This is a genomic window from Photorhabdus luminescens subsp. luminescens (genome assembly GCF_001083805.1).
GTDB classification, from domain to species: Bacteria; Pseudomonadota; Gammaproteobacteria; order Enterobacterales; family Enterobacteriaceae; genus Photorhabdus; species Photorhabdus luminescens.
Window position 1 is genome coordinate 461,370 of sequence record NZ_JXSK01000002.1, and the last position, 115,343, is coordinate 576,712.

Genomic DNA, 115,343 nt, shown 5'->3' on the forward strand with positions numbered 1-115,343 from the left:
GCCCCTGACTTTACAGCAGCAGCAGTCCTCGGCAACGGCGAAATAGTTGGGAATTTCAACCTGAAAAAACACCTAAATGGTAAATCTGCGGTTATCTTTTTCTGGCCAATGGACTTTACTTTCGTATGCCCTTCTGAGCTGATCGCATTTGATCACCGCTACGAAGAGTTCAAAAAACGCGGTGTTGAAGTTATAGGTGTTTCTTTTGATTCTGAATTCGTCCACAACGCATGGCGTAAAACTCCTATCGATCAAGGTGGTATTGGCGAAGTTAAATATGCAATGGTTGCCGATACCAAACGCGAGATTCAAAAAGCGTACGGCATTGAGCATCCAGATGCAGGCGTCGCTCTGCGTGGTTCTTTCCTGATCGACAAAAACGGCGTAGTTCGTCATCAAGTCGTTAACGATCTGCCTCTGGGCCGTAACATTGACGAAATGCTGCGGATGGTTGACGCACTGCAATTCCACGAAGAGCACGGCGATGTCTGTCCTGCACAGTGGGAAAAAGGTAAAGAAGGTATGAGCGCTTCTCCAGACGGCGTAGCTAAATACCTGTCGCAAAACGCGACTAAACTATAACCTTAGATATTACTTACCATATTCAGACCAGCCGGTTATTCCGGCTGGTTTTTTATCGCTGAAATTCCTCGTTTTGCCACCTTGCGCACAAAAACTTCCTCTTATCGATAACTATCACCACTTACAATTAAATTTACAATTGTTTAACATTAAAATCAGTGCAAATAAAACAAGTCATTAGCTGACAAAATAACCTCGCCAAAAGACAGGAGCTCACAACATGTTGAAAACATGGAAAACACCACTGGCAATCATATCCTTGCTCGTCTCGTCCCACCTTTATGCCGCTTCGCAACCGGCTGTTGAAGCTAAAAATGGCATGGTCGTTTCAGCACAACATCTTGCTTCACAAGTTGGCGTCGATATTCTCAAAATGGGTGGAAACGCGGTTGATGCAGCCGTTGCCGTTGGCTATGCCCAAGCCGTTGTTAATCCATGTTGTGGAAACATCGGCGGTGGTGGTTTTATGACAATTCATTTGGCTGATGGTACCAATACTTTTATTAACTTCCGCGAAACCGCGCCAAGTGCAGCAAGTGCCGATATGTATCTGGATAAAGAAGGCAATGTCATTAAAGAAGCCAGTTTATATGGTTACCGCGCGGCCGGGGTGCCAGGAACCGTGATGGGGTTAGACAGCGCCCTAAAAAAATATGGCAAATTAAGCCGTGAACAAGTCATGGCGCCTGCGATTAAGCTGGCTCGAGAAGGCTTTATACTGACCCGTGCAGACACTGATATTCTGGATACCTCAATCAAACGCTTCCGCAAAGATCCAGAAGCAGCCCGCATCTTCCTACGCAAAGATGGATCTCCTTATCAACCGGGTGACAGGCTGATACAAACCGATCTGGCGAATACGCTGGAGTTAATTGCCAAAAAAGGACAAGAATCTTTCTATCACGGAAATATTCCTAAACTGGTCGCCGAAGCGGCTAAAAAATCCGGCGGCATTATTACCGAAGCTGATTTCGCCAACTATAAAATCTCAGAAACAACCCCCGTCACCTGTAATTATCGAGGTTATAAATTTATCTCATCACCGCCACCGAGTTCAGGCGGAGTAACCATGTGTGAAATTCTTAATATTTTGGAAGGTTACAACCTCAAAGAAATGGGATTCAACTCGGCTGATTATATTCACACCCTGACAGAAGCCATGCGTCATGCTTACATGGATAGAAATACTTACCTCGGCGATCCAGAATTTGTTAAAAATCCCATCGATCGCTTACTGAGTAAGAGTTATGCTGAATCTCTACGTAAAAAAATAGAGCCAGGTAAAGCTACATTATCAGAGAATGTTCAGCCAGGTATTGGCCCCCATGAAAAACCAGAAACCACGCACTATTCCATTGTTGACAAAGAAGGTAATGCAGTTTCAACCACCTATACTATCAATGGACTTTTTGGTGCTGTCGTCATCGCTCCCGAGACAGGTTTCTTCCTCAATGATGAGATGGATGACTTCACCACTAAAATTGGTGAGAAGAATCTTTATGGTCTCATTCAAGGCGCGACTAACTCTATTGCCCCTGGTAAGCGCCCACTATCCTCAATGAGCCCGACACTTGTCACAAAAGACAACAAGATATTCCTTGTTCTGGGCTCACCCGGCGGCTCCCGTATTATCTCTATTACCCTGCAAACTGCCTTAAACATCATTGAACACGGAATGCCTCCTCAAGAAGCGGTTAATAGCCCCCGCATTCATCATCAATGGTTACCCGATGAAGTTTATTATGAGCAACGTGGTATTTCTAAAGACTCGCTGAATTTGCTAGAAAAAATGGGATACAAGATGGTGGAACAGATACCGTGGGGCGCTGCTGAAGTGATTATGGTTGGTTTACCTAAAGCCGCTGGCGCTTCAGCTAATTCTTCAGGCAATGATGCAGCCGTATCTGGTAAAGTTCGTGAAAACCATTTTTATGGCGCCAATGATGTCCGACGTCCGGCCGGCGCGGCTATTGGTTACTAAACCAATAACCAAAAAATAGCTAATCTGTATATACCCTATGGATTTCAAGATGCATCGCGACGGCAAGGGAGCGAATCCCCGGGAGCATAGAAAACTATGTGACCGGGGTGAGTGAGTGCAGCCAACAAAGAAGCAACTTGAAAGATAACGGGTATAGGCAATATCGGGATGGGATATCCTTTTCTCAGGAACCCCATCCCACGCTTTCCCTGAACATCTGACGATGGCAAACAGTCAGAGAAACATAACATTATCACTGATGCATTTGAGTCTCGCGGGTACCAGAACGCCCTAAAACACGGTCATAAATACCAGCCACAACTAAAACCAACAAGGATGGCGCTAACCAAGCTAGTCCTTGATCCGCCAGCGGTAAACGTGTTGCCCAGTTTGGTAACAAATAAGCCAGTGCTTCAGACGACTTAATCGCATCCAAAATACCAAATATCAGACTAATTAACATTACCGGAGCCAAAATACGGGTGAAATTGTGCCACCAGCACAGTGTAAAACTCAACACAATCAGAACGATACAAGGTGGATAAATAGCTGTCAGTACCGGTATAGAAATCTTAATCAAATGACTCAAACCAAGGTTAGAAGTCAACATGGAGAATCCGCCAAGGATCAAAACCAGTGAACGATAAGACAGGGGCAAATAACGGCTGAAAAACTCAGCACATGCACAAGTTAATCCAACCGCAGTCACCATACAGGCGACAAAAATCAGCACAGCCAGGAAAATACTGCCAACACCACCAAAAGTATGATGAACATAGGCATGCAAAATGACCGCGCCATTTTCTGCATGAGGCACTAACGCTCCACTGCCAGCGCCCAACTTAAACAGGGAAAGATAAACCAGTATCAGACCAAAGCCGGCGATAAAACCTGCCCACATTGCATAACGCGTTAATAATGAAGATGAGGCAACGCCTCTTGAACGCGCAGCATTCACAATAACAATCCCAAACACCATCGCCCCCAGCGTATCCATCGTCAAATAACCATTGACGAAACCACTGGAGAATGGAATTTGCTGATAAACATCAATCGCGGGAATTGAACTACCGGCTGGCCAAAGTAAAGCAGCAACACCAAGTATACCTAACGCCAACATCTTGATGGGTGCTAACACATGCCCGACAGTATCAAGCAAACGGCCAGGGTAAAGGGAAACAGCAATTACCAGAACAAAATAAATAAGACTGTAGATAAACAGGGGTAACTCACCAGCACTAGTAAGCGGGGCAATGCCGACTTCAAAAGAGACCGTTGCAGTCCGAGGGATAGCGAATAAAGGACCAACAGCCAAATAACAAACCGTCGCCAGCAGCAAACCAGCAACTCTACCAATAGGTGAACTCAGCTCTTCAATACCACCGCCAACTTTTGCCAATGCGATGATTGTAATGACGGGTAAGCCAACCGCTGTCGTTAGGAAGCCTAGAGCGGCTAACCAAACATATTCACCTGATTGTAACCCCACCATCGGGGGAAAAATAATATTTCCCGCCCCCACAAACAGAGCAAAAGTCATAAACCCTAATGCCCAAATATCCTTAGATGATAAACGATGTGTCATAATGATTATTAATATTTTGTTACCATATTTATGGACTGAATAATATAAATACTGTCAATAGCTAAGCCCCTATTGACAATATTGAACCCTAATTTAACGATTTATTATCAAAATAATATTCACCAGGTATCTGTTGAAGACAGATTTATAGTGGTTATTATAGATAGAATCGCCAACAACTGCCCACAAGTAAAACTTTTATAGTGCCAGAAGGCAATAGATAAACCAGAATGCAGAAGTATATGCCGTACTCTTTTTCAAAACCAGTGATTGCTGTTAGCTATCATTGAATAAACACTATATGATTTGCGTTTTTTTTAACCTGAAAAAATAATAATCAATTGCAAAGATTAATTATTACTGTTAATCAAACTATTCCTATCTCTCTTGCTGGTTATTTTGACAGGTACAATCAATCCTGTCGGTAGAGTAAAACTAAAGCGCGTCCCTTTCCCTATTTCGCTGGAAATTTCAAGATGAGAATGGTGATGATGTAAGGCATGTTTAACAATCGCAAGACCGAGACCACTTCCTCCCGTTTGTCTGGAACGTGCTTTATCTACCCGATAAAAACGTTCGGTCAAACGAGGTAGATGTTCAGCACTGATACCTTGCCCATTATCTTTCACGGTAAATTCAGCACCGTGGGAATTCTTTTTCCAACTGACATCAATTTGAGTCCCTTTAGGGGTATGGTTAACCGCGTTATAAACCAAATTCGACATTGCACTGCGAAGCTGCTCTTCATTGCCGAACACTTTAAGTCCTTCACCAATATCAAAATTAATCTTGTAACATTCATTACCCAGTGCCGTGGCTTCCTGACGCAGTACTTTAAGCATCAAAGGCACATCAACCACTTCATTCATATCAATCTGGGGAGCGACTTCAATTTTAGACAGTTGTAACAATTGCTTCACCAAACTGTCCAGCCTCCGGGTTTGCTCTTGCATCGTATTCAGCGCTTTCTTATTTAGCGGATTATCCTCTGCCTGATCCTGCATCATTTCCAAATAACCCTGCAAGACGGTTAAAGGGGTACGCATTTCATGACTGACATTGGCAAAAAAGTCACGACGGGCATTTTCCAGTGTTCGCTTCTGAGTCACATCTCTGGCAACCATTAAGAATTGACCCTCAGTATAAGGCATCACCCGAAACTCAACAGTGAAACCATTATTTAGCTCAATGGACAAAGGACGTGAAAAATCCCTGGAAAGGATATAGCGGCTAAAATCAGGGTAGCGGAGTAAATTAAAAATATGCTGACCATTGTCTTCAGGCCAACGAAAACCAAGTAAATGTTGCGCCAAACGGTTACACCAGAAAATATTACCTTCTGTTGTCATCATCACAATGGCATCGGGCAATGATTCCGCCCCACTACGAAACCGTTTGATCAACATCGCCAACTCCCGACGCCGTTTTCGATTCCGTTGCTGCATCTGGTGAATACCATAGAAAATTGGCTCCCACCCTCCTCTCCCCGACGGCGGCAACATACTGCGATCCAGCCATAACCAATTGGACAGTTTCAGCAAGTTATAACCATGCCATATCAGCGCCAAAAACACCGAAACAAATAAACACCAAGATAAATGACCAATAAATATCGACAAAATTAACGCAGGTAAACAAAAGAGAAACAGCTCTGAAACCAGTTTCTTCCAAGATAAACGTTCTAACACATTAGATTCTCCGGTGCGTGGATTTAGTAACGAGTAGAAAAACGATAACCCGTACCACGAACGGTCTGCACCATTTTATCATGGCCGCCAATCTCTAATACTTTACGTAAACGGCGAATATGGACATCAACAGTTCTATCTTCAACATAAACATTTGCTCCCCAAACATAATTAAGCAACTGTTCACGGCTATAGACCCGTTCAGGGTGAGTCATAAAGAAATGCAGTAATTTAAATTCCGTCGGCCCCATATCCAGCGCTTTATCCTGGCTGGTCACCCGATGGGACGTTGAATCCAAAACCAAACCATTCATTTCGATAATATCTTCCATGACCATCGGTGAAATACGCCGTAATACCGCTTTAACTCTGGCAACCAACTCTTTAGGAGAGAAAGGCTTGGTGATATAGTCATCTGCCCCAACTTCGAGGCCACGCACCCGATCTTCCTCTTCACCACGGGCAGTTAACATCATCACCGGAATATCACGGATATTATTATTCCGTTTCATCTGCTTAATTATCTGCAAACCAGAGCCGCCGGGGAGCATCCAATCCAATAACACCAAATCAGGATATGGCTCAGATAAACATGCCAACGCAGAATCGTAATCTTCTGCCTCTATCGGCTGATACCCGTTTTTTTCCAGAACAAAACAGACCATCTCACGAATCGGAGCTTCATCCTCAACTACCAGAATGCGTCTTGCCATGATTAATCCCGTTAATATATTGAGTTGACATTCACTACGCCCTAAAGAACGAGGTTTTACGGCGCGCCTGATAACAGCCTAATTTGAAAAAGCATTATGCGTCAGTTTTATGACAAATTTATGAAATCCTGCCTTGGTTATCCTCTATCTGCAATCTATTTCGCAATAATTAATTTAACAATTGTCATATTTCATAATGAATGCGAAGCCGCTCGGAGATATATTCACGAAATCGGATTTAAAAGCGACATTCAGAATACAGCGATTATAATCATGCTTCACTTTAACCAATGACGGCGAAACTATGCGTATTATTCACACTTCGGACTGGCATCTCGGCCAATATTTTTTTACAAAAAGCAGGGTTGCTGAACATCAACATTTTCTGCGCTGGCTGATTAAACAGATCGAATATCACCAAGCCGATGCATTAATTGTTGCCGGAGATGTATTTGATACCGGCTCACCGCCCAGTTATGCCCGTGAGCTATATAATCGCTTTGTCGTTGAACTACAACCGACCGGTTGTCAATTAATTCTCCTTGGCGGCAACCATGATTCAGTAGCAACATTAAACGAATCAAAAGAACTTCTTTCCTGCCTGAATACCACCGTTATTGCTCATGCAGAAAAAGATCCACAAAAACAGATAAAAATACTCACCACCAAACAAGGCAATGCCGGTGCGATTCTTTGCGCAATCCCTTTTCTGCGGCCAAAAGATATTATGATCAGCCAGGCTGGTCAGTCAGGAGAACAAAAACAACTCGTATTACAAGAAGCCATTGCAGAACACTATCATCGACTTTATCAGCAAGCATGTGAATTACGTGATGAATTGAATTTACCCTTACCTATCATTGCTACCGGGCATCTGACGACCGTTGGCGCTACTGTTACAGATTCAGTGCGGGATATTTATATCGGTACATTGGATGCCTTCCCGGCGCAAGCTTTTCCGCCGGTAGACTATATTGCGCTTGGGCATATTCACCGGCCGCAAGTAGTGGCTAAATCTGAACATATTCGCTACAGCGGCTCTCCTATTCCTCTTAGTTTCGATGAAGTCGGGCAAGAGAAAAGCGTCTGTTTGGTGGAATTTACCCAAGATAAACTGGCATCCATTAATCTTTTACCCATTCCGCAATATCAGCCCATGCAACTTATCAAGGGCAACCTGCAACAGATTGAGCAACAGTTACAAACTTTTAATGACTACCAAGGAGAGCAACCCGTCTGGCTGGATATTGAAGTTGCCACCCAGGATTACCTGCATGATATCCAGAAAAGGGTTCAATCAATGGTTGCAGAACTTCCTGTCGAAGTCATTCTGCTACGACGTAGTAAAACACAGCAGCGAAACAAGCTAGCACAAGAAAACCGAGAAACCCTGACAGAACTCAGCGTCAACGAGGTTTTTGCCCGACGGCTTGCTCAATCGGCACTCGAAAATGAAGAACATAAAAAACGTCTGATCACTCTTTTCGAACAAACACTGAACGATATCTATCAAGCTAAAAATAAGGAGGAGCAGGCATGAAGATTTTGAGTCTACGGCTAAAAAACATTAATTCATTACAAGGTGAATGGAAAATTGATTTCACAGCCGAGCCGTTTGCCAGCAATGGTCTGTTCGCCATAACCGGCCCTACCGGAGCGGGTAAAACTACCTTATTGGATGCGATCTGCCTTGCGCTTTATCACGAAACCCCACGCTTGACGATTTCTACCTCACAAAATGAGTTAATGACCCGACACACCGCAGAATCACTAGCCGAAGTTGAGTTTGAAGTAAAAGGTGTCGCTTACCGTGCTTTCTGGAGCCAACGGCGAGCGCGTAATCAACCGAATGGCAATCTGCAATCCCCTAAAGCGGAGCTCGCCCTCAGTCACAGCGGTAAAATTCTGGCAGATAAGCCCCAAGATACGAAAGAGAAAATCATTGAAATAACTGGATTAGATTACGACCGTTTCACCAAATCCATGTTGTTATCCCAAGGGGACTTCGCCGCTTTCCTCAATGCCAAACCAAACGAACGGGCTGACTTATTGGAGGAATTAACCGGTACTGAAATTTACGGCATCTTATCCCAACAAATTTACCAACAACATAAACAGGCGCAGTCAGAGCTGGATATTCTGCAAGCCAAAGCATCCGCCATTGATTTGCTAACCGCAGAACAGCATCAACAATATCTGGAACAACAGCAACAACTCACTCATACGGAATTACAACTCAATCAGCAGATAAAAACATTGCAATATTCGGCACAATGGCTGACACGTGAGGAAGAACTTGAGCAACTTGTTACTGAAAACAACGCTTCCTTACAGCAGGCAGAAAAAGCGCTGACTCATGCAGAGCCGCAACTGCAAAAACTGGCTGGCAGTGAACCCGCAGAAACATTGCGCCCATTGCTGGATGATAAAAACCGAACACAATATGAACATCAGAGAATCAGCAAACAGTTGGCAGAGATGCATCAGCAACTTCATCAACAACAACAGACACTCACGCCAATACAGCAAAATGTAACTCATGCAGATTCTGCCAGAGCAGCACACCAACAACACCGGCAACAACAAGAAAAACTGATAACAGAACAGGTGATCCCATTAGATCATCAAATTGCGGTGCAGACTAAAGAGCTTAATCTTACTCAGCAACAAATCAGCGAACAGAAAACCGCACTTGAAAACCGTTGTCAGCAATATGACACAGCAAACCAGCGCGCCCTATCATTCACCAATCAAAGAAAACAACTGGAAAACTATTTCGAACAACAACCTTATCATCAATATTTCGGTGAAAAACTGGCTTTTTGGCAACACCAATTCTCTTGGCGACAAGAACAGCAACAACAAATTGATCACCAAATGCAAAAAGTTGACGAGCTCACCACCGAAATCGCGCAACTTAATAATAACCTGAACAAACAAAGAGAAGACTTAAAACAACAGATTGAAAATAACCAACCGCTGGAACTGGCATTTGAGCAGGCTAAGCAACAATTTTTTACTCTGCAAAAGCGATATTCGCCGGAGAAATTAAAAAAACAATTAACTCAATATCAGGAACAGCTACCACTGCAACATAAACTGGAAATCCTGTCGCCGCAAATCTTGCAATTACAAGCCGCTATTGCCAGTCATCATATTCGCTTACAACAACCGGAAAAATTATTAAAGGAGCTTCCTGTTCAGATTGAATCCATTAATAAACAACTCTCAGACAAACAACAACATTTAGCCGATCTTACTCAACGTATTCAGTTAGAACAAAAGATTGTCAGTCTGGAAAAAGAGCGGGCACAACTCAAGGAAGGCTCCCCTTGTCCACTGTGCGGTTCTGAACATCATCCTGCAATTCAAGCTTATCAAAATATTGAACTGCCAAAATCAGAACAACGGTTAAAAGATTTACGTCTGCAATTCGATGAGTTACAAGCCACTAAAATATCATTAGTTAATAAAAAAGAGTTCCAACAGCAACAATACGACCATATTTTACAAGAAATTACCGATACTGAACCACGATTGAATATATTAACTCAACAATGGCAGGAAACTTGCGCGACATTACAGATCGAAATTTCTCTTTCGGATAAACCCGCTCTTGAACTATTTGTGCAACAAAACCAATCTGCTCATCAGCTTTGCCAGACTCAATTAACCGAACTTGAACTAGCAGAAAAAACGTACCAGAAAACAGAAAAAACACTGGCCGCCCATCAAGAACACATTAAAGAAATTGAACAAAATATTGAACTGAGTAAGCATCAATACAATACACAGAAAAAACACTTATCTGAACTGCAACCAGAGATACAACAACAGCAGCGTAAACTGACGGATGTCATCGAAAAAATGACATCAGAATTACAACAATATGATTTATCACCGCCAATACTGAATGAGAGTGAAAACTGGCTGCAACAGCGTAGAAAAGAGTGGCAGATATATCAAAACTGTCATGAAAATTGGCAACAGATCCAAAAAGAAGAGGCGGTTATCCAAAATCAGATTGAATCATTGCATAAACAGAAAGAAGAATATGTATCCCGCTTAAATGGGCTTAATCAAACAGCACAACAACAGGCACAGCAACTCACAGAGACACAACAACAGCGCCAACAACTATTTGGTGAACAATCCGTTACGGAAATCACTCAGGCATTACAACAACAATCTCAAAAGCTGGAGGAAATATACGAACAGTCACTGTCACATCTGCAACAAGCGCAATCCAACATCAATCAACTAACCGGCGCCATTTATGAGACAGAAAAAAACTGTCACCAATCTGAACAACAAAAACAGCAGGCAGAGCAAAACTTCAATGTTGCGTTAGCAAAAAGCCCATTTACCGATCAGCATGCCGTTGAAGCGGCATTGTTATCGCAAGAGCAACGTAAGGAATTGCGACAACTCAAAGAACAGCTTGAACAACAGCAAATACAAGCCAATGCCCTATGCCAGAAAGCAACAGAGGCCCTGCAACAACACTGCAAAAATCGCCCTGAATTACTTGATCAATATACAAAATCACAACTAACCGAACAGTTGGAAAACATTACTGATGAGCTAAAAAGAAACACCTTACAACAAGGAGAACTGAAAAACCTGCTTGATAATGATGCGATACGCCGTCAACAGCAAAAATCCTTATTGGAAGAGATCAGCCATTGCCAACAAAATTATGATGACTGGAGTTATCTTAATAACCTGATCGGTTCGGCTGATGGCGCTAAATTCCGTCGCTTTGCTCAAGGATTAACACTGGATCATTTGGTTCATCTCGCCAATCAACGGCTGAAAAAATTGCACGGACGCTACGATCTGCAACGTAAAAACAGTGATGGTCTTGAGCTGCAAGTGGTTGATACCTGGCAAGCCGATGCTATCCGTGATACCAAAACGCTTTCTGGTGGCGAAAGTTTTCTGGTCAGCCTCGCCTTGGCTTTAGCGCTATCTGATTTAGTCAGCAATAAAACCAGTATTGATTCACTATTCTTGGATGAAGGCTTTGGCACACTTGATCAAGAAACCCTTGATATTGCGCTTGACGCGCTGGATCATTTAAATGCTTCCGGTAAAACCATAGGCGTTATCAGCCACATTGAAGCCATGAAAGAACGGATACCCGTACAGATTAAGGTTAAAAAAATTAATGGGCTTGGGATAAGTAAACTCTCACCTGAGTTTCGTTATGATAAGCAATAGCGGAAGACAATAGCAGAAAACAATAAACAGTATTCCCAAAGTGAACTGAATACCGCCATTTTTTCCTTAGAAAGAGCACTCCCGCCAAAATAAGGCGGGAAGGAAATTTCGGATGAGATCTCATCGATAATAAGATATTGGCTGATGCCAATGGGCAAAAATTTTCTACAACGGACAATACCCTCCCAGTCCCGTTACTCCAGAAAATATCTGGGTAAAGGCCGAGGACTCTCTCTGTACACTCTGATAGTCAATTACGTTGCCGTGAATGCGAAAAATATCGGGCTGAATGAGTATGAAGGCCACTCTTTCTATGACATGGTTTACAGCAACAAAAGTGCTGGAAGAGCATGTGAAATAATATTTTTGGAACGATGAATAGTCCTGACTTATGATTTTCGAGGACTTTTGCACTAGATATAAAGATAGTATTCAATCGTAATAATAAAAATATATTTATATTATTTTTGTTCTGAGCAGTTTATATGAAAACAAAATTTAATTAAAATTACATCCATATATATGTTAGTTAACTATATTTTATAAATTTTTATGTTTTTTATATGTTAAATTAAATTAAATAATTTACTTGCTGATAAAATATAGTTATCACCCGATAACTAAAAGAAATTGGAAAAAATATATTTTACTAAATATCATATAAGAATGACTTAATAGTTATTAAATAGAATTATTAAAATTTACATAATAATAAATAAGTGATAAACGCAATGATGCTATAAAAAACAAACTGGTAGAAATCTATAAACAGGTTTGTTATTGAATTTCACATAAATGTGAATCATGAAATCATTAAATCAGCAAGCATACGAAAAAGTGATCATGAGTAAGGCTGGTGATCTTGTTCTTTGGGATAATAAAATAACTCACAGAAGTACTTATCCGCTACGACACTCGGGCCTATGGGCTGGAGTATTCCAGCCGGAATAGGCGCTAGCTTCGCAGCACCAGACAGGAAATGTATGGTGATCACAGGTGATGGTTGTATGTTAATGCAGGGAATGGAATTATCCACTGCATCAAAATACCATCGTAATATACTTTTTATTGTCTTCAACAATGCTTCTTATGCCGCAAGCTACTTTAATAATAAAGATAACAGAGCAGATTTAACGAAAATTCCTAATTATGATTGGTGTCAACTGGCTAAGGGATTAGGGGTAAATAGCTTTTGCGTGAATTCTCCTGAACAATTACAGGAGTGCCTAGTCGGGATTATGCAGCAAAACGCCCCTTTTTTGATTGAAATCAAATGTGATAGCCAACACGCTACGCCAAATAAGGAATACAACGGACGCATAAAAACACTCCCTCTTGTATGAAAGGAGCAATGGCATGAAATCAAAACTAATTATCATCAACTCGTGCGTTATCTTAGTACTCGGATTGTTTTCTATCGACCTCTATAATCCAGCACTTCCCATTATAAAAATGGCGCTCTCAATAACAGACAATCAGGCACAGAGCTTGGTTGTTTATTATCTCCTTGGTTTTGCAGTATCTCAGATTTTTTATGGCCCACTTTCTGATAAATACGGGCGTATTCCTGTAATCATATTTTCCTTATTATTTTCTGCTGTTGGTAACTATCTAACTTCTACCGCAGAATCATTTCACACACTCTCATTATTCAGACTACTGACGGGAATTGGCGCAGGTGGATGCCCAGTTATTAGCAGAGCAATACTCAGTGATACTTTTAGGGATAAAACGGAATTATCAAAATCACTGGCAATTTTTTCTATGGCATCACAAGTTTCTCCTGCTTTTGCCCCTATTATTGGAGGCTATATCACTGAGTATCTGCCGTGGAAATTTAATTTTATCGCGCTAGCCATCATGATGTTGTTAGGCGCGATTTTTGTCAAAATGACACTGCCGGAAACATCTCCGATGAGACCAAATAGCAATGGTAGACTGGCTGGTTTTCGAATTTTATTATCAGATGTTAATTTTGTTGTATACAGTGTTGTCTCTGCTGTCTTGTTTGCCATTACCATTGGTTATTTTACTGCCAGTCCTTTCGTATTCCAGACCCAATTTGGGTTATCGTCATCACAGAACGGATATCTGTTTATAATCTATTCTGCTGGAATTGTAATAGGCTCATTGTTAACAAAAAAAGGATTATCACACGCTACACCCGAATATATTCTTAAAATATCTTTGCCATTATTACTGTCATTCACGGTAATAGCGCTCATTTTTATTCACTTCACTCAGATATTATCAATTGGATTCATCATTATTTATAGTTTTGCGATAGGGTTGGGGTGTGGGCTATCTTCCCCTTTATTACTCGGGATAAGTTTACATGGTCATCCTGAACTATCAGGAACGGGTAGCGCTTTACAAGGGGCGCTCAAAATGGCCGGGGCAGCTATTGTATTATGGTTTTTCTCCAGTGGTCATACAACAACTGCGACTGGCTTGATGTGGGGACTTTTTGCTCTTGCTCTGATTTGTTTCATTTTAATAGTTTGTACCCAGTACTGGGTGTCTGAAACAGAAAACTGACATTTGTAGAACATATATGGAGAGAATATGGATCTTAAAATAACGGGGCGTTGGGCTGTTATATGTGCAGCCAGCGAGGGTCTGGGCTTTGCTTGCGCAGCGGCGTTAGCAAAATCCTCCGTAAACCCTCTTGACGACGGGGAGCAGTCACAGAGTCTGAAAAATTCAATTACCATGAAGCTGTATGATTGCTTTTCCAGTTTTATCAACATATTACAACGGCAGCGAATAATACAAAGCATGAAGGATTTCACCTAAATGATGTCGTGAGTTTTCAGAACAGTGAACGTGAAATTGTGACAGGCACCTCGGTGTGCCTGAGCAAAAAATCAGTCACAGTTCATACTGAAAATGGCATTCACTGAAATGCTGCGCCGCAATTGAGAACGCTGGTAACACATAACCGTTTTACCTATTTTTTATTACGTCATTTTTATAGTTTTCTTCGTAAAATAACAATGAAAAATCATTTTAACACCCACTTGTTAGTTATATAAAAGCTTTAATGGCCCCGTATTATCACTTTTAAATAATTGTATCAGGTTAGATAAACGTAAAATAATCGGAGGATAACATCACCGATAAATGTATTAAATATAACAGAGAGTCAGCCGTTTTTAACCACTCTGTATTTCTTTAAAATCTGGCATTAATGAAGCACCTATTTTTTCAATCCTTAGCTAACTAATCACCGATAGAAAGCAGCTTGCAATTATCCAGACGTGAAAATGCAAGTAAAAAGATAAGCTGAACCATGTTAAAAAGATGATAAATAAAGCCTGTAACAGGTAAATAATTCTATTTTCCATTTCGTATTTAACAATCCTATTTTTATTAAACTGATACTTGTTTTTTTCATTTTTACTTTAATAATTCTATGTTCCTTTTCTATCCTTAAAAAACAGAGAGTAAATGGTGCATTACTAGCATTAAAATAAAAGCATATTTCTTTAACCATCTTTAATGCTGTTAATCTGGTTAACCTAAAAGTTCATCTGCTTTCTTTAACGATTATCTCTGATTTTACGTAAATTTCTTACAGCCATGTAAAATAAACTTAAAATCTGCTTTTCTTGATTTTTTCTCTTTCAATGCCAATATAGCATCGAATTTTTTATCCGCTGAAAAAGAACCTTAACTACTTCTTTTTATCTTTGATGATTGACGTTTTCACCTGTTTTTTCACAATATGCTTGCTACTTTTTCCCGACGTTAAAACCACACTGATAGATAAAAAACAACTTTCCTTAACACCTGCTTTATCACATACAGATAAAACATATCCAATCTTAGAGCAAGATTTCATTTTATTTATACCTTACCCAGATATCACTTCGCTTTTAAAATAAGCATCCCTCCCTGACTATCTGATACCATAAACACAAGATCATAATTCGTTTAAAATCGGAAAACTGTTTAAAAGCAAAATATGTTAACTAAAGTTGTCATGACTGTGTTTTATACCTATAATCAAAGCATTACATCACATAGAAAACAACTAATTATATTATTTTGTGGAAGTGATAAAAGCACACAACCAAAAGATACACAGCAAACAAAGAAAATAGTTAAAGAAATTGAGAGATATTTATGAACAAAGGGATCGAAATCAGCAACTATGAAATTACGGAACACCTGAAAACAGAAGAAGATATTCAACTGTATTTAGAAGAGGTGATGAAAGAGGATAATCCAGCTCTGATATTATCTGCATTGGGAGATATTGCCAAAACCAGAAATATGAGCCAGCTTGCAAAAGAAGTGGGTATAAGCAGGGAAGGATTATATAAAGCCTTATCAGGAAAAGGAAATCCAACTTTTACAACTATTTTGAAAATAGTAAAAGCGCTTGGATTAAGATTTGAGTTACAATCCACTAACGTTAATATTTAAATCTAAGCTTTAACATATTGGTCACATGTAGATCTTCAATGATAATCATGGCGTGTTTTTTTCTGATTGTCATGATGACTTTATACAAGTCGTCGCAGCAAATATTAGCAACGCGGGTATACAGAAAACTGCGCCTTATTAACCTTCCCCAGAAAGACGAGGTTTTAAGGCGCATTTTATATAGTATAAAAGCGATAAATTTTTTCCCTATAACTAGGGCAAAACCGAAAAAACACCGCGATATGGCGACTGATTAATCCGCAGTAACCAGTTCCAATATTTGCTGTCTGACATGCTCGAAAATGAGTTCGCCTATTTCCGCACTTGAACCGGATGTTTTAGAAAGAACGCCTCTCGTTGAAAATTCTTTTTTAATCGGTACTTGATAGATCCCAGCACGTGGCGGTTTATCATGATCAGGTCGCTCCGCTCTCACTAAATCGGGACGCAAATGCAACATTAAACTCGTTTCTGTTAACCCTGCATGCTCAGCATGCCAACCGGGAAAATCTACTAAATGTTCACGAGTCCAATCATCAGATACCAAACTCCACCAGCTAAATACGATAACGGAACGATCGTTAAAATGTCCCTCCGCCCGTAATGCGTCTACCGCTTCGAAAATAAAACCTTCATTTTCAAAATGACCATTAATGATCACCAGTTGTTTAAAAGGTAATGAGCACAAGCTCTTAATTGTTCGGTTGATATAAGCGGTAAATGTTGATCCATCCAGGTAAACCGTGCCGGGAAATTCAAGCCCACCTCCACTCTGCGGCAATGATCTGGCAGACACCGGCTGTACCGGCAAGGTGAAACCATTAATATCCTCCGCCAACGCCCGCGCGAAAGCTTCCGGGATCACTGAATCCACATTCAATGGCAGATGGGGTCCATGTTGCTCAATTCCGCCAATCGGCCATATCAACGTTTTACCTTCAACCGAGGTTAAAACCTGCTCGCTTGTCAGTTCCGCAAATTCTCTAATTTTATTATTATTCATGATGTTATCCCTTTTTCTCATACTTTTTCTGACGTCTTGATTTGAGTATATTCATGAACAATGCGCTGCAATGTTTTATACATATGCCGATGCAGGGCAGTATAAACCTGCACCGTATTCGCCCCTGCCAGCATGTATTCATGAACATCATTACCATCCTGTACACCTCCCGATCCAAGTATTGGAATCATCACCCCTCGCTTACGCAGGTTATAAATAGCGGCAAGCACCATTGGTTTGATCCCCGGTCCAGAGTATCCGCAAACCCCATTAAGCAGCGCTTCGCCATTCGCTGTGTCGAATGCAATTCCCGAAATGGTATCGCTCAACGTTATCGCATCAGCCCCCCCTTCTACCGCAGCTTGAACACGCCCATACAAATTATCGCCAAGCGAGAGTTTGACTGCAAAAGGGGTATCCGTTCGCTCCTTCACCGCTTTGGTGTAGTTGAATACACGTTCAGGTGTATCTTCCGTGAAGTCGTCCGCATGCAAGCATGAAATACCTAACTCCAAAGGGGCATCAGTGACTTCCGAGATACGAACAGCCAATGAAGCTAACGCCTCAGGCGATTCAGCATGGATAGAAACTATTATCGGAAGCTGTTCCTCCTTAAATTCGCGCAGAAGCGTTAACCAATAATCAACGCTTTTCTTCGAATACGTCGTATTGTTCAACATCCCTGTACTGAACAAGTAGGTCTTTTCTGTATGCAATTTTTCTGAGCGCGGGTAAATCGTTTTTGTCACGACCGCCCCTGCGCCGTGAGCGATGAACTGGCGAATATTTTTAGCTTGATCAGAAAGCAGACCCGACCCAACAATAATTGGGTTTTTTATCTTCATACCTAAAACATCATAGGTTGGTTCAACAACTTGATTTTCCATCGTAACCCCACAAATTACCCATTCCAGCAAACTTGCTATCTAACCCGCCTTTCAATTTAATAGAGAGGCGGTATATCCTAAAAAGACGCTCAATAGTTACTCAACTGCAAAATTCCTGAAAATATCGCTAATTTGTCCCGGATTTCGACGGAAATCGTGAATATCCAATTTCGACAAATTGCAAATGTGTTCCAATCCCTTCAACAAATGACTGCCGCCACGCACAATCGGTAGTTGAGTGATCAACAAGACAGGCCGTTTCAGAGCAGAAGCCCAACCAAGTTCAATATGTGTACCGTCAGTACGCAATAATTCATCACCTTGAAGAACCGGAAGAATAGGCATGAAAAAATCACACTGCTGCATCCATTGGAAATCCCGTTTCGATACCATCTCCGGCGTATAATGGGGTGTATCAATGCCGAATTTCTCGGTCAAATGTGCCGAAAATACCCTGCCGTTCAGTGCCTCTACCGTCTTAACCGCCAATTGAATGGTCATTCTCAACTCTTCATGAAAACCACCATCGTAAATTGCGGATTGGATCGGCCCACCGATGAAAACGCTTTTATTTGCCAACGACATAACGCTCTCCTTAATTTTCTTTACCCAACAGACTATGAGCCGTCGTTTCAGAGCACCGAATTCAGCACAGCCAGAGGATAGGATGCCTGATAATTCAATAGGTTATCGCTCACAATAGGCCAGTTTGATCTAGCTATATCGAGGAAGCAGGTTGTTTTCCTCAAGTTCATCCAAGCTATCTACAAATGCCAAATAAACTTTTTCCAGATGAGTGTCATCATGTGCATCAGAGATAAACCAACAACGCCATTCCCAGATATAAACCCCTCTCATCAACAGGTTGTAGTAAAGCAAATCCATGTTGTCACGATGGACTAATCTAAAAAATGAGGAAAACGATCTTACTTCGATGGGAACCCGACGACTTAAGAACAATTGATTCAAACGTGAAACAAACCATTCAGTACGCCGAGTCAATGCGTTGGTAAAAGATTGTCCTCTCCTCTTAATCTCCAGCAAAGCGGCCTTCGCAGCGGCCATGCAAAGCGGATGTTGAAAATAGGTCCCGCCAAAGAATGTCGGCTCCGCTGCGGGGAAGCTATCATCGTTGAAATTCCAGTTTCCACCGTCAATCGAATCCAGCATATTTTTCCTGCCGGTAATGACGCCCAATGGCATTCCACCACCTATCGTTTTGCCATAAGTCACAATATCCGCTTCAATGCCGAATAACCCTTGGATACCGGCAGGATGGGTTCTGAAACCTGTCACAATTTCGTCAAATATCAGCAGAATATCTAATTCTCTGGTCACTTGACGCAAACGTCGCAAGTAATCTGGATTGCTCAGTCCTGGGTCACGAGTGGGTACCGGCTCGACCAACACCGCAGCGATATCAGTGCTATTCGTTTTGAGAAACTCAATGGCTTCATTGGAACCAAACTCAAACACCGAAACATCCGCAACCATATTTTCAGGTATGCCCACTGAAACAGGCTTTGTCGTATTAACTTCATCATATTCACTGGCTCTCGCCAGTACCGCATCCCAATGCCCGTGATAACTGCTAGAAAAAAGCACAATATGATTACGACGAGTAAGCGCCCGCGCGGCCCGAACCGCATTCATCACTGCTTCCGTTCCACTATTGACAAAAGCAACGCGATCCATGCCAGTAATCTCTTTGATAAGTTCAGCCACTTCTAAGCCTATCTCATGCCGGGTTCCCAAACCAAAACCATTGTCTATTTGCTGAGTGAGCGCTTTAACTACAAAGGGTGGACTATGACCAAACAGATGCGCGCCAAATCCCATCGTCATATCAATGTAATCATTACCATCAATATCCTGGACGATAGGCCCGGCAAACTTGGTGCAAACAATCGGGTAAAGTAGCTCCTTTATGGACGGTTTAAAGCCAATCCCAGAACGGCTATCCGCAATATTTTTACGTACCGCTACCGAATGCGTTTTTGATTTAATCGTTCGCTCGTTATATTTAGCTATGAATGAAACCAGATATTTTTTTCTCTCCTCAGATTCAATCGGTAGCGCACTTCTCGACATCCATTGAAAAAAGCGTTCTTTCTTAGCCGGTGGAATATCTGGCGTATCGGGTTGATCAAGCCTTTTTTCTTGATCAGCCAAGACCGGTTGAGGTCGAATTACCGCATGGTTATCTTCCACAACATTATTTTTATCTACCGTAATATCGTTTTTACCTGTCGTAATACTGTTTTTATTCGCCATCAAGATATATTCACTGAGTTGACGAACCGTTTGTAATTCTGCGAAAAATTGCCGTACTGAAAGTTTTATACCAAATCGTTTATGGATAGGCTCCAATGCTTCGAATAACAAAAGTGATTCCGCGCCTAATTCAACTAACGGTATTTCCAGTTTTATCTCTTCTTTGGGTAAACCAAATGTTTCTGCAAAAATAGAGATTATTTCTCTCTGAATAATTTCAATATCACTCATATCAACCTCACTTTCCTCAAAATGAAGACGATCTCTACCGGTTTTACAGCTCAGATTGCCGTTCTTTCAAATGGATAAGTTGGAAGCGGGAGCCGTTTACGATATTCGTTCTGGTAAAAAATATCCCAATTGATACTTCCCCCCGCCTGCCAGACAGAAGCAGGCGAAATATACCTCTCTTGTAGTTCACTCAATTGAGGGGCTGCCACCAAAGATTTATCTAGCAGGCCTAATTTCAGTTCATGGATATCACGCGCGACAATCGCCTTGCGTATGAGTAAATGTCGTCGTCCACGCTGCAAAGTAAATGCCACATCAGCAATATTCGCTGCTGGGTACCGTTCAAAATATTTCACTAAATCCAACATTTTTTGCGCTAATGCCGCCTCAGTACGCGCACTCAGCGGGATCAGATGTGCGGCCGCCAAGGAAGGCATGTCAGGCTTTGTCGCCGGTGGTTCGGCAACGACAACATGAATATTGGTGCCGCCGATCCCAAACGAGCTAACACCAGCAATTCTCGCGGCCTTATCGTTATCCCAATCTCTGGATTCAACAGGCACATAAAATGGGGACTCAAGGTCCCGCAGTTCAGCACAAGGAGATTCACAATTCATTGATGGCGGAATAATGCCTGAATTGACAGCATAGATAGCTTTTATCAGCCCGGCGATACCTGATGCGCAATCAGCATGACCAAGATTGGATTTAATCGAGCCTAAAGCACACGATCTGGCCGATACGCCAGCAAATACTCGTCCTAGCGCCCGTAATTCAATCCCATCACCAACGGGTGTGCCAGTCCCATGCGCTTCAATCAAACCAATTTGATCAGCTCGGACATCAGCCGCCGCAAGCGCACGACGGATCACTTGCTCCTGACCAGAAATACCCGGCGCGCTATAACCCGCCTTGACAGCCCCATCGTTGTTGATTGCCGATCCTTTGATAACCGCTAAAATCGGCTCGCCATTAAGCAGAGCATCCTCCAGACGGCGTAATACCACAAACGCGGCGGCATCAGAGAAAATCGTACCGTCAGCTTTCTCGTCGAATGCGCAAACTCGTCCTGTCGGAGACAATATTCCCCCTGCATGGTAAACATAGCCAACATGAGCGGGATACCTGACGCAAACGCCCCCTGCCAGCGCCATGTCACTTTCACCTAACAACAAACTGTTGCAAGCCATGTGCACAGCAACCAATGAACCTGAACAAAAAGTGCCTACACTGACAGCAGGTCCTAAACAGTTGAGCTTATACGCCACACGCGTTGCCAAAGCATCTACAGAACTTCCGCCAAATAGCAGCATAGCGTCGGCAGGAGAATGGTTCAGCGTCGATACATCAGCCTGCCAGGTACTCCGACGAGAACCGACAAACACTGAACAGATCCCTGCGTCTGCCCCGCTGGAATAACCACTCAGTTCAAGGGCCTCATGGCAAACCTCCAGACAAATCCGTTGCTGGGGGTCCATTTTAGAAACTTCTCTCGGCATTATTTGAAAATAGCTGTAATCAAATGCCTCTGGATTTTTGAGGTACGCACCACGCGGAACGTAATGCCATCCGCCTTCGTCCGCATCAATGCCCCGACTATGAAGTTCTTGATTGGTATAACTCGAAATCAGTTCCCGTTTCCCTAAGATCGCATCCCAAAGATCTTGACTCGAATCCGCATTAGGAAAACGTCCAGCTATGCTGGTAATCGCAATATCTGTTGAATCATGCATTTGTGTTTTTGATTTCATGTTAATTCTCTTTCCCGAACATGTTGGTCTTGCTGATCTTCGCTAGAGCACACCGCCTTGATTACGCTTTTTTTCTATTTGCATCGTTTTTTCTCTACTTGCATCGTAAGAGACGCCACAGTGCTCGATTCGAAAAGATCAACCATAGATACCGCAACATTAAAATGAGCATTAACTTGTCTCACCAACTCAGCCCCGACCAGTGAATCTCCCCCTAAATCGAAAAAGTTCGATTCATGATCAACAGCGCAGCGCAGTACACCGCTCCAAATGGCTGCCATATCATCGATAATGGATTTATTTGATGCCGAGGGAGATGCCATTGCCGGCTGTGCCGTATCCGCTGGCAGTGAATTTTCCACAACATCATGCAACCGCTCATTCAAAGGTAAGGCGGAGACGGCAAAACGCGGCTCTGCATGGCAGGTGGAGAAAATAATATCCAACGCATTAACGACATCGGCATGACGTAACGGGCGAGCACGATTTACGCTGTATTTGAAGCTATTCGATTCATCCCAACCTTCCCATCCATCCCAATCAATGGCGAAATAGGGTTTATCCAAATGGTGGGTTGAAGCAAATGCAGCACAAGCTTCGTTTGCCGCAGCATAAGGCGCAAGCCCCAATCCCCCCGCGAACACTGACAGAGACGAGATAAAACAGCCAAACCTCAGCGGGCGATCGGCGAATATTTCATGCAAAACAGCAGCCCCTTTTAACTTTGGCTGCATCAACTTTTCCCAAGCGTGATGGTCAGAATTTTGCAGCCACCGGATCGCTGCCTGACCAGAAAGCCCGGCGGCATGGATAAAACAATTCGCTGCCCCCAGTCTGGATTCCACGCGGGCAAGTTCCGCCAGCACATGGGCTTTGTCTGTCACATCAGCGGTAATCACGGCAAAATCCGCCCCCATATTGCGCAATTGCGCTATCCGTTGGCTCTGCAACGTATCAGACTGAGTGAGATCTCTGGATGTCTGGCCGAGCAGGATAAGTTTCGCGTTAAACCTGGTGACCAGATATTGTGCAATGCCAAAACCAACCGTTCCTAATCCTCCGGTCACTAAACAGATCATGTCTGATGAAATATTTTCGCTAACGACTGGGTTTACAACGTCAAAATAGCGTTCCCAACGCCAACCTTGACGCATGGCAACCGTGTTCTGATCACGGGCAGTGAAAAGCTCAGCCACGATATATCGAGCATCATTAAGACAGCTAAGCTCTTTAGCAGGTATGTCGATAACTTTCATTATTATGCCCGGCAATTCCTGGCTGATCGCCGAAATGGATGCTAGCGCCGTAGCCCGTTCAATGTTCCGTGGTTCGCTGCCCATCACGTCAACAAAACCGGGACCGATCAAGGTTAACGATATGGCCCTATTTCCCATTTGGGAAAACGCTTTTACCCAATTAAATAGCGTAAATGGGAATCGATCTTCCTCTACCGGCACGTTATCCGCTGACGGGATATCACCCAAAATAAAGAGGATATGATCTGGTGTATGCGCTTGTTGCTCCTTCAACCTTAGCATCAAACGCTGAACACTGACGGGATCATTAACGTCGATGATAAACGCTGTATCATCGAAAGCTGTTTTATGGAAAGCTGTTTTATGGGGAGAAAGGACACAATTTTCATGCACTTCAAACACGTTTTGCCCCAGTTCACGCAGTACATCCGCGATCGGGCAAATTTCTTTACCGCTGTTATCGTAGAAAATCAGCCAGTTACGCTTAGCCGCCGATGATGATACCGGGGACAAGCGCTGTGTTCGCTTCCAACGTTCAACATAAACGCCGACTGACTGGTCAGAAGTTTCAGAGTTTGCTATCGGCTGACCAGTATGAGGTTCTGGTTTGTACTCGGTTAATGTCGAATCTGTGTACCAGCAGCGCCGACGTTGCAAAGGTTGAACCGGTAGTGGAATACGTTGAACAATTTCCCCATCCCGCAATATCGACCAATCTATTACCAAACCACGTTGCCAGAGCTTGCCGACCAGTTTGACCAAAACCGGATCGTGCTCTTCATAAACAACATCCAAACGAATAATGTTTTCAGGGTTTGCAACGATTGCAGAGAAACTATCAGACGAATAGTCCAAAACTAATATCACATCATTTGCTGATATGACTTCATTGTGTTGCGGTAAGCTCGGAAAATCTCCATTAATTAACATCGCCTTTACATTATTGCCATCAATCATGCCGTGATGTTTAGACCAAAAACTTCCGGGTAAAGCTATACCACACTCAGCGAAATTACCACGCTCAGCAAAATGCGGTGTCACATTTCCTAGCAACTTATCAACGATTTCAGGCAGTGTCAGCATACCTAGCGAGCAAGCAACAGCAAGGTCATAACGACTATCGGATATGATGAATATTGGCGTCGAGATCATCTTCCGCCAACAATTGATCGCCGCGATTATCGCCACAAGATTGGCAATTTCTCCCTTATTGCCATTATTTTCTGTCATTTCAGTGATATCGATTTTACCGATGCTATGGGAAATATCGGTCGGCAATTCAGCAAGCAACCTATCCACTTCTTGCCAATAGCCAGGCATCTGCATTGATAAAGCGGATCGAATAGCAGGACCGAGCGCCATCACCAGACGTTGCGGTTCAGAGATTTGTGCAGTGACGGTGAAATCCGCATTTCTGATACCATCAATCAACATTTTCACATCTTTAGCATACAAACAGGCTCGATATGGCTGAGCTGCACGACCTTCCGCATAAGTAAAAGCCACTTCATCAATATGTGTATCGGGTTTAGCCTCCAGCATTTTTGCCAAATTAGTACTCAATGTGTTCAAGGCATCAGCATTGCGTCCCCCTAACGGAATGGCTCGCCAGCCAATGCTATTTTTACCTGACCTTCGTACCGGCGCTTGCTCCAAAATCATGTGAACATTGCTGCCGCCGGCGCCAAAAGAGCTCACTCCTGCCCGTCGTGGCCCTTTCACCGGCCAGTTGATGGGAGTGGTGTTGATAATGAAAGGACTTCGCTCAAGATTCATAGCAGAGTTGGCCCTGCTGAAAGTCGGATGCGGCGCAATGGTACCGGTCTTGAGCGCCATGATCGTTTTGGCTAATCCGGCAACGCCAGCCGCTGCCGCTAAATGCCCCACGTTAGCCTTGATCGATCCCAACGCACAAAATCTCTCACGATCCGTATTCTGGCGGAAAGCCTGACAAAGCGCGGCATATTCTACTGAATCCCCAAGCGGCGTTGCGGTACCATGCGCCTCGATCATCCCTAATTCATCCGGCCCAATCCCGGCGAACGCCTGAGCATCCAAAATGAGTTTTCGTTGCCCATCTACCCCCGGCGCCGCAAAGCCAGCCCGCGCTGAACCATCATTATTTGCCGCTGAACCGAGGATCACCGCATGGATGGTATCCCCATTGCTAATCGCTTCATCCAATGGCCGTAGCGCCACCAACCCCGCCCCATCGCCAAAGAAAGTCCCTGATGCCTTCTCATCGAACGGTCTACAATAGCCATCCTCTGAGAAGATCATATCGTTCTGATAAAAATAACCCGGTCGAGAATAGGCATACACAGAAACACCACCAGCGAAAGCAATCTCGCATTCACCAAGCAAGAGGCTTTGTATCGCCATATGTACTGCTGTCAGGGATGTCGAACAGCCGGTCAAGACGGCCACACTTGGCCCGTCAAAACCGAGTTTGTATGAAATCCGTGCCGGGAGATAATCCTTATCATTAGTCAGCATGAGCTCTGTCCCCATTAATGAAACCAGATCACACTCAGATTTAATGACATTAGGCAAATAAGTATTCATCGAACTGCCGGTAAAAACCCCGATACGCGGGCGCCGGAAAGGATTACCATAACCCGTCACTTCGGCCAGTTCCCATGCGCATTCAAGCAGCATTCGATGTTGAGGATCGAGCAATTCAGCTTCTCGCTGGCTGATTGAAAAGAGATCCGGGTCAAACAGATCAATATCCGGTAAACACGCATCGACAGGAACATAATTTTTTGCCGTGAATATATGCCGTGCTACCCCAAGGCGAATCAGCTCTTCCTGACTATATCTTTTAGCAAGTATTCGGCCTGCAACAAGATTCTCCCACAGCGCATCCAAGCTATTCGCCACAGGTAACCGACAAGTTACGCCAATGATGGCAATCGCATTATCAGACATCTTGTTCCCCTTTTAGCAAATGAGTTTGTTTCTCCTTCAACGCTTTTCTTGCATTCAACGTTTTCTGACGTCGCGTTTGGGTTGATTTATCCGCAACGTCTACCGGTGTTATCGGTTGCAGAGGGCTTAAAAAATAATTAGCTAACTTTCGAATAGTTGGAAAACGGAATAAGTCTGAAAGGGCTAAAGTGTCACATCCCGGTAATTGCACGAGCTGTGCATGGATTTGCGTCAGTGCCAATGAAGTACCGCCAATATTAAAAAATGCATCATCCAGCCCGACGGTTGCTCTTCCCAACACTTCACACCAAATTCTCGAAATTTCAGCGAAAATCGAATCAGCAGGTAACACAGGCGCCAGTCTCAACGAACTGATATCGGTCAATTGCCCCGCTTTAATCAAGCCATTTAATGTTCTTCTGTCGATTTTGTTGTGAGCATTACGCGGCAATTCATCAGCCAGCATAATCCTGCCAGGTAACATGTAGGTGGGGAGATAAGCTCTGAGATGATCGCGAATAGCGGATTCGTCGGGAAGGCTATCCTTACTGACAGGTACGAATATGGCGACTAAACGATCAAGCCCTTCGTGAGATTCAATAATAACGGCAGCGTCCGCAATAGCATGATGGCGATTGAGACAATCCTCAATTTCAGCAATTTCAATTCGATAACCCGAAACTTTTACCTGGTCATCCACACGGCCGCAAAAATGGATTCGTTCCCCATCCCAATAGGCTAAATCACCGGTTTTATAGATACGTCCATGATGAATATAGGGATCAGCAATGAAACACTGATTAGTTAACTGTTCAAGACCAACATAACCACGGGCAACGCCACGACCGCCAATGTAAATTTCGCCAATCTCACCTATCGGAGGTGTTTGCCCCGCAGGATTTAACAGGTAGACCGTTGCGAAATTTAACGGTTTACCAATGGGGATCACATTGTAGTCAGTCAGCTCTTCCGTTACTTTCTCCACGGTGGTGTAAATTGTTGCCTCTGCCGGGCCATACATATTCCACAATGTCCACCGCGTATTCAAATAGGGCCGAATCGTGGCGCTGAGTAGCGCTTCGCCACAAATTACCCAATGCTTTATCGCATAAGACCTTGGCCGCGCCTGAAACTCAGATAACAGGCTTTTCAAACTGGATGGCGTCTGGGTGATAATCGTTACCTGCTCTGCCGCGATAAGATCCAGCAATTTGTCAGGTTGGTTGCGTATATCATCGGGCACAATGACTAAAACCCCGCCAGAACACAGAGCGCCCCAAATCTCCCACACAGATAAATCAAAACTGGCTGCATGGAACCAAGTCCACACCTCGCCTGACGCGGGGGACAAATATTCGTCCATTGCCTTAAAACAGGAAACAACGCTGCTGTGTTCAACATCAATGCCTTTGGGAATCCCGGTGGAACCCGAAGTGAAAACACTGTATGCAATCGAAGCGGGCGTGCAATGATTAAACGTAGCATGATCAAATGTACCGTGATCAACAGGCCCTGACGCCAGAGAGGATTCTGTAGCCGCAATGGTCATCAGCTTAGCTTTACACTCGTTATCTGGGTCAACATCAGCGTTAACAACGATAAGCTTCATCTCTGATTGCTCGACAATCTGCGCCAGACGGTTCTGCGGCAACCGGGGATCTAACGGTACGTATCCCGCGCCCGCACGCATAATACCAAGCATAGCCACCACCGCTTCCAGTGAAGGCAACAATGCAATCCCGACGCGATCGCCGGGCACAACTCCATTTTGGATAAGCTGAACAGCGACCTCCAACGACCAACGCTGCAAATCCAAATAAGTTAATGTATCGGCGCTATAACGAATCGCTACTGACGCCGCTTGTTGCGTCACCCGTTGATCAAAAAGCGAAACGAGGGTTTGGTTTGACACTTCCGGGAGAACACCAGAATTAAGCGGACCAGATGGCAGATTGTAATCCTCTGATTTGGGCGCCAACAAAGTATTAATCTCTTCATCAGGGTCTGCGATCAGCATTTCAATCGCCTGTTTGAAGCGCTCTGCAAATATCCGCAGGCCTAAATGCGAGAAAAAATGTTTATCCGCTTTAAACTCGCATCTTAAGTAGGAACCTGCATCCAAAAACAACAGTTCAATATCAAGCAAGCCTTCCTGCTGACAAACCCTGAATGGGGAAATAGTCCGTCGCGCCCATGATGCCTGAACAGAATCATCAGCCATCTCCAGCGCTACCCAACGCGATTGCCCCACCTGCCCTAGCATATTCACCGCAGCCTGAAATAATGGGTTACGATCATCATATCGTTCCACAGCCAGGTGTTCGACAATTTGGCTGAGACAAAAATTTCGATTATCAAGAGCCGATAACAATTGCTCCTTCGCTGCCAATAGAAAGTGGTGAAATGTCTGTCCGACGGATAAACGTATGGGCAACGTATTAAACAAGCAGCCGATAATGTGCTGATGAACCGAGTGACGCATTGATACCGGCACCCCCATAACGATATCGGCAGCTTTTGTCTCTCTGGCAATGTAAGCACTCCATGCGGCCAACATGACCGTAAAGACCGATCCACCTATTTTTGAAGCAAGCCGCTTGATTTTTTTGGTTGTCTCTTCACCAATACTAAACAGAATGGATGACTTGTCATTAGGGCCTTTGCGCCAAAAACTATCCCATTGCAACACGGCTGGCGGCTGCTTTAAACATTCACTCCAATAAGCTTTCGATTCTTCCGCCGCTTCGCTTTGGTAATACTCTTGCTCTTTGACTGCATAATCCTTGAAATCCTCAGCGGGAGGTAACCAAGAATCGTCATCTTCGCCAAGTTCAGCCAGATAATAGTGTTCAAGCTGATCCCACATCAGCCCCATTGAAGTAAAATCCGACACAATATGGTGAACACACATATGTAAAACGTATTCTTCCGCACTGACCACGTAGATACCGAAACGCAGACACGACGCTTTTTCTAATTGAAAAGGGATGGAATGAAAGTTCTGCACTGCATCTTCAAGCGCCTCCTGGCTCAAGTTCGTTGCATCGAAAACCTCCAATACCGGCGGTAAGTGTTCGTTAATGACCAACCTTGGCTCGCCATTCACATTAACGAAAGTGTTTCTCAGGATGGCATTCTTGGAAACGAGCCGGTTGACCGCATAGCGAAAAGCATCGATTTGAAACGATCCGTGAATACGGAATGCCATGGAAATATTATATTTGGAATCGCCAGGGGTATAATTGTCAATGAACCATAAAGCTCTTTGCTGCATGGACAGCAATTCTTCATCACCAGTCTGTGGGCAATTTTTATACATAACGTGTCAAGCTCCATAAATACTTAAACAGTATCCCCACCCTCTAGCTAAGCCAGCCTCGTTACAGAGAGGGCAAAGTTTGTGCTTGGTGTTACTCCATCAGCCAACGGCTCGTCAGAAATAGCGTTTCAGCTTTTCAACCAGCTCAGAAATGCTACAGTCGTCAAAAAAGACCGACATGGGGACTAATTTCCCAATGATCCCACGCAACCGCTGAGCAATCGTAACCGCTGACATGGAGTCCATATCAATCTCACTCAACTTCGTGTCGGCAGTCACATTTCCTCCTGCAACCAATTTTTTCAGCTCTTCTATCACTATTTCAGTCATTGCCTGCCGTTGCTCCTCATGGGAAGGTTTCTCAGGCGTGACCATAGCATCATCGCTTTGCGTAGAACCGAAAGCCGCCGACTCTATATCATTCACCGGCTCTTGCTGGTAAATCATCCGCTCCAGAGCAACCTGACTAAAGTTTCCAGCAATCAACCCGGCATAATGGGGAATATCCGCTCTGATGACGGTATCCATGATATTTTTAATATCACCCCCAGGCTCCCAAGCAATCGCCGTACCTGGTAACCCAATCGCAACCCGATATCTCATCAAAGCATCCACGAATGCATTCGCGGCAGCACATGCCCCCTGACCTGCAACGCCAATAATCTCTGATAGTGAAGAAAGTGTAATGAATCTATCCAGACTTAACTCTTGAGTTGCCAGATGCAGGTTCCAGACTCCCGCTATTTTCGAGCGGAAAACTTTTTCAACCGAACGGCTGTTTAACGTGGTAAGCAGAGCATCTTCAACAACGCTTGCCAAGTGGTAGATCCCCCGTAAAGGGTGACCTGTTCTATCAATACGTCGCAACACCGCTTTGACGTCTTCAATATCGGCTACATCACCTTGGAAAAAATGGAGATTGCAACCTTGTGCTTTTCGCTGCTCAAACTCAGTGATGAAATTAGCCGGCGGAGCGGAGCGCCCCATCAACGTGACGTGTCTTGCCCCGGCCGCAAACAGCCTCTCGGCCAGCATACGCCCAGTATCGCCAAATCCGCCGGTGATAAGATAGTTTGCATTCTGTTTTATCTCCGCCTGTTCTTGGCTAACCACTAACGGCCCAACCTGACGCTGCCAAGTACAGTGATCGCGAATGAGAAACTCTCTCTGTTCATGCTTAGTTGTCATGACAGCAAGAACCGATGCTATCTCTTCATCGCCAACCTGTTTAACCGGCAAATCAATCAAGCCAACTTCAATAGCGGGATACTCTTTCGCAATAACCCGGCCTAATCCCCATAAACCACTGCCAGACAAACCTACCGTATTAAATTGCTCGCCAGACACCTGTACACCTTGGGTCAGGACCCAAAGTTGCGGTTTTGCTTCGTGATGGCGCTCAGCAATTCTGTTAGCGATAAGACGTAAACTTTCGAACTCACGTAATTCATGCGCCGCAATATCCGCAGCGTTCAAGAATTTCTCGTGACTAGCTAAATAGATCAGGGTGTCCGTGTTCCCTATTGAGTCAATTTGAGAAGCAGGATTTGCGCCAAGATCAATACCAACAACATCAATTCCCTTCGCTCCAATCAATTCCTTCACATGGCGAGTAAAATCGGCGTTTCTGCTAATGACAGTACATTGAGTTAATAATGAAGCATTGGTCAATACGATATTACGTTTCACCCAATCCAGATTGAATAGTTGCATGCCACTCTTCTCCAAATCACGAAACAAAACATCACACGTGTAGCCCGTTTTAAGCTGCACATTATCAAGACGTATCAGGCTTTCATCCCCCATACGTCAAATTTTATGCCTATGAACCTGCTAACTCTCCCACATTCCCCTTCGCACATTTACTAACGCTAACTCTTCAACCAATCAGCAATGATCAGCGCCAGAGAGCGACAGCGCTACTACTTACACAACCATAAAATGATGCAACCATAAAAAGCGAAAAAACGGTGGGATATGCTATTAATAACCAGAGAAAAATGGCTGTTCAATTCCAAGTTCTCCAATCATTTCTAACCAAAGGTCCATTAAACGAGGGGGTAAAATCTGTAGATGGCAATCTGGCCTGGAAGAAATAGTAACCTCCATCGTATCGGCATAGATCTCTATATCCATGCTCAATGGTATCTCTTGCGACTCATCATCGGGTTTCCCAATACGTATTTTTTCAGGCGACAGTTCATAACCAATAACATTGGGAGACCGTCGTTGATCACCAACGAAATTGAAAGAAATTGCGGGAAGTTCAGGCCATCCAAAGATGGAATTAGGCACAAAGTAAGTCGCAGCATAATCCGCCGCTTTTTCCATCGTGTTATTGAACTCTTGTACCGCATGCTGGAGAGTGCTATCCAGCGATGACTCTGGATCAATATTAAATTTAACTTTGATTGGAAATGATACTGACCCGACAAGATTAGCCACCGAGGTTTCCCAATACCCCACAAAATGAGGACTGATCCACAACAGCATATTCAGGCTGCCCTTCCCAAAAACAGCAGCTAGTGCCTTTAACCAACTACCTAACAACAAATCCGCAATACTGACACGATGTCGCTTAGCCAAAAGACGTATCCTATTTAAGGCTTCGCCATCAAGCTGCCTGACTTCTGTTACGGCCTCAGACAATCTGCTAATGGGTAGTGACTCAACACTCCGACCACCAAGAATATTCAAGGTAGGCTGTTCAACTTGTTGTTCATCATCAGGGATAACAGCTTTTACGATTTGCCGGTGTCGTTCATACAACTCAGCGCAAAATTGCTCATAATTTGCGGCATGCTCAAATGCAAGGGGCTGACCACTCACTGACATTCTGTATGCCTTTGAAAGATCGCGCCATAAGATCCTGCTGGAAATACCGTCACAAACCAGATGATTGAATATCAATACTAATCTTTGATCACGGGCACAATCGCCATCAAACAGGCAGTAACGCAATAACGGCGGATTTGCCAAATTCATGGCAGCCCTAACCTCAGCAATGTAGTTTGATATTAAGCGTCGGCGATCACATTGACTATCGGTTTGCTCTCTGACTTCAAAAGCCTGATGCAATAATTCACTGTCAGGCGGCACGAAATCCATCTGCATATCCATCCCGCTACCGACAAATCGTGCTCTCAGAACAGAATACTTATTCAATAGATATTCAATCGCTACCTTGAGGTGTGCCGGTTCCAATCGCTCCAGGGGCATGAGTACTTCACCGACACATAATTGATCAACTCTCAGCGAATATCGCAAATCATATAATTGCCCTAATTGAACACGCATAATATTCACCTTTCCATTGCAAGCCCTGCGGGCAGAAGCGAAATTAAGACGTTGTGCAGACTCCACATTCTTCTGCATACAAACTAATCGGATAACACAGCGTTTACTTTTGACAACCAGAGAAAGCGAACATGCAGAGTAAAAAAACGGGAATTGATAGCCCGGCTACCCCGCATGGAATGATAATTAGCGTCATTTATTAAGGTACTAAAAATACAGTGACAATTTTAAAAGTAGCAATAAAAAAAGAAACCTCCACGAATCAATCCAGATATTTGAGCTGGACCAAAATAATTAATACATTATTACTATCAAATAAGTAATTTGGTTAACGTTTTGCTATAACCATACCCTCACTTTCCGGTTTTTATAAATACCATCGTTATCAAAAATCAACGTGATACTTTCTGCACGGCGATATTGGAAATTCATTTCCTTTAACAGGGTGATAAATAAATCAGAATTCTTTCTTACTCCACTGACATACATGACTTTACCTGTTTGTGCATTGAGACAGCCGGTAAAATCATAAGTTAAAAAAATAACTTTTAATCACAGTTTAAAACCTGCTCTGGTTTTGTGGGGATTTCAATTAAGGGCTTTGGAATTTGATATTTATGACCGTACCTTTAATCGACAAGCTCCGGTCGGGCAACCACAATTAACCAAGTGTCCCTCAAGCGCGGCAGGTATTCCTTGTATATTGAACAAGTTAGAACCTTCCGCAATAGCGCCGGTTTGTTTACAGGCGGGACAAAACACCGGGTCACCTTTAAGGATAACTTTTTTTCCTTCCACTACACTTCGCATGATTTACTCCGTTATATTTTCCGTTTCTCGTATTAAATGCCATACAGTTGTGCCCGTCTCTGCACCTTCAACATCAAAAGCCGTCGCCCCCTGAGCAAAGAAGTACTGCTGACCCGGCAGGCTATCGGTTCGCCAGATCCCGCCGACCAGTGCCGGATGGTTACCTCTCAAAGGGGTCACTTGCAGAGGCCCACGGTCATAACGGGCATACCAGGCCAAGGTGGAAGTTGAATTAAAATGACCTTCACCATAGAAGTGCAATGAATGGCCTTCACGGGGAATGACCCGTATCGGACGTATCAGTTGGTTAATAGCAAAATAACTTTCCGGGACACTGCCCGGTAGCGGCGTTAAGTCCGGGTATTGACCGGCCCGGATCATCAGACCATTGGAGTAAGGCGTAATCACCACATCCGGGTAGAGGTGGCGGGCCAGCACATGACGTATCCAGAATTCCCCACCCAGTCGGTTTACAAATCGTTTGGACAGAAGGGTGATCCAGTTAATGCCACGGATGGAATGTCCATACTGTAATTTGGCTGTATGAACCGCAGAATTAACTTGCAATGCAGGGTAACGTTGCGCTAGCTGGTATTCTAAGGGAAAGTAGTCATGGTAATCTCTGGGCAGCACCAGACAATAACCGCAGTCCCCACTGTCCGGTTCGAGTTGTTCACACAGAAAATCTAGCCAGGCCATAAAGCGGGTCATGCCCTCTTGTTCTTTCAGATAATCCCAGGGCAGCACCAGACTCAGGTAAGAGCTACTGTCGTCACCATCAATTTCTCGGGAATCCAGGTAATGCATCAGATAGCGAGGGGCTTCATAGAGATTTTTGGCGTCACTAATATCCCAGGTAGAAAGCTGGTTTTTTTTCTGATTAAGAATACCTTCTTCCACTTTGGTAATATTTTCCGGTGAATATTTTTTTAATCCATTCAGTGAATGACGATGAAAACGCAAGTAAGGGCCAAACTCTTCGCGAAAGCGGCGATAGCAGGCCAGAATGCGTTGTTTTTTCTCCTGGGTGTAGCCTTGTTTAAAAAACAGGGTGATAGATATCCCAAGACGAGAAACAGTCAGCCCATCGCCATTGAGGAAGGTAAATGCGGCCAGTTGTGATCTCAACTGGGCAAAGTAATCTGAAGTATCCATATTCTCTCCGTTAATTTATGAAGCGGTGGCGAATGTCACACTCGCCAATATTGCCAGGACGGCGGCTAACGCTGCGGCGCTGGCTGCTGCTGCGGCAGCTAAAATTTCCACCAACGCAATCAGTGCGGCAGCGACGGCAAGGGTGACCAGAATAACAACAGCAACACCGGCAATAATCACCACCATTTCCAGCATGCCTTCACCCACCTCTTTTAATATCTGCATCCAGCTAATGTTTTTCAGCTCTTCCAGGGTGATATCTGATCCCTGTTGCACAGTCTGCCACTGGGCTTTTATTTCGCTCTCCGTCCAGGTCACGATTTTCCCCGTTTGTTCACTGACCCAGGAAAACGCGTAGCTGGCCTGATGGCTTATCGGGTCAATAATTTCTTCACACACCCACTTGCCGGCTTGATTGAACCAGACTCCAAACTGGGCAAGAAGCTCCCGGGTACTGTCGCGGACATAATTCAACCCGTTTTCAGCCAGACCCGCCACCTCCTGCCCGAGGACAACCCAATCTTCATAGCTGGGTAAAAACGACCAGCGGGAAGTACTGAGCAACGGTGGATTTTTTGTCAGGGGTTGCGGAATGGTCCCCGGTACCCCCTCTGCGGGAGGAGCGGGTAAAGCTTCGTCATCAGGCGGCGAACCCGGCGGTAGAGGGGCTAGTGGGATGGGATTTTTATAGTGTTGGGAACCGGGTTGATAATGTTTTCGCCACGCTTCATCATACTGTTTTTGCTCCTCAGTGCGATTATCTATGACGCGCATTACACCAAAACGTTTTTCTGTCGCAATTAGCATATAATCCAATTCCTGATCTCTACTTAGATCATCCCCCGGAAATTTCACCTCAATCAACATTTTCAGATTATCAGGGTGCACAGAACCATCAAAGTAGGTGGCATTTCTGCCCGGCCAGCGAAGAGCCTCATCTTTAACCAGAATAATATCGGGCCGACGGATACCAACAACCCCAAATTTCTCCGCGTCTTCGGCAGAAGGTCGGGCAAACGGATTACTGGACTGCGGCAAATTACCACCATAACGCTGTTTAGAGTCTTGACTGGTCGCCAGCATGGGTAAAGGGACATCCTGCTCTCCTCTGATAGCAAACACCACTTCCGCTTTATAGGGCCATAGAAAGTCATGCTTAAGCTCCTCAACCTTAATCAACCCACTCATAATGACTTGATTAAGAAAGCGGATAGCCCCCAGTTTGGTAATAATCATTGCCGGCAGGCGCAGGGCATATTCGGCTTTTCTCGCCAGATAACAGGGATCTTCATCAGCAGGAAAGACCCCTATTTCCATCGTACAGGTGATTGATGTGACAGCCGGGCACATCTTGCCGTTGTTGGATATTGCCATACTTATTCCTCCGTAAATTCCATAACATGCTCTACCGGTGTGTTATCACTGGCCTGATATAAGGTTTGCTTCGGTTTAGGTGGGTTTTCTGGTGAACTCAGTTGCAGATTTTCTTCTGCCGCACTCTGTACCGTCATCGTTCTGCCCAGCGCGTCAGTTTTACCCGGGATGACCTGACCATCGCCAGTGGTAATGGTGTAGGGGACATCCACCAACGGCTTATCGCTTTGCTCGCTGAGCAAGGTATAGCGGGCGGAGTAATCAAACAACGCACCGGCGGATTTCTTGCCGGTGATATGGTCGGTCATCGTGATGCTGACCCCTTCAATACGGATATTGCCCATTGGGTCAATAACTATCTGCCCGCCGGCGTTCCCAATGATGATTTGCCCGCTTTCAGAGTGCGCCGTGATATGTTTACCCACGGTGATTTGCTGGTTATCGGCGATGTTCAGTTGATGACTTTTACCAACGGAAACGGCTTGCTGACCTTTAATGGTCACCGTTTGATTTTGACCGACTTCAAGCGTCTGGAAGCCCTGCACGGCTTCATCATCATCGTTTTTAATTATCGCCGTGCGGTTATGCGCCGCTTCTGTTTTCTGGTCATGGCCTATCTGCGTGGTTTTATCCCAGAGAATCTGCATGTTCATATCCCGTTGAGCATGAATAAACACTTCCTCGCTTCCTTTATCATCCTCAAAGCGCAGTTCATTAAATCCCTGTCCCCGGTGAGTCCGGGTTTTAAAGGTGGTACGGGTTTTCTCCAGCGGTAAATTAAGCGGCGGGCGGTTGAGGCCGTTATAGGTGCACCCGGTCACAATCGGGCGGTCGATATCTCCGTTAAGATAGCTGACTATCACCTCCTGTCCGACGCGAGGGATCGCCATAAAACCGAAACCGTTGCCGTTCCAGCCTTGTGCCACCCGTACCCAGCAAGAAGCGCCGTCGTCCGCTTTATCGTAACGGTTCCAGTGGAAATGAATCCGTATCGCGCCGTGTTCGTTCACATAAATCTCTTCGCTTCCCACCCCGACCACCGTGGCGACTTCATCACCGTCCGCCAGAGGTTTGTAGCGATAAGGCGGCCGCCAGTCCTGATGGCCCGGAATAAAAGCGACCTCGTTTGTCAGGGTTGTCCCCTCGCCCCCGTCGTCCGACGCGACAGGTTGCCACCCATAATGCGTGACCGAGATCACCTGCCAGCGGGCGTTCATGGCTGCTATGGGATGGGATTGCAGGGTAAAAATTTTGCCCGGCCGAAGCCGGATGCAGTGGGTTTTGGCGGTGCCGACTTTGCTGTAGCTTTGTAACTGCTCCAGCCGCAGTCGGGTGAAAGATTTTCCTTCCGCATCCCGCTGGAAACGCCCGTAACTTTCAAACACCGAATCGTACCCGCTATCGTCGGCTTGCTTCTGATGCTCGAGCGCATATTTGGGGTTCAGAAAGTTATAGTCTTTCTGAACCGTGCCATTCGGACACAGGTATTCGCCATAACTCCACTGGTACGCCGTGGTATCGGTCTCGTCGGTTTCAGGGTGAGTATTGTAACTGAGCTGGATATCCGCCTGCATGCCCAGATGGCAATCACAGAACAACATCTGTTTTTCCTCAAACCAGAAGACCATGCCTTCTTCCGCCGCCAGTCGGCACCAAAAATCATAGGCCGATTCGCGTTTTTGCGTGGTGTATTCCCGTTCGGTATAGTGTTTATAGAGCGTATCGCGGACAAAGAGAATATGGTGCTCTTTCAGCAATTTGGTTAAGATTTCGGGTACGGACTGCCAATGGAAAATACGGCTATCCTGATTCAGCGTCATCAGCCACATTTCGGGGCGGATAGTGAAAATATAAAAAGTGCGACGGCCGTCGGTATTACCCTGTTCAGCACCGGCGATCAAACCATTAATGGTACGCTCGGCCACGCCATTACGAGTAATAGTCAAGGATGCGCGGCGACCCAGTTGTTCATTCAGGGGAATATCGTCACGTGAGCTCACCACCTTTAACGTCAGGCTATAAAGCTGTGATAACTCTTCCTGCAAGGTAAATTGCGATACCTGAAAAGTTGTCTGGGATAGTACGCCAATTCGGCAGGTGAAAACTAATCCATCCATATTTGAAATCCTACATAATTGAACCATTATCCTGAAACGGGGATAACGCCAGAGGCTATCAAGCGAGTCATTACATGCGGCTCTTTTAAATAGCGCCGGCCTGTTCCGCAGTAAAAAAATGACAGCGTAAAATCGCCATCATTTAATACGTGGCGTTAGCGAGAACAATAGACCGCGTCCAACTGAGTAGGATGGAGTGGAGACAAATAACAGAGAATTTCGCTCTCTCAATGTTATGACCACAAGATCACGATATTTATCATACGAACATAAAAAAACGTGACAAATATCACACAAAATGGCTAATTAATCGTGATCAATACAGGGAATGAATAAAAAATAGGGTCACTGGGTTGAATATCAAGGCGAAACCCAAGCGTACCCATGAAACTAAATGAGTAAGGGAACCCGCAAAAATGCGGTTCCCTTATTCAACTATTAACTTCCGATTACGAAACGACGGGTGCAATCGATCCTATTCACCTATATTCACTGACGATGAATCGCGGCATGAGATGCATCACTCAGCGAAGAGCGGCGGAAATTGAACCACACCAGCGCCGCCATCATCAGGAGAAACAGCGACGCAGCGCCCATCACAGAAAAAACAGCATCGTCGAACGCTGACTTAGCAAGGTTAACCAACGCCTGCCCTGCATCCGGCGCCATATCTTTTGCCGCAATCAACGCCCCATCGATACCATCTTTAGCAGCATCGTAAACTGGAGAATCCACTGGAATGTCAATGAAATAGCTATAGATGAATGACATAATGCTACCCATGATCGCAATACCCAATCCACCGCCTAACTCATAAGAAACTTCTTCAACGGACGCCGCCATACCCGCCCGATTTGGCGGCGCAGCCTGCATGATCGTACTGGATGCAGCGGTCATTGTTGCTCCAAGACACATCCCGAGCGCAAAAAAGCAAACTATCTGCAAAGGTAGAGGCGTTGAAAAACTCGCCATGAGCGCCAGTATGGCAACGGCATACATCAGCAACGAAGTTATGAGGAATCGTGCACTCCCCAAACGAGGAAGAACCCAACCACTTACAGGACTTGCAACAATCGCGCCCAATGAGAATGGCAGAAAATAGAGCCCGGATTGCAAAGGCGTTAATGACAATACCAGTTGCAAACGCTGGCTCAACACCAAATTAAGGCCCATCAAACAGGAGGAAGCCACCAGCCCGGCGATAACCGCCGATGAGAAAGCCGGATTTTTGAACAGGTCAAAATCAATCAACGGATGCGTACTGCGTTTTTGTCGTCGAATGAACAGCGCCAGAAAACCTATCGTCAGGGCGGAAGTTATCAATATCCCGATATAGGAGGGCTGCCGTTTGGCAAATTCTTTGATGGCATAGGCGAAGCTTATCAAGACAACCATGATCTGCAATGAGCCAATAAGATCCCAAGGATGAGACGAATCTGTTTTCGCCGTTGGGACAAACAACCACGACAGAATGAGTGTCAAAATCACCAAAGGAACGTTGATCAGAAACACTGAGCCCCACCAAAAATATTCAAGCAATAAGCCGCCAATCAGGGGACCTATTGCCGCGCCGCCAGAGGCAACCGCCGTCCAGATCCCAATGGCAAATGATTTCTCATCTTCATCTTCGAACGTCAAAGCGATAATCGACAATGTGGCAGGCATCATAATTGCCGCCCCAACCCCTAATAATGCCCGAAAAACAACCAACATTTCCGGCGAATAAGAGTAGGTGGCCGCCAAGGATGAGAACCCAAAGATGATGAGACCATAAACAAACAACCGTTTATGCCCGATGCGATCTCCCAAGGTACCCGCACCTAGCAGCAACCCAGAGACGATAAGAGGATAGATATTCACTATCCATAACTTTTCCGTTGTATTCGCCCCCAAACTGTGGGTCAGACTCGGTAACGCGGTATATAACACTGTCATATCGATAGCAACCAACGATAACGCGACTGAAACAGCAGTGAGCACCCACCATTTCTTTATATTATTCATTCTACTTATCCATTTTTACTGCTGTCATCTCCAGAGGACCCAGTTTCATTTAGACGCAATGATTATCATACTCTTGCAATAAATCGTTAACGTTAACGCTAAGAGTGATATCACGTTTCAACTTTTTGTTTAATTCTGTTTCGGTTACCCCCTGAATAGTGCCTTGATCAACGAGCTTAGCTACTCGACTACGTGACAATGCAAGTTTTTTGGTCAAGATTGAGATCAATCTGATAGGAATAGGATATTCAAGCTGTATTGTGATCTCCGCCGCTGGAATTTGAGCAATGTCCTGAAGCTCTTTACCTTCGATGATAAAGTCAGGAGCAGCGCCGAGTTCAGCTCTATTTTTCGCCAATACACGATAATCAAACGCATAGCGTCGTATTTCATCTTGATCATTATGCAAAAACCGTTCATACAAATTGCTTTCCAATTTGTTGACATGAATCCTGGAAAAAATATCAATATTCCAGGTGTAATCACACTTTTCACATTTATAGATGCTCCACACATCTAAAACTTTTTTCTGCGCATTAACCCTAAAAGTACCGGCTGGATAAAACTCCTTTTTGACTTCACAGCCAGGGCAACGTTTCAAAATGGCCTGATAGCCTACAGGCCTTACTAACCAGATAACATTTCTATTTGTCATGATAGATCCACGTTTAAATTGGTTAAGTTAGTTACTAGTTACGGCTAAATTGGTCAATTTCAAATCTGATTTTGATGATATTCTATAACATCAGATCTTGAAACCCTTTATCAATTCGTTGCTTAGGTGTGGCAGAGAACAGAGAACAGAGAACAGAGAACAGAGAACAGAGAACAGAGAACAGAGAACAGAGAACAGAGAACAGAGAACAGAGAACAGAGAACAGAGAACAGAGAACAGAAGAGCTTGACGTGAATTGCTATAAGCCTGCAAGCAATATTTTTTTCTGGATGGTTTTCTGCATCAGGCGCCATTTATTTCGGGATATCAGCACCCTCATAGTTATAATGGGGGAATTTCACCGGCCAAATGCGAAAAGTAATGGGAAGAGGCTATACAAATGTTCTGATTTTGTGAGCCACTACACTTGTAGGGTAATGAGGAATGTCATCTTCCACTGGAGCATATTAGGTAGTTTGTTCACATGTGTTCCTTGTAGTTCTAATAGACATAAGATTGAGAATATTGCTATTATGTGGTCGATATAGCTGTTTTTATATAAAGTATTAATGTATGAGTTTCTGTCCATTTCCTGTGATTAGGTAGATAAAGTATGACAAACTATATTGAATATTATATGAAAATGAAGATGGAATCCGATCGGATTCTAGAGTTATATGCGGAGAAAATAGGTAGTGGGTTAAAAGAAGTAGCAGAAGACACTGTAGACACAATCGGACTAGGGTTAAAACGAGCACTCTGGAGAACATCATATTTCTTTGATGGATACCGTGATGTAAATAATAATATAAATAGAGAAGATTGGAGAATGATTTTAGCTCTGCGGAGTATAATAGAAGAAAGGAATTTCATAAAGCAAATAGCAGAAATATTTACTGAACAATTATTAAAAGAAAAAAAATGATGAAGCGAGAGAAAGAATATATATTAAATTATTAAAAATTTCATCTGATTTCTCAGCATCTAGAGCTACAAAATTTGCTATATCTATTTCGATAGCAGAAGTGATATATCAATCCTTAATAAGGAATGTGGTTATAAAGAATATTGCGAGAAAATTTATAAATGCCGGTTTAGTAGCTTTTCAATCATATGGTTACGTTGAGCACGCTGCTATATCAGCAAATAAGTTAAAAAGAGAATGTCCACCTTTTTATTGAGATTTATATAGCAAAGAGTTGGAAATGTTGTATTTTATAGTTGAACCTGTATTATCGAAAGGAATTAACCTTATCGGGAAACAGTGCAGTGAAGATGATATTGTTCATGCAATTGCGGATATAATTAAAATTTGAGTATGAATATGAGCAAAAAACTTTTCAGTAAAGAGTGGTTTAGGGATATATCGGCTATTAAGAGAAAGTAAACCTGACCCACGCTACCGTAGGTCAGGTACATCACTGTGATTTTCCTTTATATAGAAAGGAGAACCATCACTACTCACGTTTTGGACAATCAATCACGTCGTAATTTTTGCTGTAGCAAATGTACAATTCATCACGATTGATCTGAATGGTTTTCCCCTTCAACGATGGGTTATTTTTCTGGAGGAATTTAATTAACTGTTCATTAGATGGACGATTACTCGGCAATACTAACTCATCGAACAGTTCCTGCTGTTTACTGAAAAATTGCTCTGGCGTTGCAAACGCGCAAACACCATGTTTTTCCCACTCGGCTTGTAACAGATCTGCCCCTGGAGAAGCGCACAGATAAGGTTCAATCACCTGATAATCCAGTTGTGGCAAATCCCCTTTGCAAAGACGTGGATGTTTGCGAACATCAGACCAATCACGGCACTGAGCCATTGATTTACCGTTGCAGGTTTGCGCCCATAAACCGTGAATTACCCAACTAAATTTGTTTTCGGAGAAGCATTGCAATTCAAATTTTTCATATTCACGCTGCGCCTCAGCATGTTTATTACTATTTTTCAGCTTGTTAATATCCTTTTCTTTGCTCTTACAAAATGCGGGAGAATAACTAATAGCCAGTTTGAAGTAATCTGTCGATGCGGTTGCATTCTGACCATAACGGTCACTTTTAGCAACGTAGTCATAATCTTTCTGCGCAGTAGCAGGTAAGATACAAGATTCCACCGCTTCCAATGTTGATCGAGACTCTAACAAGTCAGTCACTTTTGTTACTTCTGGTTGCTTCACACAGCCAACAACCAGCAAAACGAATATTGCTGATAATAAATTAAAAAAACGCATCTTAATTCCTTATGGGAAATTATTTCCCTATTGATGGTAAACAAACAAAAAACCTGCCCAAATTAGGGCAGGCGGCGAACGATTAAAATTATTTTTTTTCAGTCAGATCAATTTGATATACAGCAAAACCGATATCATCATTTTCCAGATATTTCATCGGGTATTGAGAAAATTCTTTGATGAACTTCGCCGCTTTCTCACTTGGCGATGTTTCAAAACGGATATCCAGTTTCTTGTCAGTTTTGATTGGCATAATCGACCAGTTATTCTCAGCTTTGGTCGTTACTATTCCTTTCTGTTTAGACATTTTGACAATATAGGCAGCCAAAATAGCGCGGTTCTCATCCGGTGAGGCGAATGCGATGTGATCTTCGCCCGTGCCGGCAAATTTACCGCCATAGGCGCGGTAATTATTGGTAGTAATAAGAAATTTAGCTTGAGGATCGATCGGTTTACCCTGATAAGTCAGCTCCTTGATACGGTTCGCCCCTTGATTGATGATCTGGCAATCAACGTCATATTTAGCGGGCTGAGTTAGATCAATCTTATAATTTACGCCGCTGATCATGTCGAAGTTATAAGTACGGAAGCCGCTCCAGTTCAACAGATACTGCGGCTGAGTTGAATTTGGATCAATCTGGTTATACATGCCGGCCGAACACTCCAGCCATTCAAGCACATCAGCGCCGGTGACTTTCACAACCGCCAGCGTATTGGAATAGAGATACAAATCTGCTGCATTACGGAAGGTTAAATCGCCTTTTTCCACTTCAACAAACTCTGCGGGCGCATTTTTACGCCCACCGACTTTGAATGGCGCCGCTGCGGCCAGAACAGGAATATCCGCTAAATCAGGATCACCCAGAATAAAACGCCGGGCGTAATCTGCTTGTGCATCATTCACGATTTGCACTGTCGGGTCATTTTGAATCAAAGCCAGATAGCTATACATATTGGCGGAAGCTTTGCCAATCAATTTACCCATAAATCCCAGAGTTCCTTGATGAGCTTTATCGATAATTTTTGCTAACTCACTATCACGCTCAACCAGCGCCTTTTTATTTATTTTGTCATAAATCGGGCGCGCTTCTGCTTTTGCCTGCGTCACTTTCCATGCTCCGCCCTCGTTGTTGATAACCATATCAACAACACCTAAATGATCGCCCCATTGGCCAGGCATAACGGCCGGAATACCGTTAACCGTACCTTTGGCAACATCAACGCCTTTAATGTCGGCAAATTCTTGACTTGGGAATACCCCATGCGAGTGACCAAACATAATCGCATCAATGCCCTTAACGTCACTCAGGTAATAAACCGAATTCTCAGCCATTGCCTTATAAGGCTCCTTGGAAAAGCCGGAGTGAGGAATAGCTATAATCAAATCCGCCCCCGCTTTTTTCATTTGAGGAACAAATTTTTTCGCGGTTTCAGTAATATCGTTAACGACAACCTTTCCATTCAGATTGACCTTATCCCAGATAACAATCTGGGGAGGTACAAAGCCGATATAACCAATCTTGATGGTATGATTTTTACCCTCCCGATCTTTTACCGGCGTATCAACAATGATATAGGGGGTGAAATAGTTCTTACCGGTTTTCGCATCTATGATGTTGGCATTGATATAAGGGAACTTCGCACCCGCAATGGCTTTTTTCAGATAATCCAAACCAAAGTTAAACTCGTGATTACCAAAGTTACCCACGGTATAACCCATTGTATTCATTAACTGATGTGCTGGATGAACTTCCCCTTTTTTAAGGCCTTTTGCTGCCACGTAATCCGCCAATGGGCTACCTTGAATCAAGTCGCCGTTATCAACCAGAACCGTGTTGGGGGCTTCCGCTTTGGCTGCTTTAATTAAGCTCGCGGTGCGTACCAAACCAAATTGTTCTGTCGGCTTATCCTTAAAGTAATCAAAATCAATCAGGTTACTGTGAACATCAGATGTTTCCATGACCCGCAAATCAACCGTTGCGGCATGGACATTACATGCGACCAATAAGGTTAATGTGGAGACTTTCAACACATTGTTAACCATTTCACACCTCTTTTTTAGGCTAGTTCAAGAGAACCTAAAATCAGCTCTCTTATCACTGTCAACTTATAAGTACAGACACGCCCCTGTTTCCAGAACCGTCTGCTTTTTATTTTCATAAGCTGGATTGTCGCTGGCACATCATCATATGCCGTATCAACGAACAAACGCAGGCTATTGTACTGAGAAATTGTTAAACGTTTATCTCAACCAACAAGATAAAGCTGTTTTTTTGTGGTTAGGGTCTTTTCATTTTTAACACGCAAAGAGTTACCCACACATACCACTTTGCTAGGATCTCACTCCTCCTTTTTGTTACCAACACGATAAAATCCGCTCTCAAGCCACCTTTAACAGTGTTCTATTTCAATTAAGTCAGAATAAAATATCTGTAATGCTTTATATTTAATTATTAGCTTTATTTCTGAACAAAAATCTCTTAATTCTGTTTAGTCAGGTAAAATATTCAAACTAATAAATACCTTTCATAATATTACTGTATAAAATAAAATTACTAACAAATTGCAAATATTTTTAAGCAATTAATTATTATCCATATTAGGTCTCCTTATATAAATTTTTACGGCATTTAATTGTAAAACAATTGTTAATTTAGGTTAAAATGATTGAACACTTTTAGCTAAAAAAGAGTGATTTTATTAGTATTTCAATTTTCCAATGTGATTTTTAACCATACCATCTATTGTAAGTATATAATAAATAAAAATAAAATTATTTTCGTGAGAAAATGCACAATTACACTGTTAAACACACAAATAATTACAATTATTTGTGATAATAATCACATTGTAAGGTCACTTTATCTTTTTAATTGAATTTAACTAATTACCTTATTCATGAAAAAATCATTTAACAAATTAAAATTTTAATAATTATCTTTAATATAAATTAATTTTAACTATAAAATAATTAAATATTAAAAACCATAAAAAACAACATTATTTATTTTAAATAAAATTAATCTTGAAAATTAATTTATATTATTTTTTATAAAATAAAAAAATTATATTTAATATATAATAAAAATAAAAATTCAATTTAACAAATTAAACTTAAAATTTAAAAAAAACATAATTAAAGACAAAAAACAAAATTAATTCGTTAATTTACAAACAAAATAAAAAATAATTTATCACATTGATATAAAAGAAAAAATAATTAAAACAAATTTTTAATATTATATTCCATCAATAAATTTGACTCCACTAAAATTCCTATAAACGACTTTTCTACTCAATATGATACATTGATTAATATCCCCACCACCCTCACTCAATTCAGCAATGAAGAGAAAATAAAAAAAATTTATGTTAGCTACTTGACCAGAAACAACAATTACATTAATTTTATTTAATATTATAAACAGCATCATTAAACTTAATCATTTAAGCACCCTAAGTAGAGCCGAAAATTTAACATAAGTTAATAGCAATAATTGATTATAGTAATAGTTAATTAGCTAGAACTAGCGTTAACTATTCATTCATTTTAAATAAATTTTAAGGTTAGCCGCTGACATCAAAACAAAAAACATAAAATAATCTAACCTCTTAAAGCATAAGCATTTTTTCTCATCAGGATTACTGAGGATTTCCTGACAAGTTGATAACACCTCTACCGTCTTTATTCATCACCATTAACCCTAAATGATCAAAACATTATGATGGAGGTAATTGCAAATGAAATGGTATGTCAAGGAAGCCCTCGAAATTAATCAGGCTATACCATACGAGGAATCAATCAATATCGAAGCGGGTTTTGGACCAACAGGGCTGCCACACATAGGAACCCTTTGTGAAATTCTCCGTGCCAATTTCATCAAAACCGAATTGGAGAAAATAGGCAGAACAGTTAATTTTTATCTCATTTCAGATGATTTGGACCCTTTCAGAAAAATGCCGCTGAATATTCCAAATGCTGAAAAATTAACGCCTTATCTAGGCCAACCGATAAGCAAGGTGCCGGACCCTTTCGGAAATTTTCCGTCATTCTCTGAAATGGCGGAATATCAACTCATGAAACTCGCCACAGAATATGAAATAGAGTGCCAGCTAGTCAGGAACTCTTTAGCCTATCAAAATGGCGATTACAATGACGAAATCAAACTATTCCTGCAAAATTTCTCAGTGCTAAATCAAATATGCAAGGAATCAACAGGATCTTTAAGACAAAGAACCTACAGTATGATCATGCCCATTTCTGAAAGAACTGGCGCCGTACTGGAACATATTATCGTCACCGGCGTGAACCCTGCCTCGGGAGAAATAACCTATTACATACCGGGTGATGAAGTCATTAATAAACCCGGCTATGAATATGGAGTAGAAATTCGCGAGCTCTATAAGGACGAAATATTAGATCAAGAACAAACTATTTCGGTACTAAACGGTAAATCTAAACTTCAATGGAAAGCAGACTGGGGTATGCGCCTCCTTGCCAGAAACATTCATTTTGAAATGCATGGTGAAGATTTGCTGGTTTCTGCCGCGGTTGTGCGCCAGATCGCAGGAGCATTAAACAAACCAATTCCACGTTTTTACAAATATGGGCTTTTTCTTGATGATTCAGGTAAAAAAATATCGAAGTCGAAAGGAAATAGCTTCGCTTTGGACGATGTTCGCCATCTGCTTACACGAGATGCAATCCGCACTTACCTCTCAAAAGAGCCCCAGAGATCGTCTAAATTTTATGTAGCGCTGGCGCCACATCTAAATGATCAAGTGAATATTTCGCAAAAAGATAAAAAACGATTATCTTTTTCGAAGATAGCAAGAATATTACACGCGTCAAAACCGGCAAGTAAACTCGCGGCTGAAAATTTTCTAAATCGCTATAAAAAACCGGCGGAATCTATTTCAGAACAGGAATTGGAAATAAGTTATAATTATTATATCAGGACATGCAAAAACGAAAATCAAGGGTTGCAAAACATTAAAGAAGAAAGTTATTTCTTAGCCATTGCCAACTCAATAAGCGCAGGAGAAATATCAACTAAAGATCAACTTTTCCAGCATATAATCAATACATATAAAGACCATTTTTCAAATTATGAATCACCCCAAATATGGTCTCTGCTCTATCGAGGGTTATTCGGCGATACCAAAGGCCCACGGATTAAAACATGGTTAGATTTAAATGAAATGCAACATATTTCAACCCATTTTAACAACCCATATAAAAACTCATACCAAAAAAATGAGGAAAATATCGTTAACAATGAAATTAACAGATCTCAAAAAGAGAAATTAATAAACAATAGCATCGAGGAGGACCAAATATATATGACTAAGTTATACAGTAAAATTAATTTCACCGAAATCAGGAAAAAATGCGACGAACTTTGCTCAGCTTTACAGAAGAATCGTGCGGCGCTAGTCGAAGCGCTGTCGGGCTATCAATGTAAAAACGTCACTGAAGATGAAATTCTTCGTTCAATAGATGTCTTGAATAATATTGAGAGCAACAGAGAATATTTCAAAAAGAAAATTTATGGCGTCACATCATTCCTCCCGCTTAACCAACCCATTTACGCTTCTGTATGTTTTGGTTTTATCCCTTCACTTATGGCAGAAAACGTGTGCATACGCCCACCGACAGCCATGCATACACATTATAAAAAATTTGAGGAGGTTATTAATTTATCCGAATTTTCTCCGACATTATCTATTTCTTATGAAGATAAAGAGTTATTTTTAAGTCAACGAGTAAAAATAACTGATGCGGTAATTTTTACCGGAACGCCAGAAAATGCGCTCAAAGTACGTAAGCATTTCAGAAAAAACACCTTATTTATTCTTAATGGCGCCGGTCATAATCCACTTATTATCTCAAAAGATGCAGATATTAATCTGGCCGTTGAAAGTGCAAAACGAGTTGTGCTTTACAATCAAGGTCAGGATTGCGCTGGTCCAAATGCCATATTAGTACACAATGATATATACGATCTATTCAAGCAACAATTAATTTCTGATTTGAAGAATATAGAAGATAAAGTCGGACCTTATAGCGACTATAAAAATATTGTCGGTCCCAATAGCGACATTGATCACAGCGTAAAAATTGCCTCAATATTTAAGGCAAATAGACCCTATTGCACCTATGGAGGAGAAGTTAATCCCGTTAATGGGATGATAAAACCGACGGTTTTTGAGAAAGAATTATCATTAGGCGGCAATTATAAAGAATTTTTCGCCCCGGTTTTCTTTTTACAAAAATATTATCAGGATCAAGACTTAATCAATTATTTTTCTGATCCTTTGTATCCTGCTAATGCTATGTATATATCTCTGTTTGGCACCAGTGACTATATCCATCATCAACTCAGCGAACGCCTTCACCTGCCAGATAGTATTCTTAGTAATACTGACTTACATCTGGAAGAACACGGTTATCTTCCCTATGGTGGTCAAGGGCCGGCGGCTTCATGCCTTTGGTACGAAGGCAATAGGATTAACGGCAGTACGTTGCCACAGCGTGATATATACCATTATTTAATTGAACCCTTTAACACCTGTCCCACGCCAAAGGGTGAAAAACGCCACTGCGTTCAAGCGGGAATTTAAACCACTCCGGTGAGTCTTCACTTCAACGGATGACCTGACCGCGCCGTACTTTCCATAAGTAAGCACGGCGTGTCTCAACGTTTAATACTTATATAATTCGCTAATAAAAGCACGGCCCCTATGAGCTACAAATAGCTATATCTTTACAAGAAAAACTGCTAATCAGGATAATTGATACAATATACTAGGGCTTATCCCTATGATTCGCTATCATGCTACCTTATGTTGGTCATGCTCACCGACTCATTGAGCAAAAATATGGGGTAATTTTATGTTGTGGTTCAAAAATTTAATGATTTACCGTTTAAACCGAGAAATTTCACTTTCTGCGGATGAACTGGAAAAACAATTGAGTCCGTTAGCATTCACCCCATGTGGTAGCCAAGATATGGCGAAAACAGGTTGGGTGCCGCCAATGGGTTCACACAGTGACGCCTTCACCCATGTCGCGAATAACCAAATTCTGATTTGCGCCCGTAAAGAAGAAAAGATGTTGCCTTCACCGGTTATCAAACAAGCACTGCAAGCAAAAATTGAAAAACTGGAAGGAGAACAGCATCGCAAACTTAAAAAAACAGAGAAAGACTCTCTGAAAGATGAAATATTGCATACCCTGCTACCACGGGCATTTAGCCGATTCAGCCAAACTTATATTTGGATCGATATCGCCAATAATCTGATCGTTGTTGACGCTGCCAGCGCTAAACGAGCCGAAGATAATTTAGCATTATTGAGAAAAAGCTTGGGTTCTTTACCTGTTGTTCCCCTGACATTTAAAGACCCAATAGAATTAACCCTGACAGAATGGGTACGCTCCGGTGATTTACCAACAGGTTTCGCTTTAATGGATGAAGCTGAACTAAAAGCTATTCTGGAAGAAGGCGGCGTTATCCGTTGTAAAAAACAAGACTTAGTTTCTGACGAAATCGCCACACATATAGAAGCCGGCAAATGTGTCACTAAACTAGCGCTCGATTGGGAAGAACGTATTCAATTTATGTTGTCAGATGATGGTGCTTTCAAACGTATAAAATTCAGCGATACGCTGCGTGAACAAAATGATGACATTGACCGAGAAGATTTTGCCCAACGGTTTGATGCTGACTTTATTCTAATGACCGGTGAATTAAGTGCATTGATTAAAAGCACCATTGAAGCACTCGGCGGCGAAGCAGAAAAATAATCACACAATTCATACAATAATCGCCAGTCTATTGCTCGTTTCCCCTTACTGGCGATAATATCAACCTATTTCCAGAGCCAATAATAACGTTAAAGCTATCCACGGTAAGCCAATTAAGGTATTCAATGAATTCAGCTAACAAAGGCTATCAACCCCCCTTCTCAATTACAGTTAAAATGATCCAATTAGTTGCCGAAATCAGTGAGAATATCGGGCGGTTAAGCACAGAGCAGGAACAAATAAAAGCTCTGCGATTGAGACGCATCAATCGGATACTAGCCATTCACGGTTCACTGGCAATTGAAGGTAACTTACTTGATGTGAGCCAAATCACCGCCATTATTGAAGGAAAGCAAGTCATTGCGCCAATCAGTGAAATACAAGAAGCGCGTAATGCTATTTTGGCTTATGAAAAGCTTAACTATTGGCATTTCACATCAGAGCAAAACTTACTGGAAGCCCATTATGTTCTGATGAAAGGATTGCTAGATAATGCCGGCAGTTATCGGCACGGTGGCGTCGGTGTGATGGATGGAGAAAAAGTGATTCATATGGCGCCACAGGCAAACCGGATTCCAAAGCTCATGGGCGACCTTTTTCATTGGTTGGCTTCTACCGATATTCATCCACTTATTACCAGTTGCGTTTTCCATTATGAATTTGAATTCATTCATCCGGTTGCGGATGGAAACGGCAGAATGGGCAGGTTGTGGCAAACACTAATTTTAAATCGCTGGAACCCTATATTTGAATTTATTCCCGTTGAAAGTTTGATTTATGAACATCAAGCCCACTACTATCAGGCAATCAATCTCAGTAGCCAACTTGTTGATTGTGCGCCATTCATTGAATTTATGCTGCACATGATCCGTGATGCAATTCTGACATCTACCCATCAGGCTACCCATCAGGCTACCCATCAGGCTACCCAACAAGTTAAACAACTAATTATGGTATTGAAAGGGGAAATGAACCGTGGGCAACTGCAATCAGCCCTTGGATTAAAAGATCGTAATTCATTCCGTCAGCGCTATTTGCAACCCGCGCTGGCAGCGGGATTAATTGAAATGAGCCATCCAGAAAAACCTAGCAGCCCATTACAGCGCTATCGTTTGACAGAAAAAGGGGTAAATTTAAAAACTCACCACAAATAGCGAAAAGTAACCAATCCCTACCCTACTCGGCGGTTTCGATGAAAATCTACACAAATAAAATAGGACTATAATATTTACTTAAATATCAATATATTAAAAAAATAATTCAACCACATCAACGAAACACTTACCCCTTTCACTATTTCGGCCAAATTCATTAAGTAGACATCAAAACCATAAATATAGTGCTTTAATGTCTACTTAAAATAACTATAATCAAGTGAACATCAAAACCATAAATACCTAGAGTTATTGTTTAGTTATGGATAAATCTACTGCATTTAAACGTTTTATTGACTGGGACAAAAAAGGGCGATGTGTCTTCACCCTTGCCGATCTCAGAAAAATCTTTCCTGAAGATAGCCCCAAAACACTCCAAGCGGGCTTAAATCGTCTGGTTAAAGAATCGATGCTTTCACGACCTGTACGCGGGATTTATCTGTTTAACCTTGCTCATAGTCACGATAGTTACACCATTGAACATATTGCCAAAGCTCTACGACGCGGTGAATACAATTACGTTAGCCTTGAATCAGCATTAAGTGAATATGGCATTATTTCACAGATCCTGATCGATAGACTCACCGTGATGACAACAGGCCGAAAAGGTCTTTATCACACTCCACTGGGTACTATTGAATTCACTCATACCAAACGCCAACAGGAAGATATTTTAGCGAGTACCACACAAGCAGACCGCCCTTTGAGACTCGCCAAACTTGAATGCGCATTACGTGATTTAAAACGAGTTGGTCGCAATACCCAGCTCGTCAAGCGAGAGGGTTTCTGGCGGGAAAGTTTGGAGAGCCGGCGTCCTTAACATGGCGGCAAGCTCCGTCTGGCGAACGGAACTTCATTAAAACAAAGTACCGGATAAAAAATCAGCACTTTGTCAATAATCTGAGAGCAACCACCAGGTTGCTCTTACCAGCATGTGAGTGAATTCAATCGGCCTGAAAAACAAATCGTCCGCCTAAAACAGCAGCATAGCGATTGAGTGTTCCCAACTGAGGATCAACCTCCCCTCTTTCCAGTCGGCTGATATTCTGTTTCTGGGTTCCCATCCGACAGGCAACATCTTCCTGAGTCATTTTGCAGGCTTTACGCGCCAGTTTGAGTTGCTGGACAAGAGCCTTGCGAGCCTGAAGATCATCCCATGCCTCTAGCCCTTCAGTTGTTGCCAGGAGCTCAGCCTTAACATCAGACAGCGTAACGAAATCGTAATCATCACTGTTCATTTTCATTCCAGCATCCTCTTTACCACTTTCATTCGTTCCCGGGACAGTTCCAGTGACGTTTTAGGTGTCTTCTGGGTCTTTTTCTGCAAAACATGTACTACAAAAATTTGTCTGCCCGTATGAAAGAAGAAAAATCCACGCGCAATACCTTCACGGGCACTTACTCTCAACTCTTTCAGTCCATTGCCTACATCCCTCACTCTTGGTTCCCTGAGCTCCGGTCCTGAATTTTCGAGTGCTTCCATTGCATCAACAAGCGCGACCTATAACCCTACAGGAAGTCTTCCTAACTCCTTACGGGCGGCGCCAATTACCGTTACGGTAAATTTCATATCAGCATCCTTGTAATCATATACGATGACTTTACTCCATCAAAACAAAGCAATCAACAATGATTACTTTCAAACATTTTGCAACCCACACTGAAAGCAGAGTTAATTAAAACTCACCACAAATAATAAAGAGTAACCAATCCCTATCTTTCAATGATGCCCCTGTTTTGACGGCACTATAATTCTTTGACACACTGCACACAGAACGAATCTATTTATGTTGTACAGATAATCCAAATCGGAGGCTTTCATGGGAACTCGTTATGAAACCGACGTGGTAGCTTGGGCTAATGAACAAGCAGCGTTACTACGTAGTGGTAAGCTGAGTCAGATAGATATAGAAAACATTGCCGAGGAGATAGAAGACGTGGGTAAAAGTGAAAAACGCGAGCTGGCAAGTCGGCTGGCCGTTCTACTGACTCACCTTCTGAAATGGCAATTTCAACCAGGCCGTCGCGGCTCTAGTTGGCAAAGAACCATCAAAGAGCAACGAAAATCTCTGTCACGACGTATTGATAAGACGCCAAGCCTTAAGGGATGTCTGGCAGATAAAGAGTGGTTAGACGACGCATGGTCTGATGCAGTTGCAATTGCTGCTGATGAAACCGGGTTGGATGTTTTTCCTGAATCCTGTATCTGGAATATGGAGCAGATTTTATCCCAAGATTTTTATCCAAAATAATCTTACAAATTTATTAAATACATGAATTATTAACGCTGGATAAAACCGGCGTTAATAATATACCCGTTATCTTTCAAGTTGCCTCTTTGTTGGCTGCACTCACCCCAGTCACATAGTTATCTATGCTCCTGGGGATTCGCTCCCTTGCCGTCGCGATGCATCTTGAAATCCATAGGGTATATAGTCTAATTCAATAAAATCATAATACATATTAAAAACATATATCACATTACAACCAAACAAAGATAATTACTATTAATTTATTAATAAAAAACACCTGAAAAATTTATTTCAATTAATTATTCAGGCCCTTATAAGAGCCTGAATAAATTTATTCTCTAATTATTAACGAAAAAAGAAAATAATCTATTCTAATATTTTCTCTGCATATAAAATTAATGATGAATCAGCTCTAATGAATACAGTGTTACCGTTGAAGGTTTCGCACCTTTATCTACCAACGTTAATTTATTATTATCTATCGACACACTAATCTGGTTAGTCACCTCTGGCGGTGTTATTTGTGCCAGCGATCCGCCTTCTTGAATACGATATGCTTTAACTTTAACTTTCTTGCAACCTATATGATCAATCACCACGGTAACGCCTTGGTCACTATGAGTATAATCGCGAGTTTTAGGTCTCAAAAGAGAATCTTCAGGAAGTTGCTGTACCGGATCTTTTTGCAATACCGCATTATTAGATTGAATGGTTGTCGGATCAACACCACCAAACCATTTATTCTTACTACAGGTATCCGTTAATTGATCTAATGTTCGACTCGTATCCAAATAGTATTGTCGATATAAATCCGCCGGAACTGGTGGTACACTACCATCAGAAAAACCCTTATCCACTTTATAATTTGCTGCGAGGATATTAATTTTATTACCCGATTTATTTTCAGCCGCCAGAACCGTTAAGCCAGTTGAAAAATCCTTTTGACCACTTAATATATACGGTGTTTTTAATATTCTAGCAAAAAGACCAAAAGATTGGGCTGAATAGGTACAGAAATTTCTAACGCTTGGGTTTTTAGGATTAGGTTGATCATTAAATAAACCAAAAGATAAACCATCCCCACGATAATAATGAGCCAGGTCAACTTTGGTATATTGCATATAAATCAATGAGGAGGCGATATAGGCTGCATTTTTAGGACTCTGCACTTTTGTAAATGTATTTCTCGATCCAAAAGGAGTTGAGTTCCACTCAGTACAAATACTCTCTGTCTTTGTAAAGCCATAAGTATGCAAACTTTTCTGAATCGTATTACCCATATCAATAATATTTTGCGGGTCTCCAGTATCAACGTATCCATGCCAGGAAAAGAAATCTAACGGTACATGATTATCCCGACAATATCGGAAAAATCCATCAATATAATGCCCTCCTGCATGATTACTAAACGAAATACCTGCACCACCGACTTTAGCATCAGGATCAACAGCCTTAATTAATCTGACTACTTTTTCATATAATTGATAATATTTTTGTGGTTCATCCGTATTCCAGAAAAACATCAAATCAGGCTCGTTCCAAATCTCCCAATAGCTTATCTTTCTCGGCAACCCAATGCTAGCATAGTTTACACCATAACGATTTACCAAGGCCTTAACTAATGCTGCATAAACATCAAAATCCTCTGGTATTTCATAACCGCCATCAAGTGAACGCCCAATACGAAAAAAAAGTTGTCGCTGAATATTATCTGGATTCACATCTGCTTTATTATTCAGAACATCACGCAGATAAGTATCGGTCATTTCATAATTGGCATCTTTTAATGCAAGATTCACATCATGATTTCTCATCCCGATAGCCGCATTGGGAAAAATACTTCTGACATTTGCAATATCAGCAACAAGCTTTTTAGCCGCGAGTTTCTTTTCCTCCGGTACATTGATAATCATTTGATCTTGGTTATTTTTTCTATCCACCTGGAAATAATTATCTATATCCCCAATACCAAAGCCGTCATGGAGCCGGACATGGGTAACTCCCATCTGATTAAATTCATTATCTAAATCTGGGAAACCCGGCGCTATCGATTTAGGAAGACCATTGACGCCATTAACCGCTTTAAGACGTGAATTATACCCTGCTGATAGATCTCGATGATTTTTATTAAATGAAAAAACTTTAGTCATAATACCCTCTATATTAATTAAGAAATTGTATCCCTATAACCCAAAAACAATATTAAAGAATAAATACATTTATCTGACAATTCAATAACAATAAATGAATGGAAGACTTAGATAACAATTAAATATCACTTTTAACTACACCTTAAAATTCCCATCTATTACTTTGAATTTATTGAGTTAAATAAACAATTACATTAATACAATTATTTCCGGTAATAAAATTGACTCTGTAAGTTATTTAACCACAGAATCATTAAAAGAGAAAAAATATATCTCAATTAACCAAGAGTGGTATTAATAACAATAACAAAATAGCACATGACAAAATCATATAGAGAGTAAATTATATTGAAAAATATCGTGAAAAAAAATCATTAACACATATTACAATGAATCATTATTAAACAGGCTCTTTTCAGAGCCTGTCAGATTAAAATTATTTTATTTTACATTGATTAATTTAATGGAAAAAATTCACTATAATATTCCCATTGTATATAAGATCAATTATTCTCTAGCTCCAACGAATATAATGTTACCGTTGCAGGCTTCGCTCCCTTATCCACTAGCGTTAATTTATTATTAGCGATAGATACATTAATCTGGTTAGTCACTTCCGGGGGTGTCATTTGTGCCAGCGATCCACCCTCTTGAATACGGTATGCTTTGACCTTAAATTTTTTATAACCTATATGGTTAATTACTACGGTAACACCCTGATCGCTATTAGCATAATCACGATTTTTAGCGCTCAACAGATTATTACCCGGAAATGGTTTAACAGGTTCACGTTGCACCACCGCATTATCAACGTGAATGGTTGTCGGATCAACGCCACCGAACCATTTATTCTTACTCTGGGTATCTGTTAATTGATTCAGTGCTCGGCTAGCATCAAGATAGTATTGTTGATATAAATAATCAGGAGCCGCATTACCATCGGCAAGACTCTTATCAACTTGATAATTTGCGGCAAGGATATTTATTTTATTGCCTTCGGCGTTCTCAGTTGCCAAAACAGTTAAACCTGTGGAGAAATCCCTATTACCACTCAAAATATAAGGTGTTTCGAACATTTTGGCAAACAGGTAAAAAGATTGAGCTGAATAGGTACAGAAATTTTTAACACTTGGATTTTTAGGATTGGGCTGGTTGTTAAACAAACCAAAAGATAAACCATCGCCTCGGTAATAATAAGCTCTGTCGGCTTTTATATACTGCATATAAATAAATGTGGAAGCAATATATGCCGCATTTTTAATGCCCTGCACTTTTGTATATGTGTTTTTTGTTCCAATAGGACAAGAATTCCATTCAGTACAAAAACTTTCTGTATTAGTAAAACCATAAGTATGCAAACCTTTTTGAACCTTATTTCCCAAATCAATAATGTTTTGTGGGTCTCCAGTTTCAACATATCCATGCCAAGAAAAGAAATCTAATGGCACATTATTATCTCTACAATACCGTAAAAACCCATCAAGATAATCCTCTTGTGCTCTATCAACAAACGCAATACCTGCACTACCGACTTTAACCGAAGGATCAACAGCTTTAATTATTCTTGCAATTTTTGCATATAATTCATAATATTTTTTAGGATCATTACTATTCCAGAAGAAAAATAAATCAGGTTCATTCCAAATCTGCCAGTAAGTTATTTTTCTTGGCAAACCGATTCTGGAATAATTTAAAGCGTAGCGATTCACCAACGTGCTCACCAAGATTGCATAGATATCAAAATCCTCTGGTATTTCATAACCACCATCACCGGAACGTGCAATACGAAACATGATTTGTCGCTGAATATTATCTGGATTCAGATCAGCTTGATTATTCATAATATCTAGCAGATAAGCATCAGTCATTTTATAATTAGCCTCTTTTAATGCAAGACTAATATCATTACTTCTCATTCCAGCCGCCGCATTGGGAAAAATGCTTCTGATATTTGAAATATCAATGAGCAGTTTTTTAGCTGCGGGTTTATTTTCTTCTGGGACATTAACAATTATTTGGTTTCGATCACTGACTCTATCCTCCTGGAAATAATTATCCATATCGCCAATACCAAAACCATCATGAAGCCGAATATGGGTAATTCCCATCTGATTAAATTGATCATCTAAATCAGGAAAACCCGGCATCAAAGATTTAGGAACGCCATTGACACCATTAACTTCTTTAAGCAATGAGTGATGCCCTGCGGATAAATCTCGGTGATTTTTATTGAATGAAAAAATTTTAGTCATAATAAACCTCTATATTCATTAAGAATAATATTGCTATAAGTCAAAAATAATACAGAAGAATAAATATATTTCTATGACAACTCAACAACAATAAATGAGCCGGATACTTAGAGAATAGTTAAATATCAACTTTAACTATATCTTAAAATTACCACCTATTAATTTTAATTTATTACAGCAATCAACAATCACATAGATATAATTATTTACGCCAATAATAGAACCTGTGATTTATTTAACAAAATCAGGACCAAACAACCTATCCATCAATAATAAATTGATATTAATAACCATAGTAAAAAACACCCAATAAAATCATATAGTGAGTGAATTATATTAAACAATATCGCATAAAACCATTAATATATATCAGGCGGATTAGACTAGATCGTCTTGGCAAGCCTCTTTTGCAATAATGACATAAATACTGTTAATTTTGCTGGCGGGTGAGCAAGTGCCCGCAGTAAATAAATATCTTCTTTACGTCCATCTGGATCATTAAATAAAGGCACTAGTTTTTCAGAACGAATATCTGTGGATACCACCCAATTAGGCAGAAGCGCTATTCCAAATCCACTCACCGCGGCCATTCTCAATGTTTCAAAGTCATCGCTGCGAAGAATCCTTTTCTCATCGTTGAAGTTAATAGAATCCCGATAACGTGACCAGCAAATGCCAGCGGGGTCATGATGTTTATCAAGCAAATAGTGATTATTTAATTCGGTAAATGACGTCGGTGTTCCACGCCTTTGAATATAACCTGGGCTGGCACAAATAATCCAAGTTTGTGTAGAGATGCACTTTGAATAAAGCGTGCTATCTTTTAATTCACCAATACGAATAACGGCATCAAGACGATCTCTGACGGGATCAGTTAAACGTTCGGTTTGATCAAGTTCAACCTGAATTTTAGGATATTGAGTAAATAGCTCTGCTAGCATCGGAATAATATGTTGACGCCCAAAGGTTGGCAAACAAGCTATACGTAATACCCCTTGCGGTTCGCCATTCAATGCCGCTAATTCAGCCTGAACATCAACAAGATCATTGATAATACCTTGCGCCCTTGAAAATAAAATCTCACCGGCATCAGTCAATGATAAACCACGGGTAGAACGAAAGAATAGTTTTGTCTCTAGCATCTGTTCAAGATTGTCTACTTGACGTGTAATAGAAGATGCCGCCATACCTTGCAAACGAGCAACGGCAGAAAAACTTTGTGAACGGGCAACATGAATGAATGTTGCTAGCATATCGGTACGTAATAAATCTTTCATCGCAATTTTTACCTTCGAATATTCAAACGCCTTATATACCTTATAGATTTCAAGATGCATCATAGATTTCAAGATGCATCGCGACGGCAAGGGAACGAATCTCCGGGAGCATAGATAACTATGTGACCGGGGTGAGTGAGTGCAGCCAACAAAGAGGCAGTTTGAAAGATAACGGGTATATATTACAAATAATACACAACATCATAATACCGCTATCATCTTTGCATTCTACGCAAAACAACTTCGCTCGCTCTCTTCATTCTCGCAATCTGCGGATAGTGTCAAAATCATTTCATCATAATTCCGGCCAAATGCTGAGAGTTCCCATGTCAAATACAGCAATTCAACTAAACCCTATTTCTTCCGTTTCTCTTATCTTATTATCTGCTGCTTGCGGTTTTGCTGTAGCGAACATTTATTATAATCAACCATTATTGCCAGTAATTGGGACAAGTTTTAACGTTAATGGTTCAATATCTGGCTGGATAGCGACATTAACGCAGATCGGCTACGCAATGGGGCTTCTCTTTTTTGGACCGCTTGGAGATGCACTAAGCCGTCGCAAGCTTATTTTCTGCCTCTTAATTGGCAATATAATCAGCCTTACCTTATGTGCCACAGCGCCGAATTTTACATGTTTTCTAATAAGTAGCCTGATTGTGGGATTAACTTCTATTTCAGCACAAATTATTATTCCAGCCGTATCCGGTTGGGTAATCCCAGAAAAGCGCGGCCGAGCGGTAGGCAATCTAATGAGCGGCCTTTTTGCCGGAGCACTGCTTGCCCGGGCATTGAGCGGCGCAGTCGGAGAACATTTCGGCTGGCGTGAAATGTTTGTATTGGCAGCTTTAATTGATATATGCCTGCTTTTTCTGGTCTGGTTTGTATTGCCACAAATAGAAACACCATATACGATAACTTACAGCCAACTTCTTATTTCACTCGGTAAATTAATAAAGCAACAATCCCTTTTACGTGAAGCGGCATTATCCGGTTTTTTACTGTTCGCCGCTTTTAATACGCTGTGGGGTTCTCTGGCCTTATTGCTTTCCCAACCACCTTACGGATGGGGAAGCGATATTACAGGTCTCTTTGGTTTGACGGGAATTGTGGGAATGCTAGCTTCACCAATAATAGGTTCGTTGACAGATCGCTTTGGTGGGAGAGCTATTGTTGCCACAGGTGCTTTATTAGTGATATTAGCCTTGTGTCTAATTAGCGGCACAAACCACAGTATTCTATTTTTATTCGCCGGTATTATTCTATTGGATCTTGGCAGCAGAGCGGGTTTAGTAGCAAATCAAACACGGTTATATACATTATTACCTGATGCCCGCAGCCGACTAAATACCGTATTTATGACCTGTTATTTCGCCGGCGGCGCAATAGGTTCCTCTTTAGGCGCTGTCGCCGCCTGGCATTTTTCTTGGTATGGCGTCGCTGTCAGCGGCGGAGGATGCGCATTATTAGCCGTTCTGAGGGTTCTGTTTAGCTCAAATGACAGCAAACAAATATGATTTTACACACTGCGCCCCAGGCTATCTTTTGCGATAGCCTCTAAAGGACGGTGCGCCTAATAACTGGCATCACGGTATTAATTAATCGCTCTCCCTCCTGCAACCTCAACACCCGCAGCCAATTTTTTCCCTTTACCTAAACGGTCTCCAATCACTACAACAATTTGTTTCATTGATGCTGTCTCCAAAAACATTAGCTATTTGCACGCGCAATCTCAAAATGAACCGATAGCAACCAAGCCTCTTCAATCGCTAAACCGGGCAGCATATTTATTATTTGTTCCGCTAATTGCATTGATTCCAGTGAAATATCGGTAAATAAAGATTTATCCACTGCCGGTAATAATTCACCAGTTTTCGCCCGCAGAACCATCGCTTTCACATGAGATTCCATCATTTGTTGCTGTATATTCGTGGTGTAGGACCCTATTTCTTTTAGCCTGTCACTGATGGTTAATAACAATTCTTTAGTCACTTCCATCGGCTCTAAATTATTTTTCACCATATTGAACACTCATCCAATTTATCTCTAAAATTCAATAAGTATTTATCGGTTATCCATTTTCCCTAATAAAGTCACTCTACACTTTTTAATTCACTCTTTGGAGGTCAATTTTTTCCAGTTATAAGTGGAAATTAAATGGAATTTAGATAGCAATTAACCAAAAGAAATAAATATAAGTGGTAATAAAGTACATCAAAAAACAATTTATATGATATCAGGTTGACAAAATCAGAAATTTGCACCAACATCAAGATTGACAAACTTGAATTTTTGCACCTTTAGAGAAAACAGCAAATGCCAAACATCCGCTACCCTTGGGAATTCCATCCACAGTTAAGTGAAGAACGTTTAAGTATCATTGCAAAAGAGCTACTCAATGTGCTTGATCACACCTATGAGCAGCTTTCTACACCATTAGATGATAATTATACCCGAGGAACCTGTACATTTGGCCGCCAAAGACAATGCCTTATTCAGCTCTGTATGAAAGGTACTTATGATTGGCTGAAACTAACTAATCCAGGTATGGATACGACTATCGAAATAGAAACAATCCCACTTCGTTTTTTCACTGACGATCCAGAAACTCCCAAAAAATCAGGCTTCTTTCGCCGTAACAATGTAGATCAGCTCTGGGCGCCAGAAATCACGATACCTACAATATGGCGCTTTATTGTAGAAAAACCCCAGTTTGAAGGTGAAGGCGCACAGGTTCATTTTGCCGGCTACAACGAGCATGAAGAAATGTTGTCTCAATGGACTTACGATAACAGTAAAATATCCATGCTGCACTCTACAGACAACACACCGCCATCTGCGGTAACAATCGAATTGGATCCTATCAGCGCTGCGATGCCTGATAAATCCAGAGAAAACAAGCGTAACAACAAGTAGTAGGTGACAAGTGTTCAACGGTTCTAATTTGCGGTTAGCTCGTCTGTATCACGAGCTATCTCTTGAGCAAGTGGCTGAGCAGGTTAATAAAACCCGCCAATATATTCAGCGGCTGGAATCCGGCTTTGCTGTGCCAACTAATGAACTTTCTAATGAATTAGCTACTGTATTGCAGGTTACTCCTGCATTTTTTGAAACCCAAATACAATCGCCTGTGAACGAAGAAATTGTTCATTTCCGTAAACGCAGCGCAATTAGAGTAGCAACAAAATTAGCAGCACTTGCAAAGGCTGAGTTATATAGACGATTAATCGTCGTTTTCGAAGAAAACCTAAATTTACCTCCAGTGTTATTTCCTGAATTAAAAGCAAACTCCCCAGAAGGAGTTGAACGAGCAGCAGAAAAATGTCGGATTGATTGGGGATTAGGATTTGGACCAATTGAAAATGTGACACGCCTAGCTGAAAAGCTAGGTGCATTTGTTACCTCGTTTGACTCAGTGTCTGATGATGTTGACGCGTTATCCGTTCCGTTAGATCGACCTTTCATTGTCAGAAATACAGCCAAGAAGTCACCATGCCGACAACGGTTTGATATTGCACATGAAATTGGACATCTTGTGCTACACGGCGGAATATCTACTGGTGACAGAACAACCGAATCTCAAGCCAACCAATTTGCCTCTGCCCTACTTTTACCACGAAGTGCAATGGCTAAATATTTCCCTGTCCCGATAAGCGGAAGAATCAACTGGCGGGGCCTAAGTGAGTTCAAATTAACCTGGAAAGTAAGTAAAGCAGCAATTATTTATCGGGCACATCAGCTTTCCCTTTTAACCGATACCCAATACAAAACGGCTTTTTTGGGGCTTAAACGTAAGGGAGAAGCCATTGAGGAAAAAGAGGATTATCTTATTCCCCACGAAAAACCTGAATTATTTCATCGAGCAATAAAAGTGCTTATTAATGATGTTTGTATTGATATTGAAACATTAGCTAAGCGTCTGAAAATTACAGTGCCAATGCTGCTTGAACTAGCTAACGATAGTTCACTTTATGAGCTTAATGATCGGACAGATTCTGTAAATGTCATTTCGATGTTTTCATATCGATCCAGGATAGCGTGATTATTTCCCATTCTGTTCAAATTAGGCTCTTATTAATTATTCTTCTATCTCAACCGCGCTTTCCAGCGCGGTTATTTAGTGGAAGAGTCAGTGACAATTAACCCGATGAAACTGCTTCCATCCCTACCAAGCCCACTTTCAGATAGCCGGATTTACGCAAAGAATCCATCACACTCATTAGTGTTTCATAATCCACGGTTTTATCCGCTTGGAAGAAAATGGTTGTCTCTTTATTAGATTGAGTAGTCTGATCCAATACCGCCGCCAAAGTATCATGATCAACCTGTTGATCACCGACATAAAGCTGGCGATCAGCCTTAACTGTCAAGAATACCGGTTTTTCTGGACGCGGCTGCGGTTTTGCCGACGAAGCAGGCAGATCCACTTTAATATCAACGGTTGCCAGCGGCGCTGCTACCATGAAGATAATCAACAGCACCAACATCACGTCAATAAATGGTGTGACGTTGATTTCGTGCAATTCGCCGCTATCGTCCAAATTTTCATTAAGACGTATCGCCATAAATCACCTTGTCTTGTTATTTGCTAAATCCAGATCACGGCCAAGCAGTAATAATGACTGTGCCGCCATGTCACCAACCTGACCACGATAAGCAGCGATCATACGGGCGAAGATGTTATAAATCACAACGGCAGGGATCGCTGCCACCAAACCAAGCGCTGTCGCTAACAAAGCTTCCGCAATACCCGGCGCCACAACCGCCAGGTTAGTTGTCTGTGAGTGAGCGATACCGATAAAGCTATTCATGATGCCCCACACCGTACCAAATAGACCAACGAAAGGAGAAATCGCGCCAATGGTCGCCAGATAGCCATTACCACGCCCCATATGGCGGCTGATAGCCGCAACGGAACGTTCCAGACGGAAAGAAGCTCGCTCTTTCGTGCTATTCAGGTCAGCGCTCTCAGAAGATAACTGACGTTCTGCCTGTACTTCATTCAGCAACAAGCGGCTGATACTGTGCTTGCTAAAACTTTCGGCAATTTCTGTAGCTTGATCAAGGCTCTTAACTTCCGTCAAAGCCAATTGCTCTTTACGTAAACGACGGCCGGCAACCAGTAATTCAGTACCTTTTGAGAAGAATAGCGCCCAGGTAATAACAGAAGCAATCACCAGACCAATCATAACCGTCTTAACCACAACATCGGCGTTTTGATACATGCCCCAAATAGACAGATCGGTAGCAAAGCCACTAGAAAGGTTAGCTTCATCAGCAGGAACGTTAGGTGCAACCTCATCCGTTGCAACCGGCGTCACTTGGGTAGCCTCGGTCGCAGACGCCGTTTGCGGCGCAATCTGATTTGCGGATGGTGCAATTGTATCCGTCGCTGCCGGGGTAGTCGCTGGAGTAGACCCTGCAATCTGTGCAGCTTTTGTCGTGGTTTTGTTATCTGTTGCAGATGCTGGTGCTGTATCAGCCAATGCTGAACCTGTCAGCCCGAACGCTAATATTATTGAAGCAGTCAAATTTCGCATCAGTTGGCCTTTACTCCCTTTACTATAAACCTTGTTATTTAGCAGTGAATTACTTTTCGTCATCTCACTAACCTTATTTATACTGAGTCTTCACTCATCTTCACCAAATTGAATGAACATGCAGGCTGATAATATCAAACCTTAAGTGATTTGATAGTAATTATCATTATTGTTTAATAAAAAAGTATTACCCCTTCACAAAATAAAGTTAAACAGCCCCTACTCGCAGGTAATCAGATGAATTTTCGTCAAGTTGTCTTAATCCTTTTGTACAAAAAGGGCTAAATCTTTTAACGTGTTAACTCTATTTTTTACACCATTTCAAAAATTGAAGTGTTAAAGGCGGCAATGGATCATGGCAGAAAAAAAACTGGAAACTTCACTGGTCAATGCAGGTAGAAGCCCAAAATTTACTCAAGGCGCAGTTAATCCCATCATTCAGCGAACATCATCGGTAATCTTCGATTCTGTCGCCGCCAAAAGACACGCGACGCAAAACCGGGGCAAAAGCGAACTGTTTTATGGCCGCCGCGGCACACAGACTCATTTCTCTTTTCAAGCAGCAATGGCTGAACTGGAAGGTGGCGCAGGCTGTTCGCTTTACCCTTCTGGCGCTGCCGCGGTTAGTAATGCCATTCTCGCTTTTGCCGCCGCAGGCGATCATATTCTATTAACCGGTTCAACCTATGACCCGACACAAAGCTTCTGTGACAAGATATTGTCACGGATGAATATCACCACCGAATATTTCGATCCCATGATTGGCGAGGAGATTGCTGAGCTGATTAAGCCCAATACCAAAGTGGTGTTTCTTGAATCCCCTGGCTCCATCACGATGGAAGTACAAGATATTCCCGCTATTGTCCGCGCAGTACGACGCGTCAATCCAGAGATTGTCATCATGATCGATAATACCTGGGCGGCAGGTGTGTTGTTTAAAGCGCTAGAATTCGGCATCGATATTTCGATTCAATCAGGCACCAAATATATTATTGGTCACTCAGACGCAATGTTAGGTATTGCTGTGGCTAATGAACGTTGTTGGGCGCAACTGAGAGAGAATTCCTATTTGATGGGACAGATAGCAGATGCCGATACGGTCTATATGGCCAGTCGAGGATTGCGTACTTTAGCCATTCGTCTGAAACAACATGAAAAAAGCAGTCTTGAAATCGCACGCTGGCTACAACAACGAACTGAGGTTGCCGCTGTCTATCACCCCGCTCTACCTTCCTGCCCCGGCCACAAGAATTTCATCCGCGATTTCAGCGGCAGTAATGGCCTGTTCTCTTTTCAATTAAAAGAGCAATTAACTCCGCAGCAATTTACGGATTATCTGGATAATTTTCACCACTTTAAAATGGCATTCTCATGGGGCGGTTTTGAATCTCTCATTCTGGGTTATCAACCAGAAGAGATAAAAATCATGCGCCAGTACGATATTTCACAAAGGACGACGCCACAAAGAACAGGCACCCTGTTCCGTTTGCATGTCGGGCTGGAGAATGTTCAAGATTTGATTGATGATCTCACTGAGGGGTTTAAGCGAATTTCTGTTGATTAATCTTATTGTTATTCAATGTAATACACTGAATAACTTAACACTTGGAAGTAATAACGAAGTGATAATATAGATATATTGCCAGTACAATGCATTTGCATTACACTTCGTTAAACAGATTCTTAAATCAGCATAACGAGGTAAAAATATGCACGCATTACCAAGTGTTGAGTTCGAAGTTGGCGCCGAATCCAAGCTTACCAGTCGCAGCCAGACAACTATCCCAACGTCTGTTCGTAAAGCGCTTAAGCTAAAACCAGGTCATGACAGTATCGCATATAAGATTTTATCTTCCGGTGATGTACTTATCAGTCGTAAAAATAGTGAAGAAGAAAAAGATCTTGTCATGGAATCATTTCTGAACTTTCTGGCAAAAGACATTCAGAAATATCCTGAACAAGTACAACAATTAGATGAACAACTCATTAACCGGGCGATGTCACTTACCGCTGGAATAGACATAGATCTGAACAATCCATTATCTGATGACGATGAGTAAAGAACTATGTACGATCGAGTATGTGTAATAAATGGATGGGCTCTTTTTGCTCATCCGTGCTTTATCGAACAATTAAAACAAGCAATAGATAAGGTAGAACAACTTCAGCAGAAATATCCAAATGACTACCTGAAAAAAAATGACGCAAAACGCTTAGCTGCAATCATAAAACTCGTTACTGAAATTATTCCCAGTGACCCAGCTAATATAGCCTTTCGCTTGGGTGATACATTAGGTGGAAAAAGAAAACACTGGTTCAGGGCAACATTTTTCCAACAATACCGTCTTTTTTTCCGTTTCCACGCCGAAAGTAAAATTATTATCTTTGGCTGGGTAAATGACGAGAGAACAAAAAGAGCATATGGCGATAAACATGACGCTTACAAAGTATTTGGTGAAATGCTTAATGCGGGACACCCGCCAGATGACTGGAGTTCTCTTTTAAAAGAATCTACTGATTCACCACTCTTCACTAAACTTATTAATGAACATCAGCCATAAGTTTCTCCCAATAAGGGATAAAGTCAAGCCATGCCAAAACTTTTACTGTAAACTGACTTTATATATACAGATGAAATAAATTTATTTTATAACAGTCACAGGATAAGCAATGGAAGTACTAAACGAGATCATGCAGGCATTATGGCAGCATGACTTTTCTAAACTTGCCAACCCCAATGTTCTCTGGATTATCTATGGCATTCTATTCGTGACACTGGTTCTGGAAAATGGCTTATTACCCGCCGCTTTTCTGCCCGGTGATACATTGTTAATCCTCTCCGGCGCATTAATTGCCAAAGGAGTCATGAGTTTTATCCCAACTGTTTTTATATTAACAACAGCGGCAAGTCTCGGTTGCTGGCTTGGCTATCTCCAAGGGCTATGGCTTGGTGATACCAAACGGGTTAAGAATTGGTTGGCGCAACTTCCTATTCAGTATCGCCAACGAGCTAACGAGTTGTTTTTCAAACATGGTCTGGCCGCTTTACTGATTGGCCGTTTTTTGGCTTTTATCCGTACTCTGTTACCAACATTAGCTGGTATATCCGGCCTTAATAGTAAACGCTTTCAAGTTTTTAACTGGTTGAGTGGCTTGCTATGGGTCGTCATCGTGGTCAGTTTTGGTTATCTCCTTAATCAGATCCCGTTTATTAAGCATCACCAGGATCTGGTGATGAACATTTTGATCATTTTACCCATAGTGCTGCTATTAAGTGGTTTAAGCGCCTCCCTGCTGATGTATTGGCGCCATAAGAAAATCTCGGCGGCAAAACGTAAATAAAAGTCATCGTGGTTTACAATCAGCAGCAAGGTTTTTATTCTTAACTTAATGTACCAACATTATGTGAACTAAGGCTCAACCACTAAGTGATATTCTTGGTATCGATGCATCACCAAACCGGTTAATCTTTGCACTTGGCCATGTGTTGATCACAATCATGGCTTAGATCACGCCAATTGTATTACTTTCTTCAATTACTCTTAATATCAACTTAATATCAATCGCCATGATTTTAACTGATATTTTAAGTCTACCTTTTTATAGGAGTTAGTAATGGATAATCAACCTATCATCAGACTTGCTGATGGGAATCACATGCCACAATTGGGACTTGGATCATGGGCCGCAGATGACCAACAGATAGCAGAAACAATCCATGCTGCATTAGATATCGGTTATCGAGCAATTGATACCGCCGCTATCTACAACAATGAGAAAGGCGTAGGCAACGCATTACAAGAAACAGATATCCCCCGTGAAGATATCTTTGTTACAACCAAATTATGGAATGACAGACATAATGATGTCCGTGCCGCCTTGGCAGAAAGTCTGGAGAAGTTGCAACTGGATTATGTTGATCTTTACCTGATCCACTGGCCTGCGCCACCGCAAGATCAATATGTCAGCGCCTGGCGACAATTGATTGAATTGCAAAAAGAGGGGCTTATTCGCAGTATCGGCGTTTCTAATTTCCAACCTGAACATATCCAGCGACTGATCAATGAAACCGGCGTTTATCCCGTCATTAATCAAATTGAGTTGCACCCATTGTTACAGCAACGTCAGCTCCATGCCTGGAATGCCACACACCATATCGTTACCGAATCCTGGAGTCCTCTAGCACAAGGTGGCGAAAATGTATTTGATAATCCACTGATTCAACATCTGACACACAAGTATGGTAAAACACCCGCGCAGATCGTTATCCGCTGGCACATTGATAACGGCATGATTGTGATCCCCAAATCTACAACGTTATCAAGAATTAAAGAGAATTTTGATGTGTTCGACTTCAAATTAGAAAAAGAAGATCTAACCGAAATGACTACATTAGATATCGGTAAACGTCTTGGGCCAATCCCTGAAACATTCGTTGATTTCAGTGAATTCCTTCAGCTTCTTGAGCAAAATAATGCTAATAATCAGTGCTGAAAAACGCCGGGTAAAACAGAGTTAAAATGTGCGCGGCATTGATACCGCGCCTCAGCTTTATTTAATTATTTTCATTTACTGATTAGCCGGTACAGTCACTAATTGCCCAACAGAGCCGCGATCGGCCATTTCCAAAATCTGGCTGTAATAGAGGAATGGGAAGTGTTCATAAGATGGCTGGTTCATATAAACCAGTAACTCTACTCGCCCATCAACCCAAACAGTATCCTTCCAACCATAATCTTGCGGTTGAGGTGCCCCGCCATTGTGATTAATCACCTTAAACTGCACACCTTCAATATGGAACGGTTGTGGGACAGAGGCATTTACGATCCAGCGCTCCCAAGTTCCTTGTTGGCTGGTAATATCTACCCGATTCATATCCCATAATGCACCGTTAATTCCCGGCATATTACCATCAAGATAAATTTCCCGGTTACGAATTGCGTTGGAAACCGGCGTGACATCATCAACCAGACGAGATGGGAGATCATCTGTCACCAAAGATAATAAACCTGTTGCTTTAATGGTCAGAACAGTGCTGGAATTTAACACTGTGGAGGGTTCAAACAACCCACGTAACTTATCAAGTATCCCTGCCGATTCACCTGCGGTAACAACAACTTCGTCTCCTTTGGACATATCAATCAATACTTCACGCCGCTCTCCTGGCGCAAGGGAGAGTTGCTGAACGGCTATCGGCGCAGGTAACAGCCCCAAATCAGTGCCTATCATATAGAAAGGACGGCCATCACGGATTTGTAGCTGATATCGGCGGGCATTGGATGCATTGAGTAAACGTAAACGAATCCAGCCGCGAGATACTTCAATAAAAGGATTTTGTACGCCATTAACCAACAGAGTATTACCGATAAATCCACTATCAGAGGTCGGCTGATACTCAGGAACCCCAAAGTTATCCAACCGTTTATCCTGAAGAATAACCGGGAAATCATTAACGCCATAATGTTTTGGCAATGGCAAATGGCGGCTGGTTTCATCTTCCACCAACCACATGCCAGCCAAACCCTTATAAACATGCGGCGCCATCCGATTAGGCGTATTGGCATGATACCAGCAAGTTGCCGCCTGCTGACGAATAGGCAACACTGGCGACCAATCCGCCCCCGGAGAAATCTGACGGGCAACCCCGCCAGTCAATGTACCCGGTAATTGTAATCCGCTGACGGTCATTGAAACCGGTTCCGCTAGCCGATTGCTGTATATCAGTTTGACATCATCGTTTTTATGAACCCGTACAGTCGGACCGAGATATTGGCCATTAATTCCCCATACACTGGTTTTATATTGTCCATCAAAAGTCCAATGCGCTTTTTGTAAAGTCAGGAATAGCGGCTGCCCACCACGGGATTCCAATAAAGGGGGAACCGGCAAAGCAGTCTGCTGATTTTTGCTGGCCCGAACCAATAAAGGAGCGGCTCCGATACACATTGCCAAGCCTGATACCTGAATAAATTGGCGCCGACTAAATGACATATTTTCTCCGCGACAGACTTAATTAAATTCCGGTTTTATATGCCTCAAAAATAGCCGAGACACTGCAATCCATTCACCCCGGAAGCGAATAACTCAATATTGAAGTTATTAAAGCTTATTATCCTTTTGATTGCGCTTAACAAAAGCATTATTTATCAAGCACTCATCATAACGCGAATATGGAGGGAATTAAACTATCTGAATGCATTACACGAATCTCTCCCTGTCAGTGATCAGTACATATCATTTTCGACTAATAATGAATTGTGAACATGGACAACGAACAAAAATCCTCACATATACTAAATATGTGAGGATTAAAGTACGCTTAAAAGCTATCGCCGTTGTCAGACCCACACTTTATTATAAAAGAGTGGTCAAAAATAACCTATTATGAGTACTTATCCTGTTTCTCCATTGCAGCCAATTCTTCATCCAATGCTGCTATTTTAACTTTCATCACTTTATGACAATATTCCGCCAGCTCACGCACCTGCTCTTTGGTATATCCAGAAGTATCAATAGGAGGCAACATTTCAACAATGACGGAGCCATTATTCCAGCGATTCAACTTAATCTTGCCATTAGTGATGGAAGAGACACAAACCGGCACAATAGGCACTCCCGCCGAGATCGCAGCATGAAAAGCACCGGTTTTAAACGGCAACAAACCACGACCACGACTACGTGTCCCTTCCGGAAACATCCAAACAGAAAGATGACGATTTTTAATTTGCTCTACAACCTGGGTAATCGTGCCATGTGCTTTAGCACGGTTAGCACGATCAATCAGAATATTGCCGGCCAACCAATAAAGCTGACCAAAAAATGGGATCAGCGCCAAAGTTTTTTTACCTACCGTCACTGTGCCCGGCTGAACCGCATTAGACATGGTTATCATGTCATAGTTGTTTTGGTGGTTGCCAATATAGATACTCGGACCATAATGCCTGGCTTCAGCAGGAATGCGCTCAATAATTTTGACGCCAAATATTTTCGACAACCGACCAAACATATTGCCAAACACCATAACATGGTCAGGGTGACGTGGTCTGAATAAACAGTAAATAGCACCAGAAACACACACTACAATCGAAAACAAAATAACAATAATGCCGCGGATAATTGCTAACATAGTCCCCTCTTATTTAACGGACCCTTTTAGGCCCGTTAGTTTTATTTAATCCCACTATTCAGTTACCCAATAGTAGAAGGTGGTGTTTCAACCTGAACCCGTTCAATACGCTGCAACCCTCGAGGCAGAGGTGTTCCCTTACGACCACGTTCTGCACGGAATTTTTGAAGATCTTCAGGACGCAGCGTTAATTTACGTTTTCCAAAGTAAAGTGTAATAGACGATTGTGGCGATAGCACCAATAACCAACTCAACAGGTCATTTTCTGCGGCTGATTGAACAGAAATTATCTTATTCCCTTTCCCTTTAGAAAGTTGCGGTAAATCTGCAACCGGGAACATTAACATCCGGCCCGCACTGGTAATTGCCAGCAGCATATCATCCTGCGAGTGATTAATTTCCAGCGGCGTCATGACGCGAGCATTTTCCGGCAATGTAATCAGTGCCTTACCTGCTCGGTTTTTAGCAACCAAGTCACTAAAATTACAGATAAAACCATAACCGGCATCAGAGGCCATCAGGAACTTCTGTTCATCAGGCGCCATCAATACATGCTCTACCGTTGCCCCGGCAGGCAAAGTCAGTTTCCCCGTCAGTGGCTCCCCTTGCCCTCTGGCAGAAGGCAAATCCCGTGAATCAAGCGAGTAGCTGCGACCTGTTGTATCAATAAAAACCACCGGCTGGTTACTCTTACCACGGGCCGCGCCACGGAAGCTATCACCCGCTTTGTAATTCAGCCCGGCCGGATCGATATCGTGGCCTTTCGCACTACGTACCCAACCCATTTCAGACAATACGATTGTCACCGGCTCAGAAGGCGCAATGTCATGCTCACTCATCGCTTTGGCTTCATCACGTTCTCTCATTGGAGAACGACGCTCGTCACCATAAGCGGCCGCATCAGCCACGATCTCTTTCTTCAACAACGTGTTCAGTTTGCGCTCAGAACCCAGAATCGCCTGTAACTTATCGCGCTCTTTTGCCAGCTCACTCTGTTCGCCACGGATTTTCACCTCTTCCAGTTTAGCTAAGTGGCGTAATTTCAGCTCAAGAATGGCTTCTGTTTGCGTCTCACTTAAACCAAAACGTGACATTAATACCGGTTTTGGCTCATCTTCACTACGGATAATGTGAATGACTTCATCAATATTGAGAAAGGCGATCAGTAAGCCTTCCAGCACATGCAAACGCTTAAGGACTTTTTCTAAACGATGGTTCAGACGCTTACGAACCGTTTCCCGGCGGAATACCAGCCACTCAGAGAGGATCTCAACCAGCCCTTTCACAGTCGGACGGTTATCCAACCCAATCATATTCAGGTTGACGCGATAACTTTTTTCCAAATCCGTGGTCGCAAACAGATGACTCATCACCAGTTCTAAATCAACCCGGTTTGTGCGAGGAACAATAACCAGACGAGTTGGATTTTCATGATCAGATTCATCACGTAAGTCATCAACCATAGGCAGCTTTTTGGCCCGCATTTGGTTGGCGATCTGTTCCAATACTTTGGCGCCGGAAACCTGATGCGGCAACGCGGTGATCACGACATTGCCATCTTCTTTTGACCAAACAGCGCGCATCCGTACCGAACCACGGCCACTTTTATAAATCTTACGGATATCTTCGTGAGAAGTGATGATCTCCGCTTCGGTCGGATAATCAGGGCCTTTAACGTGTTCCATCAGATCATCAAGGGAACTCTGTGGCTTATCCAGCAGCGTGACCAGTGCGTTCACCACTTCACGAGCGTTATGGGGCGGAATATCTGTCGCCATCCCCACCGCAATACCAGTGGTGCCATTCAGCAAAATATTTGGCAAACGCGCCGGCAGCATTTTCGGCTCCTGCAACGTGCCGTCAAAGTTTGGCACCCAATCAACAGTACCGTGCCCTAATTCAGTTAACAGCAACTCGGCATATTTGGACAAGCGAGACTCGGTATAACGCATCGCGGCAAAAGATTTGGGATCATCCGGCGCCCCCCAGTTCCCTTGCCCATCCACTAAAGGATAACGGTAGGAAAATGGCTGCGCCATTAGCACCATAGCTTCATAACAAGCACCATCGCCATGTGGATGGTATTTACCCAGTACATCACCCACGGTACGGGCGGATTTCTTAAATTTGGCGGTATTGTTCAAGCCCAATTCCGACATGGCATAAACAATACGGCGCTGAACCGGTTTCAAACCGTCGCCGATAAAAGGCAACGCCCTATCCATGATGACGTACATGGAGTAGTTCAGGTAGGCGGTTTCCGTAAATGCGTGGAGCGGCAAACGCTCCACGCCATCGTGAGTTATCTCACTCATTCGCTAATTTCCTCAGAATCTTCTTTGACTATCCCTGTGGGCGTTATACTTCAATTTCTACCGTATCGCCCTTCTCTTGCAGCCAGTTACGGCGATCTTCTGAACGCTTCTTCGCCAGAAGCATATCCATCACCGAGAAGGTTTCCTGATAGTTTTCATCATCGATAGTCAACTGCACCAGACGACGGGTATTTGGGTCTAACGTCGTTTCACGCAATTGCATTGGATTCATCTCACCCAATCCTTTAAAGCGCTGTACGTTAGGTTTACCCCGTTTGCGGCTCAGACGATCCAACACCGCGCTTTTTTCCTCTTCGTCCAGTGCGTAATACACTTCTTTACCTAGATCAATACGATATAAAGGCGGCATTGCCATATAAACATGGCCGTTCTTAACCAATGTTGGAAAATGGCGGACAAACAGTGCGCACAACAGCGTCGCAATATGCAAACCGTCTGAGTCCGCATCCGCCAGAATGCAGATTTTGCCATAGCGTAACTGGCTGAGATCGTGGCTATCCGGGTCGATCCCAATGGCAACGGAGATATCATGGACTTCCTGTGATGCCAACACTTCATCCGAAGAGACTTCCCAGGTATTCAGAATCTTCCCTTTCAGCGGCATGATCGCCTGATATTCACGATCACGCGCCTGTTTTGCCGATCCCCCCGCAGAATCGCCTTCCACTAGAAACAGTTCAGTGAAATTGAGATCCTGTGATGTGCAGTCGGCCAGTTTCCCCGGTAATGCCGGGCCGCTAGTCAATTTTTTACGCACAACTTTTTTTGCTGCACGCATTCTACGTTGTGCGCTGGCAATCGCCAATTCAGCCAGTTGCTCCGCCTCCTGAACATTCTGGTTCAGCCACAAACTGAAAGCATCTTTGACAACACCAGAAACAAAAGCCGCAGATTGGCGCGAAGAGAGGCGTTCTTTAGTCTGACCCGCAAATTGCGGATCTTGCATTTTTACCGACAGAACATAAGTACAGCGATCCCAGATATCATCGGCGGCAAGCTTCACACCACGCGGCAAAATATTGCGAAATTCGCAAAATTCACGCATTGCATCCAGTAACCCCTGACGTAGCCCGTTTACATGCGTTCCGCCCTGCATCGTCGGGATAAGGTTCACGTAACTTTCAGCCAGTAATTCTCCCCCTTCCGGCAGCCAGAGCAACGCCCAGTCAACCGCTTCGGTCGCACCACTGAAAGTACCGACAAACGGCGCTTCCGGCAAGGTTATCAGGCCATTAACCGCCGCCATGAGATAGTCAGTCAGACCATCGGCATAACACCATTTCTGCTCGGTATCGTTGATCTTATCTTTAAAAACAATTTCTACTCCCGGACATAACACCGCTTTCGCTTTCAACAAATGGGTCAAGCGAGAAGCCGAGAAACGTGGGCTGTCAAAGAAACTTTCATCAGGCCAGAAGTGAACGCTGGTACCGGTGTTGCGCTTGCCGCAACTGCCAATTACTGCCAATTCTTGTACTTTATCGCCATTTTCAAAAGCGATCTGATAAATCTGACTGTCACGGCGGACGGTAACTTCAATCCGCTTGGATAAAGCATTAACCACCGAGATACCCACACCGTGGAGACCACCAGAAAACTGGTAGTTTTTATTCGAAAATTTACCACCGGCATGTAAACGGCTCAGGATCAATTCAACCGCTGAAACCCCTTCTTCTGGATGAATATCAACCGGCATGCCGCGGCCATCATCAATGACCTCCAGTGACTGATCGCTATGAAGGATCACTTCAATATGTTTAGCGTGACCCGCCAAAGCTTCATCCACGCTGTTATCGATCACTTCCTGTGCCAAATGGTTCGGACGAGTTGTATCAGTGTACATTCCCGGACGACGGCGAACCGGCTCCAGACCACTGAGAACTTCAATGGCATCTGCGTTGTAACTAGATTGAGTCATGTTGTAATTCTGTTGGTTGCTTCTTGATTAAAGGGCTAATCAGTTTTGTATACTGTTGATAATACCAGTCGTTCAAACATTTTTGGCAAGTTTTTTCTCACCATCACTAGAAAGCCCAAGAAAATTGATGATTTGTGGGAAATAGTGTTCAAACCCGATAAAGGCATGATTACCGCCAGATTCAATAGTTTGCTTACATAATACCAGATAAGCAACTGCCTGGCGGTAATCCAGTACCTCATCTCCGGTTTGCTGCAATAACCAGATAAGATCCGGCGACTCCAGCGGTTCAATCTGCATAACTTTGAGGTCATAAATATGGCGCGGCTCCAACGTATATCGTTGGTTGGTATAGGGGTTAATATTTTCCCCAAGATAATTCCGCAGTAATTCAAACGGACGCACGGCTGGATTGACAACTACAGCAGGCAAGCTGAAACATTGTGAAAGCCATATCGCCAGATAACCACCGAGAGAAGAACCAACGATACCCAAATCATCCCCGGCACGCTCCATCACCAAATTTTCCAGCAAATCAGCCGCTTCTTCAGGATAAGGCGGTAACTGAGGCACCAGCATTTCAATGTCAGGATGATGCTGATGCAGCCACGCTTTTAAGGCATTTGCTTTTGCAGACTGTGGAGAGCTGTTAAAACCGTGCAAATAGAGTAACGTTGACATCAGGCCGTGCCCCTCAATTGTGCGTAAATACCACCGGCCGCTACGCTCCTGTGCAACAAGCCACAAATAGTGAGGCTCAACAAATCCAATAAGCAGAGAGTAACACAGCAACACAAGGAGACAAACACAACCTAATATCCATCCGAATCTAAATCAGGGCAGAACTCATTACTCTCCAGTCGATGGACCTGAGTCGCCAAGCTAAATTCGCCATTATCGGCAACAGACAATTCGAGATAACGCCATCCCGGAGCAACAGTATCAAGTGTAAAATTGGTACAATGTGGTTTGAATTGCACACATGTTGATGGCGTCGCCATCATACGGACGCCATTCCAATCCAGATCCATCTCCTGATGTATATGTCCGCAAAGCATCGCCTTAACCCGTGAGTAACCTTGCAGATACTGGGCCAGAATATGTGAATTGCGCAAACTATGTTGATCCAGCCAGGTACAACCTGATGGTAATGGATGATGATGAAGCAAGATCACCGTGTAACGTTCAGGGTACCTATCCAGGCACTTTTTCATCCATTCAAGCTGATACTCCGACAACTCCCCGTGAGGAACGCCCTGCACCTGACTATCAAGCATCAGAAGTTGCCAGTGCTTACCGATTAAAATCTGTTTCGACGGAGAAACGCCAGCCGCCGCCAAGGCATCCACCATCGCGGGCTGATAATCATGATTACCCGGCAACCAGACACAAGGCGCCGGTAAACGAGCAATACCATCAGCAAAATGTCGATAAGCCTCCAGCGACTGATCCTGCGCCAAATCACCTGTCGCTACGATTAAATCAATATCAGCATTTTGCTTGAGGATGGCATCCAGCACCGCTTGGTAACTGCGATAAGTATTAATACCCAATAAAGTATCTTCTTTATTGGCAAAAAGATGCGTATCTGTTATTTGCAATATTTTGGCTGTGGTTCCCTCTACCACAGGCAGTTCAAACTGGCTTTCCAAATGGTTTCCTTGTCCTATAAGTCATCGGCGAGCATCATAACTCGTTTTAACGCAAGAGATCTGCTGACTGGCACACACTTCCCTTTTCTCGGTTAAAAATTAGGAATTATCTGAATTCCATTCTTTTTTTAACTTTTCATGGTGTAATGCCAGCCATTGTATCGCAATAACTGAAGCAGCATTATCGATAATTCCTTCTTCCATCCAATGATAAGCTTGCTCACGACTGACTACATGCACCCGAATATCTTCATGTTCGCCAGACAAGCCATGAATACCGGTAGCTGTCGTCGAATCCACTTCCCCCACCATCACAGAGATACGTTCCGTTGTTCCTCCTGGGCTGGAGAGATAACTCAACACCGGTTTGCAACGTTTAACTTCAATTCCTGCCTCTTCCATTGTTTCGCGGCGCACCACCTGCTCCACCTCTTCGCCCTCTTCAATCATACCGGCGACAATTTCCAGTAACCACGGCGTTGCCTTTGTCTCTATTGCAGGAATACGTATCTGCTCGATCAATACAACCTCATCACGACGTGGATCATAAGGCAGCAATGCGCCGGCATGGCCCCGTTCAAACACTTCACGGCTCACCTCTTCACTCCAACCACCAGCAAACAATCGATGGCGGAAGCGGTAATTCGTCAGTTTAAAGAATCCATTGTATAAACTTTTTTTCGTGATAATTTCCACATCCTGCTTATCCAATATAACTGGTGTTGACGACTTCTTATGCATAAAATTCTCCTCAATACTTCCTTATTGGCTAGCCACTAAGATGATATTAATCAAGCAGAGTTAAAAAATTCATCCTTTGGTGGTGTAAAGTTAAGCTAAATTAAGGCAATATGGCACAAACGGCTACCTTTGGCTGATAGCATACTCTGCTAGAATCAGTAACATTTCGTTTTTCACCAAGGCAACGTAAGAGTCTATCCCAATAGGCGTAATTGGTGCAGGCCGTTCTTGTAAATGACAGGCCATTCTTGTAAATGAATAGTGAACTCGGGCAACGGGCAGCCCCCGGAGCATTCACTCTTTATGACAGAGCATGGCGAATAAAATAGTCTAATGGGATAGACAACGAGCAAAATAGCTGTGCAATCAAGGAATTACAATGAAGAAACTGCTCTCCATTTTTATCGCTATGAGCCTGACGGGATTGAGTTCAATGAGTCAGGCTGAAGATCTTTTGCAAGTTTATAAGCAAGCAAAAGAGAGTAACCCTGAACTACGTAAATCAATGGCTGAACGTAATAAAGCTTTTGAAAAAATTAATGAAACCCGTAGCCCGTTATTACCTCAGTTGGAATTAAATACCGGATACTCCTATAACAGTGGTTACCGCGATCAACGTGACACAGAAAGCAATACATTGAATGCGAAGCTTGGCTTGAGTCAGACCATTTTTGATATGTCTAAATGGCGCCAATTGAACTTAGAAGAAAAAACGGCAGGTATTGTTGATGTTAGCTATCAAAGCAGTGAACAAAAACTGATTCTGGATAGTGCGACAGCTTATTTCAAGGTACTACGCACCATTGATACGCTCTCCTACATTGAAGCTCAGAAAGCGGCCATTTATCGCCAGTTGGATCAAATGACTCAACGTTTTAATGTCGGTCTGGTTGCAATTACTGATGTCCAGAACGCCCGTGCTAACTATGATGACGTACTCGCTCAGGAAGTTGTCAGCCGTAATGATCTGGACAATGCATTGGAAGCTCTGCGTCAGGTAACGGGTATTTATTACCCTCGGCTAGCCTCGCTGAATATTGATCATTTCAAAACACGGAAACCAGAAACGGTAGATATTCTGCTGAAAGAGGCAGAGAAACGTAATTTAAATCTGCTATCCGCCCGTTTAAGTCAGGATCTGGCTCGCGAACAAATCAAAGCAGCCCAAGCCGGCCATATGCCAACTATTGATTTAGGCGCTTCTACCAATGTTTCAAACAGCCAGAATCATATACCAGGCAGAGCAAACAACTATAGCGGTGAAAACAGCGTTGGCCTGACACTAAGTCTGCCAATTTATAGCGGCGGCGCAACCAGCTCCCGCGTTGAACAAGCACAATATGGTTTTGTCAGCGCCAGCGAACAATTAGAGAGCGCTTACCGTAATGTTGTACAGACTGTCCGTTCTTCCTTTAACAACATATCGGCTTCCATCAGCAGTATCGACGCCTATAAACAGCTTGTTGTTTCCGCGCAAAGCTCACTCGACGCAATGGAAGCGGGTTATCAAGTTGGTACACGTACCATTGTTGATGTACTGAATGCCACGACAAAGTTGTACGAGGCCAAACAGAAGCTATCCAATGCTCGCTATGATTATCTGATTAATCAACTGAATATTCAGCATGCGCTTGGTACGTTAAATGAGAAGGATTTAGTTGCTCTGAATAATACGCTAGGTAAACAGCTCTCAACTTCCGCTGACAGCATTGTTCAGGAAACAGCAACGCCAGCAACATCTGTTCGTAACTGATTCAGTTATTCTGTCTTTAATAATAAACGGCCCACCACTAAGTGGGCTGTTTTATTTCCTACCACCAATGGTAATCTGTTTTAAAATAAAATCCGCTATTTCTTAATTCAGACAATATATACCCTATGGATTTCAAGATGCATCGCGACGGCAAGGGAGCGAATCCCCGGAAGCATAGCAAACTATGTGACCGGGGTGAGTGAGTGCAGCCAACAAAGAAGCAACTTGAAAGATAACGGATATAATAACAATTAGTTATTAATTTAAGATTATATTCCTAAGATTATTTTCTGGATATGAAAAGTAGAAAATATAATTATCAGATTCACTTATATAATCTTTTTACATATTAAATTACCTTAATTTACCTGAATCAACGCAATTAAGATTAATATTATAAAACATTAATTACGGCACTATTTTTCTAAAAAATAGATATTTTGCAACATTAAAACCAGATTAAACGGAATACCAGATAATCAATATCCGGCAACTTCTTTGTCAGACAAAAAATCAAGCTAGCAATTCGAAGGTTTATGCTTTAATTTTGTTCATATTTCCCCTATTCTTAAAGCTATTTCAAGAAAGAATTACAGACACCTAAAATCTGGGTATACGACTATGACAATAAAGCGGACCAAAGATATTAACCACGACACATTCCGTAAGGCTTGGCGTAACTATCGCCTTGCACCTGTGGCAATAGCTGTCAGTGCGGTTTTCATGTTATCTGCCTGTGAAAAGAGTGACGAAACTGTCTCTCTTTACATGAATGCAGATGAATGTTCTCAAGCCAATCCATCACAAAGCGCGCAGTGTACTACTGCTTACAACAATGCGTTGAAAGAAGCGGAAAAAACCGCGCCTAAATATGCCACCAAAGAAGACTGCATTGCTGAATTTGGCGAAGCGCAATGTACTCAAACCCCGGCACAAGCCGGCCCTGGCGCCTCCGCTTCCAGTACCGACGCCAATGGTCAAGCACAGGCGCAACAACAGCAAAGCGGCAGCTTCTGGATGCCGCTGATGGCAGGTTATATGATGGGACGTTTAATGGGAGGCGGTTCAGCGCCATCACAACCTCTGTTTAGTTCCAAATCCGCCGCCAGCCCGGCAAACGGTCAATTCGTTGATGCGTCGGGTAAAAGCTATGGCCCAGCAACCGCAGGCGGTCGTTCCATGACAGTACCTAAAACAGCTATGGCGCCAAAACCAGCAACTACGACAACCATTACCCGCGGCGGCTTCGGCGACTCTGTTGCAAAACAGTCAGCCATGCAACGCAGCAGCGCCTCTTCAGGCTCCACATCTCGTTCAGCAGGAGGCTAACCACGGATGAAACGTATTGCGATTACTGAACGCCCGGATTGGCGAGAAAAAGCGATAGAATATGGTTTTAATTTTCACACCATGTATGACAAACCCTACTGGTGTGAAGAGGCTTATTACCAGTTTTCTCTCGCTCAAATTGAAGAAATCGAAGCTACCACCGCTGAACTACACCAAATGTGTTTGCAGGTAGTGGAGAAAGTCGTCGATAGTGAAGAATTGCTGACTAAGTTTCAGATTCCAAAACATTGTTGGGATTTTGTCCGTAGCTCCTGGATTACCAGCCAGCCATCACTCTATTCCCGTTTAGATTTGGTTTACGACGGTAAAAGCCCGGCAAAATTGTTGGAAAATAATGCTGATACGCCAACTTCGTTGTATGAATCCGCTTTTTTCCAATGGATCTGGTTAGAAGATCAGATGAATGCCGGGTTGCTGCCAGCACATGCCGATCAATTCAACAGCATGCAAGAGCAATTAATTGAACGCTTTGCTCAGTTGCGTGATGAACATGGCTTTGGCTTACTGCACATGGCCTGCTGTCAGGATACGGAAGAAGATCGCGGCACCGTGCAATATTTACAAGATTGTGCGCTGGAAGCGGGTGTTCCAACCGAATTTTTATTTATTGAAGATATCGGCTTGGGAGAAAAAGGACAATTTACTGACCTGAAAGATCAGGTGATCAGCAATCTGTTCAAACTCTACCCTTGGGAATTAATGTTCCGTGAGATTTTCGCTACTAAATTGGAAGATGCTGGCGTTCGTTGGTTAGAACCCGCCTGGAAAAGTGTTATCTCCAATAAAGCATTGCTACCCATGTTGTGGAAAATGTTTCCAAATCATCCAAACTTGCTACCAGCTTATTTTGCTGATGATAACTACCCAGCAATGGATAGCTATGTTATTAAGCCGCTGTTCTCACGGGAAGGGGCTAATATCCGCATCATTGAAAAGGGTAAGGAAATTGCCAGTGTTGATGGTCCTTACGGTAAAGAAGGCATGATCGTTCAGCAATTTCATACATTGCCAAAATTCGGTGACAATTATACGGTAATTGGTAGCTGGCTGGTGAATGATCAGCCTTGCGGCATTGGTTTGCGGGAAGACAGTGAATTAATCACCCAAGATTTATCTCGCTTCTATCCACATATTATTTTGGATTAATTACTATACCCTATGGATTTCAAGATGCATCGCGACGGCAAGGGAGCGAATCCCCGGGAGCATAGCAAACTATGTGACCGGGGTGAGTGAGTGCAGCCAACAAAGAGGCAACTTGAAAGATAACGGGTATAATCAAGGAGGAATTAAAATAGGTCGTCACAACGCCAAAGATTCCTCCTTCAACAATCCGATAAAAAACGTTGTATACCCAATGGATTTCAAGATGCATCGCGACGGCAAGGGAGTGAATCCCCGGGAGCATAGCAAACTATGTGACCGGGGTGAGCGAGTGCAGCCAACAAAGAGGCAACTTGAAAGATGACGGGTATATCCTTATAAGCTTATAATAAAGGTAAATACTATGGCGAACACGATATATTTAACCATTACAGGTAAAAAACAAGGGCTGATATCCAGTGGTTGTTCTACCTATGATTCCATCGGAAATAAATATCAAACAGGTCATGAAAATGAAATTTATGTATATTCATTCGACCATGATATCAGCAGAGAACAAAATGTTAATCATTCACCTATTTCAATCACTAAACCAATAGATAAATCCTCACCGCTATTAGGCATAGCAATATCAGAAAATGAATCCATAAATTGTAGATTAGATTTTTATAGAACATCAAGTAATGGTGCTCAGGAAAAATACTATTCAATTGATATTATGCACGCCTCGATAAAAAGCATATCCACTCATTATCCTAATTCACTTACCCATAATGATGCACAGCCCTACGAAATAATATCCATTGCCTATGGCAATATAACATGGAAACACCATATTGCAGGTACATCTGGATATAGTATATGGGACGAGAGAGTTCGTTAAAATCAATATGTTGGGGAGAAATCCCCAATATGTTTTCAATTATTTTATCTCTTTTGAAAAAATCAATACTAGACATTTATTTATTTATTTATTTATTTATTTATTTATTTATTTATTTATTTATTTATTTATTTATTTTATGCATGGTTTATCATAATATCAAATAATAATTATAGCTTATTAAACTCATTTAACATTTTCAGCGAAGGTTAATTCTAAGCAATGTTCTTTTTTCTCATTCCCAACTACAGACGACTTTAACAATATAAAAGAATCATCATATATAGTCTCAGAACCTTTCATATACCATATTGCATCATTATTGACTATATAGCCAGTTGATTTTATATAATCAACAATTCTATTATAACTATTTTCCATATCTATCAAATCACAAAAATAAATAGAACTATATATAGGCGATGATTCATCATTTGGATAATATTCGAAAAAATAATTTTTAGAAATACGAGGAGTTTCTTTTATTTTTTCATTAGTAAGAAGATGATATTTTAAAAAATCATTTTCTTTATAAATAACATTAGGCATCATAAATAACCATAAAAATAAGCATATACAAGATAACGCCATAATTAATATTATTACTATTGTCACGGTTAATTTATTCATAATTTCAGACCATAAATAGTTGTAGGTTTATAATGACTAATAACAATATCCTTTCCATAAGAATAAAAAGGTTTAATTATATTAAGGTAATAAGGGAGGCTTTTCTTATATGGGAAAGCATTATTAGGATACTTATCAGGATCAGGAAAAAACCAAGGTTTAAGTTCTCTATACCCTATGGATTTCAAGATGCATCGCGACGGCAAGGGAGAGAATCCCCGGGAGCATAGATAACTATGTGACCGGGGTGAGCGAGTGCAGCCAACAAAGAGGCAACTTGAAAGATAACGGGTATATTCTTATACTTACCAACGGGACCATAATAATCCCATATTTTATATGCATATTCTTTATTTTTGGGTTTTATTAAAGACATATAATCTCTTGGCAATACAGATTTATAGAAACCTAATAAATTTGAAACTAAATCCTCACAACTGAACCCACTGTCACTGAAACGGGAAAAAAACGAGTTTGATTGCAAAGCCTCAAACTCCAATGAAACACAATACATCATTGAAAATGCAATGGACCTTTTAGTTTCTATAGATAATCCTTTTTTTACCATCCACTGAGCAGCAACTCTGGTTGAAATATTATATTTACTCATCTCCTGAAAATAGTAAACCAAGTAATAGCCTTTTTTATAAGGTGAATCATTACCTTCAGTGATTAATTGACTCCACAACATTTTAGAATCATCACCTTTCGCATGACCTAAATCAATCCACCCCAAATCTTCAGTATAAATTAATCTACCGTTTTCTATATCTTTTCTACTAGTCATTCACTAATCTACCTATGCAACATTTAATTACATTGAAATTACAATTGTAGCTATCCATTTTCTTAAACTAAAGAATCATATTACTCAGTTTACAATCTTTCCAGATCGTATTCTCTTGTTATACTCACGAAATTAATATTTTTATATATGTAAAAAATCACGAGAAGAAATTCAGAAATAAGTATTGGCGTTGAGATAATTATTAATGGAATCTAATCCGACGTAAGGCCATGTTTCAATGATCATAGCGCAGACAAGATGGTGATGATCTCACCACCAGAAGTCGCCAAAAAGGTAAATAACCTTCAACCAATACAGCACGTAAACCGGCGATTCAACCAACCTGCACAGACAACATGCTCAGCGAACCAGACACAATACCATCTACTGGAATGGAAACCTCCTCTTTCCTATCCCACGTTCCCATGATATACAGCAATGGCAAAAAGTGTTCAGGAGATGGATTCGATAATAGGCCATCTTCCCTGTCCAATGCATGAATCAAAGGGTAAGGTCGCTCATAACTGGTAAGGTTATCACGCACATAGTGGTTAAATGATTCCGCCCAAGGGTACGGTTCAGCATTAGGTTCCTGCCGCTTCATGGTACGAAGATTATGTACCACATTACCACTCCCTAGAATCAAAACACCTTCATCTCGTAAAGCCGCCAGCTTTTTCCCCAATTCATAGTGGTACGTCGCTGGCTTGGCATCATCTATACTCAGTTGAATCACAGGAATATTAGCCTTAGGATACATCTTAACCAGAATACCCCAAGTTCCATGATCCAATCCCCACTGATGATGATCGGCATAAATTTCTACAGGTTCCAACATCTCCTGTACTAAAACCGCCAGTTCAGGTGATCCCTTCGCTGGATACTGAGTTTCATACAATTCCTGAGGGAAGCCACGAAAATCATGGATAGTTCTCGGTTTAATCATGGCTGTCACCGCCGTGCCATTGGTATACCAATGAGCAGAAATCGCCAGAATCGCTCTGGGTATAGGCAGCCTTTCACCAAGCTCACGCCACACATTGGTATAGCGATTTTCATCCAGTACATTCATTGGGCTGCCATGACCAATAAACAATGCCGGCATTCTGGAAATATTCATAACGACCTCTCACACCAAATATAGGTAATTTTAATACTTGCGAACAGGTTACGCCTTTCAGATAAGTAAAACAGTGGGCTAACGGTGATGGAGTTTTTCAAAAAAACTGAAAAGCCACAGCTTGCGCGAACTGTGACTTTAGAGAGTATGCACGTTATAACGGATATTTCATCCGGTTATCGGATAATGAGGCTTCAGCTTGCTTTCTGCTCTATTGCCTGGCGATAACTCACCAGATCTTCAATAGTGACTACCGGCATATTATGCAGTTTCGCAAATTGCACCACCTCAGGCATACGGGCCATTGAGCCGTCATCATTGGTTAATTCGCACAATACACCTGCTGGTTTAAAACCGGCCAAACTGACTAAATCAATTGCTGCCTCAGTATGCCCCTGACGAACCAACACGCCGCCAGGTTGAGCACGCAGCGGAAAAACATGTCCCGGACGGTTCAAATCGCTTGGCTTGGCATTATCAGCAATCGCGGCGCGAATGGTCGTGATGCGGTCAGCCGCAGAAACCCCCGTCGTCACTCCCTGAGCGGCCTCAATGGTTACGGTGAATGCAGTCTGGAACGGGCTAGAGTTATTTTCTACCATCATGGGCAATTGTAATTGCTGACGGCGCTCTTCTGTCAGACATAAGCAGACAATTCCACTGCCATGACGGATAGTCAGCGCCATTTGCTCTACGGTCATTGTTTCCGCCGCAAAGATAATGTCACCTTCATTTTCACGATCTTCGTTATCCAGCACCATCACCCCCTTTCCATCACGCAAAGCGTTAATGGCGTGTTCAACACGTTCTGATGATGTGCCATATTCAGAAAGTAGCGTCTGATTCATGGTAAAGAAACCTCATTAAAATTTATGGATTACCAGAATCAGGGCGGTCTTGAGGAGTTCTCGCTATGACATTACGCCATAACATTAATGCTATTAATATAATGCGCGAATGCCATAGCCGGAACAACAGACGAGCACGAAGCCCGACAGATGCCGTTATTCTCTCCCATCCGGACTATCACCGTCGGCTCCAGAATTACACTGGATCTGCTGACCTCCGTTTTATCATAAAGATAACCTCAAACGGAGCGCTCGCGGGCTTCACCAAACCACCCGAAAGATGGACTGATGTTTACCGCCGGTGGGGACTTTCACCCCGCCCTGAGATAAGCCAGTGAACTATAACGCTAATATTTACCGGCGGCAATCAACAAAATCAAATGTGAAACCTAGCTCACAATGGTTTGTGGTTTTGCTATCTGGTATTACACTATTCAGGAATTATTTATGTCATAAAAAGGATGCATCATGCTCGATCCCAAAAAAATTGAACAAATTGCCCGCCAGATCCAGGATTCTTTACCAAAGGGGGTTAAAGAGTTTGGTGGTGATATAGAGAAAAAATTACGGATGGTTTTGCAATCCCAACTTGGCAAGCTTGATTTAGTGAATCGTGAAGAATTTGATATTCAAACTCAGGTTCTGTTACGTACTCGTGAAAAATTGACCGCAATGGAACAGCGTTTAAATGAACTAGAAGCGAAGTTTGAAAATAAGAATGTTCCATCTGCTAATGACACAGCAAAAGAAGAGTAATTATTACCATACAAAAATAACCGTGATAATGAGCAGAATGTGATATCTGCTCATTACACATTCACACTAATCAGAAATTAATGCTGTTCTTTACCGTAATGCTCAGAACGTGGACCATAAAGCAAGCCACGACTACCACCGGCTGTCAGTAAGCGGTTACTTGTAATGCCGGCAATTTCATGACCTTTATCCATAATGGTATTCGCTATCTGTGAAACTACGGCAGATACCAACATGCCAACAAGGCTATTCGAACTGCTTTCATTTTCAGTCGATGAGGCAACAGCCCGTCCATGCCACAATTGTTTACCATTACGCAAATCCACCAGCTTCGCTGAAGCTGTTACACGCGTATCGCTGTTGATAATTTGATATTGCGTACCATATTCCTCAATATCCAAATAGAGCGCGGAATCCGCGCCAAAAATATCATGCAATTTTTTGTAACTGATATTCTGAACATCCTGCGCCGCTGTCACGCCATTTTGCTGAAATGTCTCTTCCACAACAGCAACCGGAAAAACGTAATAGCCCGATTCCGCCAATGGATATGTCACATGAGAAATCAGGCTGTGCCCTGCTTTGACTTCCAAAGATTTGTTTACCGCCGGCAGAACCAGAATGGATTTCGGTTTGCTCTCTCTAAATGCAGAATAATCATAAGGGACAGATTTACTACATCCAGTCAGTACAAACGCCGCCAATAGACTCAATGCTAAAAAAATACGGTTCATTGCATAGTTCCTTTATTTTTACTTAATAAAAAGTCCATAAATGGCGATGACTCAGGAAACAATTTTTTCTCTGTTTCAAACTGATGGAACGCTTCTGAAACACGACCTGTTTTGCTATAAAGCAAGCCTATCTGTGCATGCAACCCAGGCGGTACAGGTTTATTCTTCGCTTTAGCCTTTTCAATTACTTGCTGCAAAGCCTGTACCTGCTCTTCGAAACCCATGTTATCCTGCTGATAATACTGATAAATTGTAGGCTGGTATTTATCCCACTCATAAATCGTTTTTGGCTGCGCGGCGCAACCTGCCAAAGCCATAGCTGCCAGCAATAAGCCCGCTTTTTTCATTAATATCATGAGCATATATCCTTATATTTCTTAATTAGATGGCTTCCATGCACCGGTTTCAACACTTTCAACCAGACGGTTTACTGCTTCACGAATTGCCAGATCCAGTACCTTACCATTCAGTGTTGAATCATAGCTGGCGGTACCACCAAAGCCGATAATTTCACGGTTGGATAATTTATATTCTCCTGCACCGGCCACAGAGAAAACCACTTCGGAAGTTTCTACATTCACCACATTCAGCATGACTTTAGAATAAGCCACCTGTGATTTACCACGCCCTAATAAGCCCCATAACTGATGATCACCCACTTCTTTACGGCCAAATTCAGTCACATCACCGGTAATGACGTAAGCAGCGCCTTTCAACTTCTGCGACTTACCTTGTAAACCCGCTTCCGCTTTCAGTTCCGCCATATTGGTACGTTCCAGCACCGTAAAGCGTCCAGTTTGCTGTAGGTGCGAGATTAAAATCGTTTTAGATTGATTACCAAGGCGATCGACGCCGTCGGAGAAAATCCCATTTTGATAACTGGAACGGTTTTCAAACTTACCAATCGCAATTGGACTACGGACACCTTGATATACCGTATTATAAGAATTAACTTTTTGTACCTGGACGGTATTAGAAGATTCAGTTGTACACCCTGCTAATATTGCCGAAGCTAAACAAATTGAAGATAAAATTAACTTACCTTGCATAAAAACTTATTCCTGCGTAAAAAATTTATCCGTTTATCTACTAACTTTAAGATGTAAAAGTTATAGATAACATATTTCATTAAAAAATCATTTACATCAGAAATCATTATGAATAAGCCAGCGTTATGTGACCAGCATTTTATGCCACAAAGTAAAAAACTATTTGTTACATCACATTTTTTTAGATTAATCCCCATCTAACCAGAAAATAAAATTACATTAACTTAAATTAAAATCATAATATCTTGATAATATTTATACCGTTAATTAAATCACTCGTACCTGATATCACAAATATCTACATTATTTATGATGAAATATCACTCAATTAAGCGAAAATTAAATAAAAAATAGCCGGGAAGATTTCATCTCTTACCCGACTTTATTCTAATAATATGATCAAATAAATAATCTACAGCGTTCAATGCAGTAATGTCTTGGCTGTTTCCAATGACAAGCTAAATCATTATTTACTGATTTTTAATCGCCTTGATGATATTGGTTGTTGAAATACCATCTTCAAAGTTCAACACTTTGACTTCCCCGCCCGCAGCCCAAACTTCTTCGCTGCCAGCAATGTCTTCCGGTTTATAATCGCCGCCTTTTACCAATACATCCGGCAAAACATCCGCAATCAATCGCTGTGGTGTATCCTCTTCAAACGGCACAACCCAATCCACAGCGCCCAGAGCAGATAATACAATCATTCGTTGTTCTAGTGGATTAACAGGACGGCTCTCGCCTTTCAGCCGTTTAGTTGATGCATCACTGTTAACAGCAACAATTAACCGATCGCCCAGTTTACGGGCATTCTCCAGATAAGAGACATGACCTGCATGCAGAATGTCAAAGCAGCCATTGGTCATCACAATCCTTTCACCACGTTGACGCGCGTCAGCAACAGCCTGTTTAAGCTGAAATTCGGTCATCATTCCGAAACCCGTTTCAGCACGACCACGGATAGCATTCTCCAATTCAATCGGCGAAACCGTCGAGGTTCCCAGTTTGCCAACGACCACGCCCGCAGCAGCATTCGCCAGAAAACAAGCTTCATTCAGTGGCTTTCCAGCCGCAATCGCTGTTGCTAACACACCAATAACTGTATCGCCAGCACCAGTCACATCAAACACTTCCTGCGCTTGTGTAGGTAAATGCAACGGCGGCTGATCAATACTCAGCAAACTCATTCCCTGTTCAGAACGAGTGATCAGCAATGCCTTAAGATCCAAATCCTTAACTAATCGAGTCCCTTTCTCAACCAATTCATTATCATCTTTACAGCGACCCGCCACTGCTTCAAATTCAGACAGATTCGGCGTTAACAAAGTTGCTCCACGATAACGCTCAAAATCATTGCCTTTCGGATCGATTAATACCGGTACTTGGGCCGCGTTTGCCAGTTTGATCATGTTCTGAACCTGATTCAGCGCACCTTTGGCGTAGTCAGATAGAACTAATGCCCCGATATGGGGTAATGCCTGTTCAATGCGCTCAAATATCGGCTGCGCATCGACGTTATCGAAACCTTCTTCAAAATCTAAGCGAATTAACTGCTGGTTACGGGAAAGCACCCTCAGTTTGGTAATTGTCGGATGTGTCGGCACAGAAACAAAATCACAACGCACCTTAACACTGCTCAGTTTCTCACTCAGCGCATGTGCCGCGTCATCAATCCCAGTCAAACCGATTAAATGTGAATTTGCCCCAAGAGCCGCAATATTCATAGCAACGTTAGCAGCGCCTCCCGGACGTTCCTCAATAGTATTGACTTTTACTACAGGCACCGGCGCTTCCGGTGAAATCCGGCTGGTTGGTCCATACCAATAGCGGTCTAACATAACATCACCGACGACTAAAACTTCTGCACAGTGAAAATCAGGGAGTGTCATTTTCATTCCCTTGCTCCAAATATTAGATATCAAATGAGTGCCAAATATTATCATACGCCCGTAAGATCCCTACACCAAACCGATAAAACCCGTTATTGTTCCCCCAACCACTGTTGCCAGCTATGATGTATCAATTCCTGCTGTTGACTGAAACAATGGGGTGATACCTGACTAGAAAGCGCCTGTAACGCCAGATGATGTAGTTCATCGCGCATAGAAACGTAAGCCAGTGTTAATGCGGCGGCTTCATCTTCGTCCATAATTCCATAGTCCGCCATTAAGCCAAAAATCCGTACATTATCCGACCAATGCGCCAATCGCTCATTTTCAGCCGCATAACGAAGCACCAAATATTGAGCGATAAATTCGATATCTGTGATCCCCCCCGGATCAGCTTTAATATCAAATTGATCTGAATAGTGACTGCCTAAATGTTTATGCATCTTTTCCCGCATTTCCCTTACCTGCTGACGTAACACAGCGGGGTCTCGTCGCGTACATAACGTCTGATGGCGTATCCGCTCAAAATCCCGATGCAAGTTTTCATCGCCAAATACCATACGGGCACGTACCAACGCCTGATGCTCCCAAGTCCATGCTTGATTTTGCTGATAATCAGCAAATGCTTCTATAGTACTGACCAACATGCCGGATTCTCCAGAAGGACGCAGGCGGACATCCACGTCATACAACACACCAGAGGAAGTTCGAGCACTGAACAAGTGCATAATCCGTTGGGCCAAACGCAAATAAAATTGCCGGGCATCAATCGATCGATCGCCATCGGTCATCACATCCATCGGGCAATCAAGCAGGAAAACTAAATCAAGATCAGAACTGTAACCCAATTCCCAACCGCCCAATTTGCCATAACCAATCACAGCAAATCCCAATCCCTGCCGCTGGCTCAGATGTGATGGAACACCATAACGTTTTGCCATTTGGCCCCACGCCTGTTGAACAACTGCTTCAATAATCGCTTCTGCCAAATAAGTGAGATGATCACTGACTTTCATCACCGGCAACACGCCAGTAATATCCTCCGCCGCAATTCTTAGTAATTGCGCCTGCTTAAACTGGCGGAGAGCCTCTAATTGCTGCTCTTCATCATCCTCAGGTATCCGCAACAAATATTGTCGCAATTCATCCTTATAGGCATTCAGCGGCAAAGGTTCATACAGAAATTGTGGATCAAGCAGTTCATCCAGCAACAATGGATGACAGGCAAGCTGAGCCGCGATCATCGGTGAAGCTGCACACAGCCGAATAACATGCGTCAGTACAGCTTCCGATTCCAATATCAGTTCCAGGTAAGTTGTACGGCTGACGATACTTAACAACAGCGGAGTAATCCTCTCCAACACTATATTGGCATCTTGTCGCAAACAGACTTTTGCCAACAGACGCGGCATCAGGTAATCGAGCACATCACGCCCACGAGGACCAATGGTTCTCTTGCCCACGTCATGGCGAAACACAGAAATGACATGCAATATCTGCTGTGCAACCAACTCATCCAAGTGCGGAGCGAGTACAATTAACTCCTCTTTTTCGAGATTTTCCAACCACAGACTTTTAAATGGCACATGATCAGGCTCCTCTTCACTATCATCACTGTCATCGCCAATTAATTGCGTAAAAATAGCCCGAACAGCGCCCATCTTGTTGCTCAATTCAATTATTAAAGCGTCCCAACTTTCAAATCCCATGCCCCACGCCAGTCGTGAACGATTCAGTTCATCTTCCGGCAAAGTCTGAGTTTGTTGATCGTTAATTGACTGTAAAAGATTCTCTAACCGCCGCAAAAAGAGGTAACCATCAGTAAGTTGCCCCACCTGCAATGGTTGCAAAAGCGCCAATTGCGCTATCATTTGCAGAGTTGGCAACAACGCCTGAGATTGCAAACACAGTTCACGTCCACCACGAATCAGTTGGAACACCTGGGCGATAAACTCTATTTCACGGATACCACCAGCACCCAGTTTGATATTGTCTTTCAAGCCACGACGACGCACTTCCCGTTCAATCATGCCTTTCATATTTCTCAGGGATTGAATCACACTGAAATCAATGTAACGGCGAAAGATAAACGGTCTCAACATTCGGCGTAGCTCTTCACCATACGCTTGATTGCCCGAACCCATAATTCGTGCTTTCACCATCGCATAACGTTCCCAATCACGCCCTTGCTCTTGATAGTAATCTTCCAATGCAACAAAGCTGAACACCAATGGGCCACTATCACCGAACGGGCGCAAACGCATATCCACCCGATACACAAAACCATCCGCAGTTTGCTGATCGAGCACTTTGATAAGACGCTGCCCCAAGCGGGTAAAAAACTGAGCATTATCCATTTCACGCCGGCCGCCTTGGGTAATGCCGTTTTCAGGATAGACAAAAATCAGATCAATATCAGAAGAGAAATTCAACTCGCCACCACCGAGTTTTCCCATACCGAGAATTAACAACGGTTGTGGTTCGCCCTGCTCATTGCAAGGAGTTCCCCAATCCTGACAACAACGCTGATACAACCAATCACGGGCAGCAATAATCAACGTTTCAGCTAATATATTGAGTTGTTGTAGCGTCTCCTGAGTCGTAATGCTATGCAGTGCTTGCAACCAGGCTATTCTCACCAGAATCTTGTTACGAAACTGACGTAAAACCCGCATCAGGATATTTTCATCCTCTACTGATGCGAGTAATTGTTGCAGCCATTCAGCATATCGATGCCACTCCTGCGCCTCAGGTGGATGTTGGCGGATCTCGGCTAACCATTCAGGATGAGTTTGCAAGTTTTCAACAACAAAATCGCTTAGTGACAATATGGCCTGCTCATCAGTAGTAAACGGCTCAATATTCAAAGTCAGTTGCTGAAAATGTTCAGTCACACGTTGTAACTGGGCCAGAAGCGGAGTTGAAAGTGGCAACATAGAGAATTCCTGTTATTTAAGCGGCGAGATTTTTAACCACATAGATTTATTAACCACATAGTCAGTGCCAACTTACATTGCAAATAGAGCGAGCTGTAACATAGCGTTTCAGCTTCTGTTTCCGTATCCAATAATTTCTGGTTGATAGCAACTAATTGGTTATTCAACGGTTCTGGCTCACTAGAATATTCGATCGTCTGCTGAATCAAAGTCAGTACTTGTTTTAAACCATCCCGACCTTCTGATAAACCAGCTAACCAACATTCCTCCTGTTCTTGCCAATGAGCCAATATTGATGTGAGCACCGAAGGTAATGACTGCTGCCTATCAATTTCTACCTGAGTTGAAAGTAAAGCTGCTTTCGGCTTCCCCTGCGCTAACTGATAACCACGAGCTGCCTTACTCTTATTTCCTTGCCGCAAGCCGTTTGATTTTGCCAACTCACCTGCCAATGCTAATACATCGGCTATAGTTCCTTGCTTTAACTCCAGTTCAAACTCACAAATTGGCTCCTTGCGATTGGCTGCAATAATTTCTCCCTGATCAAGCACCACTTCAATCTCACTTTGTCCATAAGTTACCATCCACTTCTCACGCATAAAGTCAGTACTGAATAACGCATTCAAGCGGGATTGCAACGCTTCCACATCACAGTTGTCAGGCCAGATGTGCTGTGGAAACAGAGTCAATTCCAGTTCCGATTTTGCCAATGGCACATTATATTCCGGTCGCTGATGTAATCCGCCAACTACCTTACCGGCTGTTTTAATCGTCATCTCATACTGATCATCAAAACCACGGATCCGCAACCCCATATCAAGACCCCGCAATTGATTATCTGGCGTTTCAAAATAGATATTGGTCAACTTTTGGGGAGAAAAATAGTCATGAGGAAATAACAGTAACTGCTGACGAATTGCAGGAATAACTTGCGGTTTGGCGATAAGTTTTAATTCAATTTCTACACTCATATCTATACCATTAATGACAATCTTTGCCCTTCATCTTACCTTGATTTAGCTTTTTTCCACGATGAGTAAGAAGAAAATTAAAATTTCCCTTTCCCGCAAGTTATGATAGTAATTAACAGGAAATGTTTCGTTCAACAGATAACAAGCCCTGTATTCAATCGATTAGAAAAGTGTCATTTTGGTTTACCGATTGCTCTAGCAAACTTAACTCTTTACTATCAAATTCTAAACTCACCATAGATAAAGAACAGTTGAAATCACAATGCGAAAACTACATTTACTTCTTACGGCGCTAATAAGCCTCAGCTTTTCGCTCACTACCCATGCGGAAGGAAAGCGCTATGTATCTGATGAGTTATCTACCTACACACACGCCGGGCCGGGTAACCAGTATCGTATTGCCGGCACACTAAATGCCGGTGATGAAGTCACGTTGATAAGCATCAATCGCGATAGTAATTACGCTCAAGTCAAAGATGATAAAGGCCGTCTTGTCTGGCTACCAGTTAACCAGCTTAGTAATAAACCTAGCCTGCGCACGCGCTTGCCGGAGCTAGAACAGGAAGTGAAAACATTGACGGATAAGTTAGCCAATATAGACAATAACTGGAATCAGCGCACTGCCGATATGCAACTGAAGGTTGCCAATAGCAGTAACATTATTGCAGAGTTGAAAAAAGAGAATGAGAAGTTGAAGAACAAACTGACGGTAGCAGAAAAAAAGCTTGATGCCGCAAATCTGCAACTTGATGACAAACAACGCAATATCATTCTGCAATGGTTTATGTACGGTGGTGGTGTCGCAGGCGCTGGTTTAATCTTTGGGCTATTACTGCCGCATATGATTCCACGCCGTAAGCGTAATGACCGTTGGATGAGCTGATAAAGGAACATATTAAGTGAGAGTCTATCTGGTTGGCGGCGCAGTACGTGATCGCCTGCTAAATTTTCCTGTGAACGAGCGGGATTGGGTGGTTGTGGGTGGAACGCCAGAAGAATTGCTATCCCAAGGATATCAGCAAGTTGGCAAAGATTTTCCAGTGTTCCTGCATCCCAAAACCCACGAAGAGTATGCACTGGCACGCACCGAGAGAAAATCCGGCCAAGGATATACAGGTTTCACTTGCTATGCTGCGCCGGATGTCACACTGGAAGACGATTTGCAGCGCCGTGATCTGACAATTAATGCGATCGCTCAAACACCTGCGGGTGAATTGGTCGATCCTTATCATGGTGTTGATGATTTAAACAATTGTATCCTACGCCATGTTTCTGATGCTTTCTTTGAAGATCCACTAAGGGTATTACGAGTGGCTCGTTTTGCCGCTCGTTTCGCCCATTTAGGGTTTACCATCGCACCAGAAACACAGACATTAATGTCAAATATGGCAATTAACGGCGAGCTATCAGCAATCACACCAGAACGTGTCTGGAAAGAGACCGAAAAAGCGCTTACCACCCATTCCCCTCAGGTCTTTTTTCAGGTTTTACGTGATTGTGGCGCATTGGCTGTATTGTTTCCTGAAATTGATAATTTGTTTGGCGTTCCCGCACCAGAGAAGTGGCATCCTGAGATTGATACTGGTATTCATACGTTAATGGTGCTGAAAGTAGCAACTGAATTAACAGATAAAGTCGATAGCCGCTTTGCTGCTCTATGCCACGATCTTGGCAAAGGGCTGACACCGCCAGAACAGTGGCCCCACCATTATGGACATGGGCCGGCAGGCGTTAAGTTAGTTGATCAATTATGTCAGCGTCTGCGCGTTCCTAATTCTGCCCGTGATTTGGCAAAACTGGCTGCTCAATATCATGATTTAGTGCATACCGTTGCTCAATTGCGGCCAAAAACATTACTTAAGTTGTTTGATGCCGTTGATGCATGGCGTAAGCCTCAGCGAATAGAACAATTGATTATCATCAGTGAAGCCGATGCACGGGGTCGTACCGGTTTTGAAGATACGCCATATCCACAAGGTGATTATCTGCGACAGGCATTCAAAGTTGCTAGTCAGGTGCAAGTGAAAAACATTGTAGACAGTGGATTACGCGGTGCTGACATTGGTCATGAGTTACGACGTCAACGTCAACACGCATTGGCGGAATGGAAACAACAAGACAATACAGTTCAAGGCAATACTGTTATCTGAAACATCCCCTGATATCAAACATTGGGCAATATTCGAATTAAATTGATATCAGGGGAACCATTCGCTACATAAATACCCAGTAAACAGCGGCAGCCACAATAAAGCGATAGATAGCAAATGGGATAAAAGATATACGCTTAATCAATGCCAGAAAAGTTTTAATGGCGACTAACGCGACAACAAATGCAGTAATAAAACCAACAGCAAACATTGGGATATCAGAAGCACTCAAAAAGTGCAGGCTCTTATATAAATCTAATCCACTTGCCCCCATCATCATTGGTACAGCCAGAATAAACGAGAATTCTGATGCAGTATAACGATTAACTCCCATCAGCATTCCACCAGAAATTGTCGCGCCTGAACGGGAAAATCCCGGCCACAACGCCAGACACTGAAAACAGCCAATCATAAAAGCCTGACGATAAGTAATATCATCCAGCCCTTCTGCTCTCGGTGTTTTAGGTTTCAAGATTTCTGCTGTAATCAGCAACACACCACCAATAACCAAGGCATACATCACGCTTTGTGGGTTAAACAGTGATTTGATGACATCATGGAACAACAACCCAAGCGTCACCGCAGGTAACATTGCTAAAATAATATGGCTTAGTTTCAGTTTGCCATTGGTTTTACCTTCGTGAGGAACTTCACCAAAGTGGATGCCAATGAGTCCAAACAAGCGACGCCAAAACACCACTACCACAGCAAGGATAGATCCAAGCTGGATAATAACTTCAAATGTTTCAGCTTTATCGCCGGTAAATCCCAACATATGGCCAACGATAATCATATGGCCGGTAGAGGAAACAGGAAGAAATTCAGTTAGCCCTTCAACAACACCAAGAATAGCTGCATGAAACAAGGTAGAAAGGTCAGTCATATAGAAAGGTCGCCCATTAATAAATATCCGAAACAAGTAGCATGGAATAAATTCAGCTACCATTATTCCCATTGTCATTAATCAATTGACATAATTATCAAGCCTAGCACCACTGCATGCCAGTCTATGTAAGAACAATGACAATAATATGGCAGCCGAATTCACTACTGATCAGATTATTTTTTTCTTTCAATCATAACACCAACTTGACGAGCCTGCGCGACAGCGCCCGGTTTACTGACTTTTATCCGTACCCACGGTGAATTAAAATGTTTTAACAGCAGCTCCGCTACCTCTTCGGCTACTCTTTCCACCAGAGCAAAACTCTGATTTTCCACATGCTCAATGATCGCTTCGCTAACTTTGGCATAATCCAGACAATATTCGACATCATCACTGGAAGATGCTCGTTTATTATCCCACCCCATTTCGATATCGAACACTAACTTCTGTTTAATGGTCTGTTCCCAGTCGTAAACACCAATTGTGGTAATAACGACTAACTCCTCAATAAATACGATATCCATCACGTCATTTTCCTGTTTTTCAATTTGTCGGATACCACTTCCGACTAAATATGCGTATTATCCATGACTGGGCTAAGAAAACGACCATTATTATTGGGGAGACATTATGAGTGCTATCGCGCTTGGTATGATCATCTTCGCGTATCTTTGCGGTTCAATCTCCAGCGCAATACTTATTTGTCGTCTGGCTGGGTTGCCTGATCCTCGTCAACATGGCTCAGGCAACCCAGGCGCGACAAATGTACTGCGAATTGGCGGCCGCAGTACTGCGGCAATAGTACTAATTTGTGATGTTCTGAAAGGGATGATCCCCGTCTGGTTGGCTTATCAACTCTATGTTCCCCCTTTCTATTTAGGAATTACGGCAATGGCAGCTTGTCTCGGTCATATTTACCCGATCTTTTTCCAATTTAAAGGCGGTAAAGGTGTCGCAACTGCTTTTGGCGCTATTGCGGTAATCGGTTGGGATCTAACAGGCTTGATGATGGGTACCTGGTTGCTAACTATATTACTAAGCGGTTATTCCTCTTTAGGGGCAATTATCAGCGCCTTGATAGCACCGTTCTATGTCTGGTGGTTTAAACCTGAATTTACTTTCCCCGTCGCCATGCTCTGCTGTCTGGTGTTACTACGTCACCATGATAATATCCAGCGTCTGTGGCGCGGCCAGGAAAGCCGTATTTGGAACAAACTGAAAAAGAAAAAAGAGATGACCGAAAAAGAAAAAAACCAAACAGAAAAAGAGCAAAGAAAAGATAAAGAGGATTAACAACAGGACTGGATAAAAACCAGCAACTCATTGAGTTACTGGTCTTTTATTTTCATTACATCAAGAAGATTATAATGCAGGTAATTCCGACAGGGGCCAACGGGCTTTGACGGTCACGCCAAGTGAGTCGCTCACCTCCCCTTTTAGGCGGATCATGCCGGCAAGCGCAATCATGGCGCCATTATCTGTACAGAATTCAGGGCGCGCATAAAATACTTCGCCACCCAATTTTGCCATGACCTCTTCCATCTTAGTGCGCAATGTACGATTGGCGCTGACACCACCAGCCATTACCAGTCGCTTGAATCCAGTCTGCTCAAGCGCTCTTTTACATTTAATCGCTAATGTATCAACTACCGCATCTTCAAAAGCACGGGCAATATCCGCTCTAGTCTGCTCATCATCGCTGTTGCTACGAATAGTATTAGCAGCAAAAGTTTTCAATCCTGAAAAACTGAAATCCAGCCCAGGGCGATCCGTCATCGGGCGAGGAAATACAAAACGCCCAGCTTCTCCTTTCTGAGCCATCCTGGAGAGTATCGGCCCCCCAGGATAATCCAATCCCAGTAACTTAGCTGTTTTATCAAATGCTTCACCAGCGGCATCATCTATTGATTCACCAAGCAGCTCATATTTACCAATACCCGTTACACTAATGAGCTGTGTATGACCACCAGATACCAGCAAAGCCACAAACGGGAATTTAGGGCTGTTATCTTCCAGCATCGGAGCGAGTAAATGCCCTTCCATATGATGAACAGGAATCGCAGGAACATCCCAGGCAAATGCCAAAGAACGGCCAATCGTCGCCCCCACCAACAACGCGCCAACCAGACCAGGACCAGCGGTATAAGCTACCGCATCAATATCTTCACAGGTTAATCCTGCCTCTTTCAAAGCAGCTTGAATCAAGGGTACTGTTTTGCGGATATGGTCACGTGAAGCCAATTCAGGCACGACGCCACCGTAATCAGCATGCAGTTTAATCTGGCTGTATAATTGATTTGCCAATAAACCGGCTCTGTCGTCATAAATTGCGATCCCGGTTTCATCGCAGGACGTTTCTATACCTAAAACTCGCATTACACTACCTATATTCCACAGAAGAGAGCCAGTTTATCATTAATAAGATAATTTGCGCGGCTTACATGCTGACTATTTTAGCTGTTTAGTCTATAATCACCCACCTACGTAAAACTCCTGTGTGGTTATCGTCAATATTACGGAACTGATTTGCAGATCGCCGTTGTGATGTTGTTGTTTCAATTTGCTGCGGCGCTTTACAAAGCCGTGTTCATTGAAGTAAAATTCCGCACCATTTTAAGATGGCTGGCATCCCACGCCAGCAAGACCGATTTCTATTGAGGTGAGAGGCACATGCCGGTAATTAAAGTACGTGAAAACGAGCCATTCGACGTAGCATTGCGTCGCTTTAAGCGTTCCTGCGAAAAAGCAGGTGTATTAGCAGAAGTTCGCCGTCGTGAATTCTATGAAAAACCAACGACTGAACGTAAACGCGCTAAAGCTTCTGCTGTAAAACGTCACGCTAAAAAGCTGGCTCGTGAAAACGCACGCCGCACTCGTCTGTACTAATCCTTGCGGTTGATCCGCATAGTGATTGAATTTGCAGACAACAGTAGTTGCAGATAAAGGCCGTGCTTTCCGAAAGGGAGCGCGGCTTATTGTCGTTCATCAACAGGCGTAAAAAGGGCTTATGGCTGGACGAATTCCGCGCGCATTTATCAATGATTTATTAGCTCGTACCGATATCATCGATCTAATTGATGTTCGTGTGCCACTTAAAAAACAGGGTAAAAATCACCACGCGTGCTGTCCATTTCATAACGAAAAGACACCCTCGTTTACTGTTAATGGCGATAAACAGTTTTATCATTGCTTTGGTTGCGGAGCTCACGGCAACGCCATCGATTTTCTGATGAATTACGACAGACTTGAGTTTGTCGAATCCATCGAAGAATTAGCTGCCATGCATGGACTGGAAGTCCCTTATGAAGCAGGTTCCAGTAGCAGTCAAATAGAACGTCACCAAAGACAAAACCTTTATCAATTGATGGATAAGCTTAACAGCTTCTATCAAAATGTACTAAACACTCCCGCTGCACAGCAAGCCCGGCAATATCTGGCTCAGCGTGGGCTTAGTGAAGAAATTATTCACCGTTTCTCGATTGGTTTCGCTCCCGCTGGTTGGGATAACACTTTGAAACGGTTTGCCCATAATGCGGAAGATCGTCGACAGTTAAATGACGCCGGAATGTTGGTCGCAAATGATAATGGCCGTACGTATGACCGCTTCCGCGAACGAATAATGTTTCCAATCCGTGACCGTAGAGGGCGCGTGATTGCATTTGGTGGACGTGTTTTGGGAGATGCGCTCCCAAAATATCTCAATTCACCAGAGACTGAAATTTTCCATAAAGGCCGTCAGCTATATGGCCTCTATGAAGCACAACAAAATCACAGTGACCTTTCACGATTATTAGTCGTTGAAGGTTATATGGATGTGGTAGCACTGGCGCAGTTTGGTATCGATTATGCGGTTGCCTCATTAGGTACTTCGACTACATCGGAACATATTCAATTACTTTTCCGCGCTACTGATAACGTCATCTGTTGTTACGATGGCGACAGAGCCGGGCGTGATGCAGCATGGAGAGCGTTGGAAACAGCGCTACCCTATCTGAATGATGGTAGGCAGTTACGTTTTATGTTTTTGCCTGACGGCGAAGATCCTGATTCACTAGTCCGTAAGGAAGGCCGGAAAACATTTGAACAAAGAATGGAACAGTCTCATACATTATCTGAATTTCTGTTCGAATCATTACTGCCACAAGTTGACCTGAGTAGTCCTGAAGGCAAAACAAAACTCAGTTCACTTTCTGTACCATTGATTAACCAGATTCCTGGGGAAACTTTGCGTCTCTATATGAGACAAGAACTTGGCAATATGGTAGGCATTCCTGATGCAGTACAGTTAGAACGTTTATTACCGCAGCGTCTGGAAAGTGGGAATAATTATCAGATGCCGCAGCTAAAACCGACAACTATGCGTATACTTATAGGACTGTTGGTACAAAACCCACACTTAGCCGCTTTAGTTCCCCCCCTACAGGGAATTATGCAGGCCAAAATCGCAGGCTTACCATTATTTATGGAGCTTGTGGAGGTTTGTCTTACTCAGCCAGGGCTGACGACTGGACAACTGCTAGAGCAATATCGTGATAATAAATTTAGTAAACAACTTGAAAAACTAGCTACATGGAACGATATACAAGTAGAAGAAATAGCAGAAAATACATTTCGTGACGCATTGGATCATCTCGTTGATTCAGCGTTAGAAGAACGTTTAGATATTCTTATCGCCAGGGCAAGAACTGAAGGCCTGACACCGGAAGAGCGCGAAGAAGTTCGCTTGATTAATGAATCCCGTGCCAGAAAATAAACACTGAATTCACGGCTTAAATGCCGCATTAGGTAGGGAAATAACCCTACATTTTGCCGCTATAAGTGGGCAGCGGCAATATAACGAAAACGCCCTTAAAAGTTATTGTTGGCAGATTAGTTTCGCCGACCGACACCAACCCAAATACTCTGAAGTGTGGATACCGTCTTATGGAGCAAAACCCGCAGTCACAGCTAAAGCTACTTGTCACCCGTGGTAAGGAGCAAGGCTATCTGACCTATGCTGAGGTCAATGACCATCTGCCGGAAGATATCGTCGATTCCGATCAGATCGAAGATATCATCCAGATGATCAATGACATGGGCATTCAGGTAATGGAAGAAGCACCTGATGCCGATGATCTGATGCTAGCAGAAACCGCTAACGACACAGATGAAGACGCTGTGGAAGCTGCTGCGCAAGTCCTGTCTAGTGTTGAATCTGAAATCGGTCGCACCACCGACCCGGTACGTATGTACATGCGTGAAATGGGTACCGTTGAGTTATTGACCCGGGAAGGTGAAATTGACATTGCTAAACGCATTGAAGATGGCATCAATCAGGTACAGTGCTCTGTTGCTGAATACCCTGAAGCAATCACCTATTTACTGGAACAATATGACCGTGTGGAAGCAGGCGAGGCTCGCCTGTCGGATCTCATCACTGGTTTCGTTGACCCGAACGCAGAAGAAGAACTTGCGCCTACTGCCACTCACGTTGGTTCTGAGCTTCCACAGGAAGAACTTGATGATGACGAAGACGACGATGATGAAGACAGTGATGACGATGGCGACGGTGATGATGACAACAGCATCGATCCAGAATTAGCGCGCCAAAAATTCCAAGAACTGCGACAACAGTATGACATCACCCGCCTGGAAATTAAGGCAAACGGTCGCAACCATCCAAATACTGCTGCCGAGATTTTAAAACTTTCAGAAGTTTTCAAACAGTTCCGTCTGGTACCAAAGCAGTTTGACTATCTGGTCAATAACATGCGTTCTATGATGGATCGCGTTCGTCTTCAAGAACGCCAGATCATGAAAATGTGTGTTGAACAGTGCAAAATGCCGAAAAAGAACTTCATCACTTTGTTCTCCGGTAATGAAACCAGCGACATATGGTTTACTGCTGCAAAAGCAATGAACAAACCGTGGTCTGAAAAGCTACTTGAAGTGGAAGAAGAAGTACAGCGCAGCCTGCAAAAACTTCGTCAGATTGAGGAAGAAACTGGTTTAACCATTGAACAGGTGAAAGATATCAACCGTCGTATGTCCATCGGTGAAGCAAAAGCCCGCCGAGCGAAAAAAGAGATGGTTGAAGCCAACTTACGTTTGGTTATTTCAATTGCCAAAAAATACACTAACCGTGGCCTGCAATTCTTGGATCTAATCCAGGAAGGCAACATTGGTCTGATGAAAGCGGTTGATAAATTTGAATATCGTCGTGGTTATAAGTTCTCAACTTACGCCACATGGTGGATACGTCAGGCAATTACACGTTCAATTGCCGACCAAGCTCGTACCATTCGTATACCCGTTCATATGATTGAGACAATCAACAAACTCAATCGAATTTCTCGCCAAATGTTGCAAGAAATGGGACGCGAGCCAACACCGGAAGAGCTGGCAGAACGTATGTTGATGCCGGAAGACAAGATCCGTAAGGTACTGAAAATCGCCAAAGAGCCTATCTCAATGGAAACGCCGATTGGTGATGATGAAGACTCACATTTAGGTGATTTTATTGAAGATACTACGCTGGAACTGCCGCTGGATTCTGCAACCTCAGAAAGCCTGCGTTCAGCAACCCACGACGTTTTGGCGGGCTTGACCGCGCGTGAAGCAAAAGTACTGCGTATGCGTTTTGGTATTGATATGAATACTGACCATACGTTGGAAGAAGTCGGTAAACAGTTTGACGTTACCCGTGAACGTATCCGCCAGATCGAGGCAAAAGCGCTACGTAAACTGCGTCACCCAAGCCGTTCTGAAGTTCTACGTAGTTTCCTTGATGAATAATCGGAAATTTTATTCATTCTGACTGAAAAGCGTCTGCTCCGGTAGGCGCTTTTGTCTTTTTATATCGGAGATACTCTAAATCCTCTAACAACATGGTATATTATGCAGAAATATCATCACCGCTTTCTGATATAACTCAATTAACATTCTTCCAGCCGATAGATAAAAAAGTTGTTTTCCACTTGGTGATGGTGATTAAGGAGATAATGAAAGGAATATAGTTATCATTTAAATAATCATATATAAAATAATTTTTCATTAAAATAATAATATAACCAAATAACGCAAAATCGCTTCTGAAAAACTAATCCAGTGACGGATAAAAACGTTAAATAGTCCATAAAAACAACTAACATATATCACTCCCCGTTTTCACTCTTTACTAAAAACGCAATTTTGCACATAAAATGATCATACAGATTTGCAAAGCTAGACCGCGAGCAAAACTGTACGTATAATCCCTCCCATCCAACGGCCCCTTAGCTCAGTTGGTCAGAGCAGGCGACTCATAATCGCTTGGTCACTGGTTCAAGTCCAGTAGGGGCCACCAGATTTTAGCTGATTTATCAGTACATTAAGCCACTTCGTAATGAGTGGCTTTTTTGTTGCCTCAAGAAAGTGTCGCACGAGATTTTTTGACAAGCCCATTATCTGGATGAAAGTACACTGACCAGCTTCAATTTCTGAGCGGGAGTTAGGCTATTAATTAACCTCTTAACATCATCAGATCTTTTATCCATATCCTCTATTTCTATGAAGGTGTAAAAAAGCCCGCATATTGCGGGCGAGATAATTGTGTTTCAGACCACCAGAACACGAACCAATAGCGTTGATTGATACCGCATTTAAAAAGGCATCCCAGTGTTATTATGTGTATGACTCGCAGTAAGCTGCAAATTGTTTAACCACATCAAGCAATTAACTCATGAATTTCATTACACTAATCTGTTGACTACCCCCATACCACCGGAACAATAATCGCCTGATTACTGGTTCAAATCCAGTAGAAATTGCCAAATTTAAGATTTTAAATCAGTATCTTTGTGAAGGGTAAAGATTATAAAACACAGTAGCTTGATCAAAAGCGGTAAATGTTAAAGGCCACCGGGAGGTTACCCCGATGGCCTTAGCTACGTTTCCGTTATCTATTTCAGAAATGCACGGATCAGCTCTAAAAGCGCGATCAACGCTTTGAGAACGATGATAGCAGTGTCAATAAATGCTTTCACCCGTTTGCTCCAGTTAGGAGCGCGACTTAACCAGCCATTGCCTTTACGCTGCCTGTCCGGCTGGCCTTCATCTGTGTTAGCAGGAGAATATCGCGCTCTGACCGAGGCACTGAATCAGCACCACCTGTACTCAGCCAGGACTTACGAAAACTTGCGCCAGAGATACACAAGCCAGAGCGCTACCCCAAACTAACAGCCGTTGATTATAGGTTTATTTTCAGATGATTCAATCAATTAAAACAATGAGTAGATAAAAATAAAAAAACCAACTGGTGAGGTTGGTTTTTTTATTTTACCCTTGGATAGGGCGGTTTGTCTTTGTGCTATACGAGATTGGTAGCCTCGGTTCTAGCGCGACATTCTCCTGCTAACACAATCAGTCTACACCTTAAAAAAGGTGTTATCAACTTATAGCATAGCGTAAAAATCTAACACAAATGGCATGATATTCACCCAATCACTGGCAAATATTTCTGTTTCAGCCCATCCGATTTATAGGTAGTGTTCCTAATGGCACTGGCATTCTCCGGCGATCCTGTGTTGTGGTGCGTATGCGCGGCGGTCAGCTCAGCTAATCCCATACTACCGGAACAATAATCGCCTGATTACTGGTTCAAATCCAGTAGGAATTGCCAAATTTAAGATTTTAAATCAGTATCTTTATGAAAGGTAAAGATTATAAAACACAGTAGCTTGATCAAAAGCGGTAAATGTTAAAGGCCACCGGGAGGTTACCCCGATGGCCTTAGCTACGTTTCCGTTATCTATTTCAGAAATGCACGGATCAGCTCTAAAAGCGCGATTAACGCTTTAAGAACGATGATAGCAGTGTCAATAAATGCTTTCACCCGTTTGCTCCAGTTAGGAGCACGACTTAACCAGCCATTGCCTTTACTCTGCCTGTCCGGCTGGCTTCCATCAAGTCAGTTAAGGAATATCGCACTCTGACCGAGGCACTGAATCAGCACCACCTGTACTCAGCCAGGACTTACGAAAACTTGCGTCAGAGATACACAGGCCAGAACGCTACCCCAAACTAACAGCCGTTGATTATAGGTTTATTTTCAGATGATTCAATCAATTAAAGTGATGAGTTGGTAAAAACAAAAAAGCCAACTGGTGAGGTTGGCTTTTTGTTTTTACCCATACAGGGCGGGGTATCTTTTGTGCTATTACCGAGATTGGTAGCCTCAGTCCTAGCGCGATATTCCTTAACTGACGTAACCAGTCTAATATCTATAGCATAAAATATCAACCTAGGGTACAGCGTAAAGGACCTCACACAAATGGACGATATTCACCCAATCACTGACAAATATTTCTGTTTCAGCTCAGCCAACTCCTTAACTACATCCAGCGTCTCTAACATCAAGGTCATGACGTTGATTTGCTGGCTGCCCACCCAAACCACAGATGTGTAAGGCCCAAAAACTGAAATTCATTGAAAACTTTTCAGTTAGCAATTTCTCTCGCGCCATTAATGCTGGCGCGATCTAATGAGGCTACTCCGTAAAAAAGTGAATTTTTTATTTCTAACGGTCAGTAACAACAAAACGGCGACAAAAATTTTCTTAACAGACCGACTCCTCAGCCAAGAAAACAAAGCTACCTGCTATGGTTTTTGTGCAATAACGCTATAGACTGACACATAGTTTTTCACCAGAGCGACTGAAAAGCTTTCAGCCAGTACTCGCAACTCTTCCAGAGAACCACTCACATCTCCAGGAAAATTTCGTTCGATGTTGGCCTTAATGTCTAACAGCCAATGCACAACATCAATATTAGATGGTAACACCCTCATATCTTTGATAATAAAGCCACTTTCCTCCAACACTTGCCTGAAATAGCCGGGTGTTTTTCGGTTAGCACAAGCTAAGCGATCAATGATGTCAGGAATATCCGATTTATAGATATCCAACGCCACATTATAGAGGTTGTCAGAAATAATCACCTGACCACCAGCGCTCATCCGTTTGAACAATCCATTCATGGCCTTTTCATACAACGAATTCGGAAAATGCGAAATGACACCACGGATAATCACCAGATCATAAGGCTCTTGTGGATCAGGTAAGCTATCAATATCCTGTGCATTGCACAGATACAGATTGATACGCTCAGAAAGTCCATGTTGTGCGTGAAATTCAGCACAATACCGCAACTGCTGCTCGCTGATATTTACGCCATCCAAACGTTTGCATTCAGGAAAACGCTCAGCCAAATATTTCAGGATATAACCCCAACCACAACCAACATCTAAGACACGTCGAACCACTGGTCGCTCAACTTTTGTTTCCAAACCAGCTAAAAGCAATTGACGATCAAAATAACGAATACCTGACTCATCCAATGAAATTGGCGGCTTTGAAGCAGGATCATCGTAAACACCAAACTGGAATAACAGCGTATCACCAATCACCTTACGCCAGCGTTCTGGATCTTCGCAATAAACTTGTATCACTTTACTTTCGTAATCGTTGGTAGTTTCCCCTCGGATGATGTGATAGGACGGGACAGGCTCAACATCAGTGCAAAACACATTATTAAAGCTACTCATGAGCTTTTCCTTATTAAAAGTCTTTAAAAGCGTCGCACCCTTAATTTGTCAGGATTTGCGGCGTATTGATGAATCTCAATGAAATATTCATATCTAATTAATTCAATGCCGTGGCTACCAATAAATTACATTATTATCAGCTCGGCCTTTGCCACTCCTCAATATCTTGATACGAAAGGCCATCAATGATTTTTTTGAACCAAACCGTATACACATCAGGAGCATTATTAATTAGCTCCCTCAATTTCAGTGGATTAACCCATTTGTAATCAGACACCTCATCCGGGTTAATTATCGGTTCTTTATCAAAGCGCCCGATAAAAACATGATCATATTCGTATTCAATCAAATCATTAGGCAGTCTCGCATGATAAATAAATGACGAAACCTTTTTCAATGGACAATCAAAACCCATCTCTTCGCCAAGACGCCGGTGCGCAGCGTCTTCCAAAGCTTCACCAACCCTAGGGTGACCACAACAGCTATTAGTCCAAAGTCCCGCTGAATGATATTTGGTTGCAGATCGCTTCTGTAGGAGCAAATTTCCTTTATTATCAAAAACAAAGATAGAAAAGGCTCGATGTAACATACCCTTCCGATGAATATCAGCTTTTCCTGCTGAACCAATGGGATTGTCATATTTATCAACAAGAACAAGTATTTCATCCATTATTAATAGCCTTTGTGTGTATTGAATAACATAAAATAATAAATTTAACTTAACAATAAAATATAATCCATATTCTGCAAGTACTAAATTAACTTTACAAGAATAAGATAATTTCTCGTAATAATATGATATAAATCACAATATAAAAATATCTCATCCATTCCACTTTGACATTAATGAAAAAGCAAAAAAAATTAACATAATAATTATTAATGTTTTAATTAAACGGATTCAAAAAAGAATATATTCAATATTAATCATTTACCATCAATACTCACCTGCTAAATTTGTTACAGATCATAACCTCGGGTATCACACCAAAGGTTATAGCCGTTTCTCTCATCTTTTTTAATGTGCTTTTACAACAAAAAACATCACAGAAAACTAAACGAATAGTAAACAAACAAGAAAAAATCCCCTTGATAACTAAACATCCATTAAACAACTGTTGATTTTTTATCTTAAAAAAACACAAATAAACATTCGTTGAAGTTCTGTTTAATACCAAAGGAGTATACTCAGTTGCTCGCAAGTCTTCTTCTCCTCCAGTATTTTTTAATTTTTTAGAACTAGATAAAGAAATGGAATATATGTATCAACCTGCCAGTTCAGGAATTCGACTGTTCACAGACTTAGTCGGAAAAAAAATCAGCCCAAGTCCCCATTGGTATTCTGCCCAGAATCGCACTAAATTTGCCTTACGCAGCGCTCTGATGCCGATATCGACACTAAGACTATTAAACCAGATAGTTAATACACCTTTTTATCTGGATATTTTGAAGAAACAGCCTTGTTTACCTTCTAAATTACATCGCCCTTATCTAAGTATTAACTTTAATAGAGCGCAGACATTACGTGCAATAAATGAACATTACCAGCTATTATTTACTGGTTTGAATCAGTCTATTGTTAATAAAATATTTCGTTCCAATGCATATCCATTAGCAGTGATCAGCGGTAAGAGTGGAACTTATACTATTTTTTTAGATTCTATGGACTGTTTTAATAAAGAAGGTGAGCTTGCTCTATTTATTGCAACAGAAGATCATAAAACTCTGGCGAGATGTGCTTTCACATTACTCACCATTGCCGGTAAAAAAACACTGTTCATCGGTGGGCTACAAGGTTCCAAAGGCGACGCAACCCTTGAAATTATCCGCGATGCAACGAAAGATTGTTATGGATTATTTCCCAAACGCTTACTCATTGAATCCATTTGCCGTCTCGCTGCCCACTTTGAATGCCAGCAAATTCTGGCAGCCAGCAACGATACTCACATCTATAAAAGCCTACGCTATTGGCATAAAAAGAAAGATAAATTAGTCGCTGATTACGACTCTTTCTGGGAGTCATTAGGTGGAGCAAAGGAAAAAAATAAAGATTTCCATCTGCCATTGTCCATTGAAAGAAAACCGCTTGAAGATATAGCCAGTAAAAAACGGTCGGAATATCGTCGCCGTTATCAATTATTGGATGAACTGGATAATGGAATGAGAAATTCTCTGCCTTCAGATTAAATCAGAATCAGGCCGCTACCTTTCACAGGGCGGCCTAATTTTGAAATAGCTCTTACCTCGGTTTAACCATCTGCCATTCAAGATGCATTTTAACTGCCGGCCATTCACAACTGATAATACTGTAAACACAAGTATCCCTAATACTGCCATCTTTAGATACAGCATGACTACGCAGAATCCCATCAAGTTTTGCGCCTAATCGCTCTATCGCTTTGCGGCTTTGATGATTAAAAAAATGAGTGCGAAACTCCACTGCGATACATCCTAATTCTTCAAAAGCATGTTTCAATAAGAGATATTTTGCTTCCGTATTAATATGTGTCCGCTGAACAGAACGTGCATACCAGGTATAACCGATTTCTACCCTGCGAGCACCAGAATCAATATTCATATAAGTGGTCATGCCAACCGCTTTACCTGTTCGATGATCAACAATAGCAAAAGGCAACATAGTACCTTTTTCATGTAGCAATAAACGGCGTTCAATCTCGTTACCTAGCTCAGCCGGCGAAGGGACACTGGTATACCACAATTTATGCAGTTCACCCTCTTCAATGACCTGTAAAAATTCATCATGCCGTTGATGTGTCAGAGGTTCTAAAGTCACCCCTTTTCCTGCCAAAGTTACCCATTCAGTCATCTGTTTTTTCATAATAACCACTGATGCTATAAATTAAGTCAGATATAGAAGAGATCACCCTATTCCGGGGTCAAAACCGGAATCAAGTTAATATATGAAAAACCTATCCTCTATTAAAGAAAAACCCGCACTTTTAACATCTTAGATGGCTCTCATATCATTCAGAAAAAAATACTAAAACCAGGTAAACAAATCGCCTGACTGAATTAGTCATATTCTCTATGTAAGAATGCAAAGCCATGCTACGGACTATTCGGGAAAGTGAATGCCTGATCAATAATTCCCCACATTTAATCTGGTTAACCTTAATCTTTCTATTAAGTATCGCAGCATCCGTATATTTCAGTACTTGGTTATTTATGTTGGTACGGTGGCTACTGACATTGGTCACTACTGAAGATATGCACTTCATATACTCAGTAATCTTTAATGACATTACCCTATCGCCAATGTATAACAAACGTTCAACAATGTCATAACTTAACACAGGTAAAATATAATATGGTGAAAAAAGTCGGTTTAATCGGTTGGCGGGGAATGGTGGGCTCTGTTTTGTTGCAGCGCATGCTGGAAGAAAACGATTTTCAAGGTATTGTCCCTCACTTTTATAGTACATCGAGTGCCGGCTCCTCTGGCCCTATTATTGATGGCATTACTTATCAACTTAAAGACGCCAACGCAGTTAACGAGTTGGCAGAAATGGACATAATTATTACCTGCCAAGGTGGAAACTACACTAAGGCAATTTATCCTGTTCTCAAGGCCAGTGGCTGGCAAGGCTATTGGATTGATGCCGCCTCGGCGTTGCGCATGGATAAGGACGCCTGCATCATCCTCGATCCAGTCAACCGTAGCCAAATCGATCATAAAGTTAGCAAAGGCACCAAACTTTTCGTTGGCGGAAACTGTTCTATCACACTGAGTCTTATGGGACTAGCTGGTCTTGTGAAAGCTGACCTAATTGAATGGATGAGCTTGATGACCTACCAATCCGCTTCTGGCGCGGGTGCCAAGTATGTGCGTGAACTGATAGCACAAAATGCATATATCAGCCAACACTTGAACACAGATGATCTAGCCGACAAAGGCTCCATACTACCTCTGGTAAAAAAAGTTACCAATCTGATCGACAGCCCGGAATTGCCTACACAAGCTTTCGGTGTGCCTTTGATAGGTAGCATCATCCCTTGGATTGACAGCGATCTCGGTGACGGCAACAGCCGCGAAGAATGGAAAGGCGAAGTAGAAACCAACAAAATCCTAGGCCTCCAACCCGGTACCATCAAGGTCAACGGTCTGTGTATTCGCGTCGGTGTAATTCGCTGTCACAGTGCAGCTATCACCATGAAGTTGAAACGCGATGTCAGCGAGACCGAATTTGCTGAATTAGTACAAAGTGCTCATCCGTGGGTGAACCATGTGCCCAACAACAAAGAAGAGAGCGTCAGCAAGTTAACCCCAGCCGCTATCAGTGGTTCTTTACATATAGGTGTAGGCCGTTATAAGAAAATGTCACTGAACAATGAACCAATTTATTCGGTCCTTACCGTAGGCGATCAACTACTGTGGGGTGCAGCCGAACCGTTGCGCCGTATGTTAAATATTCTGCTCAACCGAGCGTAATAAAATAGATAAAAAATCAGAATGATGAACATATATATTACATTACCCTTAAGGATAAGCCATGCATCAATATTTAGGTTAATTACGGCTTACAGTTGGCGTTTTGTCACCGCCTTTTCATACTGTTAACTAGCATTTGAGCCATTTCATCGTCTGTTTTTTTTACCTTCTCTTTGGCTACTAGCGCCTTCCTGATTTACAACGCGTTCTGTCTCGGCGCGTTGTGAGTCCAAACCCGATAAAGTGGGTGATAGAACTGACTTTAAGTATTAGCGTTATGTAGTTTCACCAACAAAGGGAACTAAACAAATCACTAACTCTATAACAGGACCTGATTTCATGACCTTCATCACATTCATTTAACATTTTTTTCCCAATTAACCCTATTCCATCTAAATTTGAACCATTACTCATCCGACCACTTGTGGTTTTGACCGGTGGTTTAGGACACAATAATAATCTGGTTATGATTGACAAACACCCGATGGAGATTGCAATGAGCCATTATCCTCACCTATTCACCCCTTTAGACTTAGGGTTCACTACACTGAAAAACCGCATTTTGATGGGATCAATGCACACTGGGCTAGAAGAACATCCCGATCCCCAGAGACTTGCCCGCTTTTACGCTGAACGGGCAGCCGGAGGCGTGGCATTGATTGTCACCGGCGGAATTTCACCAAATAAACAAGGTGTTATAGGAAAAGGCACTGCATTCCTGATAGATGAAAAAGATCTTATTCACCATAAAATTATTACAGATGCAGTCCATCAGGCT

The 115,343-nt window shown here is 42.5% G+C and carries 92 protein-coding genes, 1 tRNA gene, 1 pseudogene and 1 riboswitch (2 of these 95 cut by a window edge); of the genes and pseudogenes, 40 read left to right on the forward strand and 54 right to left on the reverse strand.

What is annotated here, in order from left to right; genetic code table 11:
• Together TI10_RS06990 and ggt are read left to right on the forward strand one after the other, a co-directional pair.
• Positions 1–582: the 3' portion of a peroxiredoxin C gene (locus TI10_RS06990; RefSeq protein WP_049582593.1), read on the forward strand. It extends 21 nt beyond the left edge of the window; 582 of the gene's 603 nt are visible here — the last part of the coding sequence; its start codon lies off the left edge, out of view; its stop codon occupies positions 580–582.
• A 220-nt stretch (positions 583–802) separates the two neighbouring features.
• Positions 803–2,563 (forward strand): gamma-glutamyltransferase, encoded by a 1,761-nt coding sequence (gene ggt / locus TI10_RS06995; protein ID WP_049582594.1) that lies wholly within the window; start codon positions 803–805, stop codon positions 2,561–2,563.
• Positions 2,564–2,816: 253 nt separating this feature from the next.
• Here ggt and brnQ read toward each other — a convergent pair whose 3' ends face one another.
• The 3 genes from brnQ to phoB form a co-directional block, all read right to left on the reverse strand.
• On the reverse strand, positions 2,817–4,148 hold the full coding sequence (gene brnQ, locus TI10_RS07000; protein WP_049582595.1) for a branched-chain amino acid transport system II carrier protein: 1,332 nt from the start codon (positions 4,146–4,148) through the stop codon (positions 2,817–2,819).
• Between the two features lie 350 nt (positions 4,149–4,498).
• Positions 4,499–5,836, reverse strand: a complete 1,338-nt coding sequence (gene phoR, locus TI10_RS07005) for a phosphate regulon sensor histidine kinase PhoR (RefSeq protein ID WP_049582596.1) — start codon at positions 5,834–5,836, stop codon at positions 4,499–4,501.
• Positions 5,837–5,859: 23 nt separating this feature from the next.
• Entirely contained in the window at positions 5,860–6,549 is a 690-nt protein-coding gene (gene phoB / locus TI10_RS07010; protein WP_049582597.1) for a phosphate regulon transcriptional regulator PhoB, read from the reverse strand.
• A 304-nt stretch (positions 6,550–6,853) separates the two neighbouring features.
• On the opposite strand from phoB, the gene sbcD reads away from it, so the two are divergent.
• The 7 genes from sbcD to TI10_RS07045 all read left to right on the forward strand — a co-directional run bounded on the left by sbcD (position 6,854) and on the right by TI10_RS07045 (position 16,203).
• On the forward strand, positions 6,854–8,089 hold the full coding sequence (gene sbcD / locus TI10_RS07020) for an exonuclease subunit SbcD (RefSeq protein WP_049582599.1): 1,236 nt from the start codon (positions 6,854–6,856) through the stop codon (positions 8,087–8,089).
• The gene (locus tag TI10_RS07025; protein ID WP_049582600.1) at positions 8,086–11,772 is read left to right on the forward strand and encodes an AAA family ATPase; all 3,687 of its coding nucleotides are present in this window, start codon (positions 8,086–8,088) and stop codon (positions 11,770–11,772) included. Before sbcD ends, TI10_RS07025 begins: the two co-directional genes overlap by 4 nt.
• Before the next feature lie 150 nt (positions 11,773–11,922).
• Positions 11,923–12,150: a Tn3 family transposase gene (locus TI10_RS24875; protein WP_162202226.1), complete on the forward strand. Its 228-nt coding sequence runs from the start codon at positions 11,923–11,925 to the stop codon at positions 12,148–12,150.
• Positions 12,151–12,695: 545 nt separating this feature from the next.
• The gene (locus TI10_RS07030; protein ID WP_244161536.1) at positions 12,696–13,115 is read left to right on the forward strand and encodes a thiamine pyrophosphate-dependent enzyme; all 420 of its coding nucleotides are present in this window, start codon (positions 12,696–12,698) and stop codon (positions 13,113–13,115) included.
• A 13-nt stretch (positions 13,116–13,128) separates the two neighbouring features.
• The gene (locus TI10_RS07035; RefSeq protein ID WP_049582602.1) at positions 13,129–14,310 is read left to right on the forward strand and encodes a multidrug effflux MFS transporter; all 1,182 of its coding nucleotides are present in this window, start codon (positions 13,129–13,131) and stop codon (positions 14,308–14,310) included.
• 27 nt (positions 14,311–14,337) lie between these two features.
• Positions 14,338–14,568, forward strand: coding sequence for a hypothetical protein (locus TI10_RS25675; protein ID WP_049582603.1), 231 nt, complete (start codon positions 14,338–14,340; stop codon positions 14,566–14,568).
• Positions 14,569–15,900: 1,332 nt separating this feature from the next.
• The gene (locus TI10_RS07045) at positions 15,901–16,203 is read left to right on the forward strand and encodes an addiction module antidote protein (RefSeq protein ID WP_049582604.1); all 303 of its coding nucleotides are present in this window, start codon (positions 15,901–15,903) and stop codon (positions 16,201–16,203) included.
• A gap of 253 nt (positions 16,204–16,456) precedes the next feature.
• On the opposite strand, the gene TI10_RS07055 is transcribed toward TI10_RS07045, so the two are convergent.
• The 15 genes from TI10_RS07055 to TI10_RS07125 all read right to left on the reverse strand — a co-directional run bounded on the left by TI10_RS07055 (position 16,457) and on the right by TI10_RS07125 (position 41,267).
• Positions 16,457–17,206, reverse strand: a complete 750-nt coding sequence (locus TI10_RS07055) for a creatininase family protein (RefSeq protein WP_049582606.1) — start codon at positions 17,204–17,206, stop codon at positions 16,457–16,459.
• Positions 17,207–17,223: 17 nt separating this feature from the next.
• A complete protein-coding gene (locus TI10_RS07060; RefSeq protein ID WP_049582607.1) occupies positions 17,224–18,093 on the reverse strand; it encodes a beta/alpha barrel domain-containing protein in 870 nt (289 codons plus the stop codon).
• A 96-nt stretch (positions 18,094–18,189) separates the two neighbouring features.
• Complete coding sequence (locus tag TI10_RS07065; RefSeq protein WP_049582608.1) at positions 18,190–18,678, reverse strand: hypothetical protein; 489 nt, start codon at positions 18,676–18,678, stop codon at positions 18,190–18,192.
• Between the two features lie 129 nt (positions 18,679–18,807).
• Entirely contained in the window at positions 18,808–20,598 is a 1,791-nt protein-coding gene (locus TI10_RS07070) for an aminotransferase class III-fold pyridoxal phosphate-dependent enzyme (protein ID WP_049582609.1), read from the reverse strand.
• Between the two features lie 50 nt (positions 20,599–20,648).
• Entirely contained in the window at positions 20,649–22,349 is a 1,701-nt protein-coding gene (locus TI10_RS07075; protein ID WP_244161537.1) for a beta-ketoacyl synthase N-terminal-like domain-containing protein, read from the reverse strand.
• Between the two features lie 74 nt (positions 22,350–22,423).
• The gene (locus tag TI10_RS07080) at positions 22,424–26,536 is read right to left on the reverse strand and encodes an SDR family NAD(P)-dependent oxidoreductase (RefSeq protein ID WP_049582610.1); all 4,113 of its coding nucleotides are present in this window, start codon (positions 26,534–26,536) and stop codon (positions 22,424–22,426) included.
• The gene (locus TI10_RS07085; protein ID WP_049582611.1) at positions 26,529–29,855 is read right to left on the reverse strand and encodes a non-ribosomal peptide synthetase; all 3,327 of its coding nucleotides are present in this window, start codon (positions 29,853–29,855) and stop codon (positions 26,529–26,531) included. Before TI10_RS07085 ends, TI10_RS07080 begins: the two co-directional genes overlap by 8 nt.
• Positions 29,856–29,969: 114 nt before the next feature.
• Positions 29,970–31,661 carry a beta-ketoacyl reductase gene (locus TI10_RS07090; RefSeq protein WP_049582612.1) on the reverse strand — a complete coding sequence of 564 codons (1,692 nt, stop codon included), beginning with the start codon at positions 31,659–31,661 and terminating at the stop codon, positions 29,970–29,972.
• 177 nt (positions 31,662–31,838) lie between these two features.
• Positions 31,839–33,152 (reverse strand): condensation domain-containing protein, encoded by a 1,314-nt coding sequence (locus TI10_RS07095; protein WP_049582613.1) that lies wholly within the window; start codon positions 33,150–33,152, stop codon positions 31,839–31,841.
• A gap of 615 nt (positions 33,153–33,767) precedes the next feature.
• Positions 33,768–33,962 (reverse strand): PAAR domain-containing protein, encoded by a 195-nt coding sequence (locus TI10_RS07100; protein WP_053093424.1) that lies wholly within the window; start codon positions 33,960–33,962, stop codon positions 33,768–33,770.
• Between the two features lie 3 nt (positions 33,963–33,965).
• Positions 33,966–35,117, reverse strand: a complete 1,152-nt coding sequence (locus TI10_RS07105; protein ID WP_049582614.1) for a DUF3396 domain-containing protein — start codon at positions 35,115–35,117, stop codon at positions 33,966–33,968.
• A gap of 15 nt (positions 35,118–35,132) precedes the next feature.
• Positions 35,133–36,491 carry a VRR-NUC domain-containing protein gene (locus tag TI10_RS07110; RefSeq protein WP_049582615.1) on the reverse strand — a complete coding sequence of 453 codons (1,359 nt, stop codon included), beginning with the start codon at positions 36,489–36,491 and terminating at the stop codon, positions 35,133–35,135.
• A gap of 2 nt (positions 36,492–36,493) precedes the next feature.
• Positions 36,494–38,608: a type VI secretion system tip protein TssI/VgrG gene (gene tssI / locus TI10_RS07115; protein ID WP_049582616.1), complete on the reverse strand. Its 2,115-nt coding sequence runs from the start codon at positions 38,606–38,608 to the stop codon at positions 36,494–36,496.
• 489 nt (positions 38,609–39,097) lie between these two features.
• Positions 39,098–40,612, reverse strand: coding sequence for an MFS transporter (locus TI10_RS07120; RefSeq protein WP_049582617.1), 1,515 nt, complete (start codon positions 40,610–40,612; stop codon positions 39,098–39,100).
• A 49-nt stretch (positions 40,613–40,661) separates the two neighbouring features.
• Positions 40,662–41,267, reverse strand: a complete 606-nt coding sequence (locus TI10_RS07125; RefSeq protein ID WP_053093426.1) for a DUF1062 domain-containing protein — start codon at positions 41,265–41,267, stop codon at positions 40,662–40,664.
• Between the two features lie 613 nt (positions 41,268–41,880).
• Here TI10_RS07125 and TI10_RS07130 point away from each other — a divergent pair.
• Complete coding sequence (locus TI10_RS07130) at positions 41,881–42,192, forward strand: hypothetical protein (RefSeq protein WP_049582619.1); 312 nt, start codon at positions 41,881–41,883, stop codon at positions 42,190–42,192.
• 532 nt (positions 42,193–42,724) lie between these two features.
• On the opposite strand, the gene TI10_RS07135 is transcribed toward TI10_RS07130, so the two are convergent.
• Complete coding sequence (locus TI10_RS07135; protein WP_049582620.1) at positions 42,725–43,504, reverse strand: ribonuclease T2 family protein; 780 nt, start codon at positions 43,502–43,504, stop codon at positions 42,725–42,727.
• Between the two features lie 88 nt (positions 43,505–43,592).
• On the reverse strand, positions 43,593–45,548 hold the full coding sequence (locus tag TI10_RS07140; RefSeq protein WP_049582621.1) for a bifunctional 2',3'-cyclic-nucleotide 2'-phosphodiesterase/3'-nucleotidase: 1,956 nt from the start codon (positions 45,546–45,548) through the stop codon (positions 43,593–43,595).
• 1,697 nt (positions 45,549–47,245) lie between these two features.
• Here TI10_RS07140 and TI10_RS07150 point away from each other — a divergent pair.
• From TI10_RS07150 to abiEi, 4 genes are all read left to right on the forward strand, one after another.
• Positions 47,246–50,128: an aldehyde dehydrogenase family protein gene (locus tag TI10_RS07150; RefSeq protein WP_049582623.1), complete on the forward strand. Its 2,883-nt coding sequence runs from the start codon at positions 47,246–47,248 to the stop codon at positions 50,126–50,128.
• Between the two features lie 271 nt (positions 50,129–50,399).
• Complete coding sequence (gene rdgC / locus TI10_RS07155) at positions 50,400–51,311, forward strand: recombination-associated protein RdgC (RefSeq protein ID WP_049582624.1); 912 nt, start codon at positions 50,400–50,402, stop codon at positions 51,309–51,311.
• Positions 51,312–51,436: 125 nt separating this feature from the next.
• A complete protein-coding gene (locus TI10_RS07160) occupies positions 51,437–52,465 on the forward strand; it encodes a Fic family protein (protein WP_049582625.1) in 1,029 nt (342 codons plus the stop codon).
• Positions 52,466–52,727: 262 nt separating this feature from the next.
• Positions 52,728–53,285, forward strand: a complete 558-nt coding sequence (gene abiEi, locus TI10_RS07165; protein WP_049582626.1) for a type IV toxin-antitoxin system AbiEi family antitoxin — start codon at positions 52,728–52,730, stop codon at positions 53,283–53,285.
• Positions 53,286–53,409: 124 nt separating this feature from the next.
• Here the strand turns inward: abiEi and TI10_RS07170 are convergent, their stop codons facing one another.
• Entirely contained in the window at positions 53,410–53,703 is a 294-nt protein-coding gene (locus TI10_RS07170; RefSeq protein WP_139180511.1) for a helix-turn-helix domain-containing protein, read from the reverse strand.
• A 2-nt stretch (positions 53,704–53,705) separates the two neighbouring features.
• Entirely contained in the window at positions 53,706–53,948 is a 243-nt protein-coding gene (locus TI10_RS07175) for a type II toxin-antitoxin system RelE/ParE family toxin (RefSeq protein WP_074524933.1), read from the reverse strand.
• Positions 53,949–54,285: 337 nt separating this feature from the next.
• Here TI10_RS07175 and TI10_RS07180 point away from each other — a divergent pair, with 337 nt between their 5' ends.
• Positions 54,286–54,717 carry a DUF29 domain-containing protein gene (locus tag TI10_RS07180; protein WP_049582628.1) on the forward strand — a complete coding sequence of 144 codons (432 nt, stop codon included), beginning with the start codon at positions 54,286–54,288 and terminating at the stop codon, positions 54,715–54,717.
• Between the two features lie 395 nt (positions 54,718–55,112).
• Here TI10_RS07180 and TI10_RS07185 read toward each other — a convergent pair whose 3' ends face one another.
• From TI10_RS07185 to TI10_RS07195, 3 genes are all read right to left on the reverse strand, one after another.
• Positions 55,113–56,867 carry a GH39 family glycosyl hydrolase gene (locus TI10_RS07185; protein WP_049582629.1) on the reverse strand — a complete coding sequence of 585 codons (1,755 nt, stop codon included), beginning with the start codon at positions 56,865–56,867 and terminating at the stop codon, positions 55,113–55,115.
• Positions 56,868–57,370: 503 nt separating this feature from the next.
• Positions 57,371–59,119, reverse strand: a complete 1,749-nt coding sequence (locus tag TI10_RS07190) for a GH39 family glycosyl hydrolase (protein ID WP_049582630.1) — start codon at positions 59,117–59,119, stop codon at positions 57,371–57,373.
• A gap of 383 nt (positions 59,120–59,502) precedes the next feature.
• Complete coding sequence (locus TI10_RS07195) at positions 59,503–60,396, reverse strand: LysR family transcriptional regulator (RefSeq protein WP_049582832.1); 894 nt, start codon at positions 60,394–60,396, stop codon at positions 59,503–59,505.
• A 326-nt stretch (positions 60,397–60,722) separates the two neighbouring features.
• Here TI10_RS07195 and TI10_RS07200 point away from each other — a divergent pair, with 326 nt between their 5' ends.
• Positions 60,723–61,913, forward strand: a complete 1,191-nt coding sequence (locus TI10_RS07200; protein WP_049582631.1) for an MFS transporter — start codon at positions 60,723–60,725, stop codon at positions 61,911–61,913.
• A gap of 83 nt (positions 61,914–61,996) precedes the next feature.
• Here the strand turns inward: TI10_RS07200 and TI10_RS24885 are convergent.
• Both TI10_RS24885 and TI10_RS07205 read right to left on the reverse strand, forming a co-directional pair.
• Positions 61,997–62,086, reverse strand: a pseudogene (locus TI10_RS24885) (SFCGS family glycine-rich protein); the annotation flags it as partial.
• A gap of 20 nt (positions 62,087–62,106) precedes the next feature.
• Entirely contained in the window at positions 62,107–62,418 is a 312-nt protein-coding gene (locus TI10_RS07205; RefSeq protein ID WP_049582632.1) for a hypothetical protein, read from the reverse strand.
• 294 nt (positions 62,419–62,712) lie between these two features.
• Between TI10_RS07205 and TI10_RS07210 the strand changes: the two genes are divergently transcribed.
• Positions 62,713–63,312, forward strand: coding sequence for a hypothetical protein (locus TI10_RS07210; RefSeq protein ID WP_049582633.1), 600 nt, complete (start codon positions 62,713–62,715; stop codon positions 63,310–63,312).
• 10 nt (positions 63,313–63,322) lie between these two features.
• The gene (locus TI10_RS07215) at positions 63,323–64,438 is read left to right on the forward strand and encodes a helix-turn-helix domain-containing protein (RefSeq protein WP_049582634.1); all 1,116 of its coding nucleotides are present in this window, start codon (positions 63,323–63,325) and stop codon (positions 64,436–64,438) included.
• A gap of 97 nt (positions 64,439–64,535) precedes the next feature.
• Here the strand turns inward: TI10_RS07215 and exbD are convergent, their stop codons facing one another.
• Complete coding sequence (gene exbD, locus TI10_RS07220; RefSeq protein WP_049582635.1) at positions 64,536–64,961, reverse strand: TonB system transport protein ExbD; 426 nt, start codon at positions 64,959–64,961, stop codon at positions 64,536–64,538.
• A gap of 3 nt (positions 64,962–64,964) precedes the next feature.
• Entirely contained in the window at positions 64,965–65,936 is a 972-nt protein-coding gene (gene exbB / locus TI10_RS07225) for a tonB-system energizer ExbB (protein ID WP_049582833.1), read from the reverse strand.
• Positions 65,937–66,291: 355 nt separating this feature from the next.
• Here exbB and metC point away from each other — a divergent pair, with 355 nt between their 5' ends.
• From metC to dkgA, 5 genes are all read left to right on the forward strand, one after another.
• Entirely contained in the window at positions 66,292–67,500 is a 1,209-nt protein-coding gene (gene metC / locus TI10_RS07230; RefSeq protein WP_049582636.1) for a cystathionine beta-lyase, read from the forward strand.
• A 145-nt stretch (positions 67,501–67,645) separates the two neighbouring features.
• Positions 67,646–67,996, forward strand: a complete 351-nt coding sequence (locus tag TI10_RS07235; RefSeq protein WP_049582637.1) for a type II toxin-antitoxin system PrlF family antitoxin — start codon at positions 67,646–67,648, stop codon at positions 67,994–67,996.
• A 6-nt stretch (positions 67,997–68,002) separates the two neighbouring features.
• The gene (locus TI10_RS07240; protein WP_049582638.1) at positions 68,003–68,497 is read left to right on the forward strand and encodes a type II toxin-antitoxin system YhaV family toxin; all 495 of its coding nucleotides are present in this window, start codon (positions 68,003–68,005) and stop codon (positions 68,495–68,497) included.
• A gap of 109 nt (positions 68,498–68,606) precedes the next feature.
• Positions 68,607–69,278 carry a DedA family protein gene (locus TI10_RS07245; protein WP_049582639.1) on the forward strand — a complete coding sequence of 224 codons (672 nt, stop codon included), beginning with the start codon at positions 68,607–68,609 and terminating at the stop codon, positions 69,276–69,278.
• Positions 69,279–69,551: 273 nt separating this feature from the next.
• The gene (dkgA, locus tag TI10_RS07250) at positions 69,552–70,430 is read left to right on the forward strand and encodes a 2,5-didehydrogluconate reductase DkgA (protein ID WP_049582640.1); all 879 of its coding nucleotides are present in this window, start codon (positions 69,552–69,554) and stop codon (positions 70,428–70,430) included.
• Positions 70,431–70,505: 75 nt separating this feature from the next.
• Here the strand turns inward: dkgA and ftsP are convergent, their stop codons facing one another.
• From ftsP to nudF, 7 genes are all read right to left on the reverse strand, one after another.
• Positions 70,506–71,927 (reverse strand): cell division protein FtsP, encoded by a 1,422-nt coding sequence (ftsP, locus tag TI10_RS07255; RefSeq protein ID WP_049582641.1) that lies wholly within the window; start codon positions 71,925–71,927, stop codon positions 70,506–70,508.
• 391 nt (positions 71,928–72,318) lie between these two features.
• Positions 72,319–73,062: a 1-acylglycerol-3-phosphate O-acyltransferase gene (locus tag TI10_RS07260; RefSeq protein WP_049582642.1), complete on the reverse strand. Its 744-nt coding sequence runs from the start codon at positions 73,060–73,062 to the stop codon at positions 72,319–72,321.
• A 62-nt stretch (positions 73,063–73,124) separates the two neighbouring features.
• Positions 73,125–75,377, reverse strand: a complete 2,253-nt coding sequence (parC, locus tag TI10_RS07265; protein WP_049582643.1) for a DNA topoisomerase IV subunit A — start codon at positions 75,375–75,377, stop codon at positions 73,125–73,127.
• Between the two features lie 43 nt (positions 75,378–75,420).
• A complete protein-coding gene (parE, locus tag TI10_RS07270; RefSeq protein ID WP_049582644.1) occupies positions 75,421–77,316 on the reverse strand; it encodes a DNA topoisomerase IV subunit B in 1,896 nt (631 codons plus the stop codon).
• Positions 77,317–77,388: 72 nt separating this feature from the next.
• Entirely contained in the window at positions 77,389–77,997 is a 609-nt protein-coding gene (yqiA, locus tag TI10_RS07275; protein WP_049582834.1) for an esterase YqiA, read from the reverse strand.
• 131 nt (positions 77,998–78,128) lie between these two features.
• Positions 78,129–78,968, reverse strand: a complete 840-nt coding sequence (gene cpdA, locus TI10_RS07280; protein WP_049582645.1) for a 3',5'-cyclic-AMP phosphodiesterase — start codon at positions 78,966–78,968, stop codon at positions 78,129–78,131.
• Positions 78,969–79,067: 99 nt separating this feature from the next.
• A complete protein-coding gene (gene nudF / locus TI10_RS07285) occupies positions 79,068–79,709 on the reverse strand; it encodes an ADP-ribose diphosphatase (RefSeq protein ID WP_049582646.1) in 642 nt (213 codons plus the stop codon).
• Positions 79,710–80,088: 379 nt separating this feature from the next.
• Here nudF and tolC point away from each other — a divergent pair, with 379 nt between their 5' ends.
• From tolC to TI10_RS07310, 4 genes are all read left to right on the forward strand, one after another.
• Entirely contained in the window at positions 80,089–81,462 is a 1,374-nt protein-coding gene (gene tolC, locus TI10_RS07290; protein ID WP_049582647.1) for an outer membrane channel protein TolC, read from the forward strand.
• Between the two features lie 621 nt (positions 81,463–82,083).
• Positions 82,084–82,791 (forward strand): DUF1190 family protein, encoded by a 708-nt coding sequence (locus TI10_RS07295; RefSeq protein WP_049582648.1) that lies wholly within the window; start codon positions 82,084–82,086, stop codon positions 82,789–82,791.
• Between the two features lie 6 nt (positions 82,792–82,797).
• Positions 82,798–83,958 (forward strand): glutathionylspermidine synthase family protein, encoded by a 1,161-nt coding sequence (locus tag TI10_RS07300; protein WP_049582649.1) that lies wholly within the window; start codon positions 82,798–82,800, stop codon positions 83,956–83,958.
• A 361-nt stretch (positions 83,959–84,319) separates the two neighbouring features.
• Positions 84,320–84,799, forward strand: a complete 480-nt coding sequence (locus TI10_RS07310) for an Hcp family type VI secretion system effector (protein WP_049582651.1) — start codon at positions 84,320–84,322, stop codon at positions 84,797–84,799.
• A 186-nt stretch (positions 84,800–84,985) separates the two neighbouring features.
• Here the strand turns inward: TI10_RS07310 and TI10_RS07315 are convergent, their stop codons facing one another.
• The 4 genes from TI10_RS07315 to ribB all read right to left on the reverse strand — a co-directional run bounded on the left by TI10_RS07315 (position 84,986) and on the right by ribB (position 88,184).
• Entirely contained in the window at positions 84,986–85,429 is a 444-nt protein-coding gene (locus TI10_RS07315; RefSeq protein WP_139180506.1) for a hypothetical protein, read from the reverse strand.
• A gap of 184 nt (positions 85,430–85,613) precedes the next feature.
• Positions 85,614–86,216 (reverse strand): hypothetical protein, encoded by a 603-nt coding sequence (locus TI10_RS24890; RefSeq protein ID WP_049582653.1) that lies wholly within the window; start codon positions 86,214–86,216, stop codon positions 85,614–85,616.
• A gap of 334 nt (positions 86,217–86,550) precedes the next feature.
• A complete protein-coding gene (gene ygiD / locus TI10_RS07325) occupies positions 86,551–87,336 on the reverse strand; it encodes a 4,5-DOPA-extradiol-dioxygenase (RefSeq protein WP_049582654.1) in 786 nt (261 codons plus the stop codon).
• A gap of 194 nt (positions 87,337–87,530) precedes the next feature.
• Positions 87,531–88,184: a 3,4-dihydroxy-2-butanone-4-phosphate synthase gene (gene ribB / locus TI10_RS07330; RefSeq protein ID WP_049582655.1), complete on the reverse strand. Its 654-nt coding sequence runs from the start codon at positions 88,182–88,184 to the stop codon at positions 87,531–87,533.
• A gap of 154 nt (positions 88,185–88,338) precedes the next feature.
• Positions 88,339–88,516: riboswitch (FMN riboswitch) on the reverse strand.
• Positions 88,517–88,652: 136 nt separating this feature from the next.
• On the opposite strand from ribB, the gene ubiK reads away from it, so the two are divergent.
• Entirely contained in the window at positions 88,653–88,940 is a 288-nt protein-coding gene (gene ubiK / locus TI10_RS07335) for a ubiquinone biosynthesis accessory factor UbiK (RefSeq protein WP_049582656.1), read from the forward strand.
• Positions 88,941–89,017: 77 nt separating this feature from the next.
• On the opposite strand, the gene TI10_RS07340 is transcribed toward ubiK, so the two are convergent.
• From TI10_RS07340 to TI10_RS07365, 6 genes are all read right to left on the reverse strand, one after another.
• On the reverse strand, positions 89,018–89,674 hold the full coding sequence (locus TI10_RS07340; protein WP_049582657.1) for a DUF799 domain-containing protein: 657 nt from the start codon (positions 89,672–89,674) through the stop codon (positions 89,018–89,020).
• Positions 89,671–90,030 carry a DUF4810 domain-containing protein gene (locus TI10_RS07345; protein WP_049582658.1) on the reverse strand — a complete coding sequence of 120 codons (360 nt, stop codon included), beginning with the start codon at positions 90,028–90,030 and terminating at the stop codon, positions 89,671–89,673. The genes TI10_RS07340 and TI10_RS07345 overlap by 4 nt, the downstream gene beginning before the upstream one ends.
• A gap of 21 nt (positions 90,031–90,051) precedes the next feature.
• Positions 90,052–90,723 (reverse strand): CsgG/HfaB family protein, encoded by a 672-nt coding sequence (locus tag TI10_RS07350; RefSeq protein ID WP_011148100.1) that lies wholly within the window; start codon positions 90,721–90,723, stop codon positions 90,052–90,054.
• Positions 90,724–91,193: 470 nt separating this feature from the next.
• Positions 91,194–92,618 carry a bifunctional D-glycero-beta-D-manno-heptose-7-phosphate kinase/D-glycero-beta-D-manno-heptose 1-phosphate adenylyltransferase HldE gene (hldE, locus tag TI10_RS07355; protein WP_049582659.1) on the reverse strand — a complete coding sequence of 475 codons (1,425 nt, stop codon included), beginning with the start codon at positions 92,616–92,618 and terminating at the stop codon, positions 91,194–91,196.
• 86 nt (positions 92,619–92,704) lie between these two features.
• On the reverse strand, positions 92,705–95,548 hold the full coding sequence (gene glnE, locus TI10_RS07360; RefSeq protein WP_049582660.1) for a bifunctional [glutamate--ammonia ligase]-adenylyl-L-tyrosine phosphorylase/[glutamate--ammonia-ligase] adenylyltransferase: 2,844 nt from the start codon (positions 95,546–95,548) through the stop codon (positions 92,705–92,707).
• Positions 95,549–95,580: 32 nt separating this feature from the next.
• Positions 95,581–96,519 carry a CYTH domain-containing protein gene (locus tag TI10_RS07365; RefSeq protein WP_049582661.1) on the reverse strand — a complete coding sequence of 313 codons (939 nt, stop codon included), beginning with the start codon at positions 96,517–96,519 and terminating at the stop codon, positions 95,581–95,583.
• Positions 96,520–96,781: 262 nt separating this feature from the next.
• Here TI10_RS07365 and TI10_RS07370 point away from each other — a divergent pair, with 262 nt between their 5' ends.
• Positions 96,782–97,402 (forward strand): TIGR04211 family SH3 domain-containing protein, encoded by a 621-nt coding sequence (locus TI10_RS07370; RefSeq protein WP_049582662.1) that lies wholly within the window; start codon positions 96,782–96,784, stop codon positions 97,400–97,402.
• Between the two features lie 16 nt (positions 97,403–97,418).
• The gene (locus TI10_RS07375; RefSeq protein ID WP_049582663.1) at positions 97,419–98,669 is read left to right on the forward strand and encodes a multifunctional CCA addition/repair protein; all 1,251 of its coding nucleotides are present in this window, start codon (positions 97,419–97,421) and stop codon (positions 98,667–98,669) included.
• 64 nt (positions 98,670–98,733) lie between these two features.
• Here the strand turns inward: TI10_RS07375 and bacA are convergent, their stop codons facing one another.
• Positions 98,734–99,552, reverse strand: a complete 819-nt coding sequence (gene bacA, locus TI10_RS07380; protein WP_046396997.1) for an undecaprenyl-diphosphate phosphatase — start codon at positions 99,550–99,552, stop codon at positions 98,734–98,736.
• Between the two features lie 176 nt (positions 99,553–99,728).
• Positions 99,729–100,079 carry a bifunctional dihydroneopterin aldolase/7,8-dihydroneopterin epimerase gene (gene folB / locus TI10_RS07385; RefSeq protein ID WP_049582664.1) on the reverse strand — a complete coding sequence of 117 codons (351 nt, stop codon included), beginning with the start codon at positions 100,077–100,079 and terminating at the stop codon, positions 99,729–99,731.
• Positions 100,080–100,185: 106 nt separating this feature from the next.
• Here folB and plsY point away from each other — a divergent pair, with 106 nt between their 5' ends.
• Positions 100,186–100,848 (forward strand): glycerol-3-phosphate 1-O-acyltransferase PlsY, encoded by a 663-nt coding sequence (plsY, locus tag TI10_RS07390; RefSeq protein ID WP_049582665.1) that lies wholly within the window; start codon positions 100,186–100,188, stop codon positions 100,846–100,848.
• 69 nt (positions 100,849–100,917) lie between these two features.
• Here the strand turns inward: plsY and tsaD are convergent, their stop codons facing one another.
• Positions 100,918–101,931, reverse strand: coding sequence for a tRNA (adenosine(37)-N6)-threonylcarbamoyltransferase complex transferase subunit TsaD (gene tsaD / locus TI10_RS07395; protein ID WP_049582666.1), 1,014 nt, complete (start codon positions 101,929–101,931; stop codon positions 100,918–100,920).
• 150 nt (positions 101,932–102,081) lie between these two features.
• Here tsaD and TI10_RS26330 point away from each other — a divergent pair, with 150 nt between their 5' ends.
• The 5 genes from TI10_RS26330 (at position 102,082) to TI10_RS07415 (ending at position 106,879) form a co-directional block, all read left to right on the forward strand.
• A complete protein-coding gene (locus TI10_RS26330) occupies positions 102,082–102,213 on the forward strand; it encodes a hypothetical protein (RefSeq protein ID WP_254921115.1) in 132 nt (43 codons plus the stop codon).
• A gap of 12 nt (positions 102,214–102,225) precedes the next feature.
• Positions 102,226–102,441, forward strand: a complete 216-nt coding sequence (gene rpsU, locus TI10_RS07400) for a 30S ribosomal protein S21 (RefSeq protein WP_001144069.1) — start codon at positions 102,226–102,228, stop codon at positions 102,439–102,441.
• Positions 102,442–102,562: 121 nt separating this feature from the next.
• The gene (dnaG, locus tag TI10_RS07405; protein ID WP_049582667.1) at positions 102,563–104,308 is read left to right on the forward strand and encodes a DNA primase; all 1,746 of its coding nucleotides are present in this window, start codon (positions 102,563–102,565) and stop codon (positions 104,306–104,308) included.
• Positions 104,309–104,478: 170 nt separating this feature from the next.
• Positions 104,479–106,329 (forward strand): RNA polymerase sigma factor RpoD, encoded by a 1,851-nt coding sequence (gene rpoD / locus TI10_RS07410; RefSeq protein ID WP_049582668.1) that lies wholly within the window; start codon positions 104,479–104,481, stop codon positions 106,327–106,329.
• Between the two features lie 473 nt (positions 106,330–106,802).
• Positions 106,803–106,879 (forward strand) — tRNA-Ile (locus TI10_RS07415).
• 595 nt (positions 106,880–107,474) lie between these two features.
• On the opposite strand, the gene dinQ (TI10_RS26590) is transcribed toward TI10_RS07415, so the two are convergent.
• Complete coding sequence (dinQ, locus tag TI10_RS26590; protein ID WP_369293964.1) at positions 107,475–107,546, reverse strand: damage-inducible type I toxin DinQ; 72 nt, start codon at positions 107,544–107,546, stop codon at positions 107,475–107,477.
• On the opposite strand from dinQ (TI10_RS26590), the gene TI10_RS24895 reads away from it, so the two are divergent.
• Positions 107,539–107,751 carry a hypothetical protein gene (locus tag TI10_RS24895; RefSeq protein ID WP_132343608.1) on the forward strand — a complete coding sequence of 71 codons (213 nt, stop codon included), beginning with the start codon at positions 107,539–107,541 and terminating at the stop codon, positions 107,749–107,751. The two genes, dinQ (TI10_RS26590) and TI10_RS24895, sit on opposite strands and share 8 nt — an antisense overlap.
• A 571-nt stretch (positions 107,752–108,322) precedes the next feature.
• Here TI10_RS24895 and dinQ (TI10_RS26595) read toward each other — a convergent pair.
• From dinQ (TI10_RS26595) to idi, 3 genes are all read right to left on the reverse strand, one after another.
• Positions 108,323–108,394: a damage-inducible type I toxin DinQ gene (gene dinQ, locus TI10_RS26595; RefSeq protein WP_369293964.1), complete on the reverse strand. Its 72-nt coding sequence runs from the start codon at positions 108,392–108,394 to the stop codon at positions 108,323–108,325.
• Between the two features lie 776 nt (positions 108,395–109,170).
• Positions 109,171–110,115 (reverse strand): SAM-dependent methyltransferase, encoded by a 945-nt coding sequence (locus TI10_RS07420; RefSeq protein WP_049582669.1) that lies wholly within the window; start codon positions 110,113–110,115, stop codon positions 109,171–109,173.
• A gap of 136 nt (positions 110,116–110,251) precedes the next feature.
• Positions 110,252–110,785 carry an isopentenyl-diphosphate Delta-isomerase gene (gene idi, locus TI10_RS07425; protein WP_049582670.1) on the reverse strand — a complete coding sequence of 178 codons (534 nt, stop codon included), beginning with the start codon at positions 110,783–110,785 and terminating at the stop codon, positions 110,252–110,254.
• 590 nt (positions 110,786–111,375) lie between these two features.
• On the opposite strand from idi, the gene TI10_RS07430 reads away from it, so the two are divergent.
• The gene (locus tag TI10_RS07430) at positions 111,376–112,302 is read left to right on the forward strand and encodes a VirK/YbjX family protein (protein ID WP_244161538.1); all 927 of its coding nucleotides are present in this window, start codon (positions 111,376–111,378) and stop codon (positions 112,300–112,302) included.
• Positions 112,303–112,354: 52 nt separating this feature from the next.
• Here the strand turns inward: TI10_RS07430 and TI10_RS07435 are convergent, their stop codons facing one another.
• Positions 112,355–112,954: a GNAT family N-acetyltransferase gene (locus TI10_RS07435; RefSeq protein ID WP_049582672.1), complete on the reverse strand. Its 600-nt coding sequence runs from the start codon at positions 112,952–112,954 to the stop codon at positions 112,355–112,357.
• Positions 112,955–113,446: 492 nt separating this feature from the next.
• Between TI10_RS07435 and asd the strand changes: the two genes are divergently transcribed.
• Entirely contained in the window at positions 113,447–114,565 is a 1,119-nt protein-coding gene (asd, locus tag TI10_RS07440) for an aspartate-semialdehyde dehydrogenase (protein WP_049582835.1), read from the forward strand.
• A gap of 496 nt (positions 114,566–115,061) precedes the next feature.
• Positions 115,062–115,343: the 5' end (the start) of an oxidoreductase gene (locus TI10_RS07445; protein ID WP_049582673.1), read on the forward strand. Its footprint extends 1,737 nt past the window's final position; the window shows 282 of its 2,019 coding nt (coding positions 1–282); the start codon lies at positions 115,062–115,064; the stop codon falls past the right edge of the window.

Coding starts and splice junctions, on each gene's coding strand:
- TI10_RS07180 (WP_049582628.1), top strand. CDS start 54,286: ATGGGAACTCGTTATGAAACCGACGTGGTAGCTTGGGCTAATGAACAA.
- yqiA (WP_049582834.1), bottom strand. CDS start 77,997: ATGTCAACGTTACTCTATTTGCACGGTTTTAACAGCTCTCCACAGTCT.
- exbD (WP_049582635.1), bottom strand. CDS start 64,961: ATGGCGATACGTCTTAATGAAAATTTGGACGATAGCGGCGAATTGCAC.
- TI10_RS07025 (WP_049582600.1), top strand. CDS start 8,086: ATGAAGATTTTGAGTCTACGGCTAAAAAACATTAATTCATTACAAGGT.
- TI10_RS07130 (WP_049582619.1), top strand. CDS start 41,881: ATGACAAACTATATTGAATATTATATGAAAATGAAGATGGAATCCGAT.
- TI10_RS07260 (WP_049582642.1), bottom strand. CDS start 73,062: ATGTTAGCAATTATCCGCGGCATTATTGTTATTTTGTTTTCGATTGTA.
- TI10_RS07300 (WP_049582649.1), top strand. CDS start 82,798: ATGAAACGTATTGCGATTACTGAACGCCCGGATTGGCGAGAAAAAGCG.
- TI10_RS07160 (WP_049582625.1), top strand. CDS start 51,437: ATGAATTCAGCTAACAAAGGCTATCAACCCCCCTTCTCAATTACAGTT.
- parC (WP_049582643.1), bottom strand. CDS start 75,377: ATGAGTGAGATAACTCACGATGGCGTGGAGCGTTTGCCGCTCCACGCA.
- hldE (WP_049582659.1), bottom strand. CDS start 92,618: ATGAAAATGACACTCCCTGATTTTCACTGTGCAGAAGTTTTAGTCGTC.
- TI10_RS07035 (WP_049582602.1), top strand. CDS start 13,129: ATGAAATCAAAACTAATTATCATCAACTCGTGCGTTATCTTAGTACTC.
- abiEi (WP_049582626.1), top strand. CDS start 52,728: ATGGATAAATCTACTGCATTTAAACGTTTTATTGACTGGGACAAAAAA.
- TI10_RS07310 (WP_049582651.1), top strand. CDS start 84,320: ATGGCGAACACGATATATTTAACCATTACAGGTAAAAAACAAGGGCTG.
- brnQ (WP_049582595.1), bottom strand. CDS start 4,148: ATGACACATCGTTTATCATCTAAGGATATTTGGGCATTAGGGTTTATG.
- TI10_RS07090 (WP_049582612.1), bottom strand. CDS start 31,661: ATGGGGGATGAAAGCCTGATACGTCTTGATAATGTGCAGCTTAAAACG.
- ubiK (WP_049582656.1), top strand. CDS start 88,653: ATGCTCGATCCCAAAAAAATTGAACAAATTGCCCGCCAGATCCAGGAT.
- TI10_RS24875 (WP_162202226.1), top strand. CDS start 11,923: ATGGGCAAAAATTTTCTACAACGGACAATACCCTCCCAGTCCCGTTAC.
- TI10_RS07070 (WP_049582609.1), bottom strand. CDS start 20,598: ATGAGTGATATTGAAATTATTCAGAGAGAAATAATCTCTATTTTTGCA.
- TI10_RS07190 (WP_049582630.1), bottom strand. CDS start 59,119: ATGACTAAAATTTTTTCATTCAATAAAAATCACCGAGATTTATCCGCA.
- TI10_RS07210 (WP_049582633.1), top strand. CDS start 62,713: ATGCCAAACATCCGCTACCCTTGGGAATTCCATCCACAGTTAAGTGAA.
- parE (WP_049582644.1), bottom strand. CDS start 77,316: ATGACTCAATCTAGTTACAACGCAGATGCCATTGAAGTTCTCAGTGGT.
- TI10_RS07240 (WP_049582638.1), top strand. CDS start 68,003: ATGTACGATCGAGTATGTGTAATAAATGGATGGGCTCTTTTTGCTCAT.
- TI10_RS07100 (WP_053093424.1), bottom strand. CDS start 33,962: ATGCGAAGTGTAGTGGAAGGAAAAAAAGTTATCCTTAAAGGTGACCCG.
- folB (WP_049582664.1), bottom strand. CDS start 100,079: ATGGATATCGTATTTATTGAGGAGTTAGTCGTTATTACCACAATTGGT.
- TI10_RS07150 (WP_049582623.1), top strand. CDS start 47,246: ATGAAATGGTATGTCAAGGAAGCCCTCGAAATTAATCAGGCTATACCA.
- tssI (WP_049582616.1), bottom strand. CDS start 38,608: ATGGATGGATTAGTTTTCACCTGCCGAATTGGCGTACTATCCCAGACA.
- TI10_RS07135 (WP_049582620.1), bottom strand. CDS start 43,504: ATGCGTTTTTTTAATTTATTATCAGCAATATTCGTTTTGCTGGTTGTT.
- ribB (WP_049582655.1), bottom strand. CDS start 88,184: ATGAATCAGACGCTACTTTCTGAATATGGCACATCATCAGAACGTGTT.
- TI10_RS07205 (WP_049582632.1), bottom strand. CDS start 62,418: ATGGTGAAAAATAATTTAGAGCCGATGGAAGTGACTAAAGAATTGTTA.
- TI10_RS07125 (WP_053093426.1), bottom strand. CDS start 41,267: ATGACAAATAGAAATGTTATCTGGTTAGTAAGGCCTGTAGGCTATCAG.
- nudF (WP_049582646.1), bottom strand. CDS start 79,709: ATGCATAAGAAGTCGTCAACACCAGTTATATTGGATAAGCAGGATGTG.
- plsY (WP_049582665.1), top strand. CDS start 100,186: ATGAGTGCTATCGCGCTTGGTATGATCATCTTCGCGTATCTTTGCGGT.
- glnE (WP_049582660.1), bottom strand. CDS start 95,548: ATGTTGCCACTTTCAACTCCGCTTCTGGCCCAGTTACAACGTGTGACT.
- TI10_RS07085 (WP_049582611.1), bottom strand. CDS start 29,855: ATGTATAAAAATTGCCCACAGACTGGTGATGAAGAATTGCTGTCCATG.
- TI10_RS07060 (WP_049582607.1), bottom strand. CDS start 18,093: ATGGAAAATCAAGTTGTTGAACCAACCTATGATGTTTTAGGTATGAAG.
- phoB (WP_049582597.1), bottom strand. CDS start 6,549: ATGGCAAGACGCATTCTGGTAGTTGAGGATGAAGCTCCGATTCGTGAG.
- TI10_RS07095 (WP_049582613.1), bottom strand. CDS start 33,152: ATGCGTGTTCAATTAGGGCAATTATATGATTTGCGATATTCGCTGAGA.
- TI10_RS07030 (WP_244161536.1), top strand. CDS start 12,696: ATGGGCTGGAGTATTCCAGCCGGAATAGGCGCTAGCTTCGCAGCACCA.
- TI10_RS07420 (WP_049582669.1), bottom strand. CDS start 110,115: ATGAGTAGCTTTAATAATGTGTTTTGCACTGATGTTGAGCCTGTCCCG.
- TI10_RS07435 (WP_049582672.1), bottom strand. CDS start 112,954: ATGAAAAAACAGATGACTGAATGGGTAACTTTGGCAGGAAAAGGGGTG.
- TI10_RS07350 (WP_011148100.1), bottom strand. CDS start 90,723: ATGCAAGGTAAGTTAATTTTATCTTCAATTTGTTTAGCTTCGGCAATA.
- ftsP (WP_049582641.1), bottom strand. CDS start 71,927: ATGTCATTTAGTCGGCGCCAATTTATTCAGGTATCAGGCTTGGCAATG.
- TI10_RS07365 (WP_049582661.1), bottom strand. CDS start 96,519: ATGAGTGTAGAAATTGAATTAAAACTTATCGCCAAACCGCAAGTTATT.
- TI10_RS07120 (WP_049582617.1), bottom strand. CDS start 40,612: ATGAATAATATAAAGAAATGGTGGGTGCTCACTGCTGTTTCAGTCGCG.
- idi (WP_049582670.1), bottom strand. CDS start 110,785: ATGGATGAAATACTTGTTCTTGTTGATAAATATGACAATCCCATTGGT.
- TI10_RS25675 (WP_049582603.1), top strand. CDS start 14,338: ATGGATCTTAAAATAACGGGGCGTTGGGCTGTTATATGTGCAGCCAGC.
- TI10_RS07370 (WP_049582662.1), top strand. CDS start 96,782: ATGCGAAAACTACATTTACTTCTTACGGCGCTAATAAGCCTCAGCTTT.
- TI10_RS24890 (WP_049582653.1), bottom strand. CDS start 86,216: ATGACTAGTAGAAAAGATATAGAAAACGGTAGATTAATTTATACTGAA.
- bacA (WP_046396997.1), bottom strand. CDS start 99,552: ATGACTGACCTTTCTACCTTGTTTCATGCAGCTATTCTTGGTGTTGTT.
- dnaG (WP_049582667.1), top strand. CDS start 102,563: ATGGCTGGACGAATTCCGCGCGCATTTATCAATGATTTATTAGCTCGT.
- TI10_RS07315 (WP_139180506.1), bottom strand. CDS start 85,429: ATGAATAAATTAACCGTGACAATAGTAATAATATTAATTATGGCGTTA.
- TI10_RS07110 (WP_049582615.1), bottom strand. CDS start 36,491: ATGGCAATATCCAACAACGGCAAGATGTGCCCGGCTGTCACATCAATC.
- TI10_RS07295 (WP_049582648.1), top strand. CDS start 82,084: ATGACAATAAAGCGGACCAAAGATATTAACCACGACACATTCCGTAAG.
- TI10_RS07245 (WP_049582639.1), top strand. CDS start 68,607: ATGGAAGTACTAAACGAGATCATGCAGGCATTATGGCAGCATGACTTT.
- TI10_RS07065 (WP_049582608.1), bottom strand. CDS start 18,678: ATGTCGTTGGCAAATAAAAGCGTTTTCATCGGTGGGCCGATCCAATCC.
- TI10_RS07200 (WP_049582631.1), top strand. CDS start 60,723: ATGTCAAATACAGCAATTCAACTAAACCCTATTTCTTCCGTTTCTCTT.
- TI10_RS07195 (WP_049582832.1), bottom strand. CDS start 60,396: ATGAAAGATTTATTACGTACCGATATGCTAGCAACATTCATTCATGTT.
- tsaD (WP_049582666.1), bottom strand. CDS start 101,931: ATGCGAGTTTTAGGTATAGAAACGTCCTGCGATGAAACCGGGATCGCA.
- metC (WP_049582636.1), top strand. CDS start 66,292: ATGGCAGAAAAAAAACTGGAAACTTCACTGGTCAATGCAGGTAGAAGC.
- ygiD (WP_049582654.1), bottom strand. CDS start 87,336: ATGAATATTTCCAGAATGCCGGCATTGTTTATTGGTCATGGCAGCCCA.
- rdgC (WP_049582624.1), top strand. CDS start 50,400: ATGTTGTGGTTCAAAAATTTAATGATTTACCGTTTAAACCGAGAAATT.
- TI10_RS07175 (WP_074524933.1), bottom strand. CDS start 53,948: ATGGAAGCACTCGAAAATTCAGGACCGGAGCTCAGGGAACCAAGAGTG.
- TI10_RS07045 (WP_049582604.1), top strand. CDS start 15,901: ATGAACAAAGGGATCGAAATCAGCAACTATGAAATTACGGAACACCTG.
- dkgA (WP_049582640.1), top strand. CDS start 69,552: ATGGATAATCAACCTATCATCAGACTTGCTGATGGGAATCACATGCCA.
- TI10_RS07430 (WP_244161538.1), top strand. CDS start 111,376: ATGTATCAACCTGCCAGTTCAGGAATTCGACTGTTCACAGACTTAGTC.
- TI10_RS07075 (WP_244161537.1), bottom strand. CDS start 22,349: ATGAAATCAAAAACACAAATGCATGATTCAACAGATATTGCGATTACC.
- TI10_RS07345 (WP_049582658.1), bottom strand. CDS start 90,030: ATGATATTAATGAAAAAAGCGGGCTTATTGCTGGCAGCTATGGCTTTG.
- sbcD (WP_049582599.1), top strand. CDS start 6,854: ATGCGTATTATTCACACTTCGGACTGGCATCTCGGCCAATATTTTTTT.
- TI10_RS07080 (WP_049582610.1), bottom strand. CDS start 26,536: ATGTCTGATAATGCGATTGCCATCATTGGCGTAACTTGTCGGTTACCT.
- TI10_RS07235 (WP_049582637.1), top strand. CDS start 67,646: ATGCACGCATTACCAAGTGTTGAGTTCGAAGTTGGCGCCGAATCCAAG.
- ggt (WP_049582594.1), top strand. CDS start 803: ATGTTGAAAACATGGAAAACACCACTGGCAATCATATCCTTGCTCGTC.
- rpsU (WP_001144069.1), top strand. CDS start 102,226: ATGCCGGTAATTAAAGTACGTGAAAACGAGCCATTCGACGTAGCATTG.
- TI10_RS07140 (WP_049582621.1), bottom strand. CDS start 45,548: ATGGTTAACAATGTGTTGAAAGTCTCCACATTAACCTTATTGGTCGCA.
- TI10_RS07105 (WP_049582614.1), bottom strand. CDS start 35,117: ATGGATACTTCAGATTACTTTGCCCAGTTGAGATCACAACTGGCCGCA.
- exbB (WP_049582833.1), bottom strand. CDS start 65,936: ATGCGAAATTTGACTGCTTCAATAATATTAGCGTTCGGGCTGACAGGT.
- TI10_RS07055 (WP_049582606.1), bottom strand. CDS start 17,206: ATGAATAATAATAAAATTAGAGAATTTGCGGAACTGACAAGCGAGCAG.
- tolC (WP_049582647.1), top strand. CDS start 80,089: ATGAAGAAACTGCTCTCCATTTTTATCGCTATGAGCCTGACGGGATTG.
- rpoD (WP_049582668.1), top strand. CDS start 104,479: ATGGAGCAAAACCCGCAGTCACAGCTAAAGCTACTTGTCACCCGTGGT.
- TI10_RS07340 (WP_049582657.1), bottom strand. CDS start 89,674: ATGAACCGTATTTTTTTAGCATTGAGTCTATTGGCGGCGTTTGTACTG.
- TI10_RS07185 (WP_049582629.1), bottom strand. CDS start 56,867: ATGACTAAAGTTTTTTCATTTAATAAAAATCATCGAGATCTATCAGCA.
- TI10_RS07170 (WP_139180511.1), bottom strand. CDS start 53,703: ATGAACAGTGATGATTACGATTTCGTTACGCTGTCTGATGTTAAGGCT.